Genomic DNA, 115,343 nt, shown 5'->3' with positions numbered 1-115,343 from the left:
TCCGGGCGCCATCGACGTCCATCGACGTGATCGTCGGCCGCATATCGCCGGCCAGCCGCAAATTGCCAAAGCCGGTAACGGCGAGCTGGTCCGGCACCCGGATCCCCGCCGCCTGCGCCTCGACGATCAGGCCCTGTGCGATCCAGTCCGATCCGCACACCACCACATCGGGCTGCTCGGCCAGGTCGCTCAAGCCGCGATAGGCGAGCCGTCCCTGACCAAAGTGGCTGGGAACATTGACCTCCAGCCGCGTCGGCTCCGGTCCGCCATCATGCACCCAGCGCGTCGCGAATCCGTCGGCCCGCCGCTCCGAGCGGGGCGAGCGTGGCACGACCAGATGCGGGCGCCGATAGCCGCGCTGACGCAGGAACCGCGCCATTTCCTCGCCCGCCGCACGGTGCGAAAAGCCGACCGCCACGTCGATCGGATCGTCGGGCAGGCCCCAGGTCTCGATCACCGTTGTTCCCGCCGAACGCAGCCGTTCGCGCAACTCGGCATCCGACACGATCCCGGTCAGGATGATCGCGTCGACCCGCCGCCCGAGCGCCATGTTGATCTCACGCGTCAGGCGGCGATTGTCTGCGCCGGTCAGCGCCAGCATCACGCTGTTCCCGTCGCTCGCCAGCTCGTCGATCATCGCTTCGACCGTGTCGTTGAAGATCGATTGGGCGATGTCGGGGACCATCGCCGCGATCAGCCGGCTGCGACTGCCTGCCAGCGCGGTGGCGGCAAGGTTCTGGACGTAGCCGGTTTTTTCGATCGCCTCGCGGATGCGCGCACCGGTCGCGGCGGCGACGACTTCGGGGCTGTTGAGATAGCGGGAGACGGTTGCGGCGGACACGCCCGCCATTGCCGCCACATCGTCCAGTCGGGGGTTTCGCGCTGCCATGGTGCCATTCCTACACCGGCGGACAGAAAAAGTGCAAAAGCTGTTGCAAGCGCTTTCACTGTGGAATAACAATAATGTTATGACGCATGACTTCGATCCGCTTAAGCCGGAGACGTTCGACAGCGCTAACGGAGAGTATGCCGAGCTTCGCGCCCGGTGCCCCGTTGCGCATAGCGACGCATGGGGTGGCTTTTGGGCCTTGATGAAACACAACGACGTCGCCGCCGCGGCGACCGATTGGCAGACCTTCATCACCTCGCAACAGAATGTCGTGCCGAAGGTCGCGTTTACCGGCCGGCGTCCGCCGCTGCACCTCGATCCACCTGAACACACCCCCTATCGCCGCGCGATCGCGCCCCTGCTGACCGAGCGCAAGGTCGCGCGGCTGGAGCCGGTCGTGCGGCGAATTTGTCGGGATTTGCTTGACGATATGGTGGCGAAGGGCGGGGGCGATGTCGTCGCCGACTATTCCGCGCACATGCCGATCGCGGTGTTCGCCCACTGGATGAACCTGACCCCCGATGCGGTCGCCGAACTCACGCGCGTTGGCCAGCGCTACAATATCGCCGTCCAGTCCGCCGACATGGACTCGACCAAGGAATCGAGCCTGCTCCTCTACGACATGGCGCGCGCCATCGTCGCGGACCGCAAGGCAAACCCGCTGCCGGTCGATGAGGATGTGACGAGCGCGCTGCTCGCCACCCGCGTCGATGGCGAGCCGCTGCCCGAAGAAATGATCGTTGGCACGATCCGTCAGGTGCTGGTCGTCGGCATCATCGCGCCCAGCGTGATGATCGGGTCGATCGCCGTGCATCTGGGTCGCGATCCGGCGTTGCAGGCCAAGCTGCGTGCCGACCCCGCGCTGGTTCCTGCGGCGGTCGAGGAGTTTCTGCGTCTCTACACCCCCTATCGGGGCTTTGCGCGCACCGCGCTCACCGATGTCACGATCCGCGGGCGCACCATCCCCGCGGGCGAGCCGATCGCGCTCGTCTATGCCTCGGCCAACCGCGATGAAGAGGTGTTCGAAGACGCCGACCAGTTCCGCATCGATCGCCCAAACATGAAGGATTCGCTGGCGTTCGGGCGCGGCACGCATTCATGCGTCGGCGCCGCGCTGGCAACGCTGGAGCTCAACGTCGCGGTCGAGGAACTGCTCGCTGCCGCACCCGGCTTCACGCTGACCGGAGATCCGAAGCCGACCCGCTTCCCCGAAATCGGCGCGCTCAGCGTGCCGGTCGCGTTTGAGGCGGTTGGCGTGGAAGCGGCGGCGTGACGCATGTCTTCCTCGCGGCGGGCGACCTCGCCCCTGATCGCGATCATTATGACGAAAGCTATGTCGCGACCCGCGACGTGCTGCACGCCGCCGACATCGCCTTCGCGCAGCTTGAGACGAGCTTCGCGGAAAAGGGCGTCCGCCTGCCCCAGGCGCGCCACGCCGTGCTCGCCCGCCCCGACGGCGCCGATGCGCTCGCGCGTGCCGGGTTCGACGTCATCTCGATGGCCGGCAACCACGTCCTCGACTGGGGCAATGACGCCTTCTTCGAGACCAAGGCCAATCTCGAGCGCGCCGGCCTGAAGGTCGTCGGGGCAGGGGCCAACATCGCCGAGGCGCGCAAGCCGGTGAAGATCACGCTCGGCGACGGCACCCGCGTCGCGATCCTCGCGTACTGCACGATCCTGCCGCACAGCTATTGGGCGGAGGAGCACCGTCCCGGCTGCGCGCCGATGCGCGCCCACACGCTCTACGAACAGATCGAACATGATCAGCCGGGCACGCCCGCGCGCATCCACACCTTTCCGCACCGCGAGGATCTTGCGGCGCTGGAGGCGGATATTCGCGCGGCCAAGGCGGATGCCGATCTCGTTTTCGTCTCGCTCCACTGGGGCATCCATTTCGTCCGCGCGAGCATCGCCGACTATCAGCGCGACGTCGCGCGCGCAGCGGTCGCCGCAGGGGCCGACGCGATCCTCGGCGGGCATCCGCACATCCTTAAGGGGTGTGAGCTCATCGACGGCGCGCCGGTGTTCTACTCGCTGTGCAACTTCGCCACCGACCTGCGCATGGACCCGGTCCATGCCGCGTCGAAGAGTTTCAACGAAATCCGCGTGCTCGCCGGGGAGTGGGAGCCGGATTTCGACAGCCTCTACAATTTCCCGACGGCATCACGCATGTCGCTGGTCGCGCGGTTCGAGATCGCGAACGGGCGCATCGTCCGCTCGGGCTTCCTGCCGCTGTATATCGACCGCGACGCGGTCCCGCGCTTCGTCGCGCCGGGCAGCGAGCGCCATGCCGAAATCGTCGATTACATGGCGGCCGTGACCGCCGAAGCAGGGCTCAACGCCCGCTATCATGTGGAGAGTGAGATGGTCGTTCTGGAAGCCGCCGCATGAGCGACGGCAAACCCGCAACCGCATCCGGCTTTCCGCTGGAAGGCTATGTCTTCCTCTATCTCATCGCCTATCTGCCCAACGTTATCATCACCAAGCTGGTGACGAGCACGGTGCATCCCGGCCTGGGCCGCCCGCTGACGGGCCTGGAGACGCTGCCCGCCTCGCTGATCATCAGCCTGGTGCTGACCTACATCTTCATCTGGTGGTCGGGCTGGCACAAGGACGCGCATGGCGTGATGTTCCTCGGCCGCCGCATCCCGGTGCCGACCAAATACACCATGTACTCCGGGCTCGGCACCGCATTGGTGCTGTTCACTGTGCCTTTGTCCTTCACCTTTGAAGGGGTCAGCATCCCGTTCATTCAGCTGCTGATGCGCGGCGACATCCTGCTGATCGCGCCGATCGTCGACCTGATCTTTGGCCGCCGCGTGCGCTGGTGGAGCTGGATGGCGCTGGTGATGGTGCTGGTCGCGATGGTGATCACGCTGAAGGACCGTGGCGGGCTGTATCTCCCGCCACTCGCGATCCTGACCGTGGTGCTCTACACGATCGGCTACTTCGTCCGCCTGATCGTGATGACAAAGGTGTCGAAGAGCGGCGATCCCGCCAGCGTCCGCCAGTATTTCGTCGAGGAAAAGGTGTTCGCGCTGCCGCTGTCAGTGGCGATCCTCGCGGCGATCTCCGCCTCGGGCATTGGCAGCCAGTCGGGCGCGCTGGGCTGGGGCTTTATCTCGGTCTGGACCGATCCGGTGATCCTGCCGCTGTTCGGGATCGGCTTCACGCTCACCATCGTCTCGGTCTTCGCGATCATCATCCTGCTCGACCCGCGCGAGAACGCATATTGCGTCCCGCTCGAGCGCGCGGCGAGCCTGGTTGCCGGGGTCGGCGGAGCGTTGATCCTCGCCTGGGTCTGGGGCCTGCCGCATCCGCGCCCGGCGGAGCTGATCGGCGCCGGAATCCTGATCGCCGCCATCGTGTTGCTTTCGCTTGCCCCGCGCTTTGCCGACCGGCCCGCCCGGGCGGCGCGTGCGGAAACTACCTGACAAACGCATTTCTTCGACCCGCAGAGACAGGCGGGCTGAACATAAGGAGGGGAATGAAATGACCAACACCATTTGTCGCCCGTCGACCCTGTTGGGTCGCAGTGCATTGGGCGCACTCGCGCTCGCGCTCGCCAGCCCGGCACTCGCGCAGGAGGAGGCTCCGGCCACCGCCGCGCAGGCCGCCGAGCAGGACATCGTCGTCACCGGCAGCCGCATCCGCGGCATCGACCCGGTCGGCTCCGCTGTCATCGCGATCGACGCCGACCAGATCATGGAAGAGCCGGTCACCTCGACCAACGACATCCTGCGCCGGGTACCGCAGGTCGTGTCGCTGGGCGCAAACCGCGCGGGCGGCAACGCCCAGAACGGCGCGGCGAACGCCACGCGCGGCGCCGGCATCAACCTGCGCGGCCTGTCCACCAACGCAACGCTGCTGCTCTACGACGGCAAGCGCCTTCCGCCGCAGGGGACGCAGGGTCAGTTCACCGATCCCTCTGCCATCCCCTCGATCGCACTGGGGCGGATCGAGGTCGTCGCCGACGGCACCTCCGCCGTCTATGGCTCGGACGCGGTCGCCGGCGTGGTCAACCTCATCCTGCGCAAGGATTTCTCCGGGATCGAGGTGCGCGGCCGCTACGGCATCACTGACGCGGACTATTATGAGGCGCAGGCTGCGGTGCTGCTCGGCCACAAATGGGATACCGGCTGGATCATGGCTGCCGGTGAGTACGCCAAGAACAACAATCTGTTCGGGTCGGAACTCGACTTCTACACCTCCGACAACCGCAGCCGCGGTGGCCGTGACCTGCGCGGCACCAACTGCGCGCCCGGCACGATCGTCGCGAGCGGCGTCAACTACGCCATCCCGACCGGCGGCGTGACCAGCGCCAATGTCGGCAGCCTCGTCGCCGGCACCCGCAACCTCTGCGAATTCCGCGACATCGCGCAGGTCATCCCCGATCAGGAACGCTGGAGCGGCGTCGCGGCGGTGAGCCAGGAGATCACCGACGGCATCCGCATCTTCGCCGACGGCTTCTATTCGCGGCGCAGCGGCACCTTGCTGTTCAACCCGACCGCCAACGCCACGGTGCCCAGCACCAATCCCTTCTTCGTCTCCCCGGTCCCCGGCGCGACGTCCGTGACGGTGCAGACGACCTTCCTCGGCGCGACCGGCGCGCTGCCCAACCCCTATTGGGCGAGCACCTGGAACGCATCAGCCGGGATCGAGGCTGACCTGTTCGGCGACTTCCAGGGCACCGTCTATTACGCCCAGGGCCGTTCGGAGGAGGTCGCCGACCGCCGCCGTTCGGGCATCAATGCCGGCGCGCTCGCCGCCGCGCTCGCCGACACCAACCCGGCGACCGCGCTCAACGTGTTCGGCGGGGCGAACAACCCGGCGACGCTGGCGCGGATCACCGACAACTACTTCGTGATTGAGGGCAAGACCAAGCTCGAGGTCATCAACGCGCAGATGGACGGATCGCTGTTCGCCATCCCCGGCGGCAATGTCCGCATCGCGATGGGCGCCGAGCATCGCGTCGAATATACCTATACCTCGCTGCTCACCGGACAGGCAGCAACGCAGGTCCGCACCGCCAGTGACGGCAGCCGCAATGTCGACGCGGTCTTCGCCGAACTGTTCGTCCCCATCGTCGGGGCTGACAATGCTGCGCCGGGCCTCGAGCGCCTCAACCTCAGCCTCGCGCTGCGGCATGAGAATTACAGCGACTTCGGCAGCACCACCAACCCCAAGATCGGGGTGACCTACTCGCCCTGGACCGGGCTGGTGCTCAAGGGCACCTATGGCACCTCGTTCCGCGCGCCGACCTTCAGCGAAGTGTCGACCATCGGCGGCGGCGCCGGCCTGTATTTCGACACGCTGCCCGGCCCCAGCGGCAACCAGATCGGCATCGGCATCGCCGGTGGTAATCCGGGCCTGAAGCCCGAACAGGCGACCACCTGGTCGTTCGGCGTCGATGTCGCGCCGGTCGCGCTTCCGGGCTTCACCGCGTCGGTGAACTATTTCCGGATCGACTATACCGACCAGATTCAGGCACTGCGCGGCACGCCCGGCCTGCTCACCAACCCGATCTACAGCCAGTTCGTGCAGTTCAACCCGACCCCGGCGCAGGTTTCCGCGCTGGTCAATTCGGGCCTGCCGATCAACGCTGCGATCAACCAGTCGCTGGTGACCTTCATCGCCGACGGCCGTCGCCAGAATCTGGGCACCTCGCTGTTCCGCGGGCTCGATTTCACTGCTGCCTATCGCTGGAACTGGGGCGGGGTTGACCTCGATGCCGGGTTCCAGGGCACCTATGTCCTCGACTATCTGTTCGAAGCGGTGCCGGGCGCGGGGCTGGTCGACGTGCTCGACACGATCGGCTTCACCCAGCAATTCCGCACGCAAGCGGACATCGGCGCCAAGGTTGGCGGGTTCAAGTCGCGTCTGACCTGGAACCACCTCAACGGCTACACAAACACCACCTCGACCGTGGTGCGCGATGTCAGCAACTACGACACGTTCGACCTGCTGATCGGGTACGACTTTACCGACCGGATCAACCTGTCGCTCGACGTGCGCAACCTGTTCGACGAGGATCCGCCCTTTGTCGACACCACCAACGGCTTCGACCCGCAGGCGTCGAACCCGATCCCGCGCATGTTCGCAATCACGGCGAACGTGAAGTTCTGATGCCGGCCCTGCTCGCCGCAGCCCTGGCCGGGTGCGCGTCCCTCACGGGCGCGCATCCGGGCGGGGTGACCGTCACCGCGGCGACGCCGATCACTCCCGCGCCAAGCTGGACGCCGCAAACGACCAGCTTCTACCGCGGCGGCCCGGTCAGCGTTCCGCTGTGCCGGGTCGAGGGGGTGATCGAGGGCAATATCGGCTTCGAACTCTGGCTCCCCGCGAGGTGGAACGGCCGCCTGCTCGGCGCGGGCGTCGGCGGCGATGCGGGGGTGTACAACTATACTGATATGAGCCGCCGGATCGGCGAAGGCTTCGCCACGGTCACGACCGACAGCGGGCACAAGGCGACCCAGGCGCGCTGGATGGCTGATCCCAAGGCGCGCGTCGATTACGAGCATCGCGCGGTCCACCTGACCGCCGTCGCGGCCAAGGTACTCGCCGCCAAATTCTACGGCCGCGCGGTCGACAAGAGCTATTTCACCGGCTGTTCGGGCGGCGGGCGTCAGGCGCTCAAGCAGATGCAGAATTATCCCGGCGACTATGACGGCGTGATCGCCGGCGCGCCGGGCCCCTACATGCCGCTGCAATCGGTGCGGATGCTGTGGTTCGCGCTGCAGCAGAAATGGACACCCGCAGGCGCGCTCAGCGATGCCGACTGGGCGCTGTACGAGAGCAAGGCGACCGCAGCGTGCGACGCGCAGGACGGGGTGGCTGACGGTATCATTTCCAACCCGCTCGCCTGCAAGTTCACGACCGCGACGTTGCTGTGCAAGCCCGGCCAGACCGAGGGCTGCCTGACCGCACCCAAGCTCAAGATGCTCGACCTGATCCGCGCGCCGATGCGCGACGAGGCGGGCAGGGCGATGGACGGCGGGCTGTTCGCTGGCGTGCGCACACGCCCCGGCCCGCCCTCGCCGCTGCTGCGCGCGATGTGGGCCGACGGCGTGTATGACGACGCCAATTGGAACGAAGACAGCTTCCAGCGCAGCCGCGACCTGCTCGCCGCCAACCGCAAAATGCCCGAACTGCGCGCCGACAGGGTCGCAATCGCGCCCTTCATCAAGGCCGGCGGTAAGGCGATACTTTATCAGGGCTGGGCCGACCCCTCGACCAACGCCGGCCCGACGATCGACTATTACACGGCACTCGCTCGCGCCAATGGCGGCACGGCAAAGCTTGCCGACAGCGTCCGCCTGTTCATGGCCCCCGGCGTCTATCACTGCGCGAGAGGCCCCGGCGCCGACCAGTTCGGGGCGTCGGGACAGCAGAGCTGGCCCGGCGATCCGTCGCGCGATGTGTTGTGGTCGCTGATCCACTGGGTCGAAAAAGGGCAGGCACCGACGCGGCTGACGGCAACCAAGGTGGAGGAGGGCAAGGAGGCGTTTACGCGGACGCTCTGTCCCTATCCTCAGGCGGCACGGTGGGACGGGAAGGGGCCGACCAACGCCGCGTCTTCCTATCGTTGCGTGGTCGATCCGGCGCTGGTGAAGTATATGGGTCGCAAGACGTTGGTGGGGTCGTAAGTTTACTTGCCTGCTGAGGCAGCAGTTGCGCCGCTTCACGACAGGCGGCATCATCCATTTGATGCTGGATTTTCAATGCTGGTTCTGTGGCCAAGGAATTGACCGCGCTGATAGTGGCGCTTTGCTGGTTAGTGTTGAGAGCCTGTGGCCGTGGGCGGATGGTATGCGTGGGCGGGACGACCCATTCCAGAACATCTATGTGCACTCGACTTGCGCCAAGGATCGGATGGCCGGCTCGACCATGCACCTAGAACCGTCCGTGTTCGGTGAGGAACCCTGAACGAGTAGTATGGAGTCGTGGGCCGACAATCCAAAGGCTCGTCACCCCGGCCTTGTGCCGGCGTCCACTCCACCTCAAGTCCAGTGCTCAAGTCTCTTGCCACGCGCCTGCCTTCCGGTGGACCCCAGCACAAGGCCGGGGTGACGGTTGGCTACTCAGGCACAATCCGCACATCTACCCGGCGCGGCTGCGGCCAGCTCAGCCCGTCGAACGCCTCCGCCACATATGGCCCCGGCAGTGCCTGCACGATCTTGATCCGCTCCGGCGCAATCCCGCGCAGGATCAGCGCACGCCGCACTACTTCCGCGCGGGTCCGGGCCAGTGCCTTGTCCTCGACGATCCGCCGCCCCGACACCGTCTCCGGCACCGTCTGCGCGACCCCGGCAATCTCGATCCGCGCCGGCTGCACATCCAGCGCATAGTTGATCGTCGCGTCGAGATAATAGTCGCTCAGCTGATAGGTGATGAAGCTGCTCGAAAAGCCGAACGGGATCGTGAATCGGCCCTCGGCGAACGGCTGGGCGGGCTTTTTGCGCGCCTCGTAGAGCGGGCGGACGTTGCGCGCGGGGAGGGCGAAGCGCCGCCCCTGATAGCCCTCGGCGCGGATCAGATGGCGGGTGCAGGGCTCGTCCAGCACCGACACCGTCGCGGGCTCGATCACCGTCCCGCCGCACGGATCGCCGCCATTCTTTGCGACGAACCCCTCGACCAGAATCGCATGGTTCCAGTCGGGCTTGGTCGGCGCGGCGGTGACGTCATAGCGGATGCCGGTCGCCGGATCGCTCGCCAGCCAGCACCCCGATTTTCGCCCATTGTCGGTGTCGCGATAGACCGGGCAGGCGATGAACCGCACCGCCTGTTGCGCATCCTGCGCCCCGGTCAGCAGCACCGCGCCAAGCAGCAACGCGACCTTCATAGCGCCCGCATCAAATTCTCGAGGTCGCGCTTCTCCTGCTCGGTATAGCCGATACTATAGCGCCGCTCATAATAGTCGATCACGGTGCGGATATCCTTCGCGCTGCCGTTGGAGAAGAAGGGCGCGCGCGCCGACATGCCGCGCAGCGACTGCAGCGTGATCCGCCCGACATCGGCGCACTTGCCCGTGGTCAGCGCAAAGCCCGGATCGCTGGTCAGGATCGTCCGCCCATAATGCGGGTGCGGCTTGCCGGTGCAGGTCACGCGGAACAGCGGCAGATGCGGCGCCGGGTCCGCGAACGGCTGGTTGGTCGTCCCCAGATCGACCTGACCCGGCGCGACATCCATGCCCATATAAGACATGTTGTGACAGAAGACGCAGCTGTTGCGCACCGGATTGCCAAAGCCGATCGGCGAGTTGATGCCCGCCGTGTCGGTGATGAGAAAGGTCTTGTCGCGAAACACCCGTGCGCCGCGCGCGACCGACTCGCGGAATGCGACGACTTCGGGCGACAGCTTCGCCTTCACTGCCGCGGGCATCTTTTCCCACGCCTCGAACTCGCTCCACACCGGAATGCCGCCATCGCTGCCGAGCCTTCCGGCCTGCGACACCTGCAGCGTCTTCGTGCCGCCCATCGATCCGTCGCCGTCGAGCGGGCCGCCGGCGACATCGATTTGCTGCGCAGCATAGATGCGCCGTTCGAAGTCGAGGATGCGGGCGATGTCGCCCTTGTCGAGGTTCTTGAGAAAGCCGAGATGCGCCCCCGCCGCGTCGCGCATCTGGGCCTCCAGCGTCGGTACGCGGCCATCGGCCATCAGGTTTCCGCTGACCGGCTTGCCCGTCTCCGGATCGACCGGCAGCGGCATCCCCGCCTTGGGATCATAGGCGAAGCCCATCGCCTCGATATATTTGAAGTTTGCCACCGGGCGCGGCCGCCGGAACACCGACACCATCCCCGCGCCCTTGAGGCCGTATCTGGCGTCGAGGTTGCAGGTCGACGGATCGCGGACGACTTCGATCGTGAAGTCCGGCTTCACATTCTTGGGCGGCCACGGCCGTGCAATGCGGATCAGGCCATGGTCGATCAGCAACGAGTGCGACGCGCGCTCGCCCTGCGGCAGGCTCGGGCAGTTCGACCCGTCCGATGCCGCGAACAGTGGGTCCTTCGCGCCGTTGCGCTGCCATTGCCGCGCCGCCGACGCCGCCGACAGGCTCATCGCATCGGCGGGCTGGTGACAGGTGACGCACGCCCGCCCGTTCGGCCCGATCGCGGTGAAGAAGGGGTGGTCCTTCGTCTCCATCGGCCCATTGTCGAGCAACAGCCGCAGCGTGCCATTGGCGTTGCGATAATCGAGGCTAGCGGGGAACACGCGCCCCTCATCCGGGTCCCACCACGGATCCTTCTCGCCGCCCTGCGCAAACGCAACCGCCGCAGCAAAGGCAATCGTAGCAGCGCCAAGAACGAGACCGCGGATCACGCCTTGCCCTCCCGCGCATTGCCGAGGCGACTGAGCGGCAGGATCAGCAGCGCGCCGAGCAGCATCAGTCCGGCCAGCACGAACACCGGCACCGTGATCTTGCCCGTGGTGGCAACGATCCAGCCAATGACGACCGGCATCACCGTGCTGCTGGCATTGCCGCACAGGTTGATCGTGGCAATGGCGCCGGGATTGCGCGCGCCGACGAACTTGGTCGGGATCGTCCAGAACACCGACTGCGCGCCGCCCAGCCCAAACCCGCCAACCACCAGCGCCGCGAGCGCCAGCGGCCCATTATGCGTGAACATCGCCGCCACCCCGAACGCCGCCGCCGCGCCCAGCATCGGCCAGGCGAGGTGGCGGTAGCGTTCGCCGCTGCGGTCCGAATGCCACGCATTCCACACCATCCCCGCGCCAATCGCGACCCAGGGCAGGGCGGCGAGGATGCCGACCTCCAGCGGGTCGTTGCGCCCCAACGTCTTGATCGCAATCGGCAGCCAAAAGATGATCGCGTTCGCGCCGGTGATCAGCACGAACCACACGCCCGCCGACACCCACAATATCGGGTCCTTCAGCGCATCGGACAGCTTTGCGCTCGGCGCACGCGCATCGTTCACCTCGTCCGCGATCGTATCCTCGATCTGCTGGCGCTCGGCATCGGACAGCCAGCGCGCTTCGGCGGGACGGTTCACGAACCAGAAGATCGCGACGATCCCCGCAATCACCGTCGCCAGCCCCTCGACCAGGAACATCACCCGCCACGAGGCGATGCTGCCGGTGTCCATCGCCATCAGCGCCCCGCACAATGGCCCGCCAAAGATCACCGAAATCGGGATCGCCAGCATCGTGCCCGCAATTGCCCGTGCGCGGTACTGCTGGGGCAACCACTGGCTGACATACCACACCACGCCCGGCGCAAAGCCGCTCTCGAACAGGCCGAGCAGGAAGCGCAGGACGTAGAAGTGCATCGGCGTCTGGATCGCCGCCATCGCGGTGGCGACCGTGCCCCACCCGATAACGCTCCCCGCAATCCACCAGCGCGGCCCGATCCGGCGCAACACCGCTGCACTGGGCAGCTGGAACAGCAGGTAACCGACGAAGAAGATCCCGACCCCAAATCCATAGGCCTTGGGGTCCAGCCCAAGGTCCGGGTTCATCTCGATCGCCGCGAAGCTGACGTTCACGCGGTCGAGCGAACTCAGGATGATGAGGAAGGTCAGCGGTGCGACAACGCGCGCCATCACCTTGCGGTATGTGGTCGGTTCCAAGCCTCTCTCCTCTGCAAAAAGGCTATGCGATAAAGCATTTTTGTGTCAACGAGATTGTCAACAATCGTAAGGGAAGAGGGTGATGGAGTCGCGCTGGACCGGCCAGGAATATGACCCGCACGCGCATGAGGATTTCGACACGCCGCATCAGGTGTTCGCCGATCTGCGCGCCAAATGCCCGGTCGCGCACAGCGACGCGTTCGGCGGCTTCTGGATCGCGACGCGGCATGCGGACATCAAGGCGATCCTCGATGATCCCGCCGAGTTCACCACCACCGTCCGTAACGTCGTCCCCGGCGCATCCGCCACCGGCCGCCGCCCACCGCTGCACCTCGACCCACCCGAGCACACGCCCTATCGCCGCGCGATCGACCGCGCACTCGGTGCCTCGCGCCTCGCCGCGATCGAGCCGGTGATCGAGCGCCATGTCGCAATGCTGCTCGATTCCTACATCGCGGCGGGCGGCGGCGATTTCGTCGAGGGGTTCGGCAGCCCGCTCCCGGCGCTGCTCTTCGCCGACTGGTTCCAGCTCAACCCCGACCAGACGGACCTGTTGTGGCGCACCGCAAAGGATTTCGTGAAGGCGTGGGAGGCGTTCGACGTCGCCGCGGTCTCGAAGGCCAGCGAGATCCTCTACGACCTCGCCCGCGACCTCATCGCCACCCGCCGCGCCGCGCCGCTCGATCCCGAGTTCGATCCGGTCAGCAGCCTGCTCGCCGCCACCGACGCCTATGACAATCCGCTGCCGCATGAGATGCTCGTCGGCTGCGTCCGCCAGATCCTCGTCGTCGGCCTCGTCGCGCCGCCGGTCTTCCTCGGCAGCGTCGCAGTCCACCTCGCGCGCCACCCCGACCTCGCCGAACAGCTGCGCGCGGCACCTGACCAGATCGACGCGGCAGTCGAGGAGTTCCTGCGCCTCTACACCCCCTATCGCGGCTTCGCGCGCACCACGCGCAACGGCGTCGAGCTGGGTGGCCGCCGCATCGAACCGGGTGAGCCGATCGCGCTCGCCTATGCCTCTGCCAACCGCGACGAGGCGGTGTTCGAGGCCCCGGACGAGTTCCGCCTCGACCGCGCCAACGTCCGCGACCACCTCGCCTTCGGTCGCGGCCCGCATCGCTGCGCCGGCATGGCGATGGCGCGGATGGAATTCCGCATCGCGCTACGCGAACTCCTCGCCCGTACCCGCAGCATCGCACTCGCAGGCGACGTGCGGATGAGCGGCATGCCCGAGGTCGGCCCTGTCTATGTGCCGCTAAACGTGGCGGGCGCGTAACCCGACAACAAAAACCCCTCCGCCTTTCGGGGGAGGGGCAAAAGGTTCGGGGGAGCCCCGCAAGGTTGGCCTCTCCATGCGGAGAGGCCGTCCAAGATCAGAAACTAAACCGCACCGTCGCGTAAATCTCGCGCGGCGCCGCCGGGATCGCGACATATTCGCCGGTAGGCGGCAGCGTGCCCTTGTAATAGGCGTGGTCGGTCTCGGTCAGGTTGGTACCCTCGACCGACAGCTCGATGCCGGGCAGGAAGCTCGGCTTGAACGCCACCCGCGCGCCCAGCAGTGTATAGGCATCCTGGAACGACGTCGCATCGGCAGGCGTCAGGAACTGCGACCCCTTATGGCTCAGATCGCCGCGCAGCGTCAGCTCGCCCGCACCGGTCTCAAAGCCATAGGAGATGCCGGCATTGATCGACCAGTCGGGGATCTGCGGCACGCGGTCGCCCAGCTTGAACCCGCTCGAAATCGCCGACGCCGCCAGCGTGTCGAACCGCGCATCGACATAGCCAACGCCCAGATTGAGATCGAGCCCGCGCGTCGGCCGCGCCGCGATCTCCAGCTCGAACCCCTTGATGTCCGAACCGCCCGCGTTGCGCGTCGTGCGGATATTGGCGTTGGTCACCGGATCGACCGATTGCACCGTCAGCTGGATGTCGCGATATTCGGAATAAAAGCCCGCAACGTTGAACGTCAGCCGGTTGTTGAACCAGCTCGTCTTCGCGCCCAGCTCATAGCTGGTGAGCTTCTCGGGATCGTAGCGCGGGGTCGGGGTCGATGCGACCGTCGACGCGCCAAAACCGCCCGATTTGAACCCCTTGGACCAGCTGGCATAGAGCAGCATGTCGGTGTTCGGCTTATACTCCAGCGCCACGCGCGGGGTGAAGCTTTCCCACTCCGCGACCGCGCTCGACAGCGGAACGACGGTGGTGCCGTTCTGTGGCCGCACGACCGAGGTCGCATATTCCTTGCGATCCTTGTTGTACCGCGCGCCCAGCGTCACACCGAACTGGTCGGTCAGCTTCAGCGTCTCCTGCGTGAACAGCGCGTAGCTGGTCGCCTTCATGTAAAAGGTGGTGAAGGTGTTGCCGACATCCGCCGCCGTGGTCGGCTGGCCCGCCGCGATCAGCGCCTCGTAGATGCCCTCGAACGAGCGGGTGAAGACGGTGGAATCGCCTTCCTCGCGGAACGCATAGGCGCCGATCAGGAAGTTGAGCTTGCCGTCCATCGCGGTGCCGCCCAGCTGCAGCTCCTGGCTCAGCTGGTCCTGGTTCATCGTCGTGCGCGACTGCTGGAGCGGGTAGGGGGTCTGGTCGCCATCCACCTCGATCGTCGCATCGATCGACCGCCATGCGCTGACCGACTTGAGGTAGATGTCGTCGCTCAGGTCGAAGGTGAAAACGGCGGAGAGCCCGCCGATATCGGCATCATCCTGCTGTGCCTGCAGCGAATAGACATTATACGGATCGGGCGCTTCCCAGCGCGCGTCATAGACAGACCCGGTCGGCAGGCCGAGGCGCGGGTTCCAGTAGGGCGCGGCAAACTGGTTGAACCGCGCGATCTTCGCGACCGTCGGCCCAGCCGGAACGAAGTCGATCAGATAGCCCGACGGCGGGTTCTGCCGCTGCCGCGTATAGTCGCCCGCAACCTTCAGCGTCACCGCCTCGCCCAGCTGCGCCTTGATCGCGCCGCGTACAATGAAGCGGTTCTCGCTGGCATAATTCTGCCCGTCGAGGATGCGCGTGCCATAGCCTTCGCTGGTGAGGTAGGAGGCAGAGAGTTTGAGCCCCAGCACATCCTCGATCAGCGGCGTGTTGATCAGCGCCGAAACGTCGGCGCGCTTGTAGCTGCCCGCGCGCGCCTTGACGATGCCGGTCGCCCCACCCGACAGGCGCGGATCGGTGGTGATGACGTTGATCGCGCCGCCAATCGTATTGCGACCATAGAGCGTGCCCTGCGGCCCCTTCAGCACCTCGACCCGCTCGATATCCTCAAGGCTCAGCAGGCCGCCCATCGATCGCGCGATATACACATCGTCGACATACAGGCCGATGCCCGGATCGGTCGGGAACTGGAAGTCGCCGGTGCCGACGCCACGGATATAGCCCGCAAACGCCGAACCGCCGCCCGCCGGACGGTTGGTCGGGTGCAGCTCGAGGTTCGGCGCGAAGTTGGAAATGTCGCCCAGATTGTCGATGCCGCGATCGGTCAGCGACTCCGCCGACAGCGCGGTCACGGACAGCGGCGCATCCTGCAACCGCTCTTCGCGACGCTGCGCAGTAATGACGATCTCGCCGACACCGACCTCTTCCTCCTGCGCGGCAGGAGCGGTTTGTGCAGTGGCGGGCGAAGCAGCCAGCAGAGCTGCGATCGACGCAGTGGTGGCGAGCGCGACGGTCGGACGAAAGCGCATGAAAGATCCTCCCCGGGACAGAATGTCGGGGGTCAGCGCCCCCTTGTGGCGCAATGGTTATGGATCAATACAAATATTGTCAACAATCTCGTCAGCAAAGCGGCGAGCGCCAGCCCACACCCATCCATTCTCAAGCCCGTCCCGATTGCGGGAGGGGTTGGGGAGGGTCTTCTTCTTCTTCTTTCCACTATCGTCAGCCCGGCCTTGAGCCGGGCCGGGGCTTCCTCTTCTCCTTCGTCACCAACGGACGAAAAAGCCCGGTCCCGGGTCAAGCCCGGGACGACGAAACGGTTGGCAATTCTACGAGCGGCTGCGCACCTATTGCGGCAGCACATCCTCCATCTCGATCACCGCCGCCAGCGCATCCTCGACATGCTTGCGCATCAGCCGCTCGGCCTCAGATGCATCGCCGCGGACGATCGCGTCGGTGATCTGGCGGTGGTCGCAATTGGCGTCGTCGATCCGGTGCGGCTTGAAAAAGGCGGAGAAGAGCAGGCGATAGAGCGGCAGCCGCAGCCGCTCGACAAAGCCGCGAACATAGTCGTTATCCGCGCCGTCGAGGATCAGCGCGTGCCACGCATCGTTTGCGCGGACGAAGGCCGGATGGTCGCCGGTATTCTCGACCGCGTTCAGCCGTTCCTGCAACTCGACCAGCTGCGCCTTGCGTGCGGGATCGTCGGCCAAAGCGAAGTCATGCGCCGCCAGTCCCTCGAGCACCATCCGCGCGCGATAGATCTGGCGGATTTCGTCGCGGCCAAAGCGGCGCACCGACGCGCCGCGAAACTCCTCGATGACGATCAGACCTTCGCTCTCGAGCCGCTGCAGCGCCTCGCGCACGCGGCTGCGGGTCGCGCCGGTCTCGCGGATGATGTCCGCTTCGACCAGCCTTTGCCCCTGCACCGCGCGCCCTGTGCGGATGCGTTCGCGCAGCCAGGCGGCGACTTCGGCGGCGGAAAGGATGCGGTCGGGTTCGTCGGCCATGCCGCGAGCCTCGCCGGGGCGCGGGGCGGCTGTCAACCGGCTGTGCCCTCCACCGGCGGCTTCCACCCGCGCATCGCCAGCAGCGCGCCCGCCGCGACGATCGAACCAAGCCCCATCAGGATCGCCACCGTCGGCAGGCCGTAGCCCGCTGCAAACAGGAACCCGGCAAGGGCAGGGGCCAGCGCCGATCCACCGCGCCCGACGCCGATGACAAATCCGGTCGCGGTCGCACGCACGCCGGTCGGGAAGGACTGGGCGATCAGCGCATACAGGCCGACCACGCCGGCATTGGTGGCAAAGCCAGCCGCTGCGGCAACCATCGACAGCCCGGCCAGATCGCTCTGTCCTTGCCCGAACAGGATGACGAGCGCGGTCGACAGCAGCATCGCGACCACAGTGAGCGCAAGCAGCCTGATCTTGCCGGTCAGCAGCCCCAGGATCAGCGATCCGGTCGCGCCGCCGATGCTTGCCCACACCAGCACGCCGGCAGCCTCAGGCGGCGGGAAGCCCATGTCGACGACGATCTTCGGGATCCACTTCAGGATGAAGTAAAACGTCATGATGTGCGCCAGATAGGCAAGCGTCAGCAGGATCGTCGGCCGGATCAATCCGGGCGAGAACAGATTGACCAGCGGCGCCTTGCGCGACGTCACGACATCGGGCTCGGGCAGCGCGTCGATCGGCGGATGGCCCATCCGCGCAAGGTTGGCGTTGATCCGCGCCAGCGCGTTCGGCGGGCGCCGGTGCATCAGGAACGCGACCGACTCCGGCGCGCTCCACAGGACGAGCGGCACGAACAGCAGCGAACACACTGCGCCAAACACGAACACCGCGCGCCAGTCATACATCGACAGCAGCACTGCCGAGATCGACCCGCCGATGATCGTGCCGACCGGATAGCCCGCCGCCATCAGCACCACCGCGAGCGATCGGTGCTTGGCATTGGCCGCTTCCGCCACTGCCGCATTGGTCGCTGCGAGCATGCCGCCGATGCCAAGGCCGGTGAGGACGCGCCAGAACATCAGCGAATAGACGCCGCCCGCGCTCGCCGCGCCGAGCATGCCGACGGTCATGATGCCAAGGCACGACAGGATCGTCGCGCGCCGCCCGATCCGGTCGGCAATGCCGCCCAGGAACAGCGACCCGATCGCCATGCCAACCAGCTCCATCGACAGGACGATGCCAAGCTGCGCGCGGTCGATGCCCCAGTCGGCGGCGATGCCGGGGGATGCGAAGCTGATCGACAGCACGTCGAACCCGTCGAGCGCGTTGAGCCCGACCATCGTCGCGACCACGCCCCATTGGAACCGGGACATCGGTGCGCGGTCGATCACTGCACGCGGATCGGTAGCCATTTCCCCTCCATCGGCCGGTGTGCGGCCATTGTTATATCGGCAAACAAGTCAGCGATAGATGCGTGCGAGCATTTCCTCAAGCGTCGCGAGTTCGGCCGCGCTGAATCGTCCCTTCACCCACGCCTCATGCTCGACGATTGCGACCTTGGCCTCGGCCAGCAGCGCCTCGCCCGCCTCGGTCAGGCGGAACGCGATCCGCCGGCCATCGGTGCGTGACGGGCTGCGCGACACCAGCCCGCGCTTCTCCAGTCCATGGACCAGCGCCATCGTCGTCGCGCGATCCATGTCGAGCGCGATCGCCAGGTCGGCCTGCGCCAGATCGGGGTGATCCCCGGTCAGCCACAGCACCGACACCTGTTTCTGCGTCAGCCCCAGATCGGCAAAATGCTCGACGAAATGCCGCTGCACCGCGCCATGCGCCCGACGCAGGCGCAGGCCCAGGTTGCGGTCAAGATCGCCGCGCCCGATCGTCACGCGGTCTCCGCCTCCATCAGTTTGCGGATGATCGTCCGCGCGCGCACGCTGCCCTGATCGATCGAATAGCCGCGCAGCTTCATGTCGGGGTTCGCGACGATGCTGCGCTGCTGCGCCTCCAGCACTTCGACATCCTCGTCGAACACCTGGCCCTGCTGCGCCTTGAACCGTGCGGTGAAGCCGGCATCGTCGATGTCAAAGTTGCGCGCCATGCCCCAGAAATAGTGAGTCGTCGTTTCGGTCTCCGGGGTCATGGCATCGACGACGAAGCCGCGCACCCCCGAATCGTGGCTCTCGATCGTATCGCCCGCATCGGCCGGCGACACGCCGACATCGATCAGCACCGAAGAGGGCGGCAGGAAGTGGCACACCTGCCAGCGATCGACCGGCCCGGCCGAGCGCAGCGCATCGCGCCAGAACGGCGGCGGCTCGATCCCCGGCATCCAGCGGCGGACGAACACTTCCTCGCCCTTCACCACCGTCTCGATCGGCGCCTCGGTAATCTCATGCTGCCCGATCGACCCCTGATGCACCCAGGTCTCGTGGGACAGGTCCATGAGGTTGTCGATCACCAGCCGATAGTCACAGCTGATATGGTTGTAGCCGCCATCGAACGTCCATCCGGGCGTACTGCACGGCCAGAAGTTGGGGATCGTCGCCGGATCGGCCTTCGCCGCCTCGCCGATCCACACCCACACGAAGCGGTGCTTCTCCACCACCGGATACAGCGTCGCGCACACCGCCTTGGGCACCGCTTCGGACTTGATCGGCATTTCGCTGGCACAGCCATCGGGTTCGATCAGCAGTCCGTGGTAACGGCAGCGGATCGAATCGCCCTCCTTGAACCCCATCGACAGCGGCAAGAGCCGGTGCGGACACGCATCGCGCATCGCCACCACGCTGCGGTCCAGCTTGCGGTACAGCATCACCGGTTCGCCACAGATGGTGCGCGCGATCGGCGTGCGGTCCACCTCCGAATCCCATGCGGCGACATACCAGCGGTTGGTGATCCAGGTCATTGCCTCGGTCCTCTCTCTGCACTATCGATCGTTGCAGCATTTTGTATGTAACACTTACAAATATCGCAAGGAGAATCAGGATGCCCACACCCCCGTTCCGCGCCGATCATGTCGGCAGCTTCCTCCGCCCGAAGGCGCTGATCGACGCCCGCGCCGCGTTCAAGGATGGCAGCATCGACGCCGCCGCCCTGCGTGCCGTTGAAGACGAAGCGATTCGCGGCGTCGTGAAGTTCCAGGAGGATCTGGGCCTCGAAGGCATCACCGATGGCGAGTTCCGCCGCACCTATTTCCACACCGATTTCCTGCTCCAGCTCGACGGCGTGGAAGAAGCCGGCGGCACCGCAGTGCATTTCCACCAGCATGGCGGCAAGGAACTGTCCTACGCCCCGCCGGTGATGAAGATCACGGGCAAGATCGAACATGCCCGCGACATCCAGCGCGCCGACTACGAATTTCTCGCCAGCTGCACGTCGCGCACGCCCAAGGTGACGATCCCGTCGCCAACGATGCTGCACTTCCGCGGCGGCCGCGATGCGATCGACGCCTCCGCCTATCCCGACCTCGAGGACTTCTACACCGACCTCGCCGCCGCCTACCGCGCCGAGATCGCCAGCCTCGCCGACGCCGGCTGCCGCTACCTCCAGCTCGACGACACCAACCTCGCCTATCTGTGCGACGACACGCAGCGCGAGAACGCCCGCAAGCGCGGCATGGACCCGGACGAACTGCCGCGCCTCTATGCCCGCATCATCAACGACTCGATCCGCGACAAGCCCGACGACATGGTCGTCTGCGTCCACCTCTGCCGCGGCAACTTCCGCTCGAGCTGGGCAGCCGAAGGCGGTTACGAACCCGTCGCCGAAGTGCTGTTCAACGAACTGAAGATCGACGGTTACTTCCTCGAATATGACGATCCCCGCTCGGGCGATTTCGCCCCGCTGCGCTTCGTCCCCAAGGGCAAGACCGTCGTGCTCGGCCTCGTCACCACCAAGCTCGGCGAGCTCGAGTCGAAGGACGACATCAAGCGCCGCATCGAAGAGGCCGCCCAGTTCGCCCCGCTCGACCAGCTCGCACTGTCGCCACAATGCGGCTTCTCCTCGACCGTCCACGGCAACGACATCGAGGTCGAGCAGCAGGCGGCAAAGATGCGCCTGGTGATCGACGTGGCGAAGGACGTCTGGGGCTGACAGCGTTCGATCCTCCCCCGCAAGGGGGAGGTGGCGCCGTAGGCGACGGAGGGGGAGGACGGCTGTGTCCTCTCCCTTCGTGCCGGTACCTTTCCGCCCCCTCCGTCAGCGCTACGCGCTGCCACCTCCCCCTGGCGGGGGAGGATTAGCGCGCCTCCCGCCCACTCCCCCACGCCCTTAATCCCAGCGCCAAGAGCACCAGCACCCCGATCAGCGCTAGTTCGACGGCGGGGTCCGGCGCCAGCCGCACCGCGAGTGTGGAGATCAACGCCGCGCCACCCATCTGCATCGTCCCGAACAGCCCGGTCGCCGCGCTCGCCCGCTCGCGCTGCTGCTCGATCGCCTCAGCCAGCAGGGCAGGGCCGGTTAACCCCGCGCCAAACGCAATCAGGCTCATCGCCACGAACAGCCCCGCCAGATGCGCGCCCGTCGCCGCGACGATCAGGATCACGACCGCACCGCTGCCCAGCGCGACCGATCCCGCGGGCTTCAACCCGCGCGGCCAGCGGCGCAGCACCAGCGGCACACATAACGTCCCGCCAATGATCGCGCACGCCACCGCCGAGTAGAACAGTCCCGCCTGCGCCGGCGTCGCCCCCGCAGCGTCCAGCACGAATGGTGACGCCGCCAGAAAGGTGAAGAACCCCCCGCTGATCAGCGCATTGGACAGCGCCAGCGGCAGATACCCGCGCTGGCGCAGCACCTGCCAATAGGTCGTCGCGATCCGCCGCGCGTGAACCGGCGCACGGTCGCCCGCGCGCGTCTCGGGCAGCATCCGCAGCGCCAGCGCTCCACCGATCAGCGTCAAACCGGCGAGGATCCAGAACAGCGCCCGCCACCCGCCAATACTCGTCACCGCGCCGCCCAATGCCGGGGCGAGGGCAGGGGAGATCAAGGTCACGCTGGTCAGGATCGCGAGCGGCGCGGCGGCCTTGCCCACCGGCGCGGTGTCGGTCGCCATCGCGCGCCCTGCGACCAGCGAGGATGACGCCCCGATCGCCTGCACCGCGCGACCGACCAGCATCGTCGCCAGATCACCCGCCAGCGCGCAGCACAGCGTCCCAATCAAAAACACGACTAGCCCGCCGATCAGCACCGGCCTGCGCCCATGATGGTCGGCAACCGGCGCCCAGCCCAGCTGCCCCAGCGCCAGTCCGATCAGATACAGCGAGATGACCAGCTGCCCGCCCGCCGGCGTCGCGCCGATCCCCTCGGCCAATTGCGGCAAGGCAGGGACAATGATCTGGATCGCCAGCGATCCCAGCGCGATGATCCCGCCCAGCAGGATCAGCCGCCCCTTCGCCGCCTCGGCGCCCCCCGCCGCGATGGTCAGGCTTCCTCGGGCCAGTAAAGCCGCATCGGATTGGCGACGAGCAGCTTGTGCTGCAACTCTGCGGTCGGCGCGATCGCCGGGATCACATCAACCAGTGCGCCGTCATCGGGCAGCACGCTTTCCATGTTCGGATGCGGCCAGTCGGTGCCCCACAGCACCCGATCGGGATAGGCCTCGACCAGCGGGCGCACTGCGCGCACGAAATCGGCATAGGGTGGCCCGGCGGGATCGAGCCGGTCGGGGCAGGTGACCTTGGTCCAGATGTCGTCGCGGCTATCGAGCAGCGCGCGAAACGCGGTCATGTCCGCGCCATCGGGCCCCTGAGAAACATCGGGCCGGCCCATATGGTCGATCACGATCGGCACGGGAATCGCGGCGAGGAACGGCTTCATCTCCTCGAGGATGTCCGCCTCGAAATAGACTACGACATGCCAGTTCAGCCGCGCAATCCGCTGCGCCACATCAAGAAACTTGTCCTTGGGGGCATCATCGACCAGCCGCTTCAAAAAGTTGAACCGCACCCCGCGAATGCCGCCCACATGCAGCGCATCCAGCTCTTCGTCCGAAATCTCCGGATCGACCACCGCGACCCCGCGACACGTCCCGTTCGACACCGCAATGCCGTTCAGCGTCGCGGCATTGTCGGTCCCGTGACAGCTCGCCTGCACGATCACGTTGCGGGCAAAGCCCAGCCGCTCACGCAGCGCGAACAGCGTGTCCGGCCCTGCATCCTGCGGCAGATACTTGGCCTTGGCACTGAACGGGAATTGCGCCTGCGGCCCGAACACATGGCAATGCGCGTCGACCGCGCCCGGCGGCGGGGTAAAGCGCGGCTTAGAGGGCGTCAGCGTCCAGCTGCGAATTCGCCCGTCGGAATCGGTGGTCACCAACATTCTCCCCTAATTCCGTCATCCTGAACTTGTTTCAGGATCCACCGCTCCACAGGCGACTGAGCCGCTGGCGGCGGGGTGGATGCTGAAACAAGTTCAGCATGACGGGTCGTGATATGGCACCGCCGCTCCATCACCCGAACACAGTCCCATCCATCAACTTCCGCGCGGTCCGCAGCATCCCGGCCTCGATCGGCGCGCCCGCTTCATCCAGCGTGACTACGCACTCGGTGACCCCGGTCGGATGTTCGACCCCCAGCGTCAGTGTCTGCCCTTCCGGCACCACCGCCAATGCAGCCGCAGGCGATCCCTCGATCAGACACGCCGTCGCCACGCTGACCGCGCCCAGCACCCCGATCGAGGCATGAACCCGGTGCGGGATCAGCGACCGCACCGCAATCGCGCCGCCATCGCGGGGCGCGGCGACCAGCATCATCTTGGGCACCGACTTATCGGTCACGTCGCCCAAATTCATCAGCGGCCCGGCCTTCAACCGGATCGCCTCGACCTTGGCCTTCATCGCCGCATCGGCGTCGAGCGTGTCGCGATCCTCGTAACCGGTGATGCCGACATCGGCCGCAGCAATCACCACGCACGGCATGCCATTGTCGATCATCGTCACGGCCACGCCGTCGATCTCGTCGACACCATTGCCGCTGGGGAGCAACGCGCCGCACGACGATCCGGCGGTGTCGCGAAAGGCGAGCGGGATGGGGGCCGCAGTCCCCGGCACGCCGCTGATGCTGGCGTCGCCGGTGTAGGTTACCTGGCCACCCGGCGTCTGCACCGTCGCCACCGCAACCTGTCCGGTATTCTCCATGAAGATCGCGACCCGTGTGTCACCATCCTGCGCCGCGATCAGCCCGCGCTCGATCGCGAACGGCCCGATCCCGGCCAGGATGTTCCCGCAATTCTGCGCATCGGTGACGATTGCCTGATCGACGAACACCTGCAGAAACAGATAATCGACATCCACCCCGTCGCGGTCGGACTTGCGCACCACCGCGACCTTGCTCGTCAGCGGATCGGCCCCACCCATCCCGTCAATCTGCCGCGGATCGGGCGACCCCATCACCCGCAGCAGGAAGGCATCGCGCGCGGCGGTATCGATGGGCAGGTCATCGGCGAGGAAATAGCCCCCCTTCGACGTCCCCCCCCGCATCCACATGCAGCGGACGCCATCACTCATACTTCAACCCCATCTCCTTGAGCCGGGGCCGCATGTCATAAATATCCAGCCCCAGTTCCCCAGCCGCCAGCCGCACTCGCTTAGCCTCCTCGGCAGCTTCACGCTTGCGCGCAGCCTCCAGCACCGCCGCCGCATCGCCACGCTTGACCACGCACACGCCGTCATCATCGGCGACGATCACGTCGCCCGGTTCGATCGCGGCACCCGCGCACACGATCGGCACATTGACCGACCCCAGCGTGTTCTTGACCGTCCCCTGCGCAAACACCGCCTTCGACCAGACCGGAAAGCCCATCTGCGTCAGGTCGCGCACGTCGCGCACGCCCGCATCGATCACTAGCCCCCGGCACCCGCGCGCCATCGCGCTGGTCGCCAGCAGATCGCCGAAATAGCCATCGACGCACGGCGACGTCGGCGCGAGGACGAGGATGTCGCCCTCCTTCAGCTGCTCGATCGCGACATGCACCAGCCAGTTGTCACCCGGCGGCGATGAAATGGTGACCGCGTTCCCGGCAATCCGCGCGCCGGAATAGATCGGGCGCATATAATGCGCGAGCAGCCCGATCCGCCCCTGCGCTTCATGCACCGTCGCGACGCCGGCCTGCGCAAGGCCATCGACAATGTCCATCGGGGTGCGCTCGATATTCTGGACGACGCGTGCACTCATTGTCTTCTCCGGTGCGGAATGTCGAACCCGCCTTTGGGCCGATGCAGCCTTGTTGCGCGACATGTTCTACATTTTGAACAAACGCGCAGTTCGGGCCGCGACGTGTTCGCTTTCCATGGCGGGCTATCTCCAACACACCATAATATGAATTCCGTTTATGTAATAAGATTTTCGGATATATCGGCGCGGTGATGCGGCCGTTCGATCTCAACCTCCGCCATTTGCGCGCGCTTGGGCAGGTGATTGCGCAGGGTAGCCTAAACCGTGCGGCGGAAGCGGCGGGGTTGTCGCAGCCAGCGCTGACGCAGGGGCTGGCAAAGCTCGAGAAGCAGCTCGGCGTCACGCTGTTCGACCGCCATTCCGATGGGGTGACGCCCAGCCCTGCCGGGACCGCGCTGGCCGAGCGGGTGGGCCGCGCGTTCGACCAGCTCGCCGCTGCGACCCGCCGGTCGGCGCGGGGCGGGACGCGCGGGTTTGCGCGGCCTGAGCTGCTGATGACCGCGACTCAGCTCGACGCATTTCTGCACTTCGCCGAAGCGCAGGGCTTTGCCGGCGCGGCGGCGGCGAGCGGCATGTCGCAGCCTGCGGTGCACCGTTCGGTGCGCGAGCTCGAACAGGTGTGCGCCACGCCGCTGGCCGAGCGGCGGGGGCGGGGGATGGCGTTGACTCCGGCGGGCCGCACGCTGGCGCGCGGCGTCCGCCTTGCTGCCGGTGAGATCGCTGCCGGGATCGCCGAAGCGCGCGGTGACGAAGGGGAGGGCGGGCGCATCGCGATCGGCGCGATGCCGCTCAGCCGTGCGCTGCTACTGCCACACAGCCTCGCCCAGTTCCTGCGTGAAGAGCCGCGGACGGTGGTCGATGTGGTGGAGGGATCGTGGCGCGAGCTGGTCGATCCGCTGCTCGACGGCATTATCGACATCATGGTCGGCGCGCTACGCGACGATTGTCCGCCGGGGGTCGAGCAGGTGCCGTTGTTCACTGATCGCCTCGCGATCTTCGGGCGGCGCGGACATCCGCTGGCGCAGGGGCCGGTCGATCTCGACACGCTCGCCGCGCAATCCTGGGTCGTCGGCCCTATCGGCACGCCGCTGCGCACGCATTGGGAGGCGCTGTTCGCGGGCCGCGTGCTCCCGCCGGTGCCGATCGAGTGCGGGTCGGTGATGGTGATCCGCGGCCTGCTGGTGCAGAGCGACCTGCTCACCCTGCTGTCCCCCGATCAGGTCGCGCTGGAGGTGGGGGCGGGGATGCTCGAAAGCATCGGCCCGCAACTTCCCGGCGCGGTCCGCACGATCGGCATCAGCACCCGTGCGGGCTGGCGCCCCACCCGCGCCCAGTCGCGCATGATCGATCTGCTCCACCGCGCATCACAAGAGACAAGAATTCAGGAAAACGGATAGCGCCGATCGCAATCCGATTAGAACATGTCGCGCAACAACGCTTCATGGGCCGCATGATCGAGCAGACATCTCTCCTGGGATTTGGCGAAGCCGGACAGGCCTTCGCCCAACCCGGCGTCGCCGCGTTCGACATCGCGACTGACAGCCCCGATACGCGCTCTGCCAAGATCACCGAATTCGAATCCGCCGGAACCCGCTGGTCCGCAACCCCCGCCGGCGCGCTGGCGCAGGCCGATCTGGTGCTGTGCCTCGTCACGGCGGACCAAGCGCTCGCGGCCGCACAGCGCTGTGCGCCGCTGCTGAAACCCGGCACTTTGTGGCTCGACATGAACAGCGTTGCGCCCGGCACCAAGCGGGAGGCGGCACAGGTCATCGAGGCGTCGGGTGGGCGCTATGTCGATGTTGCGGTGATGGCGCCGGTGCTGCCTGCGCGGCTGGGCGTGCCGCTGCTGGTCGCGGGGCCGCATGCCGAAGCCGCCGCCGACGCGCTGCGTACCTATGGCTTTACCAAAGTCGCAGTGTCGGGAGCCAATGTCGGCGATGCTTCGGCGATCAAGATGATCCGGTCGGTGATGGTCAAGGGGCTGGAGGCGCTGACCGCCGAATGCGTGCTAGCCGCAGAGCGCGCCGGGGTGCGCGAGGCGGTGCTCGCCTCGCTCGACGCGAGCTGGAAGGAACAGTCCTGGACCACGCGCGCCGACTATAATCTCGACCGGATGCTCGTCCATGGCACCCGCCGCGCCGCCGAGATGGAAGAGGTCGCGAAGACGCTCACCGATCTGGGCGTTGATCCGGCGCTGACGCGCGGCACGATCCAGCGTCAGCGGGAGATGGGTGCGCTCGGCATGACGCCACCCGACGGTCTGACGGCGAAACTCGCCGCGATCGAAACAAGGGAAGAGGACCAAGCCGCGTGATTATCGACTGCCACGGCCATTACACGGTCCTGCCCAAGGCGCATGACGCCTGGCGCGAGGATCAGAAGGCGGCATTCAAAACCGGGACGCCGTGCCCGCCCTATCCGCAGATCAGCGACGCCGAGATCCGCGAGACGATCGAGGCGAACCAACTGCGCCTGATCAAGGAGCGCGGTGCGGACCTGACGATCTTTTCCCCCCGCGCATCGGCGATGGCGCCGCATGTCGGGGACGAGGGCGTTGCGATCGAATGGGCGCGGCGCTGCAACGACCTGATCGCGCGCGTCGTCGGGCTGTTCCCGGAGACGTTCGTCGGCGTGTGCATGCTGCCCCAGTCGCCCAAGGCGGACATGCGCGCGAGCATCGCTGAGCTGGAGCGCTGCGTGACCGAACTCGGCTTTATCGGGTGCAACCTCAACCCCGATCCGGGCGGCGGGCACTTCACGCATCCGCCGCTGACCGACCGCTATTGGTATCCGTTCTACGAGAAGATGGTCGAGCTGGACGTGCCGGCGATGATCCACGTCTCGGGCAGCTGTAACCCGGCGATGCACGCGACCGGCGGCTACTACATCGCCGCCGATACCATCGCGTTCATGCAGTTGCTGGAGGGCGATCTGTTCGCGGATTTCCCGACCCTGCGCTTCATCATCCCGCATGGCGGCGGCGCGGTGCCTTACCATTGGGGGCGCTATCGTGGCCTTGCCGACATGCTCAAGAAGCCGGTGCTCGACACGCATCTGATGAACAACATCTTCTTCGACACCTGTGTTTATCACCAGCCGGGCATCGACCTGCTCGCCGACGTGATCGACAACAAGAACATCCTGTTCGGGTCGGAGATGGTCGGCGCGGTGCGCGGGATCGACCCGACCACCGGCCAGTATTTCGACGACACCAAGCGCTATGTCGACGCACTGGAGATTTCGGACGCCGAGCGCGCCGCGATCTTTGCGGGCAATGCCCGACGCGTCTTCCCGCGCCTTGATGCAATTCTGAAGGAGCGCGGCCTGTGACCGACCACACCGACATCCACGCCTATCTCGCCGAGTTCGAGGATATTCCCGGCACGCGCGTGTTCACCGCCAAGCGCGCGCGCGCCGGGTACCACATGAACCAGTTCGCGATGAGCCTGATGACCGCGGAGAACCGTGCGCGGTTCAAGGCGGACGAGCGCGCCTATCTCGACGAATGGCCGATCAGCGAAGAGGCGAAACAGGCGCTGCTCGATCGCGATTACAACAAGTGCCTCGATCTGGGCGGTAACGTCTATTTCCTGGCCAAGCTGTTCTCGACCGACGGCATCCCCTTTGCCGAGGCGGTCAGCACGATGACCGACATGAGCTTTCCCGAATATCGCGAGATGATGATGCGCGGCGGGCGTTCGCCCATCGGCGTCCGCTCGATCAAAGAAGGACGATAAGAATGGCCCGCATTACCGCAGGTGTTGCATCGAGCCATGTCCCGCTGCTCGGCGTTGCCGTCGATCAGGGCAAGGATCGCGACGATTATTTCGGCCCGATCTTCGCCGGCTACGACTGGACCCGCGAATGGGAGAAGGCCGAGAAGCCCGACGTCGTTATCCTGGTCTATAACGACCATGCGTCGGCGTTCGACATGAAGATCATCCCGACCTTCGCGATTGGCTGTGGCGAGCGCTACACCTCGGCCGACGAGGGCTGGGGGCCGCGCCCGGTGCCGGATGTCGAGGGGCATCCCGACCTGGCCTGGCATATCGCGCAGAGCCTGGTCCTCGACGAATTCGACATGACGATCATCAACGAGATGCAGGTCGATCACGGCCTGACCGTTCCGCTGTCGATGATGTTCGGCACGCCCGACGCCTGGCCGTGCAAGGTGATCCCGCTGGCGGTCAATGTCGTCACCTATCCGCCGCCCTCGGGTAATCGCTGCTGGGCGCTGGGCGAGGCGATTGCGCGCGCGGTGGCAAGTTTCCCCGAGGACCTGAACGTTCAGGTGTGGGGCACCGGCGGCATGAGCCACCAGTTGCAAGGGCCGCGCGCGGGCCTGATCAATCGTGAGTGGGACAACATGTTCCTCGACGGGCTGATCGGCGAGAGCGACCATCTGCGCCGCATCCCGCACATCGAATATCTGCGCGAAACCGGGTCCGAGGGGATCGAGATGGTCATGTGGCTGATCATGCGCGGCGCGATGGGCAAGCGCACCGCCGCGCTGCATCGGCATTACCACATCCCGTGTTCGAATACCGCGATCGGCCATCTCGTCCTGCGTCCTGACAATGGCGAGGGGCTGGATATGGCGGGCAGTGGGTTTGCCGAGGCGGCGGAGTAGGTTGGGCATGTCGTCACCCCCGCGAAAGCGGGGGCCCATCTCCTGTGTCCAAGGCAAATCTCGCCGGTGCGCTTGAGGATGGTCCGGGAGATGGGCCCCCGCTTTCGCGGGGGTGACGGTTGACGTTGAGGCTCCCGATCTGGGAGCAACTTGGAGCTTTGAACATGAAAATCGCACTCGCAGGCGCCGGGGCTTTCGGCGAAAAGCATCTCGACGGGCTTCAGAAGATCGACGGGGTCGAGGTGATCTCGGTCGTCGGCCGCCGGCTCGAACCGACCCAGGCGGTCGCGGCCAAATACGGCATCGCGCATGCCACCACCGAACTTGCCGAGGCGCTGGAGCAGCCCGGGCTCGACGCGGTGATCCTGTGCACGCCGACCCAGATGCATGCCGCGCAGGCGATCCAGTGCATGGATGCGGGCAAGCATGTGCAGGTCGAAATCCCGCTGTGCGACAGCCTCGCGGATGGCGAGGCGGTGCTGGCCAAGGCGCAGGAGACCGGGCTGACCGCAATGGTTGGCCATACCCGCCGCTTCAACCCTAGCCACCAGTACATCCACCGCAAGATCGCAGCGGGCGAGCTGAACGTCCAGCAGATGGATGTGCAGACCTATTTCTTCCGCCGCCAGAACATGAACGCGAAGGGTGAGGCGCGCAGCTGGACCGATCATCTGCTGTGGCACCATGCCGCGCATACGGTCGACCTGTTCGCCTATCAGGCCGGGCCGATCGTCGCCGCCAATGCGATTCAGGGTCCGATCCATCCCGAGCTTGGCATCGCGATGGACATGTCGATCCAGCTGAAGGCGGAAAGCGGCGCGATCTGCACGCTCAGCCTGTCGTTCAACAATGACGGGCCGCTCGGCACCTTCTTTCGCTACATCTGCGACAACGGCACCTGGATCGCGCGCTACGACGATCTGGTGACCGGGCGCGAAGAGCCGGTCGACCTGTCGGGTGTCGCGGTGTCGAACAACGGTATCGAGCTGCAGGACCGCGAATTCGTCGCGGCGATCCGCGAAGAGCGCGAGCCTAATTCCAGCGTTGCGCAGGTGCTGCCCTGCTACCGCGTGCTGCACCAGTTGGAGCAGCAGCTCAACGCCGCGCGCTGAACGTCAACTGGCCGCGTGCGAGCGGCCGTGGGGGAATGACATGAAGACCCAGGTTGCGATCATTGGGGCAGGGCCGTCCGGCCTGCTGCTCGGCCATCTGCTGCGCCAGGCGGGGGTGGATTGCGTCGTCGTCGAGCGCGCGTCGCCCGACTATGTGCTCGGCCGGATTCGGGCGGGGGTGCTGGAGACGGTCACCACCGATCTGATGACGCGGCTCGACCTAGATGCGCGGATGAAGCGGGAGGGGCTGGTCGAGTCCGGCTTTGCGTTGGCGACGGACGACCGGCTGATCCGCATCGACATCACCGCGCTGACCGGCAAGCATGTCACCGTCTATGGCCAGACCGAGCTGACCCGCGACCTGATGGATGCGGCGCCCGAGCGCGGCCTGGAGGTGATCTATGACGCGGGCGATGTCGCGCTGCACGAGATCGAGGGCGATGCGCCGTTCGTCACTTATGTGAAGGATGGCGAGACGCGGCGGATCGACTGCGCGTACATCGCGGGCTGCGACGGCTTTCACGGCCCGTCGCGCAAGGCGATCCCGGCGAGTGCGGTGCGCGAGTTCGAACGGGTCTATCCGTTCGGCTGGCTTGGTATCCTTGCCGATGTACCGCCGTGCCATGACGAGCTGATCTATGCCAATGGGCAGGCGGGCTTTGCGCTGGCCTCGATGCGGTCGAAGACGCGCAGCCGCTATTATATTCAGGTGCCGCTGACCGATAAGGTCGAGGACTGGACCGAGGATCGCTTGTGGGACGAACTCGCTGCGCGGTTCGATCCGATCAGCGAGCATAAGGTGACGCGTGGGCCGGCGCTGGAAATGTCGATCGCGCCGCTGCGGTCCTATGTGTTCGAGACGATGCGGCATGGGCGGCTGTTCCTCGCCGGGGACAGCGCGCATATCGTGCCGCCGACGGGGGCGAAGGGGTTGAATTTGGCGGCGTCGGATGTCGCCTATCTCCGCGACGCGCTGGTCGGCGCGGTGAAACAGGGGGATGCGGCGGGGCTGGACGGCTATCAGGCGCGCGCGCTGGCGCGGATCTGGAAGGCGGAGCGGTTCAGCTGGTATTTGACCAAGCTAATGCACCGCTTCCCTGAGGATGGCGCGTTCGAGCACCGCATGCAGGAGGCCGAGCTGGAGTATGTCGCCAGCTCGACCGCGATGCAGACTGCGATTGCCGAGAATTATGTGGGGCTGCCGCTTTAGGCCCCCGCAAGCTGCGGCCGGTTGGCGAGCAAGTGATCGACCACGGACGGATCGGCGAGCGTTGATGTGTCACCGAGGTTGCTGACGTCATTCTCGCCGATCTTGCGCAGGATGCGGCGCATGATCTTGCCCGATCGGGTCTTGGGTAGGGCCGGGGCGAACTGGATGACGTCGGGGGTGGCGATCGGGCCGATTTCCTGGCGCACCCACTTGATCAGCTCGGCGCGCAGCGCGGCGTCGGGCTCGACCTCGGCATTGGTGGTGACGAAGGCGTAGATCCCCTGGCCCTTGATGTCGTGCGGCATGCCGACGACAGCGGCTTCGGCGACTTTGTGGTGGGCGACGAGTGCGCTCTCGATCTCGGCGGTGCCCATGCGGTGGCCGGAGACGTTGATGACGTCGTCGATGCGGCCGGTGATCCAGTAATAGCCGTCTTCATCGCGGCGGCAGCCGTCGCCGGTGAAATAGCGGCCCGGGAAGGTGCTGAAATAGGTCTGGAAGAAGCGATCATGATCGCCCCAGACGGTGCGCATCTGGCCGGGCCAGCTGTCGGTGATGACGAGGCACCCGTCGCCCGCGCCCTCGATCAGCTTGCCGTCATTGTCGAGCAGGGCGGGCTGGACGCCGAAGAACGGCTTGGTCGCCGAACCCGGCTTGAGCGCGGTTGCGCCGGGCAGGGGGGTGATCATCGCGCCGCCGGTTTCGGTCTGCCACCAGGTGTCGACGATCGGGCAGCGCCCTTCGCCGACGACGCGGTGATACCATTCCCACGCCTCGGGATTGATCGGCTCACCGACGCTGCCGAGCAGGCGCAGGCTGCTGCGGCTGGTGCGCGTGACCCAATCATCGCCTTCGCGCATCAGCGCGCGCAGCGCGGTGGGGGCGGCGTAGAAGATTTCGACCTTGAACTTGTCGACCACCTGCCAGAAGCGGCTGTGATCGGGGAAGTTGGGGACGCCCTCGAACATCACCGTGGTCGCGCCGTTCATCAGCGGGCCGTACACGACATAGCTGTGGCCGGTGACCCAGCCGATATCGGCGGCGCACCAGTAGATCTGGCCGGGGCGGTAATCGAAGACATATTCATGCGTCATCGCGGTCCACACGGCATAGCCGCCGGTGGTGTGCAGCACGCCCTTGGGCTTGCCGGTCGAGCCGGAGGTGTAGAGGATGAACAGGGGGTCCTCCGCGCCCATTGCTTCGGGCGCGCAGTCGGCGCTCTGGCTGGCGGCATTCGCCCAGTCGATGTCGCGGCCCGCGACCATCGGTACGTCGGCGCCGGTGCGGCGGAGCATGATGACGCGCTCGACCCCGGGACAGCGGGCGAGGGCGGCATCGACATTGGCCTTGAGCGGGATGCGCTTGCCGCCGCGCAGTCCTTCATCCGCGGTCAGGACGATGCGGCTGTCGCAATCCTGGATGCGTCCGGCGAGTGCGTCGGGGGAGAAGCCGGCGAATACGATCGAATGGATCGCGCCGATGCGCGCACAGGCGAGCATTGCCACTGCGGCCTCTGGCACCATCGGCAGGTAGAGCGTCACCCGCTCGCCGCGCTTTACGCCCTGTGCTTTCAGCAGATTGGCGAAGCGGCAGACATCGGCGTGGAGTTCGCGATAGGTGATGACGCGATGCGCTTCGTGCGGGCTGTCGGGTTCCCACAGGATCGCGGTTGCGTCGCCGCGCTCGGCAAGATGGCGGTCGAGCGCATTGGCGCTGATGTTGAGTGTGCCGTCGGCGAACCAGGCGATACCGAAATCAGCCTCATTGAAGCTGGTTTCCTTGACCCGCGTGAACGGCGTGATCCAGTCGATCCGCTGCGCCGCTTCGCGCCAGAAGCCCTCGGGATCCTCGACCGAGCGGCGGTACATCGCGTCATAGCCGTCCGCATCGACCAGTGCGTTCGCCGCCCATTGCTCGGGTACCGGGAAGATCGTCTGGGCCATCTCACTCTCCTGTTCGCGCGGGGCACCTAGCCACGCGTTAGCGCATCCGACGCCTCAGGTCAGTGCGACTCTCGTCGTAGAACTGCGACCTTTGTCGGGATAGCTGCGCGCCCAAGTCGGGGGCATGACAGGCTGTCCGCGGCAGCACGCGCGGGGGAAAAGATCTAGGGGAGTGCGGCCGATGGCCACCGAAGCGGGCGATGTGCCCAAGCATCACAAGGCAACGCAAAGCGAAAAGCTGGTCATCACCGCTTCGTCGCTGGGCACGGTGTTCGAATGGTATGATTTCTACCTCTACGGGCTGTTGGCAACGATCATCTCGGCACAGTTCTTCTCGGGCGTGAACGAGACGACGGGCTTCATCTTCGCGCTCGCAGCGTTCGCGGCGGGCTTTGCGGTGCGGCCGTTCGGAGCACTGGTGTTCGGGCGGATCGGCGATCTGGTCGGGCGCAAGAACACGTTCCTCGTCACCATGGGCCTGATGGGCTTTGCGACATTCGTCGTCGGCCTGCTGCCGTCCTATGCGACGATCGGCGTTGCGGCCCCGGTGCTGCTGATCCTGATGCGGTTGATCCAGGGCCTTGCGCTGGGCGGCGAATATGGCGGTGCGGCGACCTATGTTGCCGAGCATGCGCCGAACAACAAGCGCGGCCTGTACACCAGCTTCATTCAGACGACCGCGACGCTCGGCCTGTTCGCGGCGTTGCTCGTCGTGATCGGCACCCGGACGCTGGTCGGCGAAGAGGCGTTCCGCGACTGGGGCTGGCGCGTGCCGTTCCTCGTTTCGATCATCCTGCTCGGCGTGTCGCTGTGGATCCGGATGCAGCTTGAAGAGAGCCCGGTGTTCGCCAAGATGAAGGCTGAGGGCAAGACGTCCAAGGCGCCGCTGACCGAGGCGTTCGCCAAATGGGGCAACCTCAAACTGGTGCTCATCGCGCTGCTCGGCGCGGTCGCGGGGCAGGCGGTGGTCTGGTACACCGGCCAGTTCTACGCGATGTTCTTCCTTGAAAAGATGCTGATGGTCGATGGTGCGACCACCAACATCCTGATCGCCATCGCGCTTGCCATCGGCACGCCGTTCTTCATCTTCTTCGGCTGGCTGTCGGACAAGATCGGGCGCAAGCCGATCATCATGGCCGGCTGCGCGCTCGCGGTGCTGACCTATTTTCCGGCATTTCAGGCGCTGTCGTCGGCGGCGAACCCGGCGCTCGCCCGCGCCGCCGCGACCGCGCCGGTCACGGTGGTGACCCACGACGCGGATTGCTCGCTGCAGTTCGATCCGGTCGGCGGCAACAAGTTCGACAGCAAGAGCTGTGACATCGCCAAGGCGTTCCTTGCCAAGAATGCGATCAGCTACAGCTCGGTCGAGGCACCGGTCGGGGCCATCGCGCAGGTCAAGGTGGGTGAGGCGACCTTCACCGCGCCCGATCCGGCACAGGTCACCGGCGCCGACCGCAAGGCCGCGATCACGGCGTTTCAGGGCGAACTGAAGGCGGCGCTGACGACGGCCGGTTATCCGTCCAAGGCCGATCCCGCGCAGATCAACAAGCCGTTGGTGGTGGCGATCCTCACCTGGCTCGTGCTGCTGGTGACGATGGTCTATGGCCCGATCGCGGCGATGCTGGTCGAGCTGTTCCCGACCAAGATCCGCTACACGTCGATGTCGCTGCCCTATCATATCGGCAATGGCTGGTTCGGCGGTTTCCTGCCGACCACGGCGTTCGCGATGGTCGCGGCGACCGGGGACATCTATTACGGCCTGTGGTATCCGATCGTCGTTGCGGGGCTGACGCTGGTGGTCGGGCTGCTGTTCCTGCCCGAGACGTTCCGGAAGAATATCGACGATTGATTCAGCGTCCTTTGTGAAGGGGGCGGCGATCCGCCCCCTTCATCTCAATCTGCGTCAGTTTCGGTGGCCGGCCGCGCGGGACCGGCGGGAGCGGGGCCAGAGAGCGCACGGTCGAGCGCGTCCTTGTCCAGCGCATTGTCCCAGCGCGCGACGACAACCGTCGCGACCGCGTTGCCGATGAAATTGGTGAGGCTGCGACACTCGCTCATGAAGCGGTCGATGCCGAGGATCAGCGCCATGCCCGCGACCGGAACCGACGGCACGATCGACAGCGTCGCGGCGAGCGTGATGAACCCCGCGCCGGTAACCCCCGCCGCGCCCTTGGACGAGATCATCGCGATCAGCAGCAGCGCGATCTGGTCGCCGAGGGTGAGGTCGACATTGCACGCCTGCGCGATGAACAGCGCCGCCAGCGTCATGTAGATATTGGTGCCGTCGAGGTTGAACGAATAGCCGGTCGGCACGACCAGCCCGACCACGGACTTTTCGCAACCCGCGCGCTCCATCTTGTCCATCAGGCTGGGCAGCGCGCTCTCGGACGAGGACGTGCCGAGTACCAGCAGCAATTCGGCCTTGAGGTAGCGGATCAGCTTGAAGATCGAGAAGCCCGCGAGCCGCGCGACGATGCCGAGGATGACGACCACGAAGATCAGCGAGGTGAGGTAGAAGGTCGCGACCAGCCCCGCCAGATTGGCGAGCGATTCGATCCCGTATTTGCCGATGGTGAAGGCCATCGCGCCGAACGCGCCGACCGGGGCCGCGCGCATCAGGATGCCGACCAGCTTGAACACCACCAGCCCGATCCGCTCGAGCATGTCGCGCACCGGTGCGGCGGGCTCACCGACCATCGACAGAGCGATGCCGAACAGGATCGCGACGAGCAGGACCGGCAGCAGCTGGTCGCCGGTCAGCGCCGACACCAATGTCGTCGGGATGATCGCCATCAGGAATTCGACGATGCCGCTGTCCTGCGCCTTGGTGACATAACCTTCGACCGCGCCGGTATTGAGCGTGGCGGGATCGACATTCATTCCTGCGCCCGGCTGAACAGTATTGGCGACGATCAGGCCGACGATCAGGGCGAGGGTCGAGAAGAACAGGAAATAGGCAAACGCCTTGCCCGCGACGCGGCCGACCGAGCGCAGTTCGGTCATCCCGGCAATGCCGGTGACGAGCGTCAGGAAGATCACCGGGGCGATGATCATCTTCACCAGCTTGATGAACGCGTCACCCAGCGGCTTGAGCGCTTCGCCCACGCCCGGCCAGAGATATCCGATGGCGACGCCCGCAGCGATCGCGATCAGCACCTGGACGTAGAGCTGGGTGTACCAGCGTCCGGGCCGTGCGGGCTCCGCCGCGTAATCGAGTGCAACCGCCATCAACCATTCCCTCTTGCGCGCCTTGATTGGCGCGACTGGCTATAAGTGCTGCGCGTATGATTGCGACAGGGGGATGATGAAGTTGCGCGCGCGCTGATGTGAACTCAATCGGTTGCGAGCGGCTGCACGAGGCGCGGGAGACGACCCGACGCGATCTCGACCGCGCGAGCGACCGGCTGGGGTCCCGCGCAAAGCGTGCGAGGATAAAGCGCGCAGGGCTCGCGACGCGACGCTTCAGATACCGGCGCTAGTTCGCGCTCTGTTTCTGAAGCAACTGCTGCACGTGCTGAGTCACCTGAGGCACCAGTGCGCCGGCCAGTTGTTCGAACGCCGTCAGATCCGTGACCGGCGCGATCTTCTGATCGACCGTGTTGTAAACGTTATGCTTGTCCTGATCGGGAATGTTGACGGCGATCAACGCTGACCTGAGGTCGATCAGAAACTCCTGTTTCCGCTTCCGGCATTCCCACGCCCGCACTTCGCCTTCGAGTTGCTGCTTGGCCTTGTCGAGCGAAGGCACATCGTGCGCGGTGGCGAACAGGTCTTTGGCCCGGTCCAGAACGTCGTACAGGATCTCCTCGTACACAGGGGATTTGTCCAGCGTGTCCTCGGTATTCTGGAGATACTGTTCCTTGATCGCGACCAGGTTGACGTGCGAGCCGAGGCCACCCTGGGCGAACTTGAAGTTCTGGTCGCCGCGCCATCCGTCCACCGTGCTGCGCATCCGGCTGCCCAGCGTCTCGGCACTTTCGCCCCGGCCCTTGCTGCCAAAGCTGCCCAGCAAGGCCGCCGTCTGGTCCAGACGAGCGTTGGAGATCGGCGCGTTGCGCTGAACCGCGGGGGCCCGCTCGGCGGATTGACGACCGTTCAAGGCGGCGGATTGCTGGGTCAACGCGGTATCCCGCAAAGCCTGTGGGCGAGAAGATCACAGCGATACCTATTTCGATCAAATCGCGATCCGCATGCGATCGATTGGTACGGGCGGGGGGACTTGAACCCCCACGGGCCTTGCGGCCCAACGGATTTTAAGTCCGGTGCGTCTACCATTCCGCCACGCCCGCAAGCGCGGTCGGCTCTATCCGCCGCGTGCCGGTGTGCCAAGCAATTAGGTGCGCGGCGCCGTCCTTAAACGTTGAGGCGCTGGCGCATTTCCTTGCCGGGTTTGAAATAGGGGACGCGCTTGGCGTCGACATCGACGGACTCGCCAGTGCGCGGGTTGCGGCCGGTGCGGGCCTCACGCGCGCGGGTGGAGAAGGCGCCGAAGCCGCGCAACTCGACGCGGCCATCCTCGACCAGGCGCGATGTAATCTCGTCAAAGAAGATATCGACGATCCGCTCAATCTCCCGCGCGGACAGGTCGGGATTGTCCGTTGCCAGCATCTGTACGAGTTCAGACCGGATCATGTGCGTCCCCATGCTCGAGCAGCGGCGTATCGCCAGGCGGCCCCATTAACCGGGGTTTTACGCGGGGTTAGCGGGTCGCGGCAACGGAATCTTGCTCAACGCGGCCAATTTTTGAAATAAACGGCCGAAGCCGTTGAAATGATTGGAAACGGGCGGGCGCTGAACGCGCCCGCCCGCTGTCCAATTACTTCTTCTCTTCGCGCGCCTTGAGCGCTTCGCCGAGAATGTCGCCCAGCGACGCGCCCGAATCGGACGAGCCATACTGCGCAACCGCCTGCTTCTCTTCGGCGATCTGCATCGCCTTGACCGAGAAGGTCGGCTTCTTCGAACGGTCGAGGCCAGTGACCATCGCGTCGAACTTCTGGCCAACCTGGAACCGCTCCGGACGCTGCTCGTCGCGATCGCGGCCAAGGTCGGTGCGCTTGATGAAGCCGGTCACGCCATCGTCGCCCACCTGGACTTCGAGGCCCGCGTCGCGGACTTCCAGAACGGTGACCGTGACGATCTCGTTCTTGTTGACGCGCGAACCCGCACCGCCGGCAGTCGCGCCGACAGCGGCGACGCCGCCACGCTCAAGCTGCTTCATGCCGAGGCTGATGCGCTCCTTGTCGGCTTCGATCGCCAGGACGACGGCCTTGACCATCTCGCCCTTGCGGTGAAGCGCCAGCGCGTCCTCGCCCGAGATGCCCCAAGCGATGTCGGACATGTGGACCATGCCGTCGACGTCGTTGTCCAGGCCGATGAACAGGCCGAATTCGGTGGCGTTCTTGACTTCGCCCTCGACTTCGGTGCCGACTGGATGAGCAGCCGCGAAGGCTTCCCATGGGTTCTGCTGAGCCTGCTTGAGGCCGAGCGAGATGCGGCGCTTTTCCTGATCGACCTCGAGCACCATCACATCGACTTCCTGCGAGGTCGACACGATCTTGCCCGGATGGACGTTCTTCTTGGTCCAGCTCATCTCCGACACGTGGACGAGACCCTCGATGCCGGCTTCCAGCTCGACGAAGGCGCCATATTCGGTGATGTTGGTGACGCGGCCGGTCAGCTTCGCGCCGACCGGATACTTCGAACCGGCACCATCCCACGGATCGCTCTCAAGCTGCTTCATGCCGAGCGAGATGCGCTGGGTGTCGCGGTTGATGCGGATGATCTGAACCTTGACGGTGTCGCCGATGTTCAGGACTTCCGACGGGTGGTTGACGCGCTTGTAGCTGAGGTCGGTGACGTGCAGCAGGCCGTCGATGCCACCGAGGTCAACGAACGCACCGTAGTCGGTGATGTTCTTGACGACGCCGTCGATCACCTGACCTTCGGCCAGGCTCAGGATCAGGCCCGAACGCTGCTCTGCACGGTTCTCTTCGAGGACGGCGCGGCGCGAGACCACGATGTTGCCGCGCTTGCGGTCCATCTTCAGGATCTGGAACGGCTGCGGCAGGTCCATCAGCGGCTGCACGTCGCGAACCGGACGGATATCGACCTGCGAACCGGGCAGGAACGCCACGGCGCCCGACAGGTCGACGGTGAAGCCGCCCTTGACGCGGCCGAAGATGACGCCCTCGACGCGGTTGCCCTGCGAGAATTCGAGCTCCAGCGTGTCCCATGCGGCTTCGCGGCGGGCGCGGTCGCGGCTGAGCATTGCTTCGCCGTTCGCATTCTCGACACGGTCGACATAGACCTGGACTTCGTCGCCAACCTTCAGGTCAGCCTTCTGGCCCGGCGCTGCGAATTCGCGCAGCGGCACGCGGCCTTCGCTCTTGAGGCCAACGTCGATGACGGCGAGGTCATTTTCGATGCCGGTGACGGTGCCGATGACGACGCGGCCTTCAAAGCTTTCTGCGCCGCCGAGCGTAAGATCGAGAAGCGCGGCGAAATCGTCGCGCGTGGGGTTTGCCGTTGAGGCCATAAAGGAGTCAGTCCTAACTATCGTTTTTCCGGCCGGCTGGTTGGATCCAGCGGTCTTTTAGGCCGAAACGCCGCGGCGGCCGAATGCCGGTCGCGGCATCCCGCAGACGGCCGCAGGGAAGGGGGCAGACGCTCTTTCTGGAAAAGCGAAAACAGCGCCTGAGCATCAATGCTCTGCGCTTCCCTCCACAAGCACCGCTCGCAGGACGGGCGCGCCATAGACGGGGATGCCCCCAAAGGCAAGAAAATCCATCGATCCAGCGCCCGCGCCGCCGCTTACTCTTTGTTTACCGGGCACAGCCATCATGCCGACCCAATACATCCTGTGGGGGAGAGGGCGTATGGTAACGGTAACAGTGCCGGCTACGGGCGTGCAGGGGCGCGTCGTGGCGTCGATACCGGGGCAATATGAGATCGTTCGCGACGATCGCCTGGGGGTGATCCGGATCAGCTGTACGGGCCTGCGCCTCGGCGAAGAGGTCGATCGCTACCTCGCCATCCTTGAACCCATCATCGCCGATATGCGGGCCTGCCATGGCCGTGTCCGCGTCCTCGCCGATTTGCGCAACGCGCCAATCCGCACGCAGGAGGCGGCGGACCGGATGCGTGCGGGCAATCTGCGCCTTTACCGCACCGGCGACCGGATCGCGCTGATCGTCGAATCCAGCCTGCTCAAGATGCAGCTGCGTCGGACCTTGGTCGAGTATCAGAACATCTTCGTGTCGCCCAACGCAGCCGAGACCTGGGTGACGGCGGAGGTTTGAGTCAATTCAATCCTCCCCCGCCAGGGGGGGGGCGGCGCAGCTGACGGAGGGGCCGGAAGGGGTGCACGATGAAGGGGAGGACGAAGCCGTCCTCCCCCTCCGTCGCCTTCGGCGCCACCTCCCCCTGGCGGGGGAGGATTGTTAAAGGTGTCAGGCGCTCCATGCCTGGAATGGCAGGCCGAGATCGTCGGCCACCGCCTTGAACGCGATCTTGCCCTGATAGACGTTGAGGCCGTTGGCCAGATGCGGGTCGGCGGCCATTGCCTTCTCCGCGCCGAGATTGGCGAGCTTCATCACGAACGGCAGCGTGGCGTTGTTGAGCGCGAAGGTGCTGGTGCGCGCGACCGCGCCGGGCATGTTGGCGACGCAGTAGTGGATCACGCCGTCGACCTCATAGACCGGGTTCTCATGCGTGGTGGCATGGCTGGTCTCGAAACAGCCGCCCTGATCGATCGCGATGTCGACCAGCACGCTGCCGCGCTTCATCGTCTTGAGCATTTCGCGCGTCACCAGCTTCGGTGCCGCTGCGCCGGGAACCAGCACCGCGCCGATCACCAGATGTGCATTGGCCACCGCCGCGGCGATCGCCGCCTTGCTGGCATAGGCGGTCTTGATCGTGCTGCCGAAATGCATGTCCAGTTCGGCGAGGCGGGTGTTGTTGATGTCATAGATGGTGACGTCGGCGCGCAGCCCCGTCGCCATCTGCGCCGCGTTGATGCCGGAGACGCCGCCGCCGAGGATCGCGACCCGCGCCGGTGCGACGCCGGGAACGCCGCCGAGCAGGACGCCGCGGCCGCCCTGTTCCTTTTCCAGATAGTGCGCGCCGACCTGCACCGACATGCGGCCTGCGACTTCGCTCATCGGCTTAAGCAGCGGCAGGCTGCGGTCGTTCGCCGTCACCGTTTCATAGGCGATGCAGGTCGCGCCCGACTTCATCAGCCCCTCAGCCTGCGGTTTGTCGGCGGCGAGGTGGAGGTAGGTGAACAGCGCGTGGCGCGGCTCGAGCAGGGCGATCTCGCTCGGCTGCGGCTCCTTGACCTTCACGATCATGTCGCTCTGTGCGAACACTTCCGCCGGGGTCGCAACGATCCGCGCGCCGGCGGCGATATAGTCGGCGTCGCTGAAGTCGATACCCATGCCGGCATTGGTCTGCACGACGATCTCATGCCCGGCAGCCGCCAGCTCGGCGACCAGCGGCGGGGTCAGGCCCACGCGATATTCGTGGTTCTTGATTTCCTTGGGGACACCGACGCGCATGCTCACTCTCCGGACTCGTTTGATTTGACCGGATCGTAGCGCAGGATACGACCGCAAATCCCTGCAAAGTGATGCGCTGTTCAAGTCGCTGATGCACGTTTATGCCGTGATTGGCGCATTGGCGGGGATTTCGTGCAAGATGGATCGAATCGACGGAGCAATCCTGAAACTGCTCGCGCAGAACGCGCGTGCGCCGGTGAATCAGATTGCGGGAGAGGTTGGGCTGTCGCCGTCAGCGTGTACCCGGCGCATTCAGGCGCTGGAGGCGTCGGGGCATATCCAGGGCTATGCCGCACGGCTGGGGCTACGGCGGCTGGGGTATAGCGTGACCGCCTTTGTCGACATTACGCTCGGGACCGAAGTGGACGAGGACCTCGCCCGGTTCGAGGCCGCGGTCGGCCAGATCGAGGGCATCGTCGAATGTGCGCTCGTCTCTGGCGGCTATGATTATCGGCTGAAGGTACTTTGCCGCGACCTCGACGATTATGAGCGCCTGCACCGCGAAAAAATGGGACGCCTTCCCGGCGTGGTGAAGATCAGCTCCAGCTTTGTTCTTCGCTCCGTGCCGACGCGGAGCGAGGCGGATGCTTTGTTCGTTGGTGAAGGATAGCGGAACAGGGCGCGCCGAGGATCTCGGTATCTTATTTAATTCTCTTGAGTTAGAGGTCGACTGGAGCCGTCACCGACCTGCTGTGAGTGCTCTTGCTCCCAGTTCCATGGGAGCACCAAATGCCTGATTTCATTCTGATCGCCGTCATCGTGGCTGGCGTAGTCGGCTTTCTATTCAGCCGCAGATACACGCAAGCGGCCGTCTATCGTCGGCGCAGGCGCAAGGAGCGCGCCGAATATGACGCTGTGATGGAAAGCCGGCGCGCGGCTGACGAGGCCGGCCGTCCGTCATGATGGCGGGCCAGTGATCTGGGGCAACCGAGTTGATCGAGACGCCATGATGGAGCGCCAACCCGCCACCCGGTTGCCGCGTCATGCTGCACGTGCTAACCGCCCGCGCTGTTTCAACGGACAGGCAACGGTCGCATGACCTCTCGCTCCCTCGCCACGGCACGCAAGTTTCTCCTGTGAGCGAGCCCAACGGAAGCCCCGCACCGGCGGCCGACTCGACCCCCATCGACCAGCATCAGACGCATGGCCGCGAGGCCGCGCTGTGGAAGCTTGCGGTCGGTGCGATCGGCATCGTGTTCGGCGACATCGGCACCAGCCCGCTCTATGCGTTCAAGGAAACCTTTGCGGGGCATCACCCCCTTGCGCTGGACCAGGAACATATCATGGGCGTCATCAGCCTGATGTTCTGGTCGATGATGGCGGTGGTCAGCCTGAAATATGTCAGCGTCATCATGCGCGCCGACAACAAGGGGGAGGGCGGGAGCCTTGCGCTGCTCGCGCTGATCAACCGGTCGAGCGGGCAGAAGAAATGGACCGCCGGGATTGTCCTGCTTGGCGTGTTCGCGACCGCGCTATTCTATGGCGACTCGATGATCACCCCGGCGGTGTCGGTGCTGTCGGCGGTTGAGGGGATCGCGGTCGCCGCGCCCAGCTTCTCGGGCTGGATCCTGCCGATCGCAGTGGCGATCCTGGTTGCGCTGTTTTCGATCCAGCGGACGGGCACGGCGCGGGTCGGGGCGATGTTCGGCCCAATCATGCTCGGCTATTTCGCGGTCATCGCGACGCTCGGCACGCTCAGCGTGATCAAGACGCCCGAAGTGCTGTGGGCGCTGCTGCCCAGCTATGCGGTGCATTTCTTCGTCATCGACGGCTTTGCCGCGTTCCTCGCGCTTGGATCGGTGGTTCTCGCCGTGACCGGCGCGGAGGCGCTGTATGCCGATATGGGCCATTTCGGGCGGCGTCCGATCCGCGTGTCATGGCTGTGGTTTGTGCTGCCGGCGCTGATGCTCAACTATATGGGGCAGGGCGCGCTGCTGATGCGCGACGCCAGCGCGTTGCAGAGCCCGTTCTACATGCTCGCGCCGGAATATCTGCGCCTGCCGCTGGTCGGCATCGCGACGATGGCCGCGATCATCGCGTCGCAGGCGGTGATTACCGGCGCCTTCTCGGTGACGCAGCAGGGTATCCAGCTCGGCTTCATCCCGCGCCTGCGCATCAGCCATACCAGCGCGGACACCGCGGGGCAGATCTACATCCCGCTGATCAACTGGGCGCTGATGATCGCGATCATCCTGCTCGTGCTGACCTTCCAGACCTCGTCCAACCTTACTGCGGCTTATGGCATCGCGGTGACCGGGGCGATGCTGATCGATAACTTCCTGATCGCGGTCGTGCTGTTCGGCTTGTGGAAGTGGAAGAAGCGCTATGCGGTGCCGCTGCTCGCGCTCTTCTTCGTCGTCGATCTCGCCTATTTCACGGCGAACATGACCAAGGTGCCCGATGGCGGCTGGTTCCCGCTGCTGGTTGGCGTGGTGATCTTCACGCTGCTCACCACATGGGCGAAGGGCCGTCGCCTGATGGTCGAGCGGATGCGTGAGGCGGCGATGCCGATCAAGGTGTTCATCCAGTCCGCCGCCAGCTCGGCGACGCGGGTCAAGGGTACTGCGGTGTTCATGACCTCGACGCCCGAGGGCGTGCCCCACGCGCTGCTCCACAACCTCAAGCACAACAAGGTGCTGCACGAGCGGGTGGTGCTGCTGACGGTGAAGATCGCCGACCAGCCTTATGTCGATGACAAGGACCGCGTCACGCTGGACGATCTGGGGCAGGGATTCCACCGCATGAAGATCCTGTACGGGTTCATGCAGGAGGCGGATGTGCCAGCCGCGCTGCAAGCGTGCAGCACCTGTGGCGGCGCGTTTAATATGATGGACACCAGCTTCTTCCTGTCGCGCCAGACGTTGCTGCCGTCGGAATCGCCGGGGATGCGGATCTGGCGCGAGAAGCTGTTCGCGTGGATGCTGCGCAACGCCGAAAGCGCGATGGAGTTCTTCCGCCTGCCCACCAACCGCGTGGTCGAGCTGGGGAGCCAGGTCGAGATTTGAGTGAGGGTGGCCTGAAGGCGACTCCCGCCCCGATCATCGTCTCCGCGCTGTTCGGGCGGCAGGATCAGGCCGGATTCGATGCGTTGCGGCGGGAGCATTTCCCGCCCGAGCGTAACGTCCTGCCGGCGCATCTGACGCTGTTCCATCACTTGCCGCCATCGGCGCTGGACGAGCTCAAGCACCGCCTCAACGCCGCCACCCGCGGCGTGCGCGCGCCGGCTGCGCGGGCGGTGGGGTTCATGTCGCTGGGACGGGGCGTCGCGGTGAAGATCGAATCGCCCGGACTGACCGCGATCCGCCGCGATCTGAGCGAAGCCTTTGCCGGCCTGCTGACCCCGCAGGACGCGGGCGGCTGGCGGCCGCATGTGACGATCCAGAACAAGGTCGCGCCGTCGATGGCCAGGCTATTGCTGGGCGCGCTGAGCAAGGATTTTCGCGCGCGAGACGTCGAGATCGCGGGCCTTGCCGCCTACTATTACCGTGGCGGCCCGTGGGAGCCAATTTCCCGGCACATGTTCGCTTGACCGCGTCGAAATCGCTGCCTATGTGCGCCCCTCGCCCGCGCTGGACCGGCGGCGGGCCGCCTTGGTAGGGCGGAGTAGCTCAGTTGGTTAGAGCACGGGAATCATAATCCTGGGGTCGGGGGTTCAAGTCCCTCCTCCGCTACCATTCAAGTCATCGATCTTCATTGCCCGTTCGCTTTCGCACGAAGGGCGTGAGTCGCGAACGATGGGTCGCGCTCGGGGCCGGACTAATCCGTCCGACCTACGGAATACGCCGGGATCGCGACCTGCCTCAAGCCGCCGCTAGCGCATCAGACCAGCGGCGCGCAGCGCGTTCTCGATGGTCGCCCCAATGCTACCCGCCGCAAAGGCCTCGGTGCGATCCGGGGCCGATTGGTGGCTACGCGCCGCCACCGGTTGTGCGCTCTCTACGCGGTGCGCGTCCGACACGGGCGGTGCGTCCGCCGATCGCGTTGCCGCAGTCAGATCCAGCAGGCCCCAGAAGTCGGCAATGTGGCGGGTGGACGATGTACCCGCTTCCAGCATGTACGGCCCGGGAACACCGCATGCGTCCGGCCCGGCAGTGCTGAGCGGTGTTCCATGCCCTAGCCCGACAATTTCAAAAGCCTCGATGACTTCGCGGCCATCGGCGTTGTGCCAGACCCGCCGCGTGTGGCCCGACACGATGCGCCCTGGCGCTTCGACCGCGCCGTGCAGCGTGCGCCACTGCGCAACGATCAACGCGGCATTGGCTGCGCTGACCGTCTTGTCGTTGTCCCCGTGCCAGACCGAAATGCGCGGCCAGGGGCCATCGTGCGTGGATGCGGACGTCACCAGGTCGGTGAGCCTGTCGGGGGCTGGGCCGCCGTGTGCGCGCATGCGATCGAACGCTTCTGGAACGCTGTTCGCGGTACCATAAGGGAGGCCGGCGATGATCGCGCCGCCTGCGAACCGTTCGGGATAGGTGGAGCCGAAGCCGGTCAAATCCCTCAGTCGATCGACGCTGGCCGGCGCGTGTGCGTCCAAACGTCCGCGCAAGGCAGCCAGGCGGGTCAGCGTATCATTGAGGCGTCGCATAATGGCGTTCTCCAAGCCACGGCGAACGGCGGTGACCTGGGATGAACGAACACCTCGGCTGCAAGTTGCTGCGCTGCACCATCTCTTCGGGCGCAGGGTTTCGGCCAGCCCGGCATCCAGGAGCCGGGCCGAGGAACTTGGCGGCGCGTCGGTCGCTATAGCAAGTGTGCACAAGGACGTTGGGGGGGGCGATGGCAAAGCGACCATGGTGGCAGAGCGCCGTCATTTACCAGATCTATTCGCGCTCGTTTCAGGACAGCGACGGAGATGGCATCGGCGATCTCGCGGGGATCGAACGACGGCTCGACTATCTTGTCGCGCTTGGCATCGACGCGATCTGGCTCTCGCCGATCTTCCCCTCGCCGATGAAGGACTTCGGCTACGACGTCGCGGATTATTGCGCGATCGAGCCGATGTTCGGAGACCTGGCTGCTTTCGACCGCCTGCTGGCGGCGGTTCATGTCCGGGGGCTGCGCCTTATCCTCGACTTCGTGCCGAACCATAGTTCCGATCAGCATCCATGGTTCGTCGAAAGCCGCGCATCGCGCGATAACCCGAAGCGCGACTGGTATATCTGGCGCGATGCGAAGCCCGATGGGTCGCCACCGAACAACTGGATCAGCGACTTCGGCGGATCGGCATGGGAGTGGGACGCAGCGACCGGCCAATATTATCTGCACGCTTTCCTCAAGGAGCAGCCGGACCTCAACTGGCGTAACCCCGCACTCAAACGGGCGATGTTCGATGTGATGCGCTTTTGGCTGGACCGCGGCGTCGACGGGTTCCGCATCGACGTGCTGTGGCACATCATCAAAGCCGCAGACCTGCCCGACAATCCCCCAAACCCCGACTGGACGCCCGACCGTACCGAGCGCGACCGCGTGCTTCAGCTCCATTCGACCGATCAGCCCGAGGCGCACGCCATCTCGGCGGAGATGCGCGAGATCGCCGATGGCTATGGCGACCGGCTGCTGATCGGCGAGATCTTCCTGCCCAATGCGCGGCATGCGCGCTGGTACGGCACGGCTGAGCGGCCGCAGGTGCAGTTGCCCTTCAACTTCCAACTGATCGAGAATGACTGGAATGCCGGTCAGCTGCGCGCGCTTATCGCGGACTATGAATCGTCGCTGCCCCCGCATGGCTGGCCCAATTGGGTGATCGGAAGCCATGACGCACCGCGCATTGCGGGGCGCATCGGCGAGGCGCAGGCGCGCGTCGCGGCGATGCTGTTGCTTACCCTACGCGGCACGCCGACGCTGTATCAGGGCGACGAGCTTGGCATCGGCCGGGTCGACATTCCCCCGGACCGGATCCGCGATCCGCAGCATGTGCGCCAGCCGCAGCTCGATATCGGGCGGGATCGATCGCGTACGCCGTTCCCATGGGATGACAGCCCCTATGCGGGTTTCAGCACCAGCGAACCCTGGCTGCCGCTCAACTCCGACTGGCCGACGCGCAACGTTTCGACGCAGCGCGACCAGCCCGGGTCGATGCTCTCCCTCTATCGCAACCTGCTCGCGCTGCGCAGGGCCCATGCCGCGCTCGCGACCGGCGACATCGCGCTGCATGAAACGACGGGCGACCTGCTGGCTTATGACCGGATAGACGGGCGCCGACGCCTGCTGGTCGCGCTCAACCTCGGCGACGGGCCCGTCGCTATTCCCCGCTCCGGTAACCGCGACCCGGGGCGATGCCTGCTGTCGACGCTCGGATCGCATGAGATGGACGGCACGCTCCAACCCCACGAAGGCGCGATCTTCCAAATGCAGGACGACGGTTGATGCGCATCGCAATGCTGGCCCCGATCGCCTGGCGCACGCCACCGCGCCACTATGGTCCGTGGGAGCTGGTCACCAGTCTGTTGACCGAAGCACTGGTGGCGCGCGGGGTCGACGTGACCCTGTTCGCGACGCGCGACAGCATCACCACCGCCAAGCTCGATGGAGTCGTTCCGGCGGCGTATAACGAGGACCCGTCGATCGACGCCAAAGTGTGGGAGCTCCGGCACCTGGCGCATCTGTTTGAGCGCGCCGACGCGTTCGATATCATCCACAACCAGGCGGATTTCCCGGCGCACGCCTTTGCGAACCTGACGCCGACACCGATCGTGACCACAATCCACGGTTTTTCGTCCGATCGCATTCTGCCGATGTACGCCCCCTATCAGGACCATGTGCACTATGTCGCGATTAGTGATGCAGACCGGCACCCGGACCTGCGCTATGCTGCTACGATTCATCACGGCATCCCGATGGACGCGTTCCCGCTGAACCTGGTGGGTGGCGACGACCTGCTCTTTTTCGGCCGGATTCACCCCGACAAGGGCGCGGCCGAGGCGATTGCCGCAGCGCGCGTGAGCGGCATCCCGCTGCACATGTACGGCATCATCCAGGACGAGGGCTATCATCGCGATCGGGTGATGCCGCAGGTCGACGGGGCCGCGATTCACTATCACGGCGCGGTCGGCGGCGAGCAGCGTGTGGCGGCGCTAGGCAATGCGCGCGCGCTGCTTCACCTGATCAACTTTGACGAACCCTTCGGGCTTTCGGTGATCGAGGCGATGGCGTGCGGCACGCCTGTCATAGCGGTGCGTCGCGGATCGATGCCTGAACTGATCGAGGACGGCGTAACCGGATTCCTCGTTGATACGGTGGACGAGGCGGTTGCAGCGATCGCCCGCATAGGCGAACTCGACCGCGCCACGGTGCGCGAACGCGTACAGACGCGCTTCTCCGTCGAGCAGATGGCCGATGCGTATATCAGGCTGTACCGGCGCATATTGGGATCGTCGTGAGAACGGTTGACCGCCTAGATGCTCAAAAGCGCCTCCACAGGTCCGCACGATACACGCACGCGTAGCGCGTTGATCTGGTTCACCCTTCAGATCACCCCGGCCTTCAGCTGCTTGACCGCATGATCGGCCGCGCGCGCCGTCAGCGCCATGAAGGTCAGCGACGGGTTCACGCACGACACCGACGCCATCTGCGCGCCATCGGTGACGAACAGGTTGGCCGCGTCATGCGCCTGGCTCCATTTGTTGAGCACCGCGTGGCGCGGGTCATGGCCCATGCGCGCGCCGCCCATTTCGTGGATCGCATCGCCGGGTACATGCTCGCCGCGCCAGCTGTGCACGTTGCGCAGGCCGGCGGCCTTGAGCATCTTCTCACCTTCGATCCGCGCGTCATCCATCATGCGGATTTCATTGTCGCGGAAGCGGACATCGAAGCGCATCAGCGGGACGCCGAACCGGTCGAGCTTGTCGGCATGCAGGCTGACGCGGTTATCCTCATAGGGCAGGCATTCGCCGAACGCGCCCATGGCGAATTTCCACGGGCCATAGTCGCGCATCCCCTGCTTCATCGACGCGCCGAAGCCCTTGGGCGGGGCGGGCTCGCGCCGCGCGCTGCCCTGAAAGCCATAGCCGCGCCGGAAGCCGATGCCCTCTTCGACGCCGACATTGCGGAAGCGCGGGATGTAAACGCCGCCGGGCCGCCGACCATATTCGATAAACTCGCTGAACCCCGGAATGTCACCCGCAGCACCGACGCGGAAAATATGGTCCATGACATAGCGGCCGAGCGTGCCGCTGCTGTCGAAATGGCTCTTGCCGCTGCCCGGCGCGCGCGAGTTCATCAGGATCTGGGTCGATGCCATCGCCGAGGCGCACAGGAACACCATTCGCGCCGGGATCACCTCGACCTGTTTGGTCTTCGCATCGACCACGCGCACGCTGGTCACCCGCCGGCGCGGCGCATCATATTCGAGGCTGGTGACCACCGAATCCGGGCGCAGCGTCAACCGCCCGGTGGCGCGCGCGGCGGGCAGCGTCACCGCCTGGGTCGAGAAATAGGCGCCGAACGAGCAGCCGCGGCCGCACTGGTTACGATACTGGCATTTACTGCGCCCCTGATCGGGCTTGTCCTCGGTCATGTTGGACAGGCGCGACGGGATCAACTTGCGTCCCGGCGAACTCGCTTCGAGCTTTTCCTTCAGCCATTTCTCCGCGACGTTCATCTGCATCGGCGGCTGGAACAGGCTGTCGGGGAGCTGGGGCAGGTTTTCGCGCGACCCCGATACGCCGACAACGGCCTCCACATAATCATACCAGGGCGCGAGATCGTCGTAGCGGATCGGCCAGTCGATCCCGACATTCTCCTTCTTGTTCGCCTCGAAATCCTCCGGGCTCCAGCGGAAGCTCCACCGCCCCCAGATCAGCGATTTGCCGCCAACCGCGCCGGGGCGGATCCAGTAGAATTTGTCGCCCTCGCCATAGGCATAGGGGTTCAGCCGGTCGTTATTGTAAAATTTCTGGCTGGATGGCGCGATATAGCCGTTCTTCGCGATGAAATAATCGCTGTCGATCAGATGCTTGGGCATCATGTCGCGCGCGGGGATCTCGAACGGCGCCTTGCCGTCATAGTCGTAATTCTCGCCATGCTCGACCATCACGCCGCGGTCGAGCATGAGGACGCGCAGGCCCTTTTCGGTCAATTCCTTCGCCGCCCATCCGCCGCTCACCCCAGAGCCGATGACGATCGCGTCGAACATGTCGGCCATGCCGATCCCCCCTAAATCCGGTTACGCGCCGATCCGGCGCAAATGGTCGAAACTGGCCTTGATGTCGGGCAGATAGGGCGCGGGCGCCTGATCATTCTCGACATAGAGATGCTGGACGCCGGCCTGGCTGTTGAGTGCGAAGATGTCGGCGAAATCGACCGTGCCGGCACCGACGCTGACCATCCGGCCGTCAGCGGTGCGATCCTTGACGTGATAGGCATAGATGCGACCGGGCAGGCGCCTGATGAGTGCCTTGGGATCTTCGCCTGCAGCGACGGCCCAGAACAGGTCGAGCTCGATCTTGACCAACGCGGGATTGCCGTCCGCGACCAGCATATCGAACAGGCTGCGGCCGTCTGGCGCCTTCACGGTGAACTCGAAATCGTGGTTGTGATAGGCAAAGCCGAGCCCGGCCTGTTTGAGTTGTCCCGCCCAGCGGTTGAAATCGCCGATCGCGCGCTGAAACACCTGCGGGTCGCGCATCGCCGGGGTCAGCCAGGGCAGGACGATCGTGTCGGCCCCCAGCGTGTTCGCCATTCTGACCACCGCACCCAGATCGGCCGCCAGCGCCTCATAGCCGACATGGATCGACGGGCATTTCAGGCTGAGCCGGTCCATCGCCTTGCGCAGCGCGGTATGGTCCATCTTGTCATAGCCGCCGCCGCCATATTCGACCTCGCGATAGCCGATCGCCGCGACCTTCTCGAGCGTGCCGATCGGGTCGGGGGCGAACAGTTCGCGCACCGTGTAGAGCTGAAGCCCGATCGGTCGCGCCGGGCTGACCCGCGCCATCAACGGGGCGGCCGCGACGGCGGTCGCGAGCGCGGCGCCGCCCGCCAGCCATTGGCGTCGATCGATCATCATGAGGAAAACACCTTCGTGCCGGGGGAATAACGGTGCGCGCCGTCATATCTTCCCGGGACCGGGAGATAGTCGCGCTCCTGCGTGATGCCGATTTCGGACGTGAAATAGCCGGTGATGACCAGTTGCCGGAACTTGTCGAAGAAGCTCAGGCCGCCGGGAATCTTGTCCTCCATCGCCAGCGTGAGCAGCGCGTCCTGCTGTTCAGGCGTGGTCTTGACCGCTGGCAGTTGGAAGTCCGCCTGACTGCGCGCCTCGATCGCGTCGAGCCCGGCGAGGATCGGCTTGCGCTCTTCGGGCATCGCCCAATCGGCGAGCATCTTCTCGATGAACTCCGGCACGCCGGCGGCAATCGCGCCGGGCGTGTCGGTGGTCGGCATGATGCGTTCGCTGAGCGCGCTCATCAGCGCGCGCTGGTCCGCGCTGAACACCGGCGCGCTCGGCGGGCCATCGCTGATCGGCGTCACCTGCGCCGCCGCAGCACGTGCGATCGGCGCGAACAGGGTAGTCCCGAACATCGCCGCCATCCCGGCCAGCGCATCGCGTCGATCCAGTCTCATTTTACCTCACCCTGATGGTCGTGGCTCGCGGCCGCTTCGGGGAGCGGGCGCACCCAGATGTTGCGGAACGACACCGGCGAATTGTGATCCTGAAGCTGGATCGGCGCGGCATCGCCATGCGCCTGATACTTCGCCACCTGCCGCCATACGGTGGTGCCGAGCCAGGGCTGACGGTTCTGCACCAGCACGCCGTTGAGAAACGCAGTGATATAGGCCGGGCGCAGCAGCTTGCCGTCGGCGGCAAAGCGCGGGCGTTCAAAGACGATGTCGTAGCTCTGCCATTCGCCGGGGGGGCGCGACGGGTTCACCAGCGGCGGCTTCGCCCCGTAAATCGCGCCGACCGTGCCATCGGCATAGGTCGGGTTGTTATAGCCATCGAGGATCTGGATCTCGTAGCGCTGCATGAACCAGATGCCGCTATTGCCGCGGTCCTGCGAGCTTTTCTCGGGCGGGTTGGGCGAGCGGAATTCAAGGTGAAGCTGGACGTCGCCGAAGCTCTGCTTGCTGACCAGCGCATTCTCGCCCCCGCCGCCCGCGCGCGGGCGCGACGTGACCGCACCATCGGCCAGCGTCCACGGCGTGTGCTGCGGCTGCCAAGCGTTGAGGTCGCTGCCGCTGAACAAGACGACCGCATCCGACGGCGCGCCGCCCGGCTGCGCGGCAGGCGTCACGATAGTGGGATGCGGACGATCCGCATCATGCACCTTCCAGCTGGTGCTGGGAATCACGGGAGTATCGCGGAAGCCGGGCTTCTCTTGCGCCGGGGCCGAACCGCTCGCCGCTGCCAGTGCCAGCGCCGCAATGGGCAGAGTGAGTTTCACGCGCTTCCCCTTCATGCCGCGTCGATCGCGCGATAGGCGGCGAGCAGGCGCTCCTCGCCCGCGCGACCCTCGATCGAATTGCCGTGTTCCATGCCGATCACGCCGGCGAACTGCTTTGCGCGCAGCCACCGTACGACATTGCGATAGTTGATCTCGCCGGTGCCCGGCTCCTTGCGGCCCGGATTGTCGCCGAACTGGAGATAGGCGATCTCACTCCAGCAACTGTCCATCGTGCGGATCAGATGCCCGGCCTGGATCTGCTCGTGATACAGGTCGGCGAGCAGCTTCACCGCCGGGCTGTCTACGCCCCGCGCGACGGCATAGGCCTGCGGCACCGTCTGCAAAAACACGCCCGGATGATCGACGATCGTGTTGAGCGGCTCCATCACCATCACCAGCCCGTGCGGCGCGACGATGTCGGCGGCGCGCCGCATCGTGTCGATCACCCGGCCGGTCTGGATGTCGAGCGGCACCCTGGGGTCGAGAAAGCCCGGGACCACTGTCATCCACTTTGCGTTGAGGCGCTTGGCGACGGCGATCGACGCGCGGATATCGGCGAGAAACGCGGTGCGGTCGCCATCGTCATTGGCGCCGAGCACCGGTCGCGACTGCGCCCATTTGGGCATCGAGGCGACGAACACACCCATCGTCATGCCGCGCTGCTGCAGCGCCCGGGCCATCGCGACCTGTTCTTCGACCGGCCGACCCGCGGCCTCATTATCCTCCCACGCGGTAAAGCCCTGATCGGCGGCATAGGCGATCTGCTCCAGCCGGCTGCCCCGGCTCTTGAATGAGCCTTCATGCGGCGCGAAGCCGAGCGAAAAGCGCGGCGCGTTCGATCTGGCCACGACGGGCGCCATCGCCACCGCTCCCGCAGCAGCAGCGCCGGTCGCCAGAACGGAGCGCCGCGTGATCTTCACGCCGCCTCACCCGCCAGCGCCGCGCGCGACTTGCCCCGCTCGCGCATCCAGATGAATCCGAACACCACCAGCAGGATCACCGGCATGATCGCCAGTTTCTGGAACGACACCGACGCCGCCGCATCCTCCACCGCCAGCTTGGCCGCACCGGTCAGCGCGGCGAACGCCTCCGGCCCGCCGGCGAACTCGATCTTCGCCTGATCGAACATCGCCCCGAGCCGCGGCAGCACGAAGAAACTGGCGAGCGCGCCCGCCGATCCGACCAGCCCCATCGCCCACGCCCCGCCGCGCGGATAGCGTTCGGCGACCGAGGCGAGCATCGTCGGCCACATCACGCACACGCCCAGCCCCCACACCGTCGCGGCGAGGATCGCGGTGACCGGCGACTGCGCCTGCGACAGCATGAACAGTCCGATCCCTGCGAGCAGGCTCGACACCCATAGCAGGCCGGGGTTCGAGATCGTGTTCGCCAGCCGCCCTGCGAAGTGGCGGAACACGAACATCAGCGCATTGACGTACACCAGCAGCAGGATGCCGCGCATGCCGACGCGGTTGGACAGGGCCACATCGATCCACTGTCCGGGCGCCAGTTCGGACGCGGCGGTCAGGAACATCGCGCCGAACCAGATGAAGAAGCTCGGGCGGCGAAACACCTCGCCGATCATCTGGCCAAAGCTCACGCCGGTTTCGCTGCGCAGCGGTGGCGGGAACTGGGTGGTCGCCGCAACCACGATCGTCGCGGCCGCCGGGATCATCACCAGCGCCATGATCCCCTGCCACGGCAGGGTTGCCGAGAGGAAGAAGCCAGCGAGGCCGCCGATGATGATGCCGCCCGGAAACCAGGCGTGGAGCACGTTGAGCCGGTGGGTGGCGTCATCGGGATACAGCTGCGTCGTCAGCGGGTTGATCGCCGCTTCGGTCAGGCCCCAGCCGATCCCGCTCAGCAGCATCCCGACCCAGACGATCGTGTACACGCTCATGCCGGTCGCGAGATGGCCTGCACTGACGATCAGCAGCGGGCCAGCGAAGAAGCAAAGACCCGCCGCGACCAGACACCGCTTCATGCCGATCTGGTCGAGAAACGCGCTGGCCACGAATAGCGTGATCGCGAAGCTGAGGAACGCGGCGCCCAGCGCGGCGGCGAGCAATTCGCCCGCCTGCAACGGCGCGATCGGATCGATCCACTCGCTCTTGAGCCCGCTCGCGATCGCCCCGCGAATGGCCAGCCCCGCGGCTGCGGTGAACAGCGCGAGGATGCCCAGCCAGAACAGCCGCCCCTTGTTGAATGTCTCGGCCATCGCCGCTCCCCCCTTTTTGTAGTTATGTCAGCCCGAGCATCGCGCGGTTGAGGCCCGGATCGCTGCCCCCGGCGAAATCGTCGAATGCCTTGTCGGCCTTGCGGATCATGTGCGCAGCGATGAACGGTGCGCCTTCGCGCGCGCCGTCCTCCGGATGTTTGAGGCAGCATTCCCATTCGAGCACTGCCCAGCCGGCATATCCGTACTGGGTGAGCTTCGAGAAGATTCCGCCAAAATCGACCTGCCCGTCGCCCAGCGAACGGAAGCGGCCGGGGCGATCCACCCAGTCCTGGAACCCACCATAAACGCCCGAGCGCCCGTTCGGATTGAGCTCGGCGTCCTTGACGTGGAACATCCGGATCCGCTCGTGATAGATGTCGATGAAGCTCAGATAATCGAGCGCCTGCAGCACATAATGGCTGGGATCGTAGAGAATGTTCGCGCGCGGATGGTTGTCCACGCCGGCCAGGAATCGCTCGAAGGTCACACCGTCGTGCAAGTCTTCGCCGGGATGGATTTCGTAGGCGACATCGACGCCCTGTTCGTCGAATGCATCGAGGATCGGCCGCCACCGCTTCGCCAGCTCGCCAAAGGCTTCCTCGACCAGCCCAGCCGGCCGCTGCGGCCACGGATAGAGATAGGGCCAGGCGAGCGCACCGGAAAAGGTCGCGTGCGCGTTCAGGCCCAGCCGCCGGCTTGCCTTGGCGGCGAGGTGAAGCTGCTCGACCGCCCACGCCTGACGCGCGGACGGCCTACCCTTCAGCGCATCGGGCGCAAACGCATCGAACGCCACGTCATAGGCCGGGTGCACCGCAACCAGCTGGCCCTGGAGATGCGTCGAAAGCTCGGTGATCTCGACCCCCGCCTCGCGACACGTGCCCGCCAGTTCGTCGCAATAATCCTGGCTCTCGGCGGCCAGCGCCAGATCGATGCAGCGGCTGTCCCAGGTCGGTATCTGCACCCCGACATAGCCGGCCTCCGCCATCCACCGCGCGGCGGAGGGCAGCGTGTCGAACGGCGCAGCATCGCCCATGAACTGTGCGAGGAAAACCGCCGGACCCTTCATGACACCCCTCCGCAGACTGGATCTATTTCGTTTCGGCCTTGAGATACGCGATCAGCGCGGCGCGGCGCGCCGGATCCCCCACCTTCATCACCATGCGCGTGCCGGGCACTCTCGTGGTGGGCGCGGCGAGATACTGGTCGAGCGTCTTCGCGTCCCACACGATGCCGGACGCCTTGAGCGCGGGGCTATAGTTGAACCCCGGCGCCGATCCGGCCTTCCGACCGAACAGCTTGTTGAGATTGGGCCCCATCACGCTTTTCCCGCCTGGGGTAAGCGTATGGCAGGCGCGACACGCGGCGAAGGCTTGGGCGCCCTGATTCTGCATGGGGCTTGCCCCGACGCCGGGCGCTGGCGCCGTTAGCGCTACCACGCCGAGAAGTGCTGCCGCGAAGGGCAGTGCGATGAGAGCTTTCACTAACCCCTCCGATTGTGCCAACCTTCAGGCTGACATCGTTGACAGCATCTAAGCGGATGCCGGCGCGCAGCGCAAGCCTGCCTGTCGGGACCCAGCGGATTTACAGATTAGGAGAGGGGCAATGGAGATGCGCGCGCACCAACGGATACGCTACGGCATGGTCGGCGGCGGCGAAGGCGCGTTCATCGGCGGGGTGCATCGCATGGCGGCGGCGCTCGACGGCGACTATGCGGTGGTGTGCGGCGCGTTGAGCAGCGATGCCGAGCGCGGGCAGCGCAGCGGCGCGGCGTTGGGCCTCGATCCGGCACGCACCTATCCCACGCTTGAAGCCATGCTCGCGGGTGAAAACGCGCTGCCGGAGGGCGAGCGGATGGAGGTGGTGTCGATCGTCACGCCCAACCATCTCCACGCCCCGGCAGCGATCGCCGCGCTCGACGCCGGTTTCCACGTGATCTCCGACAAGCCGATGGCGCTGGACCTCGCCGAATCGCGCGCGATCGCGGCGGCGGTGGAGCGCAGCGGCAGGCTCTATGGCCTGACCTTCACCTATAGCGGCTATCCGCTGGTCGAGGAGGCACGGGTGCGGGTGGCGCGGGGCGATTTCGGCGCGATCCGGCTGGTGCAGGTCGAATATTCGCAAGGCTGGCTGAGCGCGCCGCTGGACCGCGACGGCAACAAGCAGGCGGAGTGGCGCACCGATCCGGCGCGCGCAGGCCTTGGCGGTTGCCTGGGCGACATCGGCACCCACGCCTTCCATTTGGCCGAGCACGTCTCGGGTCTCGCCGTCGAGCAACTCAGCGCCGATCTGACCACGCATGTCCCCGGTCGCCGCCTCGACGATGACGTCGCGGCGCTGCTGCGGCTGGAAGGCGGCGCGCGCGGCGTGTTGAAGGCGAGCCAGATCGCGGCGGGCGACGAAAACGGGCTACGCCTGCGCATCCATGGCGAAAAGGGCGGGCTGGACTGGTCGCAGATGGAGCCCAACACGCTCACCCTGCGCTGGCTCGACCGCCCGGCCGAAATCGTCCGCGCGGGCGGAGCCGGCCTTGCCCCGTCGACCATCGCAATGCTGCGGACGCCGGCGGGGCATCCGGAGGGCTATGTCGAGGCGTTCGCCAACCTTTATCGCAGTTTCGGGCGGGCGGTCCGTGGCGATGCCACCGCGGCTGCGATGCGCGGAGCTGCGAACTGGTTCCCGGGCGTCAGCGATGGCCTTCGCACCATGGCCTTTGTCGAGGCCATGATCGAAAACAGCGCTGGCCCAGAGAAATGGACGCGTCTTGTGCGGACGTGAACGACGCAGCGTCGATGCGAACATCCGGATGATGCCTGGCGAATGAGGGGAAAGTAATCGTGGGACCGAAAACGACTATCGTGACCCTTGCCCTGCTCTGCGGTGCGTACGTCCAGACCCCAGCGCCCGCAAGCGCACCTGACGCGCCGTCGCTGGATCGGGCCCGTGCGTTGAGCGCCGGCCGCGCCGCCACGCCGCAGCAATTGCGACTTGTCGATGTGCCAACCCCGACCGGCCCGGCGCGGAGCCTGTTCAACGGCCGCGATCTCAGCGACTGGGACAGCTGGCTTGGCTACCCCGATCCGGCGGTCACCTATCGCGACGATCCCGGCCTGTCGCCGATTGGCACCAGCCGCGACAGGAGCGGCGATTTCGCAGTGCGCATGATCGACGGCGCGCCGGCAATCTGGATCAAGGGCGAAACCTGGGGCAGCCTGGTCCATCGCGAAGACCTGCGCGACTATCATCTGCGCCTGGAGTTCAAATGGGGCGAAAAGACCTACGCACCCCGTGAATCACTGCCGCAGAACAACGGGCTGCTCTACCATACGCATGGAGAACCGGGCACGGTGTTCGGCACCTGGTCGCCCTCGATGGAGTTCGAGATCATGCGCGGCTCGACGGGCATGCTGGTCGCCGTCGGCAAGGATGTGCGTGGTCGCACTACGGTCGCCCATGATGCAAGCCTGATCGCGCCGCACCTGCGCTTCCAGGTCGGAGGGCAAGAGGTCGACATCGTCAACGGCACCCCGACCTGGAACGTCGAGACGGCGCGGGATGTGGAACTGCCAATCGGACAGTGGAACACGCTTGACCTGTACGTGGTTGGCGACCGCGCAGTGCATGTCGTGAACGGGGTGCCGGTGGCGCAGGTACGGGATATGGCGACCATAGCGCCGGACAATTCGCGCCGACCGCTGACGCATGGCCGGATCCAGCTTCAGTCGGAAGGCGCCGAGACGTGGTTCCGGAACATCACCGTCGAACCGATCGCCAGCATTCCCCGGATCGTCGCCGACTAGCAGAACCGAAAGCCGGGCTTTTTGAGCGACGGTGGGCTCCATATTTTCCCTCCGCCCGGCGACCTCCCGGGCTGCTCGCTGCCTACAAGGGGATGAAACGAGAGGGGAAAGCGCCTTGAATATGCCGTTTCAGTTTCCCGAGACTGGCGACTTCGGAACCTCGACCGAACTGCAGATGGTCTTGACCTTCGATGCGTCGGGGGTGCTTTGCGACGCGCAGGATGCTGGCGTTGGCCTGATGGCGGGGGAGCATCGCGACAGCTTCGATCAACTGTTCGGGGCCGCCGGCGCGGCGGCGTGGGAGGCGGTCGCAAGCGGCGCGCGCGACGCAGCCTTTGTCACTTCCACCTTGACCAGCGCGGACGGCGCACCGCTGCGTATCGCCGGATTACTGTCCGCCCTTCCCGAACCGGCGATCGGGTTCAGCGTCACCGGATCGATCCTGCCCGAGCACCCCGCCGAATCCCTGCTCCAGCATCGCTTCGCGGCGCTAAATCACGCACTGGCGATCAGCCAGTATTCGCCAGACGGGCAGCTTCGTGACGGCAATGATCGTTTCTTCGCGCTGGTCGCCCGGTCGCGCGACGCGCTGGTCGGCAAGCCGTTCGATGCATTCTGGAACGCCGATGACCGCGACCCGGCATTCTGGCCGTCGATCGTGCAGGGACAGCATCGCGAGGTGTTGCGTCGCCATTGCCGCGACGACGGAAGTTCGGTCTGGCTGCGTGAGGTGTTCGTACCCACGCTTGGCGACGATGGCGCGCCGATCTCGGTGCTCAGCTATGCGCTCGACGTCACTGCGAACGAGCGCGAGAAACTCAACGATCGCGGCAAGGTCCATGCGATCGATCGCGCATTCGCGCTGATCGAGTTCGACCTGATGGGCAAGGTCATCTCCGCCAACGATAACTTCCTGGCCCTGATGGGCTACACGCGCGACGAGGTGGTCGGGCAGAATCACAGCATGTTCTGTGACAAGGAGTTCGCCACCAGCCCCGCCTATCGCCAGTTCTGGAAGAAGCTGGGCCGCGGCGAGTTTGATCAGGGCGAATATCGTCGGCTGCGCAAAGGCGGCGCGGATGTGTGGATCCAGGCCAGCTACAACCCGATCCTCGGGCTGGATGGCGAGCCGGAACGCATCATCAAGGTCGCGATGGATGTGACCAGCCAGCGGCTCGATACGCTGGAATTCTCGGGCCGGTCGGCCGCGATCGACCGCGCGTCGGCGGTCATCGAATTCGATATGTCGGGCAAAGTGCTCGATGCCAACGACAATTTCCTGCGCGTCATGGGATACACGCGCGAGGACATCGTCGGCCAGTCGCACAAAATGTTCTGTGAGCCGGCCTATGTCGCCTCGCCGGAATATTCGGAACTGTGGAGCAAATTGCGGGCGGGTGACTATGTCACCGACACGTTCAAGCGGCTGGGCCGCGGTGAGCGCGAGGTATGGATCCGGGCGACCTACAACCCGATCCTCGACCTCGATGGCAGGCCGCGCAAGGTGGTCAAGTTCGCCGAGGACATCACCGAGCAGAAGCGCCGCGACGCCGAGTTCGAAGGGCGCGCCCGCGCGATCGATCGCGCCCAGGGCGTGATCGAGTTCGCGATGGACGGCACGATCCTCAATGCCAACGATAATTTCCTGAAGCTCACCGGCTATACGCTGGACGAGATCAAGGATCGCCACCACCGCATCTTCTGTGATCCGGAAACCTCACAGTCGGACGCCTATGGCACGTTCTGGGCGAAGCTTGGGCGCGGCGAATATGACGCGGGCCAGTACAAACGCCTCACCAAGGACGGTACCGATATCTGGATTCAGGCGACCTATAACCCGATTTTTGGGCTCGACGGCAAGCCCATCAAGGTCGTGAAGTTCGCGCTCGACGTCACCCAGCAGAAGCTCGCGGCAATGGAGTTTCAGGCCAAGGTCGATGCGATGGATCGGTCGCAGGCTGTGGTGGAGTTCGATCTGGACGGCAACATCCTGCGCGCGAACGAAAACTTCCTGCGCGTCACCGGATACTCCGGGCGCGAGATCATCGGCCAGCATCATTCGACGCTCTGTTCGGCCGATCATATCCGCAGTGTCGATTATCGCGATTTCTGGCTCAGCCTCAATCGCGGGGAGGTTCAGGCCGGGCGGTTCCACCGGGTCGGCAAATATGATCGCGATATCTGGATCCTCGCGACCTACAATCCGGTGTTCGACACGCGCGGACGCCCGGTCCGCGTGATCAAATACGCATCCGACATCACCGAGCAGGTCGAGCTGGAGCAGCGGATCGCGGGGTGTTCGTCGGCGATGAGCGCCGAAGTCGAGACGCTTGCATCATCGATCCGATCGATCGCCGATGCGACCCAGACCGCGACCCGCCTCGCCGAACGGACGCGCGGTGGTGCTCAGGTCGGCAGCGGATCGCTGAGCAATGCGCTCGAGGCGATCCAGCTGATCCAGAAGTCGGCGTCCGGCATTTCGGAGATCGTCGCAACGATCGGTGAACTGGCCGGCCAGACCAATCTGCTGGCGTTCAATGCCGAGATTGAGGCGGCGCGTGCCGGTGAAAACGGGATCGGCTTCTCGATCGTCGCTGGGGAGGTGCGCAAGCTCGCCGAGCGGAGTGCGATCGCGGCGCGCGACATCAGTCGCCTGATCGACGAAAGCCAGCAGCGCATCGCCGCCGGGTCGGAATCGTCGCGCAACGCGAATGACGCCTTCACCCAGATCGTCGAATCGGTGATCCAGACCGGGGAGTCGATCGACGGGATCGCAAGCCTGACGACCTCGCAAAGCGCCGCGTCGCAGCGGGTGGTCGACCTGATCCGCGAATTGTCCAACGCGACCAGCCGCGCGGCCTGACGGTGGCGGCGCGATGGGGCCGGCCCGTGACCGGGCGCCAGAGCGGCAGCGGTCGCGCGCGGTCACGCCCCGCAGCGGTGGCCGCAGGGGCCTATGGCATCGTCGAAATCGGCGGTCTGCTGCATGCCATTCCGCTCGATTTCGTGCGCGAGGTCACGCCGCGACCGCTGGCGCTGCTGCCCTTCCCATCGCCGCGGGCGGATGTGATCGGCGCGATGCAGTTGCGCGGCGCGATCGTCCCGGTGCTCGACGCCGCACAGACGCTTGGCTTGGCGGAAGCGCGAGCGGCCGGGCAGGTGCTTATTGTCCGGATGGGCAGTGGAATTGCCGGGATCACGGTCGAGCGGGTCCATGGCGTGTGGCCGATCGAGGCTTCGCAGATCACGCCGTTCGGCAGGTCGAGTACGGACGACGGCGAACCGGAGGTCATCGTCGCCGGCTTCACGTATGGCGATCGGCAGGGCGTGATCCTCGACCCTGCCGCACTGGCGCAGCGCCAATCGATCCCCGTGGCCGCCGATCGCGGTGAAGCACGGGCGGCGGTGACGCGCGGCCACCCCGCGATCCTGTTCCGCGCGGGCGGAATGAAGCTGGGGATCGACGCCCGCGCCGTGGTCGCGACGGTGCCCGACAGCGCGGTCGAGCCGGGCCCGCTCGCTGCGTCGCTGTGGTACGGGTTCGTGCGGCATGTCGGAACGCGGGTGCCACTGCTCGACACGCTCGGCCTGTTGGGCGTTGGCGCCTATCCGCGCGATGCCCGCGCGGGATCGATCATACTCAGGCTCGACACCGGCGCAGCGGTCGCGCTGCGCATCGACGCGGTGGAGGACATGGTCCGGCTCGACGATGCGGCGATCGGCGCGATGGGGGCGATGACGGGGATGAACCGCAAGCTCTTTCGGGGGCTGTACAAGGGCGATGGCGAGAGTCTGATCCTCGACGCGGCGGCGCTGCAGGCAGACCCCGGACTCATCGAGGTCGGCAAGCTTGAAACGACGCACGACACCACCGGGGCGATCGGCGAGGGCGGAGCGCGCAAACCCTATCTGAAGTTCGTGCTGTCGGATCGGGTGTTTGCGGCGCCGCTCGAACAGGTCGAGGAGATCATCCGCACCCCCGACCGGCTCGTGCGTACGGCGGATGCGGGCGACGGCAATCTTGGCCTGATCGCGCACCGTGGCGGGGCGGTTCCGCTGCTCGACATCCGCGACCGACTCGGCCTGACCGGAGCGGGCGAGGGCAGGTTCGTGATCCTGACCATGCAGCACGGGGCCATGGCGGCGATCCTGGTCGATCGGCTCGATTCGGTCGAGCGGCTGCCGGTGCAGTCGCTGAGCGCCAAGCCGCCGGGCGAAGAACTCGACCTGCTAAGGAACACCATCGTTACCGGCGGGGCCGCGTGTCCGGTACTTGATCTGCGCGCGATGGCGGCGCACGGCGCGGCGCGTGCGGGCGCCGGCCCGATCGCCGCCTGACCGGGGCTATCCCCCGGCGTCCCGGATCGTCTCCATCGCAACAAAGGTCGATGTGCTCGCGACATGGGGAAGGCTGGAGATGCGCTCGCCCAGCACTTCGCGGTAGCGGCGGATGTCGGCGGTGCGGACCTTGAGCAGATAGTCGAAGCTGCTGGCGATCATGTGGCATTCCTCGACCTCCGGGATTTTGAGGACGGCCTGTCGGAACGCTTCCAGCGCATCCTCGCGCGTGTCGGACAGCTTGACCTCGGTGAAGGCGATATGGTCGAGGCCGAGGCGCGCGGGGTCGACGATGGCGCGGAAGCCGCGGATGACGCCGCTGGCGAGCAGGCGTTTGACGCGTACCTGACACGGGGTCTTCGACAGGCCGACGCGGGCGGCGAGGTCGGTGATCGAGATGCGGCCATCGACGCGGAGGATTTCGACGATCTTGCGGTCGAACGGGTCGAGATCGCTATGTTCGAGGGTGTGGGCGCGCATTTCGTCTGCCAATCCGTCAAAATGAAGGCGAAATGCCAAGCATAGCGCGTCTCAAAAGTCCATCTGCCTTGCCGCTCTTTGATAGGATAGTGGGATGACCCAGCCCTTCGCAGACTTCGCTCCGCCCGTCCGCCCTGCCACCCCGCTGCGCGCGGCGATCACCGCCGCCTATCGCCGGCCGGAGCCTGAATGCCTCGCCCCGCTGATCGAAGCAGCGACGCTGCCGGGCGACGTGCGGGAAGCGGCGAAGGCGACCGTGACTGGCCTGATCGCCGCGCTGCGCGCCAAGCATAAGGGCACCGGGGTCGAGGGGCTGGTGCAGGAATATGCGTTGTCGAGTCAGGAGGGCGTGGCGCTGATGTGCCTGGCCGAAGCACTGCTGCGCATCCCTGATGCGGCGACCCGCGACGCGCTGATCCGCGACAAGATTTCGGACGGCGATTGGAAGAGCCATATCGGCGACGGGCGGTCACTGTTCGTCAATGCCGCAACCTGGGGGCTGGTGGTTACCGGCAAGCTGACCGGCAGCGTCAATGATGCCGGACTCGCCGCCGCGCTGACGCGCCTGATCGCGCGCGCGGGTGAGCCGGTGATCCGGCGCGGCGTCGATATGGCGATGCGGATGATGGGCGAGCAGTTCGTGACCGGCGAGACGATCGCCGAGGCGCTGAAGCGCGCGCGGCCGCTGGAGGCGCGCGGCTTCCAGTACAGCTATGACATGCTGGGCGAAGCGGCGACGACGATGGCCGATGCCGATCGCTATTTTCGCGATTACGAAACTGCGGTGAACGCGATCGGTGCGGCGTCGGCGGGACGCGGTGTCGTCGGCGGGCCGGGGATCTCGATCAAGCTGTCGGCGCTGCACCCGCGCTATGCCCGTGCGCAGGCCGGGCGGGTGATGGCGGAGTTGCTGCCGCGGGTGAAGGCGCTGGCGGTGCTGGCCAGGTCGCATGACATCGGGTTCAATATCGATGCCGAGGAGGCCGACCGGCTCGAACTGTCGCTCGACCTGCTCGAAAGCCTGGCGCTCGATCCCGATCTGGCCGGCTGGGACGGGTTGGGGTTCGTGGTGCAGGCCTATGGCAAGCGCTGCCCGTTCGTGATCGACTGGATCATCGATCTCGCGCAGCGCGCGGGGCGGCGGATCATGGTGCGGCTGGTCAAGGGCGCGTACTGGGACGCGGAGATCAAGCGGGCTCAGGTCGATGGGCTGGCCGACTTCCCGGTCTATACGCGCAAGGTGCATACGGATGTCGCGTACATCGCCTGCGCGAAGAAGCTGCTCGCGGCGAAGGCGCATGTCTTCCCGCAATTCGCGACGCATAATGCGCAGTCGCTGGCGACGATCTACCAGCTTGCCGGGCCGGACTTCGCGATCGGGGATTATGAGTTCCAGTGCCTGCACGGCATGGGCGAGCCGCTGTATGACGAGGTGGTCGGAAGCGACAAGCTGGACCGCCCGTGCCGCATCTATGCGCCGGTTGGGACGCACGAGACGTTGCTCGCTTATCTCGTTCGGCGCCTGCTCGAGAACGGCGCGAATTCGAGCTTCGTCAACCGCATCGCCAATCCGGAAGTGTCGATCGCCGAGCTGGTGACCGATCCGGTCGAAATGGTGACCGCGATGGATGCGCCGGGAAGCAAGCACCCGATCATCGCGCTGCCCCGCGAACTGTATGGCGCGCGCGTCAATTCGGCGGGCATCGACCTGTCGGACGAGACCGCGCTGGCCGCGCTTGGCGCTGCGCTGCGGGAGAGCGCGGAGATTGGCTGGTTGGCACAGCCTGCCAGCGGTGAGGGCAAGTCACGCCCCGTCGCCAACCCCGCCGATGCGCTCGACATCGTCGGGACGGTGGTCGAGATGAGCGAAGCGGCTGCGGCGCAGGCGGTGGAAACCGCTCAGGCTGTCGCAGCGGATTGGGCTGCCGTACCGGTGGCCGAGCGCGCCGCCTGCCTCGACCGTGCGGCCGACCTGATGGACTCGCGGATGCAGCTGTTGATGGGGCTGATCATGCGTGAGGCGGGCAAGTCCGCGCCCAACGCAATTGCCGAGGTGCGCGAGGCCTTGGATTTCCTGCGCTATTATGCGCAGCAGGCGCGCGCGACGCTGGGTGCCGCGCACATGCCGCTGGGGCCGGTGACGTGCATCAGCCCGTGGAATTTCCCGCTCGCGATCTTCATCGGGCAGGTTGCGGCGGCGCTGGTGACGGGCAACCCGGTCCTCGCGAAACCTGCCGAGGAAACCCCGCTGATTGCCGCGCAGGGCATCGCACTGCTCCACGCGGCGGGGATTCCGGCCGATGTCGTTCAGCTGGTTCCCGGCGATGGCCAGATCGGCGCGGCGCTGGTCGGCGCAGCGGGAACGCAGGGGGTGATGTTCACCGGGTCGACCGAGGTCGCGCGGATCATCCAGCGGCAGCTTGCCACGCGCCTTGCCAGCGACGACACTCCCATCCCGTTCATTGCCGAAACCGGCGGGCAGAATGCGATGATCGTCGACAGCTCGGCGCTGGCCGAACAGGTGGTCGCGGATGTCATCGCCTCGGCGTTCGACAGCGCGGGGCAGCGGTGTTCAGCGCTGCGCGTGCTGTGCCTGCAGGAGGATGTGGCGGACCGCATCCTGACGATGCTGCGCGGGGCATTGCACGAGCTGTCGATTGGCCGCACCGACCGACTCTCGACCGATATCGGTCCGGTGATCAGTGCCGAGGCGCAGATCAACATCAACAGCCATATCGAGAAGATGCGCCGGCTGGGCCGCCGGGTCGAGCAGATCGAACTCGCGGGTGAGACGGGGCAGGGGACGTTCGTCCCCCCGACGATCATCGAGATCGACGCGATCGCCGACGTACAGCGCGAGGTGTTCGGCCCGGTGCTGCACGTCATGCGCTACCAGCGCCGCGATCTCGACCGGGTGATCGATGCGATCAACGCCACCGGCTATGGCCTGACCTTTGGCCTGCACACGCGGCTGGATGAGACGGTCGAGCATGTCACCCAGCGGGTCGAGGCGGGTAATCTCTACATCAACCGCAACATCATCGGTGCGGTGGTCGGGGTGCAGCCGTTCGGCGGGCGCGGGCTTTCGGGCACCGGGCCGAAGGCAGGCGGGCCGCTGTATCTGGGCCGGCTGGTCAAGGCGGCGACGGTGCCGGCGGACCTGGCGTCTTCCGCGTCCGATCCGGCGTTGCGCGACTTTGCGCTATGGCTGGGCGAGGACGGAGCAGCGGCGCGCGATGCGGGTGAGGCGTCGCTGCTTGGCGCGCAGGTCGAGTTGCCGGGGCCGGTGGGGGAGACCAACCTGTACACCATCCACCCGCGCGGGCGGGTGCTGCTGCTGGCGCAGACGCGTGAGGGTCTGATCGCTCAGCTGTGCGCGGTACTGGCGACGGGCAACCGCGCGGTGATCGGCAATGCGGCGTTGCGCGCGGAGCTGAGCGGAGCGCCGGAGCGTGTCCTGCAGCGGATCGACTGGGTGGCGGACTGGCGCGCGGCTGGGCCCTATAGCGGTGCGCTGATCGAAGGCGACGCTTCGACGCGGCTGGCGGCGCTGGGCGAGATCGCCGGACTGCCCGGGCCGATTCTGCTGGCACAGGCGGGGACGCCGCGGCTCGACTGGCTGGTGGAGGAGGTTTCGACCTCGATCAACACCACCGCGGCTGGCGGCAATGCCAGCCTGATGGCCATGGCTTAACGCGCAAGGATCGGCTGCCAGACAGGATCGTCCAGGATCTCCTGCGCGAAGAACTGCGCGCCCGCCTGGGTCAGGTGTATGCGGTCGGCGGACAGGATACGCCCCTGCGCGTCGAATATCGGAAGGCCGCCATGCCGCCGCTGCATGATCCCGAGCAGGTCGACATAATGGTCCGGCGGGACCAGCGCGGCATAGCCGGCGTTTGCCGCGACGGTTTCGGGCAGCAGCGCGGCGCGGACGCTGGGCCGCTGCGATGCGGGCACGCGCAGCGAGGCATTGAGGTTGTAGCCGAAATGCTTGGGGCCGATCAGCAGCCAGGCCTTGCCCGCGAGGACCGCGTCGCGATCGGCGGCGGAAGTCTTGCAGCGGACTGGCGCGGAGGTCGATGCGACGAACAGGACCACCTCCGCATCCGCGATCAACTGGAGGGCGGCGCCGGTCGTCCGGTGCAGCGTGCAGAGATGGGCGTCGGTGCGATAGGCGATTTCATATTCGTCGAAGCGGTTGCTCTCGACCAGCATGTTGACCATGTCGCGCGCCATGCTGTTGCCGACGACGAGCAGATTGGGTCGCGCCGGATCGTCGAACCGGTCCTTCTGAAAGCGGAAGGCCGAGTTATTGTATGCGGCGTAGTCGCCCGCATCGAGGCCCATGCCATGCGCGCGATGCGGTAGTCCTGACGTGATCGACAAAGCGAGGCCGGCGGCACCGGTCAGCGCGGTCGCGGTGATGCCGAGCGTGAGGAAGGGGCGCAGCGGCCATCTTCCCGAATTGCGAAACGGCTGTTCGATCCAGCGCCAGCTTGCGTAGCCGATGATCAGTGTGGCGAGGGTCAGGGCCGCCATCAGCGCGGGGCTCGGCGGGGTCACGCTCGCCGCCCGCGCGAATGCGAACAGCGGCTGATGCCACAGATAGATGCTGTAGCTGGCAAGCCCGACCAGCACGAGCGGTCCCCAGCCGAGCGCGCGCTGTGCCAGCCCGCCAGCGGAGCCGTGGCGAAGGATCAGTGCGGTCCCGACGCAGGGCAGCAGCGCGCGCCAGCCGGGATAGGGCGCGGTTTCGTCGATCAACAGCATCGCGCCGACGATCATCGCTAACCCGGTTAGCGCGAGCATGCGTGCCACCCGCTCGGGCTGGGGCGTGCGGGGCGTGCACCATGCCGTCAGTGCGCCTAGGAGCAATTCCCATGCACGCGTGTGGATGAGGTAGAAGGACGCATCCGGATAGCGCGCGGACAATGTGACGCTGAGCAGGAAGCTAATCACGATCCCGCCCGCCAGCATCGGTGCGAACAGCGCTGGCCGCCGCCGCAGGACCAGCAGCGCGAGCAGTGGGTAGGCGATGTAGAATTGCTCCTCTACCCCGAGGCTCCAGGTGTGGAGCAGCGGTTTGAAGGTCGCGGCGAGATCCCAATAGCCGCTGGTCAGCGTCAGCAGCACATTGTTGGCGAAGAACAAGGTCGCGACCGCGCTCTGGCCGAGATTTTCGTAATCGTCGGGGAGCAGCAGCCAATAGCCGGCGATCAGCGACAGCGCGACGACCGGGACCAGCGCGGGCAGGATGCGGCGTGCGCGGCGCTCATAGAAATGCGCGAGCGTGAAGCTGCCGTCCGCCACGCCATCGGTGATGATCCGGGAGATCAGGAAGCCGCTGATCACGAAGAAGACATCGACCCCGACGAACCCGCCGGGCAGCGCGGCGAGCCCGGCATGGTGCAGCACCACGCCCAGCACAGCCACGGCGCGCAGCCCGTCAATGTCGTTTCTGCGCTCCATCGGGATCCCGGCTGCGTGGCTGTTCGAAGGTCGCTCAATGGCCCGGCGCTGTGGCAGCGCGCAAGTCCGGCTTCGCGGCCCCTCAACTGCTTTGTGTTGGCCATCGCCGCTGCCGCTGCTAGCCGCACTGCAAAATACGGGAGCGGAAGATGCACTTCGATATCGTGATCGTGGGCGCGGGGCATGGCGGGGCACAGGCGGCGATCGCGCTGCGCCAGGCCAAGTTCGAGGGGACGATCGCGATGATCGGCGACGAACCCGAGCTGCCCTATGAACGCCCGCCGCTGTCGAAGGAGTATTTCTCCGGCGAGAAGGTGTTCGAGCGCATCCTGATCCGCCCCGCCGCCTTCTGGGCCGAACGTAACGTCGAGATGCTGCTGAACCGGCGCGTGGTTGGGGTCGATCCGGTCGCGCACAGCCTGACTACTGCCGATGGCGCGACGATCGGCTATGGTCAGCTGATCTGGGCGACCGGGGGCAGCCCCCGCCGCATCGGGTGCGCGGGCAATGATCTGATCGGCGTGCATACCGTCCGCACCCGCGCCGATGCCGACCGGATGCTCGCCGAGCTGGACGGCGTCGAACAGGCGGTGGTGATCGGCGGCGGCTATATCGGGCTGGAGGCGGCGGCGGTGCTCTCCAAGTTCGGCAAGAAGGTCGTGCTGCTCGAAGCGCTCGACCGGGTGCTGGCGCGGGTCGCGGGGGAACCGCTGTCGCGCTTCTACGAGGCAGAGCATCGCGCGCATGGTGTCGCTGTGCGGCTGGGTGCGGCGGTCGAATGTATCGAGGGCGAGGGCCGGGTCAGCGGGGTCCGCATGAAGGACGGCGCGGTGATCCCGGCGCAGATGGTGATCGTCGGCATCGGCATCGTCCCCGCAGTCGAACCGCTGATGGCGGCGGGGGCAGAGGGCGGCAATGGCGTTGCGGTGGACCATCAGTGCCGCACTTCGCTGCCCGACATCTTCGCGATTGGCGACTGCGCGCTGCATGCCAACCGTTTCGCCGACGACATGCCGATCCGGCTCGAATCGGTGCAGAACGCCAATGATCAGGCGACACTGGTGGCCAAGACGATCATGGGGCAGGAATTGGCCTATGATGCGGTGCCATGGTTCTGGTCGAACCAATATGATTTGAAGCTCCAGACCGTCGGGCTGTCGACCGGGCACGACGCCGCGATCCTGCGTGGCGATCCGGCCAATCGCAGCTTTTCGGTCGTGTATCTGAAAGAGGGCCGGGTGATCGCGCTCGATTGCGTCAACGCGACCAAGGACTTTGTGCAGGGCCGCAAGCTCGTGGTGGAGCGGCTCTCGCCCGACCCGGCGGCGCTCGCCGATACCGGCGTACTGCTCAAGGAGCTCGCCTGAAACGCGGCGTGGCGCGCGCTGACCGATAATGAGGGTGCGGGGTCGTTTTAGTGCCGTGAAATAGCCAGATGGCACAAGGTCCATCTCGGCTGCGCGTCTTGCACCCGGTAGTGCATCCGCGCCGCTCCCTGCAGAAAAGACGCTATTTTCATGACTTCACGTACTGCGATCGTCATCGGCTCGGGTATCGGCGGGATTGCCTGCGCGATCCGGCTGCAAAGCCTTGGATTTGACACACAGATCGTCGAGCAACTCGATGATGTCGGCGGGCGTGCCTATGTTCGCCGCGCGGAAGGCTTCACCTTTGACATGGGGCCGACGGTGCTGACGGTGCCGCACTTCATCGAAGAGCTATTTTCGCTCGAGCGGAACAGGGCGATGCTGAACGCGCCCGACTTCCCCGAAGATGTGCTGGACGAGCGTCAGCGAGTCACATCCGGTATCAGTGGTGGCCCCAACACCAGCCGATATCTGGATATCGTGCCCGTCTTGCCATTCTACCGCATCTATTTCGACGACGGCAGCTTCTTTGACTATGACGCCGATCCGGTGAACGTCCGCGCACAGATTGCGCGCCTCGCGCCCGAGGATCTCGAAGGCTATGAGCGCTTTCACGAGGCCGCGCGGGCGATTTTCAAACGTGGCTTTCTCGAGTTAGGCTACACCTATTTCGGCAGCCTCGGGTCGATGCTGGGCGTCGTGCCCGATCTGTTGAAGCTCGGCGCGGTGCAGCCGCTGTTTTCGCTCGTGAGCAAATATTTCAAAAGCGACAAGATGCGGCAGGTGTTCAGCTTCGAACCGCTGCTGATCGGCGGCAATCCGCTCAAGGTTCCGGCGATCTATGCGATGATCCACTTCGTGGAAAAGACTTGGGGGGTGCATTTCGCGATGGGCGGGACCGGGGCCTTGGTGAACGCACTGGTCCGCAAGTTCGAGGAACTGGGCGGGACGGTCCGGCTTGGTGCCGAAGTCGCCCGGATCGATATTGAAAAACAGGGACGCAAGCGCGTTGCGACCGGCGTGACGCTGGCGTCTGGCGAACGGCTGGCGGCTGATCTGGTGATCTCCAATGCGGATTATGCCACGACCTATCTGAAGTTGATCGACAAAGCATATCGGCGAATCAATCGCGATGCGGTGGTCAGGTTCCGCAAGCAAAGCATGTCGCTGATGGTGATCTATTTCGGTTACGCCATTCGCGATGGCGACCCCGATTTGCGCCACCATAATATCATTCTCGGGCCCCGCTATGAGGAACTGTTGACCGACATTTTCGAGCGCAAGATCCTCGCTGAAGATTTCTCGCAGTATCTGCATATTCCAACGCTTACCGATCCTAGCCTCGCACCGGCCGGCCACCACGCCGCCTACACGCTGATCCCCGTGCCCAACACGCTGGGCGACATCGACTGGGATTCGGTCGGCGAGGGTTTTGCCGACAAGGTCATGCACTTTCTGGAAGCGCGCGGTTACATTCCGAACCTGGCAGAACGGCTGGTCTATCGCAGCTATGTAACGCCCAACTATTTTGAGCAGGTTCTCGGCGCCTATGCCGGCAACGGGTTCGGTGTCGAACCGCGCCTGACGCAAACTGCCTTCTTTAGGCCGCACAATCGCAGCGAGGACATCACGAACCTGTATCTTGTGGGCCAGGGGACCCAGCCCGGCGGCGGAACCCCGTCGGTCATGATGTCGGCGAAAATGACCGCCCGCGAAATTGCGCGCGATTTCGCGGTTGATCCGCGCATCGTTGAAGGCACGCCCGTGCCGGTGTGATGTACGTGCCTGTCATGCGAACGCTGCGGAGACCGGCCAGTCCGGGAGTGCCGGTCCAGTCGAAGACGTGAACCGTCCGCCGTGGCGCGAGCGTGGCGATCTGTGGGCCGCTTCACGGCGCGCGTCTGGCCGTGATGGAGGCCCGAGCCGGAATCGAACCGGCGTGCAAGGATTTGCAGTCCTCTGCGTAACCACTCCGCCATCGGGCCTCGACAGGGAGGGCGCGATTTGCGCGGGGGACGCGGCCATGTCAACCGCTGTTGCGAATTTTGCGGCGGACCTTGCTTGGCGCGGAGCGCGGCACGCGATACAAGCGCGCGAGCAAACAAGTGTATTGCATGACTATAACAGTTGTGCGAACAGGCTGGAGCGATGATGACGACGACCACCGAACCCCTGGGCCATCAGGCCGCCCGCGCTGCGATGGTGGCGAGCCAGCTGCGCACGAGCGGCGTGAGCGATTCCCGTGTCGTCGCCGCGATGGCAGAGGTTGCGCGCGAGGATTTCCTGCCCGAATCGCAGCGGACATTCGCCTATCGTGACCGCTCGCTGCCGCTCGGCAATGGCCGGATGCAGAATCCGCCACTCGCCACCGGCCTGCTGCTGACCGAAGCGCGGATCGCGGCGGGGGAGAAGATTCTCGTGATCGGCGCGGCTGGCGGGTACGCGGCTGCGATCGCGGCGCAGCTTGGTGTCAGCGTGACGATGGTCGAGCAGGATGCGGACCTCGCCGCGCTCGCCCGCACTGCGCTTGGCGATCGCGTGACACTGGTCGAGGGTCCGCTCAGCGCAGGTGCTCCCGAGGGTTCGCCGTATGACCTGATGCTGATCGATGGCGCGGTCGAGGAAATCCCGGACGTGCTCGCGGCCCAGCTGCGCGATGGCGGCCGCGTCGTGACCGGCCTGATCGACCGCGGCGTCACCCGCATTGCGTCGGGCGTCCGCACCGGCTCAGGCGTCGGCCTCGCCAGCATCGTCGATAGTGAAATTGCCCCCTTGCCCGGCTTCGCAAAGCCGCGCGGCTTCCAGTTCTGAGGAAAGCGAACGTGATGCGACTGAGCCTGATCCTTGCCGGCGTGAGTGCTGCTGGCCTGACGCTTCCCGCGCTGGCGCAAACCACGCCACCGGCGGCGCAGGCGCCTGCCGCGCAGCCGAACGAGACGCTGCGCGAGGCGATGGTCAAGGCGTATCGCACCAACCCGGACCTGACCGCCGAGCGCGCCAATTTGCGCGCGACCGATGAGAATGTGCCGATCGCGCGCTCGCGCGGTCTGCCCGGCGTGTCGTCCACGGGCGCGTATAACGAAAGCCTGTCGAACACCGATTCGAACGTGACATCGGTCCCGCGTCAAGGATCGCTCGGCCTTGACCTGAGCGTCCCGGTCTTCTCGGGCGGCTCGGTCCGCAATTCGGTGCGCGCTGCCGAAACCCGCGTCGAAGCGGGCCGCGCCGGGCTGCGCAGCGTCGAATCTGCGCTCTTCACCGATGTTGTCGCCGTCTACATGGACGTGATCCGCGACGAGGCGACGGTGCGGCTCAACCAGCAGAATGTCCGCGCGCTCGACGTCAATCTTCAGGCGACGCGCGACCGGTTCGAGGTCGGTGACCTGACCCGCACCGACGTCGCCCAGTCCGAAGCGCGGCTCGCGCTCGCCCAGAGCCAGTTGCAGGGTGCCGAAGCCCGGCTGATTTCGAGCCGCGAAAACTATATCCGCATCGTCGGCAGCGCGCCGGGCGCGCTTGCTCAGCCGCCGGCGCTGCCGGGCCTGCCCGCCAATCCGGATCAGGCGGTCGAGGTCGCGCTGGCCGACAATCCCGCGCTCGAAGGCGCGCGCAAGGCGCGTGAAGCGAGCGGCTTTGACGTTCGCGTCGCGCGCGCTGCTCGCCTGCCGACGGTGAGCGTCGGCGTGGGGGGCGATTATTACAACCGCTTCGGATCGGTCCCCGGGCCCGGCCGCAATGCCGGTCTTCAGAATGACGGATTTGCGACCTCGGCGGGCGTCAGCCTGAGCGTGCCGCTGTTCCAGGGCGGTCGCCCTGCGGCACAGGTCCGCCAGGCGCAGGCGCGCGAATCGGCATCGATCGAGCAGGTCACCGCGACCGAGCGCGGCGTGATCGCGCAGGCGCGTTCGGCCTATGCGGTCTATCAGTCGGCGCTGCGCGTGATCGAGAGCAGCCGCGTCGCGGTGCAGGCCAACCAGCTGAGCCTCGAGGGCGTCCGGGCCGAGAACAGCGTCGGCACGCGCACCATCCTCGACATCCTCAACGCCGAGCAGGAACTGCTCAACAGCCAGGTTCAGCTCGTGACGGCCGAGCGCGACGCCTATGTCGCGGGCTTTGCGGTGCTGGCGGCGATGGGGCGTGCGGAGGCGTCGGATCTGGGGCTTGACGGTGGTCCGCTCTATGATCCGGTCGCGAATTACGATCGCGTGCGGGGCAGCCTGTCCGACTGGCGCGACAATCCGGCCCCCGAAGCCGAAGCGACGCGAACGGTCAACACGCCGGCGCAGACCCCCAATGTCGTCGGCCCGGTCGATCCGCAGCCACGCTGAACTGTTGACAGAACCACTGTAAATCTCACAGGTGGCGGCGTCTGCGATTCCTGGTTAAGGAACGACTATGGGGGACGTGAGCAACGAGCCGTCGATGGAGGATATTCTCTCCTCTATCAAACGCATCATCGCCGAAGAGGGCGATGCTGCGGCCGCAAATCGTCCGCGTCGTCCGGCGCGTGCGGCTGCGCCCGCTGCGGCTTCCTCCGATGACGACGAGATTCTTGAGCTGAACGAACCTGCGCCCAGCGAGGCGATCCGGCCCGAGCCGCGTCGCGCGCCGCAGCCGATCCAGCGTGAAACCCCGCGGGTCGACCTGCGCGACGTAGCTCCAGAAGCCGTGCCGCAGCCGGCCCCTGCCGATTCGATCCTGTCGCAAACTACTGCCGAGGCAACCCGTGGCCCGCTCGAGGCGCTTTCGCGCATGGTGGTGAAGCCTGAGGCTGCTCCGGCCGCGCTGCCGGTCGGCGAAACCTCGCTGGAAGGCATGGTGCGCGAGATGATCCGCCCGATGCTGCGCGACTGGCTCGACGCCAATCTGCCGCGCATGGTCGAGGAAATGGTTCAGCGCGAGATTTCGCGGATCGCTGCCGGGCGGGACTGACTTGCCTAACGTGTGTCGCCCGTTAGAGGGCGGGGCATGAGCGAACTTCCAAAGACCTTCGACCCCGCCGAGATCGAGCAGCGCTGGTACGCGCATTGGGAAAGCAACGGGCTGTTCCGGCCTGAGCGTCCGGGCGCGCAGCCCTGGACCATCGTCAACCCGCCGCCGAACGTGACGGGTTCGCTGCACATCGGCCATGCGCTCGATAATACGCTGCAGGACATTCTGGTCCGCCATGCGCGGCTAAAGGGCATGGACGCGCGCTGGGTGGTTGGCATGGACCATGCCGGCATCGCGACGCAGATGGTGGTCGAGCGGCAGCTCAACGCGCGCCAGCAGAAGCGCACCGACTTCACCCGCGAGGAGTTCATCGCGAAGGTGTGGGAGTGGAAGGCGGAGAGCGGCGGCGCGATCACCGGCCAGCTGCGTCGTCTTGGCTGTTCGATGGACTGGTCCGACGAACGCTTCACGATGGACGAGGGCTTTTCGAAGGCCGTGCTCAAGGTGTTTGTGGAGCTGCACAAGCAGGGGCTGCTCTACCGTGACAAGCGGCTGGTGAACTGGGACCCGGGCCTTGGCACTGCGATCAGCGACCTTGAGGTCGAGACCCGCGAGGTGAACGGCAAGTTCTGGCACCTGCGCTATCCGCTGGCCGATGGCAGCGGCTTCATCCATGTCGCGACGACGCGGCCGGAGACGATGCTGGCCGATATGGCGGTCGCGGTGCATCCGACCGACGAGCGCTACGCCGCTTTGGTCGGCAAGCAGGTACGGCTGCCGATCACCGGTCGCCTGATCCCGATCGTCGCCGACGAACATGCCGATCCCGAGCTGGGTTCGGGCGCGGTCAAGATCACGCCGGGGCATGATTTCAACGACTTCGAGGTCGGCCGCCGCGCCGGGATCGAGGCGCGCGACATGCTCAACATGCTCGATGCCAAGGCGATGATTTGCCAGACCTCGGACGGGCTGATCCCGGCGGAGCTGATCGGTCTCGACCGCTTCGACGCGCGTGAGAAGGTGGTGGCGCGGCTGAAGGAGGAGGGCTTCCTCGTCCCGTGGACCGACAAGGACGGCACCGAACACGACGCCGAGCCGCGCAAGATCCAGACGCCGTTCGGCGACCGCTCGGGCGTGGTGATCGAACCGTGGCTGACCGACCAATGGTATGTCGACGCCGCCACTCTGGCGAAGCCCGCGATCGAGGCGGTGCGATCGGGTGCGACCAAGGTCGTGCCGAAGAGCTGGGAAAAGACCTATTTCAACTGGATGGAGAATATCCAGCCGTGGTGCGTGAGCCGCCAGCTGTGGTGGGGGCATCGGATTCCGGCATGGTTTGCTGAAGATGGCAGCATCTATGTGGCTGAAAACGAAGCCGAAGCGCAGGCGCAGGCAGGTGAGGGCGTTGCGCTCAAGCAGGATGAGGACGTCCTCGACACCTGGTTCTCCTCCGCGCTCTGGCCGTTCGCCACGCTGGGCTGGCCCGACGACAGCGACCCTACGCTCGGCGGGCGCTATCCCAACGACGTGCTGATTTCGGGCTTCGACATCCTGTTCTTCTGGGATGCGCGGATGATGATGCAGGGTTTGCACTTCATGAAAGAAGTGCCGTTCAAGACCTTGTATCTGCACGGACTTGTTCGCGCCGCCGATGGCGCGAAGATGTCCAAGTCCAAGGGCAATGTCGTCGATCCACTCGGCCTGATCGACCAGTACGGTGCCGACGCGTTGCGCTTCTTCATGGCGGCAATGGAGAGCCAGGGCCGCGACGTGAAGATGGATGAAAAGCGGGTCGAGGGGTATCGCAATTTCGCGACCAAGCTGTGGAACGCGGCGCGATTTGCGCAGTCGAACGGGATTCGCGCAAGCGAACATGTCGACGCTCCTCGCGCCACGCTTGCCGTGAACAAGTGGATTGTCGCGGAGACAATTTCCACGGTGCAGGCGATGGACATCGCCTTTGCCGACCATCGTTTCGACGGTGCGGCCAACACGATCTATCAGTTTACCTGGAGCCGCTTCTGCGACTGGTATCTGGAGCTGATCAAGCCGGTGCTGCAGACCGAAGGCGCGGAAGGTGCTGAGGAAACGCGTCAGGTCGCGGGTTGGGTGCTCGACCAGATCCTCGTCATGCTCCACCCGTTCATGCCGTTCATCACCGAAGAGCTGTGGTCGAAAATGGGCGACCGGCCCGATTATCCGATCATCACCGCGAAGTGGCCGATGGCGGATGCCCGCGCGCTTGATCCAGAGGCGGCGCAGGAGATTGACTGGCTGATCCGGCTGGTGAGCGAGTTGCGCGCGGCGCGGACCGAACTGAACGTGCCGCCGGGCGCGCGGCTGGCGCTGCACGTCCGCGACGCGCATGCCGACACGCTGGAGCGGCTCGGGCGTCAGAATGCGGCGCTGAGCCGTCTGGCCCGCGTCGACCGTGCCGAGGGGGAAGCCCCGGCGGGCGGTGCGCTGCAGATCGTGGTCGATGAGGCGACCTATGTCCTTCCGCTCGAAGGCGTGATCGACCTCGACGCCGAACGCGCGCGCCTGACCAAGGCGATCGCGGCGGCGGAGAAGGAGCGCGACAGCCTGAACAACCGCCTGTCCAATCCCGCCTTTGCCGAAAAGGCGAAGCCGGAAGCGGTGGAGAAGGCGCGGACGGACCATGCCGAGAAGTCGGCCGAAGCGGCGCGGTTGGGGGCTGCGCTGGGGCGGCTGGGCTAGCTGGCGCCGTGATGGCGGGGCACGGCCCGGCGTAACGGTTCCCCAGGTTTAGAATCGATTTGGCGGGGTGCAGGGCGAACTTGCACCCCGATCAACTTGCGCGCGATCTAAAATCCTAGACAAATTTCTGATGTGTGAGATACTCGGCATGTAGAGATTTGGCGGGGGGCAAATCATGCGGCAATCACATGCTTTCGGGACTTCGTTTGCTTCTATTGCTCTGACTTTGTCGGGGATGGCCGGGACGGCGCAAGCGCAGATCGCTTCGCCTATTGCCGCGGCGGAGGCGGAGGCGCAGCGCAATTACGAGATTGCGGTCGCTAAGGCCGAGGCGCAGCGCAAGTACGAGATTGCGGTGGCCGAGGCGGAGGCGGAGCGCCGAAAGGCGATTGCGTTGGCGCGCGGCGGGGGTGCACCCGGTCCGGTGGCGGCGGGTGTGCCACCCGTTGATCGCGCAATCGCTGCGCCGGTCGCCAGTCCCGTTCATGCCACTGCACCGGTTCAGCCGATGCCAGCGCAGGCCGGACCTGTCCCTGCCCCGCAAGCCGCCTCGGGCGAATGCGATGCGGCGCAACGGACCGCGGCGGGGATCGTCCGCCGTCCAAACATTTATGCCCAGAAATGCCTGAAGCTGCAGAAGTTGCGCGACTATGCGATAGCAGCCGACGGCAAATATTCGGCAGCCGGCCTCAATGCGAATTTGTCGATCGGTTCGGCGAATGACGTCGCTGAGGTCGTCGGCAGCTATTCGCTGAACAAGCGCGTGCCGTGGGGCGATGGGCCGGAGTCCTATAGTTTCACGCGCTGGCAGTTTCGTGGAGGGCTGTTGGTCCCGGTGGACAAGAGCGGCGGCACCACCGCAGCCTTTGCCGACCTGACCGAGGTCGAGGCGTTCAAGCGCGTCGGTGGACTGTTGGGCGTTGAGTGGCGCTGGGGTGGCGAGACAAAAGTCGCCGATCTGAATACCAAAGTCGCCGCGATGCTGACCAAGGCGAGGCAGGACTGCGAAGCGGCGGCAAAGGCGCGGGATGCGAGCAGCGACGGGCTGACGGAAAGCCCGGACGGCGACCTGCCGAACTGTCGCGACGCCAATCTGAACAGCTGGATGGCGAAGGATACGCCGCGCGCCAACGGCTATTGGGCGATGGTTTCCGACCATCTCTGGGGCAAGAAGCCCACGACCGAACGGTTCCTGGGCGTCGAGGGACGGATCGTTCCGTACCAGCTCAAATATCTGCCGCTTAAAGACCCCGGGTTGACCGGGGACACGCTGCTGACCGGATCGCCGTTCGACAACAATGGCGATCTCATCCAGGCCAACTTTCGCGAGTTAGACCGCGCGCGCTATTCGGTGAAGCTGTACGCGGGGGGTGTCGAAGGCGATTTGGGCTTCGGGGGATCGCTGACCTATCGCCGCATCGTCGACCAGCCGAAGGGCACCAAGGACGCAGTGCTGTGTCCACCCTCGACCGCGAACGGCGCGCTTTGCGCGGCACAGCAGATTGCGCGCCCGTATGAGAGCGAGGGATGGGTGGTCGGTGGGCGCATTGCCGGGAAGATTCAGCCCGTCCTGTTCCTTCCCGAGATGGGGATGGAAATGAAGGTCAGCTATGCCACGGATCTGAACCAGATCGGCTTCGATGCGCCATTGTATCTGCTGGCCGACAAGGAAGGCAAGGCGAGCGGGGGACTGCGTCTCGGCTGTACCGGTGATGGCACCACCCAGGCGGGCTATACGATCAAAGGTGAGTGCAAGGCATCGGTGTTTATTGGCACCAGCTTCACCCTGCGTGGGGCGCCCTGAACCCTGCGGGCGGGCGGATCATGCCTGGAATTGCACCGAAGCGGCGCGGTTGAGCGCGGTGCGCGGGGCGGATTGATTGCCTTGCGACCGCGCGGGACTTGGCCCAAAAGCTGGGCATGTCCCACTATCCCGCGCTTCGCCTTCGTCGCACCCGTAGTTCGGCATGGAGCCGGCGGCTTCATGCCGAGACGCTGCTGACGCCGGCTGACCTGATCTGGCCGCTGTTCGTGACCGAGGGGGACGGCGTTGAAGAGCCGATCGCCAGCCTGCCCGGCGTGTCGCGCTGGTCGGTCGATGGGATCGTCGCCAAGGCGCGCGAGGCGGCGGCGGCGGGGATTCCATGTCTGGCGCTGTTCCCCAATACGCCGCCGGCGCTGCGCAGTGAGGATGGCGGGGAAGCGCTTAATCCCGATAATCTGATGTGCCGCGCGATCCGGGCGATCAAGGATGCGGTGCCGGACATCGGCGTGCTGACCGATGTCGCGCTCGACCCCTATACCGCGCATGGCCATGACGGGCTGGTCGATGCGGCAGGATATGTGCTCAATGACGAGACCGCCGAGGTGCTGGTCGGGCAGGCGCTCAATCAGGCGCGCGCCGGGGCGGATGTGATCGCGCCGAGCGACATGATGGACGGGCGGGTCGGCCTGATCCGCGAGGCGCTGGAGGATGAGGGCTTCGTCAACGTCCAGATCATGGCCTATGCCGCCAAATATGCCTCGGCATTCTATGGCCCGTTCCGCGACGCGGTCGGATCGCGCGGGCTGCTCAAGGGCGACAAGAAGACCTATCAGATGGACCCGGCCAATGCCGAAGAAGCGCTGCGCGAAGTGGCGCTGGACCTCGACGAGGGCGCGGACAGCGTGATGGTGAAGCCGGGGCTGCCCTATCTCGACATCGTGCGTCGCGTGAAGGAGCGGTTCGAGGTGCCGGTGTTCGCCTATCAGGTAAGCGGTGAATATGCGATGATCGAGGCAGCGGCTGCTGCAGGCGCCGGAGATCGCAATGCGCTGGTGCTGGAGACGTTGATGGCGTTCAAGCGCGCCGGATGCAGCGGGGTGCTGTCCTACCACGCGCTTCATGCCGCGCGGTTGATGGGCGGATGATCGAGACCGAACGGCTGGTCCTGCGCCCGCCGGTCGCGGCGGACCATCCGGCGCTCTACGCGATGTGGGCCGACCCGATGGTGATGGCCGATCTGGGGCCGGTCAAGGACGATGCGGCGAGCGCAGCGACGCTGGTGCGGCATGACGGCTATCGCGCCGATGGGCTGGGGTTCCTCAGCGTCGTTCGCAAGGAGGATGGCGCGGTGCTGGGCTTTTGCGGGCTCAAGCGCGGCGATCCGCCCAACCCGATCGCCGGGCAGGTCGAGGCGGGGTGGATGCTCGGGCGAGACTATTGGCGGCGCGGTTATGCGCTGGAGGCGATGCGCGCGGTGCTCGACTGGACCTGGGCCAATCTCGACGCGCCGCACATCGTCGCGATTACCGCGGCGCGTAACGCCGCGAGCCGGGCGATGATGGAGCGGCTGGGCATGGCCTATGTCGCGGGGGGCGATTTCGATCATCACGCCTTTGCGGCGGATGACCCCTTGCGCCACATCGTGACCTACCGCATCACTCGCCCCGTCAGTACCGCGTAAGAGAGAAGGGGAGGCGATGAGCGCCGAAGCAGTCGCCGAACCACAGCCGGGCGCGCCCGGATGGCTGAAGGGCGCGAGCGGCCCGCTGTTCGTTATCACCATCCTGCTCGGCAGCTTCCTGCTGTTCCTGGTCCAGCCGATGATCGCACGGATGGCGCTGCCGCGCCTCGGCGGTGCGCCTGCCGTTTGGAACAGTGCGATGCTGATCTATCAGGCGCTGTTGCTGGGCGGCTACGCCTATGCGCACTGGCTGGGCCGGGTGCCGGTGCGGCAGCAGGCGATGATCCATCTGGGCGTGCTCGCCGTCGCGGCGCTGTGGCTGCCGATCGGGCTGATGGCGATGCAGATGCCGGCGGACGCCGAGCCGGCGGTATGGGTGCCGTGGCTGCTCGCGGCGTCGATCGGGCCGTTGTTCTTTGCGATTTCGGCGCAGGCACCGTTGTTGCAGCGCTGGTTTGCCTCGGCGTCGGGCGGGCGTGACCCTTATGCGCTCTATGCCGCGTCCAATGTCGGCAGTTTCGGCGGGTTGATCGCCTATCCGCTGCTGGTCGAGCCGGGGATGGCGCTGCACGCGCAAAGCTGGCTGTGGACCGGCGGCTATGCCCTGGTGTTCATCGCGGTCGCGGCGTGCGCGCTGCTGCTGCCGCGCAAGGCGGCGGACGAGCCGCACGTTCATGCGACCAGCGCGGCGCCGTCGAGGCGACGCGTGGCGCACTGGATCGCGCTCGCGTTCGTCCCCTCCGGCCTGATGCTCGCTACGTCGAGCTTTCTGACCACCGATATCGTCGCGGTGCCGATGCTGTGGGTGCTGCCGCTCGGCCTGTATCTGCTGAGCTTTACCATCGCGTTCGCGGCGCGGCGGGGGGTGGCGGTGACGCTGACCCGCTTTGCGCCGATCACGATCCTGTTGTTCGGCGGGCTGATGATCGCGGGGCATAATGCCAATCCCGAGCTGAACGCGCTGATGGCGCTCGCCCTGCTGTTCATGGTCGCGGTGGCGCTGCACACGCATATGTACGATCTGCGTCCTGAGCCGGATCGGCTGACCGGATTCTACCTCGCCATGTCGGTGGGCGGGGCGCTGGGCGGTGTGTTCGCGGCGCTGGTTGCGCCGTTGGTGTTCGACTGGACCTATGAATATCCGATCCTGATCCTCGCCGCCGGGTTGCTGGTGCCGCAGGAGTGGCTGCTGCCGTTCTTCCGGCGGTTATGGGGTGAGCCCGGGCAGGGGCGGCGGGTGCGTACCCTCGTGATCGCGCTGGTCGTGGCGCTGATCGTGTGGTTCGGGGTGTCGCAGGGGTCGGACATCCTTGGCCAGAAGCAGGCGGGAATCATCTACCTGACGCTCGCCGCGATCGGGCTGTTCACCGTGGGGATGCGGGTGCCGTTCATGATCGTGCTGGCGGGATCGCTGTTCCTGTTCGGCGGGTTCCGGTCGATCGCGATGAGCTGGCAGGGCGATTTGCGCACGCGCAGCTATTTCGGGGTCTATACGATCACCGATCTCGCCGATCAGAAGCGGCTGGCGCATGGAACGACGCTGCATGGAGTGCAGCTGGAGGGGACGCCCGAGCGGCTGAAGCTGCCGACCACCTATTATGTCCCAGGATCCGGCGTGGGGCAGGCGATGCAGGCCTTGCCGCCGCTGTACGGCCCCAATGCGCGGGTCGGCGTGGTGGGCCTCGGCACCGGTACGCTCGCTTGTTATGCGAAGCCCGGCCAATCGTGGCGCTTCTACGAGATCGACCCGGCGGTGGTGAGCCTCGCGCGCGGAGCGTTCCGCTTCCTTGAGCAGTGTTTGCCCGATGCAAAGGTGGTGCTGGGCGATGCGCGGGTGCGGCTGGTCGAGGAGCCGGCGCAGAGCCTCGACCTGTTGGTGCTCGACGCCTTTTCGTCCGATGCGGTGCCGATGCATCTGATGACGCTGGAGGCGTTTGCGGCTTATGACCGCGTGCTGGCGAAGGACGGGTTGCTGCTGGTCCACATCTCCAACCGCTTCCTGTCACTGGAGCCAGTGGTCGAGCGGGCGGCGGCGCTAGGTGGCTGGTCGGCGGCGCAGCTGACCTATTACCCGCCGCTGATCGAGGAGCTGAACGAGGCGGCGACGTCGGACTGGATCGCGCTATCGCGGTCGCCCGAGAAGCTGAAGCAGTTGACCGCGCGGGCGCAGGGGTGGCGGCCGGTGGAAGGGCGGCCGGGCTTTACGCCATGGACCGACGATTATGCGACGATCCTGCCGGTGCTGCGCAGCCTGAACAAAGATCTGCCCTAGCCGGCGAGCGCATCCTCGAGCGCGCGGACCTTTTCGGCCTGCTCGGCAGCGGTGCGGGACAGGCTGACTAGCGCCGAATCGAGCGCGGGATAGGGGGCGGTGCCGGCGCGAAGCCGCTCGGCGGCGGTCTCTTCCAGGCTGGTGACGATTTCGACCAGCTCGCCGCGTGCGCGGTTGAGGTCGGCGAGCGCGACCTGTGCCGCGATCCAGCTGTCGCTGCCGGGCGCTACGCCGCGCGCCACGGCGACCTTCGATTCGGTTTCCATCGCGAGCGAGCGGAAACGAGTCGCGATCTTTTCGGCGGCGGCGACCTGTTGCGTGATGCGCGAATCGAGCGTCGCATCGGGCGTGGCGACCGGATCGGGGCGCACCACCTCTCCCTCATCGCGCGATTCGATCGGCCGCGGGAGCAGCGAAGGGTAGCCGTCGCCGGTGGTGCTGCATGCACACAGCGCCAGCGGGAGCGCGAGGAGAATAGGGTGTCGCATCGCGGCGGGTGTATGCCGCGAAGAAACTCTGCGCAACGGGCTTGCGTTTCCCGAAAACCGCTTCTATCAGCGCCCCTCCACTGCGCACCCGTAGCTCAGCTGGATAGAGCATCAGACTACGAATCTGAGGGTCGGACGTTCGAATCGTTCCGGGTGCGCCATTCAAAGCCCCGCCAGGCAATAGCCCGGCGGGGCTTTGTTGCATCTGGGCCCCTGCTGACACGCTCTACCAGGCCGTCTGGATCGTTTCGGGTGGTTTCGTTGCCGCAACAAGCCGCTAACTTTCTGGCTTTGTGCGCGATTTTCATGTTATTCGGCGGCCATGGGGAAGCTGACGTTTATTTCATGCCTGATTCGCGGCCATCGCTGGACACATAGTCGTACGCGCGAGGGATACCGCACCTGCAAGCGGTGCCGGCGTCGCGAGCCTGATCCTGCTTATGGTCCGCTGCCTCCGGCTGATCACGACTGAGTCAAAAGCTGTAGGGCACCGGCGCGCGGATATCGGGGTCGATGCGAATCTCGCTCGCCGCCGGGGGAAACGCCCGCTGGTCGCAATCGCTGCGCGGGCAGATGCGGCAGCTGGAGCCGATCGGCGTTGCAAGGCCGCCCGGGCGCAGGCCGTCGGCATAGACGAACTCACCGGCGTGCGATTCTTCGCAGCCTAGCGCGACGGCGTAGCGGCGCGGAGGGCGATCGTAGCTGGCGGAGGGCTTTACCAGCCCCTTGGCCATGATCACGTAGCGCGCGCCGTCTGGCGTCTCGGCCAGTTGGGTCAGGATGCGGTCGGGGATCGCCACGGCCTCATGCACCACCCACAGCGGGCAGGCGCCGCCGAAGCGGGCGAACTCCAGCCGCGTGGCGGAATGGCGCTTGGTGATGTTCCCGGCCATGTCGACGCGGCAGAAGAAGAAGGGGATGCCCTGCGCACCGGGGCGCTGAAGCGTCGAGAGGCGGTGGCAGGCCTGTTCGAAGCTGGTGCCGAAGCGCTGGCGCAGCCGGTCGATATCGTGGCGCAGCGCGCGTGCCGATTCGCGGAATTGCGCATAGGGCATCAGCAGCGCCCCGGCGGCGTAGTTGGCGAGGCCGAGTCCGAGCAGTTCGCGCGCTTCGGGTGAGGCGAGGCCGCTGGCATCGGCAACCGCGCGCATCTCATTCGCGAATTCGAGTGCGGCGAGGCGTTGGGCGAGCAGGAAGGCACGGCTCTCGGGCGGAAGCACGCCGCTGATGATCAGCCGCCGATGTTCGGGGTCGAAGCGTGAGAGGCGCAGATCATCGTCGCGTGCCTCCTCGATCGTGATGCCATGCCAGCCGCGCAGCCGGTCCTCGATCGCCCGGGGGTGGTCGAAGCTGTCGGCCAGCGCTTCGGCCGCACGGTCGAGCGGGTCGATGTAATTCCCCTCGGCCTGATACCAGTCGCGCACCGCCTCCCACGGCAAGGCGCCGCCGCGACCGGCGCCGCTTTCGACCTTGTCATCGAGCACGTGCAGCTGCGCCTGACTGCGGCGCCAGGCATCGTGGAGTGCGACCATGCGGCGGGTGAGGGCGGGGTGTTTTTCGACCCCGCGCTGGACTGCGGCCTCGTCCAGCGTTGCGACGGGGATGCTGGTGTCGGTGGCCGCCTCGATCGCGCGGACCAGTTCGGCGGTGCTGTCGTCGCTGCCGACCTCACCCCATAAATCGGGAAATTCGCGGCTGAGCGCGATCAGCACTGGCGGGGTGAGCGGGCGCTCCTCATTCTCGATCTGCGAGAGATAGCTGACCGAAACGCCGAGCCGGGTGGCCAGCGCGGCCTGGGGCAAAGCGAGCCGCTTGCGCAGATCGCGGACGCGGTTTCCGGCGAAGAGGCGGCGGCGCTGTTCCATGGCTTCACAATATCCGCAGATATGGACAATGCAACTTTGCAACATTGCATTTGCGTGTGCGCCCGTGTCCTGTGCAGGGGTGGCCAAGGGAGTACGCCATGTCTTCGACGATCGAGGAACTCGAACGCCGCCGCGCCGCAGCCCGGCTGGGCGGGGGCCAGAAGCGGATCGACGCGCAGCACGCCAAGGGCAAGCTGACCGCGCGCGAGCGGCTTGAGGTTCTGCTCGACGAGGGATCGTTCGAAGAGCTTGATATGTATGTCGAGCATAACTGCGTCGATTTCGGGATGCCGGATCAGATCGTGCCGGGCGACGGCGTGGTCACCGGATCGGGCACGATCAACGGGCGGCTCGTGTTCGTGTTCAGCCAGGATTTCACCGTGTTCGGCGGATCGCTGTCGGAGCGGCACGCGCAGAAGATCTGCAAGATCATGGACATGGCGATGAAGGTCGGCGCGCCCGTGATCGGCCTGAACGACAGCGGCGGCGCGCGCATTCAGGAGGGCGTTGCGTCCCTCGCCGGCTATGCCGAGGTGTTCCAGCGCAACGTGCTGGCGTCAGGTGTGGTGCCGCAGATTTCGCTGATCATGGGGCCGTGCGCTGGTGGCGCGGTCTATTCTCCCGCGATGACCGACTTCATCTTCATGGTGAAGGATTCATCGTACATGTTCGTCACCGGCCCGGATGTAGTGAAGACCGTTACCAACGAGATCGTCACGCAGGAGGAACTGGGCGGAGCTGTGACGCATACCACGAAGTCGGGCGTTGCCGATGTGGCATTCGAGAATGACATCGAGGCGCTGCTGGCGGCGCGCGACTTCGTGGACTTCCTTCCCGCGAGCAATCGCGAGAGTGTGCCCGAGCGGCCGAGCAGCGACCCATGGGATCGCCTCGAGCACAGCCTCGACACGCTGATCCCGCCGAGCGCCAATCAGCCCTATGACATGCACGAGCTGATCCGGAAGACGGTCGACGAGGGCGATTTCTTCGAGGTGCAGCCGACGCATGCCGGCAACATCCTGATCGGCTTTGGCCGGATCGAGGGGCGCACCGTCGGCATCGTTGCGAACCAGCCGATGGTGCTGGCGGGCGTGCTCGACATCAATTCGAGCAAGAAAGCGGCGCGGTTCGTGCGCTTCTGCGATGCGTTCGAGATTCCGATCGTGACCTTTGTCGACGTGCCGGGCTTCCTGCCGGGCGTCGGGCAGGAGCATAGCGGCATCATCAAGCATGGCGCGAAGCTGTTGTTTGCCTATGCCGAGGCGACGGTGCCGAAGATCACGGTGATCACGCGCAAGGCCTATGGTGGTGCGTATGACGTGATGGCGTCGAAGCATCTGCGCGGGGATTTGAACTATGCCTGGCCGACCGCCGAGATCGCGGTGATGGGCGCGAAGGGCGCGGTCGAGATCATCTTTCGCGGGCGCACTCCGGAGGAGATCGCCGAGAAGACTGCGGAGTATGAAGCGCGCTTCGCCAACCCGTTCGTCGCGGCGAGCAAGGGGTTTGTGGACGAGGTGATCATGCCGCATTCCACCCGGCGGCGGATCGCGCTGGGGCTACGGAAACTGAGGAACAAGAGCCTCGAAAATCCGTGGAAGAAGCATGACAATATTCCGCTGTGAGGAATGGATCGGCTAGTCCTTTTCGGCTTTTTCACCGCGCTGATGCTTTACGCGACGTCGCGGCACGTCGCTCAGCTACGGCGCGGAGAATTGCGCGGCGATCCATGGCCGTTTCAGATCGTGACCAACCGGAAGCGTACACCCCGCCGGTTCGCGGTGTTGAAGGTCGTAGTCAACGTAGGCTTGATCGCGATGTGGGCCGGATGGCTCGTGCTCCTTCTGGCGGTGATAAGGGGACTGACATGAAATTTGATCGCCTGAATCGCCCCTGCATTGCGCTCGCCGGCGCAATTGCGCTGTTGGCGGGCTGTCAGCAGGCACCTGAGAGCGGCAACACGACCGCCCCGAAACCGTCTGCCACCCCGACACCGACCGGCGTGCGCGCCTTGCCTGAGGCGGAGCAGCTCAAGCTCGCGTTCCGCACCGCCTATGGCAAGGATGGTGCGGCGCAGGTGCAGGAGGACGATGCCGGTGTCATCAACGTGAAGCCGGGCCAGTTGTTGTGGATCGGCGACACGGCGGTGCTGCTGAGCCCCGGCGCGAACGAGTCCGACTGCCACGCCTGTTCGGGGGCGCTGGCGATCGCTTATCTGAAGCCGGAGGGAGACGGGTTTGCGGTGACGGGCAAATGGCCGACGCTGGTGCGCGGCTCTGGCTGGGGTGCGGTGCCCGAATGGCGGGTGGTCGATACGTTTACCGAGAATCCGGCGGTGTATGTCGAAAGCGGGGACACGGCGCAGGGCTATTCGTGCGGCGGGGCGTCGATCACCGAGTTGACGCCCGATGGGCCGGTCCAGTCCGAACGGGTGTGGCTGTCGAGCTCCAACGAGGGCGCGGTCGATGAGACGACCGGCAAGACCTTTGGCGGCGAACCGCTGATCCGGCTTGAGGGCAAGATCACCGATATCGTGAAGGGCAAGTCGTTCGCGGTGCAGGCGAGCGGCACGGCGACGTTCGTCGAACGCTATGAATATCGCGATGGCAAGTTCGTGCCGGTGCAGAAGGAGTCGCGGCTGTCATGTTGATCTTTGGAATGACACCATGAAACTCGGCCGCCTCAACCATATCGGCGTTGCGACGCCGTCGATCGCGGACTCGATCGCCTTCTATCGCGATGTGATGGGGGCGGAGACGATTCATGAACCCTTCGACCTGCCGGCGCAGGGGGTGAAGGTGTGCTTCGTCGATACGCCGAACACCCAGATCGAGTTGATCGAGCCGCTGGGCGCGGACTCGCCGATCCACGGGTTTCTGGCGAAGAACCCGGCGGGCGGGCAGCATCATGTGTGTTACGAGGTGCCGGATATTCACGCGGCCAAGGCGTGGTTCGAGGGCAAGGGCGCGCGCGTGCTGGGCGAGCCGCGGATCGGGGCGCATGGGACGTTGATCTTTTTCGTCCATCCGCGCGACATGGGCGGGGTGCTGACCGAGATCATGGAGAGCCCGCGTGATAGTCACTAACCGTCACCCCGGACTTGTTCCGGGGTCCACCGGGCGGCAAGCGTGGGTGTCCATGGTGAGCGATGCGCTCGCGGATGAGTGGACCCCGGCACAAGGCCGGGGTGACGATGAGGGGTTGAGGGATGTCTGACGACACGGTTTTGTACGATCTGACTGATGGCGTCGCGACGATCCGGCTCAACCGGCCCGAGCGGTTGAATGCGGTGACGTTCGACATGCTCGACCTGATCCGCGCATCGCTGTTGCGCGCGGTGAATGAGGGCGCGCGGGCGGTGCTGCTGACCGGGGAGGGGCGGGCATTCTGTTCGGGCGCGGATCTGGCCGGGCGGATGGATCGCGGGCCGGTCGATCCGGCCGAGAGCCTGGAGTTTCACTACAACCCGCTGGCCGAGACGCTGTCGAAGCTGCCGATCCCGATCGTCACCGCGATCAACGGGCCGGCGGCGGGTGCTGGTGTGGGCATCGCGCTGGGCGGCGACATGGTGGTGATGGCGAAGAGCGCCTATCTGCTGCTCGCGTTCAGCAATATCGGGCTGGTGCCCGATTGCGGCGCGACCTGGCTGGTTGCCAAGTCGGCGGGGCGGGCGAAGGCGCTGGAGATGGCGCTGCTGGGCGAGAAGATGTTCGCCGAGGATGCGAAGGACGCCGGGCTTGTCGCGCGGGTGGTCGAGGACGATGCGCTGATGGCGGAGGCGGGGAAGCTCGCCGCGACGCTCGCCGCCAAGCCGACCATCGCGCTCGGCCTGATCCGTGCGCAGATCAAGGCGGCGCTCAACAACACGCTGTCGGAAACGCTGAGCGTCGAGGCGGCGCATCAGCGGATTGCGGGTAAGACCGAGGACTTCCGTGAAGGCGTGATGGCGTTTCTCGGCAAACGCGCGCCGGAGTTCAAGGGTAAGTAAATGAGTGAGAAGCCGACCCCCGACGCCTGGAAGGCGCTGGCCGACAAGGAAGTGAAGGGCCGCGACCTGACGTGGCGCACGCCGGAGGGGATTGACGTCAAGCCGCTGTACACCGCGGAGGATGTCACCGCCGACCCGGGGATGCCCGGCTTTGCGCCGTTCACGCGCGGGGTGCGGGCGTCGATGTATGCCGGGCGGCCGTGGACGATCCGGCAATATGCGGGGTTTTCGACCGCGGAGGAATCCAACGCATTCTATCGCCGCAATCTGGCGGCGGGGCAGAAGGGGCTGTCGGTGGCGTTCGATCTGGCGACGCATCGCGGCTATGACAGCGACCATCCGCGCGTGACGGGCGATGTTGGCAAGGCGGGCGTCGCGATCGACAGTGTCGAGGACATGAAGATCCTGTTCGACGGGATTCCGCTCGACCAGATGTCGGTCAGCATGACGATGAACGGCGCGGTGATCCCGATCCTCGCCTTCTTCATCGTCGCGGGCGAGGAGCAGGGGGTCGACCAGAGCCTGCTCGACGGGACCATTCAGAACGACATTCTGAAGGAGTTTATGGTCCGCAACACCTACATCTACCCGCCCGAGCCGAGCATGCGAATTATCTCGGACATTTTTGCATATACGTCGGCCAAGATGCCGAAATTCAACAGTATTTCGATCTCCGGCTATCATATGCAGGAGGCCGGGGCGACGCAGGTTCAGGAGCTGGCCTTCACCATCGCCGACGGCATGGACTATGTGAAATACGGCGTCGCCAGCGGCCTCGACATCGACAAATTTGCCGGGCGGCTGAGCTTCTTCTTCGCAATCGGTATGAACTTCTTCATGGAAGTCGCTAAATTGCGGGCGGCGCGGGTGCTGTGGCATCGCGCGATGACGCAGCTGGGCGCGAAGGACGAGCGCAGCAAGATGCTGCGGACGCATTGCCAGACTTCAGGCGTGTCGCTGACCGAGCAGGACCCGTACAACAACGTCATCCGCACGACGATCGAGGCGATGGCGGCGATGCTGGGCGGGACGCAGAGTCTGCACACCAATGCGCTGGACGAGGCGATCGCGCTGCCGACCGATTTCTCCGCGCGCATTGCCCGCAATACCCAGCTGGTGATCCAGGAAGAGACGGGGATGACCAATGTCGTCGATCCGCTCGGCGGCAGCTATTATGTCGAGGCGCTGACGCAGGAGCTGGTCGACAAGGCGTGGGCGATCATCGAGCGGGTCGAGGGTGAGGGCGGGATGGCCAAGGCGGTCGCCGCCGGCTGGCCCAAGGCGATGATCGAGGAAGCCGCCGCCGCCACCGCCGCGCGGATCGACCGCGGGGAGCAGGTGATCGTCGGGGTCAACAAATACCGCAAGGCCGAGGAAGACCCGATCGAGACGCTCGACATCGATAACCACGCGGTGCGCGAGGCGCAGGTGGCGCGGATCGCGCGGGTGAAGGCGGAGCGCGATGAAGTAGCGTGTCAGGCGGCGCTGGATGCGCTGCGCGAGGGTGCGCGCGGCGACGGCAATCTGCTGGAGCTGGCGGTCGTGGCGGCACGGCATCGCGCGACGCTGGGCGAGATCAGCCTGGCGATGGAGGATGTGTTCGGGCGGCACGGGACGGTGCCGACGCCGGTGAAGGGCGTGTATGGCGGCGCCTATGATGCGGACCAAAGCTGGGAGCGGTTGAAGGACGGCGTCGCCGCGACCGAGCGGCGGCTGGGCCGCGCGCCGCGCATGCTGGTCGCGAAGATGGGGCAGGACGGGCATGACCGCGGGGCGAACCTCGTGTCGTCGGCGTTCGGCGATCTGGGGTTCAAGGTCGTCCCCGGCCCGCTGTTCCAGACGCCGCAGGAGGCCGCCGAGCTGGCGCTGGCCGAGGACGTCGATGTGGTCGGCGTGTCGAGCCTTGCAGCCGGGCACAAGACGCTGATTCCGCAGCTGATCGGGCATCTGCGCGATGCCGGGCGTGCCGACATCAAGGTGATTGCGGGCGGGGTGATCCCGGCGCAGGATTATCAGGTCCTGCGCGACGCGGGGGTTCAGGCGATCTTCGGCCCGGGGACCAATCTGGTGAACGCTGCCGAAGAGGTGCTGACCCTGCTCGGCCATAACATGCCGCCGCGTGAGGAGGCCGCCGAATGAGCGACGACGCCGTCAAGCCGGACCCGGAGCCCGGGTTCGACAAGGAGATGCTGCTTTACGATTATTCGAAGCATCTGCTGTCGCTGGCGTTGTTGGGGCTTGGCGGCATTCTGTCGATTGCGCAGTCGCCGCAGGGGCAGAAGATACCCGGCCCCGTTATCGCGGGACTGACGGTGTTTCTGGCGGTTTCAGGCCTGTGCGCGCTCAGCTGTACCGCGTCGATTTTACGTTCCCGCCAGCGTCATGTGCCGGTACCGCGCTCCGCGTGGCTGACCAATCAGGGGGCGATGATGTTCCTGGGCCTCGGGGTCGGCGGCTTTCTTTACTCTTGGATCAAGGTTTTGATGTGAGCACCCGTACCGACTGGACCCGCGACGAGATCGCCGCGCTGTTCGACCTGCCGTTTATGGAGCTGGTCTATCAGGCCGCCACCGTCCACCGCGCGCATTTCGCGGCAGATGAGGTGCAGCTGTCGACGCTGCTCAGCATCAAGACCGGCGGGTGCCCGGAGGATTGCGGGTATTGCAATCAGTCGACCCATGCCGAGACAGGCCTGAAGGCGACCAAGCTGATGGACGTGCGTGCGGTGCTGCAGGCGGCGGCGCAGGCCAAGGATAATGGCTCGTCGCGCTTCTGCATGGGCGCGGCGTGGCGCAACCCCAAGGACCGCGACATGCCCGCCATCGTCGAGATGGTGAAGGGCGTGCGCCAGATGGGCATGGAAACGTGCATGACGCTGGGCATGCTGACCGAGGGGCAGGCGGCGCAGCTCGCCGAAGCGGGGCTGGATTATTACAACCACAATATCGACACCTCGCCCGAGCGCTATGGCGAGGTGATCACGACGCGGACGTTCGAGGACCGGCTGGAGACGCTCGACCACGTGCGTGAGGCGGGGATCAACGTGTGTTGCGGCGGGATCGTCGGGATGGGCGAGACGCGCGGCGACCGCGTCGGCTTCATCCATGCACTGGCGACGCTGCCCAAGCATCCCGAGAGTGTGCCCGTGAACGCGCTGGTGCCGGTCAAGGGCACGGTGCTGGGCGACATGCTCCACGACACGCCGCTGGCGAAGATCGACCAGATCGAGTTCGTCCGCACGGTTGCGGTGGCGCGGATCACGATGCCGGAGTCGATGGTGCGGCTGTCCGCAGGGCGCGAGAGCATGAGCGATGAGACGCAGGCGCTCTGCTTCATGGCGGGGGCGAATTCGATCTTCACCGGCGACAAGCTGCTGACCACCGGCAATGCGGGTGACGACAAGGACGCGGCGCTGTTTGCGCGGCTGGGGATGCGGGCGATGCAAGCTGAGGTGAAGGCGGAGCTGGAGGCGGCGGAGTGAGTCTACTCGCTCTCCGGGTCGTGGGATGTCTTGTGGGCCTGCTGCTCATCTTTGGATGGCTGCCCTTTGGCATCGAACTGCTCGTCAGCAGCGATGGTGACTGCAAAGGTTTCCCTTGGTGCGAAGGGGATGGAGCAATCTGGCCGATCTGGGCTGCCTATCTCAGCTTGGCGGGGTGGCTCAGCGTACCGATCGCCATCCATTTGATTTACCAAACGGCCAGAACTTGGCTGCTCCGGCGAGAACTTGACTGAAATCCCCCTCCCGCTTGCGGGAGGGGTTAGGGGAGGGCCTGTCCCTCATAACGAATTGCACCGCGCGCGGACAGGCCCTCCCCCGGCCCCTCCCGCAGGCGGGAGGGGAGTGAAGGGTGTTCAAGACGATCCCGATGGCCAATCGTCGAGAAATTACGGGAGGCGTGTTCCGCGCCGCCGAGCGCATGTTGCTGGCGACCGTGTTGAGCCGCTTGCTGCTCGCTGTTCTGATGCTGCTGCTGCCGTTGCCGGTGCTGGCGCAGGGCATGCCGACCCCCATCGTCATCGGCCAGTCGTACAAGCTGCCCTCCGCCGTCATGGGCGGTGTACGGACGATCAACGTCTGGTTGCCGCCGGGCTATGCGCAGGGAAGCCAGCTCTACCCTGTGCTCTATGTGCTTGACGGCGGGATCGAGCAGGATTTCCACCATATCTCAGGCCTTGCCCAACTCGGCACGATTGTCGGTACGACGCGCGACATGATCGTGGTGGGGATCGAAAGCGTCGATCGGCGAAACGAGCTGGCCTTCCCGATCGCGACCGATGCCAAGCTGAAGGCCGATTATCCGACGGCGGGCCAGTCCGAACGCTTTCGCCGTTTCATCGCCGCCGAGCTGAAGCCATGGGTCGAGAAGAGCTATCGCACTAGCGGCGAGGATGCGCTGATCGGGGAATCGCTCGCCGGACTGTTCGTGGTTGAGACGATGCTGCGCGCGCCCGATCTGTTCGACGACTGGATCGCGATCAGCCCCAGCCTGTGGTGGGACAATGAGGCGCTGGTGAAGGCCGCGCCCGCGCTGTTGCCGAAGGCGCATGGGCGGTTGTGGCTGACCGTTGCGAATGAGCAGGGGATGGGCGTCGCGCCCTTTGCCGCGCTGCTCAAGGACAAGGCGCCAGCTGCGCTCGCCTGGACCTATGCGCCGCGTCCCGACGAGACCCACGCGACAATCTATCATGGGGCTGCGCTTGCGGCGCTGCGTCAGCTTTTTCCGCAATCGAGCCAATAGGGGCTGCAATGTTCAAGAAAATCCTGGTCGCCAATCGTGGTGAGATCGCGTGTCGCGTGTTCCGCACCGCCAAGCGGATGGGGATCGCGACGGTTGCGGTCTATTCCGACGCGGATGCGCGCGCGCCGCATGTGTTGATGGCGGATGAGGCGGTGCGGCTGGGGCCGGCGCCGGCGGCGGAGAGCTATCTCAAGGCTGACCTGATCCTGGCGGCGGCCAAGGCTACTGGCGCGGACGCGATTCATCCGGGCTATGGCTTCCTGTCCGAGCGCGAGAGTTTTGCCAAGGCGTGTGCGGAGGCGGGGATCGCCTTTGTCGGGCCGCCGGCTAATGCGATCGCGGCGATGGGCGACAAGATCGAGTCCAAGAAGCTCGCCAAGGCGGCGGGGGTCAATGTCGTCCCCGGCTATCTGGGCGAGATCGCCGATACCGATGAGGCGGTGAAGATCGCGTCGGACATCGGCTATCCCGTGATGATGAAGGCATCGGCCGGCGGCGGCGGCAAGGGAATGCGGCTGGCGTGGAGCGAGCAGGACGTTCGCGAAGGCTTTGAGGCGACCAAGCGCGAGGGGCTGGCGTCGTTCGGCGACGATCGCGTGTTCATCGAGAAGTTCATCGAACAGCCGCGCCATATCGAGATACAGCTGATCGGCGACCAGCATGGCAACATCGTCTATCTGGGCGAGCGCGAATGTTCGATTCAGCGGCGGCACCAGAAGGTGGTCGAGGAAGCGCCGTCGCCCTTCGTCACGCCCGAGATGCGCCGCAAGATGGGCGAGCAGGCGGTCGCGCTGGCGCGGGCGGTGGGGTATTACAGCGCCGGGACGGTCGAGCTGATCGTTTCGGGTGCGGACAAGACCGGGGAGGGGTTCTACTTCCTCGAGATGAACACCCGTCTGCAGGTCGAGCATCCGGTGACCGAGGCGATTACGGGGCTCGATTTGGTCGAGCAGATGATCCGGGTCGCGGCGGGCGAGCGGCTGGCGTTCACGCAGGATGAGGTCAAGCTGACCGGCTGGGCGATCGAGAACCGGGTTTATGCCGAGGATCCGTATCGCGGGTTCCTGCCCAGCACCGGGCGGCTGGTGCGGTATGCCCCGCCGGCGGCGCAGGAGACGCCCTATGGCGCTGTCGGTGGCGACGGGTATGTCCGCGTCGACGATGGCGTTGCCGAGGGCGGCGAGGTCAGCATGTTCTATGATCCGATGATCGCCAAGCTGATCACCTGGGGCAACACCCGCGACGAGGCGGCGGACTTGCAGGTCGCGGCGCTCGATGCGTTCGAGATCGACGGGCTTGGCCATAATGTCGATTTCCTCTCCGCGCTGATGCAGCATCCGCGGTTTCGCTCAGGCGCGCTGACCACCGGGTTTATCGCGGAGGAATATCCCGATGGGTTTGACGGTGCTCCTGCTGATGTGGACCTGACCCGACAGCTCGCTGCGGTGGCGGCGGCGGTGCATTGGCGGCAGGCGGAGCGCGCAGCGCAGATTTCGGGGCAGTTGGGAGCAAATCCGGCAACGTCGTGCGACTGGGTCGTACGGATCGGCGGTGTCGACCATGCAGTGACGGTGGGCGATGGCGCGGTGGTCGATGGCGTCGCGATTGCCGGTGACGTCGAATGGTCGCCGGGGGATCGGCTGGCGGTGGCGCGTTCGGGCGATGCTGCGCTCGCGGTGCGGGTTGCACGGACGCGGGCCGGCTGGACGCTGACGACGCGCGGGGCGACACACAAGGTGACGGTCCTTCCCCCACGCGTCTCCGAACTTGCCCGCCATATGATCGAGAAGATCCCGCCAGATATGAGCCGTTTCCTGCTCGCGCCGATGCCGGGGCTGCTGACGCGGATCGAGGTGGGCGAGGGTGAGAAGGTCGAGGCCGGGCAGCCGCTGGCGGTGGTCGAGGCGATGAAGATGGAGAATATCCTGCGCGCCGAGAAAGCGGGCGTGGTCAAGGCGATCAACTTCGCCGCGGGCGAGAGCCTGGCGGTGGATGCCGCGATCTTGGAGTTTGAGTGAGGGGTGCGGGTCGAGGCCGGCCGGGGGATCAGGAAGAAGAAGAAGAAGAAGAAGAAGAAGAAGACCCTCCCCAACCCCTCCCGCGAAGGCGGGAGGGGCTAAGAGAAGGCCTTACGCCATCGGCGGGGATGCGGGCAGGACAACGGTGATGCGCAGGCCGCCGATCGGGGAGTTGCTGGCTTCGATCCGGCCGTGATGCCCCTCGACGATCGCACGGGCGGTGGCGAGGCTGAGGCCCGATCCGCCGGGCGTGTCCTTGGCATTGGCGCGGTAGAAGGGTTCGAACAGCTGCTGGGCGAGTTCGACATCGATGCCCGGTGCATTGTCGTCGACGATCAGGCGCCAGGCGTCTTTCTGGCTTTCGAGGCCCAGCACGATGCGTCCGCCGCGCGGGACGTAGCGCATGCTGTTTTCGATCAGCGCGCCGAACAGCTGCTCGATCCGCTCGGCGTCCCATTTCACCAGGATGGTGTAGGGCGGCAGGCTGCTGGTTTCGAGCCGCACGCCTGATGCTTCGGCGCGCTTGCCATGGCTCCAGATCGTGTTGTGGATCAGCGCGCGCGGATCGACATCGGCGAAGCGCAGCGGCAGGCGGCCGAGATCGGCGAGCGCGACGGCGTGGAGATCTTCCGCCATGCGGGCGAGGCGGTTCTGGTCGGCCTCGATCGCCGCCTTGAACTCCGGTTCCGCGGTCAGCGCTTCCTGAAGCTCCGACAGATGGCCGCCGAGTGAGGCGATCGGTTCGCGCAGTTCTTCGGCGATCATCACCAGCCAGGTGCGGCGCGCGGTCTCGATCCGTTCGAACCGGTTGGCGATGCGGCGGAGGTTGCGCATCGTGCCGACGATCTCACGCGGGCCGGTCTCGTCGAAATGGATGTCGCCATCGCCATCGGCGACTTCATGGCTCAGCCGCAGCAGCTCGCGCTGGGGTCGCGACCAGCGGCCGGCGAGCCAATAGGCGGCACCGAGCAGGACTGCGAGAATGCCGGCGAGGATCGCGCCGATGCCGATATAGTGATCGCGCATCAGCGTGCGGTCGCGGTCGGTCAGCTGGGGAGGGCGGATGATGCGGGCGCGGGCGATGGTGCGGCCATCGACCACGACCGGGCGTTCGACCAGCGCTGGCCCGGCCGTGGCGCCGCCGAGCAGGCGGTCGCCCGCGCCGACGATCGCGACGCGGTTGCCAAGGATGATCGGGTCGCGGCGGTCGAGATCGGCGATGATCCGGTCGAACGGCTTGCCTGCCGCCGCCGCTTCACCGGCGAGCGCGGCAAAGGTCTCCAGATGCTCGGCGTCGCGATTGCGTAGCAGCCGCTCACTGCTGGAATAGACGTTCCACAACAGAAAGCCGCCGCCGACCGCGACGATCAGCAATGCCTGAGCCGCGAGTGCCGTGAACATGCCCCGAAACAACCGCACCTTCGTCTCCCCACACAGTCCGCCCCCCGGCAGACGAGTCCCCGAAACTTCCTATTCGATCCCCGCATCGAGCGAATCGATGATCCGCGCGCCCGCCATGAACACCGCGATCGGGCAGAGTGCGAACAGCAGCCAGCCGCCGATGCCGGGATATTGCTCCAGATAGTGAATGCCGCGATCGACCGCCCCGACCCCAAGGCCGTAGATCACGGCAAACGCCTCGAATCTCGTCTTGATGGTGAAGAGGCGTTTGACGCGTGACAGCATAGCAAGTGTTAAGCAAGAGACAGGCCAAGTGCGGAAATGGCCGGTTTCGCGTTAACGGCTATGGTTACCTGTCAATTAACCCGACAGGGCGGCGGGGTCGATGCCGAGCAGGTCGAGCAGCGCGGTCCGTGCGGTGGCGATGCGGGCGATGAGCGCGGGGTCGCTGATCTCATCCTGCGCGATCCGTTCTGGCCAGTGCGCGTCGATCACTGCGGCGATGCGATCGAGTTTGGTGGGGTCGACCAGGAACCGAGGATCGACAGTCGCGGGGTCGGCGACGACGCGCAGGCGCAGACAGGCGGGGCCGCCGCCATTGGCCATCGACTCGCGTACATCGACCACCTCCAGATGGCGGATCGGGCCGTTGCCAGCGACATGGCGCTGGAGCCAGCTCCAGACGCTTGGGGTATCGCGGGCTTCGGTGGGGAGGATGAGGCCGGTCTCGCCGCCCGGCAGCGTCACCAGCTGGGCATTGAACAGATAGGAGCTGATCGCGTCCGCGAGGCTGACCTCCGTTGCGGGTACTTCCACAATCTCGACGCGGGGCATCAGGCGGCGAAGGTCGGCGTAGAAGGCGGCCTTGTCGGCGAACGCCAGTTCGTGCGCGAACAGGACATTGGCGTTGGCGACTGCAACGACGTCATTGTGGAAGGCGCCGGCGGCGATGGCTTCGACCGACTGCTGGACGAACAGGGTGCGTTCGGGGTCGAGGCAGTGGCGGCGGGCGACCGCCGCGCTGGCTTCGCGATGCTGGCGCGCGGGGAAGGGGCCGCCGCTGACGCCATAGACGAAGACTTCGACGCCGGGCGCGTCATGGTCGGGGGCTAGCCGCATGTGATTGGCCGCGCCTTCGTCGCCGAACGGGGCGGGGACTGGGCCGTGGACGCGGAAGGCATCGTGCGCGAAGGCGAGGCGGAGCTGGGCGAGCGTCTCGGGCCATTCATGGCTGCGATGCGGCATCGTCACGAGGTTGGCGACGCTGAGGTGACAGCGGCCATCGGCGGTGTCAGCGGCGGGGGAGACGGTGGCGGCGTTGGCGGCCCACATGGCCGACGCCGAGAGCGCCTGTGCCTGAACGTGCGGCGCGGCTTCGGCATAGGTCGTCGCCAGCGTGTCCAGCCAGCGATGGTCGGGGCGGGCATGGGGCAGCAGAATCCCCTGGGTCAGCCCGAGCGACAGGTTGGCGCGCATCTTCGCGATCCCCTGAAGCGCGGCGGCGCGGGGTTGCGATACTGCGCCCTGATTACGGGTGGCGGCGAGGTTGCCGTGGCTGAGGCCGGCGTAATTGTGGCTGGGGCCGATGATCCCGTCGAAGTTGATCTCAACGCGGGGCATGGCACACGTCCTGTCCCGCCGCGACGTCGAGCAAAGCGGCGGCGGCGGGATCGAGCGTTACGCCGCCGCCGCCGCGCGTAATCCGGCCATGACAGGCGCGGAACTCGGCGAGCGTGCCGCGCGCGATGATGCTCGCGTCCCCGCCCGGGGCGATGTCCGCCACTGGCTGAGTCCGGCAGTCGCGGATCGTCATGACATGGTCGGTCCGTGCGGTCATGGTCGGGCCGCCGTCGAAGATGTCGATGTAATTCTCGAACGCGAAGCCTTCATGCTCGAGCATCCGCATCGCCGCGCGGCCGGAGGGGTGGGGGACGCCGATCACGCTGCGGGCGTGTTCGGTGAGCATCGCGGTATAGACCGGGTGGCGGGGCATCAGGTCGGCGATGAACTGGTTGCCGTGGATCGCGTTGAACTCGTCTGCCTGCTGGAAGCTCATCCCGAAGAAGCGTCCGGCGACACCGTCCCAGAAGGGCGATCCGCCGGCTTCGTCGATCACGCCGCGCAACTCGGCGAGGATGCGGTCGGCGAAGCGCGCGCGGTGCATCGCGATGAACAGATAGCGGCTGCGCGCGAGCAGCATGCCCAATCCCCCGGCGCGCTCACCCGGGTGTAGGAACAGCCCGCCGACCTCGCTCGCTCCCTCCAGATCGTTGACCAGATTGAGGATTTCGGCGCGGAAAGTGCGGTTGAGCGCCTCGCTATGCTTGGTCACCGTGCCCATGCGATAGGAATAGAAGGGCCAGCGCTGGCCGACCTGGGTGAAGATCTGGCAGGTGCCGCGCACTTCCTGCGTCGCGGTGTTTTCGAGGACGAGGACGAACAGCTCGTCCTTCTTCGCGTCGTCGGTGCGCGCGAAGGCTTCGGCGCTGCGCTCCAGCTTGGTCTTGAGCGCGGGCTTTTCGGGGGGCAGGTTGGTGAAGCCGCCGCCGGTCAGCTTGGCCATCTCATAGAGGTGCTGAAGGTCGTCGGCGCGGGCGGGGCGGATGATGAAGGTCATACGCGGCCCTTTTCGATGATGCGCAGGATGGTGAGTGCCGATAGGGCGGCACGTTCGGGCAGGCTGTCGGGGATCAGAAATTCCTCCTGCGAATGAATGGCGCCGCCGCGCGCGCCCATCGTGTCAACGACGGGGACGCCGCATGCGGCGATGTTGTTGCCGTCGCACACGCCGCCGGTCGCCTTCCACGCGACCGGGATATCGAGATCGGCGCCGGCCTGCTTGACCAGACCGAACAGCCGCTCGGCACCCGGGTCGAGCGGTTTGGGCGGGCGGTTGAACCCGCCATGGACGTGGACCGACACGTCGTGTTCGGCGGCAATGGCGTCGGCGAGGGCGTGGACGGCTGCCCCGGCGCGCTGGATGGCGTCGGGTGAGGCGGGGCGGAAATTGACGCGCAGGATGGCAAGGTCGGGCACGACATTGTTCGGCCCGCCGCCCTCGATCCGCGCCGGGTTCACCGACAGGTCGTCGGTCATCAGCTGTGACAGACGCAGCGCGAGATCGGCGGCGGCGACCAGCGCGTTGCGGCCGTCGCGCGGGTTGCGTCCAGCGTGCGCGCTCTTGCCCCGAACGACGATCGAGAAGTTGCCGGTCCCGCCGCGTGCGCCCGCCAGCGTGCCGTCGGGGAGCGCGGGTTCGTAGGTGAGCGCGGCGACCTTGCCCTGCGCGGCCTGTGCGATCAGCGCGGCGGAGGCGAAGGAGCCGGTTTCCTCGTCGGAGTTGATCACCACTTCATAGCCGACGCGCGCCGCCGCCGGGGTCGCTTCGACCGCGCGCAGGGCGGCGAGCATTAGGGACAGGCCGCCCTTCATGTCCGCCGCGCCGGGGGCGTTGAGGATGCCGTCGGGCAGCCAGGTCGCGCTCTGGAAGGGGTGATCGGCTGGAAACACCGTGTCCATATGGCCGGTGAACAGCATCTGCACCGGCGCTTGCGGTCGTACGCGCAGGTGCAAATGGCGGCCATGTGCCAGCGACTGGACGGTGCCGCTGGTATCGACCATCTCGACCGGCGCGGGTTCGACCAGTGTGAGGTCGCCGGGCAGCGCGGCAAAGGCGTCGGCGAGCAGGCCTGCCATCGTGGCCAGCCCGGTCAGATTGCGCGTGCCGCTATTGACCGCGACCCACTGTTCGACCTGCGCCAGCATCGGCGCGGCGCGGGCCGCTTCGACGGCGGCGGCTTCGGTTGTATTCAGCCCCATGCACCGGGTGTATCGGCTGACACGCGGCGGGTGAACCCCCGGCGTTGGAAAAGTATCAGGCGTTACTACATGCCGCAATTTCACCGAGAGGTGGGGGCGATTGTCCCGGAGCCTGCGGTCGGCTTGGCAGGCTGACCTGCTTCGGGCCCGCGCCTGAGCTGTCCGGACAGTGCGAACAGCCGCCGCAGACCAGCGACAATGTTTCCGATGCCCAAATTGCCGCGCGCCATCCATCGCGCGACGGTCCATTCGGCAAGCGGGTGACCGCGTGCTGCAGCATGTTCGACCAGCGGCTGGACTGCGCGTCGAGTGGCGTTTGTCGGGTCTCTGCGTGCACGCAAATAGCCAAGCCAGAAAAAGGCTGGAGCGAAGCCCGCGTCAATTCCGTCCTGAAGCAGCTCATCGGCAGGGTCAGAGTGTCCAAGTGCATCGAGGTGCCGGGCATAGACGATCGTAGCCCGCCACGCGCCGGCAGCGATCGCGCGACGAAGCCACTCCGCAGCCAGATTGGGGTCGGCTGCTACGACCGTTCCGGTCTGATGATGCCACGCGACAAGCTCAAGCGCCTCTGGCGAGCCCTGATCCGCCGCTATGCGGTACAGCGCCAGCGCTGCCGCGGGATCAGCGCCCTGCAAAGCTCTGGCGCGGTGGATCAGTTCCGCGTTCTCGTCGGTTTCATCCGGCCAAAAGCCGTGCTCGTCGGTGAAGCGCGCCTCCCAGTCGGCGCTGGCTGACCAGACGGCCGCGTAGAGCTGGTCAGACTCAGCGCGTGCGACGCTCTGAAGCAAGCGACACAGGACACAGCGCGCCATCGGCCTGGCCTCCTCCTGCGGTTAGAAATCCACCAGCAGCGACGCGCGGGTCGTTGTGTCGGTCGACTTGCGGCCATTGGGCGGCGCGCTTTCATAGTTCACCGCATAGGACATCTGGGTCGAGAACGGGCCGAACAGCTTGACGCGCAGCGCCGTTTTGCCGGTAATCGTGCTGTTCTGCTGCTCGACGAACGCCGACGCGTCCTGGCTGAAGGTCACGCCCTTGCTCAGCTTCCAGTCGAGGTCGAGTTTGCCACGCGCGGCGATCTGGCGCTCGGTCGGCGCGGTCACGAAGTCGGTGTAACGGAATGCCGGGCCGATTTCGAGGTCGAGCGTCAGCGCGGGCGATTTCACCGCGGAATAGCCGGCCCCGGCCGAGATGGCGTAGCGTTCGTCGAAGCCGAGGAAGCGGTCGCTTTCGAACTGCGCCGCGCCATAGACATAGGCGCGGTCGTCGATCTTCCAGTTCGGTTCATAGGCGGCGAGATAGCGTTCGCGCACCGTCTGGCCGAGGCTTTCCTGATAATCGGCCTGCACGCGGAACTTGTGCCGCCAGCGCAGCGCCTCACGCTTGAGGTCGAGGATGCCGGTCAGACCGAGGGTTTCAGTATTGCCGGTGGTGAAATAGCCGCCCAATTCGGCGCGGCCCTTGACCAGATCGAGGAACTTGGCCTCGCGCAGGCGGCGTTCGGCTGCCTCACGGCGCTCGCGCTTCCATGCGCTGGCGGTGGATTCGAACTGCGCGGCGCGTTCCTTGTCGGCGGCCTTGGCATATTTGACGATCGCGTTGACCGCGCCCTCGTCGCCTGCCTTCATCGCGGCGTCGAGCATCGCTTTGACCTCCGACGAGCGTTCGACCGACTGGTTGGGCGGCGGAGGCGTTTCCGGTGCAGTCGAAGCCGTCACATCGGCGTTGGCGAGCAGCAGCGGGGCGGCGAGCAGAAGGAGCAGGGAGCTACGCATGTAACCGGTTACTACCCGATTTTCGCCCAAAGATCGAGTGCGGTGCAGCATTATGCTTCTCCCGGCTCTGCGATGCCCAGCGGCTCGGCAAAGATGCGCAGGATGTCGATGTAAAGCGTCCGCTTGAACGGCACGATCACCTCAGGCAGCTCGCGCGGGTCGATCCATCGCCACGCGCGGAATTCGGGTTCGGCGGTGGCGATGTCGATCACGTCGTCACCGGCGTTGAGGCGGAACAGGAACCAGCGCTGACGCTGGCCACGCCATTTGCCCTTCCACACCTTGCCGACCAGATCATCGGGCAGGTCATATTCCAGCTCGATCTCGGGCGCGGCGAGCAGTTCGACATGCTCGCGGACGACGCCGGTTTCCTCCCACAATTCGCGATAGGCGGCGTCGAGCGGGTCTTCGCCCGGGTCGATCCCGCCCTGTGGCATCTGCCATGCCTCCAGCGTCGAATCGAGCCGCTGGCCGACGAACACCAGGCCGTCGGCGTTGAGCAGCATCACGCCCGCGCAGGGGCGGTAGGGGAGATGGGCGAAGCTGGTCATTCCGCCGAAGCCTGCGCCATCACGCGGTTTGCCTCGGCCTCGGTCAGCAATGTGCGGAACGCGACGAGCATGCCAGCAACGTCACCCTGAGCGGACGGGATCGCGCGACGCAGCGTGATGAAACCGTGGATATTGCCCACCGCCTCGCGGAAGATGACCGGGACGCCGGCGGCGGCCAGCGCGCCGACATAGGCGCGGCCCTGATCGCGGATCGGGTCGAGGCTGGCGGTGATGACCAGCGCGGGGGGAAGCCCCTCCAGCGTCGCATGGCGCATCGGCGACGCGCGCGGGTGATCGAAGTCCGGGCCGTAGCATTCGTTGAACCAGTCCATGCCCTTGGCCGTGAGCAGATAGCCCTCCGCGAAATGATCGGCGGAGGCATAGTCGCCACCGAAATCGGCGGCGGGGTAGATCAGCAGCTGGCCGATCACCGGCACTGCGGCAGGAGCGTCGCGCAGGTCGATCGCGGCCACGGCAGCGATCTGGCCGCCCGCGCTGTCGCCGGCGAGTGCGATCGCGGTGACCGCGCGGCCGAGTTCGGCCGGGTTGGACGCGACCCAGCGTGCCGCTGCCTCGCAATCGTCGGATGCTGCGGGCCAGGGGCTTTCGGGGGCCAGACGATAGTCGACCGAGACCACGGGCAGGTCGAGCATGCGGCTCATTTCCGCGGTGAAGCTCGCATGGCTGTCGATATTGCCGATGACGAAGCCGCCGCCGTGGAAGAACAGCACGACCGGCCCCGGCTCGCGGCTTTCGCGCACGTCGAACAGGCGGGCGGGGATCGGACCGGCGGGGCCGGGGATGGTCAGATCCTTGACCGTCGCCAGCTCACCCTGCGGCAGGTCGACCATATCCTTCATCGCCAGATATTGCGCGCGATAGGCGGCGGGCTGCGGCGGCCACGGCATTTCCGGCATCGCGGCGAGCATGTCGAGAAAGGCGCGGGTGTCGGGACGGACGAAATGGTCGGCCAAGATCGGGTCTCCTCTTATGTGCCGGGTCATAGGCGAGGCAACGCATGGGCGTCCACCCGCGCAACCCGTGCTTTGCCGCAACTAAAGAAGAATTTCGCTGTCCTGTGCGCAACAGTGATGCTAACGGCGCGGCATGTTTCGAAAACGGCCCATTATCACCACCCGGACCGCGACCCGCCGCTGAAGGCCGGTCGCGCGGGTCCGGGTATCTGCCGCGAAACATTTCCATCGGCGCGCCGCTCACGGCCCGCTGACTTCCCACCGAAGAATGACTATGTGCCTGCCCGTGTTCCGGGCGGCTCGACCGCATGAAAGGGTCTATTGATGGGTTACCGTGTCGTAGTCGCAGGCGCCACCGGCAATGTCGGGCGCGAGATGCTCGCCATTCTGGCGGAGCGCGAATTTCCGATCGACGAGCTGGCCGTGCTCGCCAGCGCGCGCTCGACCGGCGACATGGTCGATTTCGGCGAGACCGGGAAACAGTATAAGATCCAGAATATCGAGCATTTCGATCCGACCGGCTGGGACATGGCGCTGTTCGCGATCGGGAGCGAGGCGACGAAGATCCACGCCCCGCGCTTCGCCAAGGCCGGCTGCACGGTGATCGACAACAGCTCGCTGTACCGCATGGACCCAGACGTGCCGCTGATCGTGCCGGAAGTGAACCCGGAGGCGATCGACGGCTACAAGGCCAAGAACATCATCGCCAATCCGAACTGCTCGACCGCGCAGATGGTGGTTGCGCTCAAGCCGCTGCACGATGCCGCGACGGTCAAGCGCGTCGTCGTCGCGACCTATCAGTCGGTGTCTGGCGCGGGCAAAGAGGGGATGGACGAGCTGTTCGAGCAGTCGCGCAACATCTTCGTCGGCGACAGCGCGGAAGCGAAGAAGTTCACCAAGCAGATCGCGTTCAACGTGATCCCGCATATCGACAGCTTCCTCGACGACGGTTCGACCAAGGAAGAGTGGAAGATGGTGGTCGAGACCAAGAAGATCCTCGACCCCAAGGTCAAGGTGATCGCGACCTGCGTGCGCGTACCAGTGTTCGTCGGTCATTCCGAGGCGGTGCATGTCGAGCTGGAGCGCGAGCTGTCGGCAGAGGACGCGCAGAGCATCCTGCGTGAGGCGCCGGGGATCATGCTGATCGATAAGCGCGAGGATGGCGGCTACATCACTCCGGTCGAGTGCGTCGGCGATTATGCGACCTTCGTCAGCCGGGTGCGTGAGGATTCGACGGTCGAGAACGGCCTCGCTTTCTGGTGCGTCAGCGACAATCTGCGCAAGGGCGCGGCGCTGAACGCGGTGCAGATCGCCGAGTTGCTCGGTCGCCGCCATCTGAAGAAGGGCTGAGCGCCCGCAAATGGGCCTCCCCGCCGCGCAACGCTGGTGGCTGCTCGCATGCCTTGCGGGCGTCCCGCTGAGCGCGGTGGGGGCGGCCTATCCGCCCAATACCTGGTTACAGGTCGGGCCGGTCGTGGCCGGCGTGCCGCTGGCGTGGTGGGCGTTGCGGCGCTGGCCGATGCGCAACGCGAGCGTCGGCTGGGCCTGCGGCTTCGTGCTGCTCCATCTATTCGCGGCACGCTGGACCTATAGCAGTGTGCCCTATGACGCTTGGGGGCAGGCGGCATTCGGCGTCAGCATCGATGCCGCGTTCGGGTTTCAGCGCAACATGTTCGACCGGCTGGTGCATTTCGTATCCGGCCTGTGCGTTGCGCTGCCGCTGGTCGAGGTCGGGATGCGCCATGCCGGGCTGACGCGGCGGATGGCGGTGATGTTCATGCTGCTCGCGGTGCTGGCGATCGGTGCGTTCTACGAGATTTTCGAATGGATGCTGACGCTGGGTCTCAGCCCGGAGGCGGCGGACCAGTATAATGGGCAGCAGGGCGACATGTTCGATGCGCTCAAGGATATGGCACTGGCGCTGTTGGGTGCGCTGGTGGCGCTTGCTGCCGGGTTCACGGGGCCGCGCACCAACGCGGCTCCGTCGCCGCCCGCCTGAGTGGCGCTAGCCGAACGTCAGAACTCGTCCCAGTCGTCGATCGCCGCTGCGGCAGCGGCACCGGATCCGTTCGTCGCGATTGGCAGCGTCGGGCGGACCAGCGGCGCGGCCTTGGGCTTCGCTGCGACCTTTGCGCGCACCGGCTTGGGGCGTGCGGGCGGCTGCTGAGCGGGCTGCGCAATCGCGGCGGGTGCCGGCGCGGGGGCCCGTGGCGCGACGGGCTTGGGACGCGCGGACAGGGCGGGCGCCTGCTGCCCGGCGTCGAACTGCGACGCCTGATCCGCCAGCGCGTTGACCTGAGCGAGCAGGCCGCGCGCCGCAGCGGAGGTTTCCTCGACCATCGCTGCGTTCTGTTGAGTCGACTGGTCCATCGTGCCGACGGCGGCGGCGATCTGGATCATCGCAGCGGACTGGGAGCTGTTGTCGGTCGCCATCGTTGCGACCAGTCCGTTGACGGTGCCGACCGTGTCGACGATCCGTGCCAGCGCGCCGTCGACGCTGCGCACCGCATCAACCGCAACGGCGACTTCGTCCTGGGTCAGCGTCAGCTGCTCGCGGGCGCGCTTCGCCTCTTCCTCGGCGCGCATCGCGAGGGCGGAAACGAGGTCTGCGACGACGGCAAAACCACGGCCGGCTTCGCCAGCGCGGCCGGCTTCGACGGCGGCGTTCATCGCGAGGACGCGGGTCTGGAAGGCGATCTTGTCGAGGCCCTCGATGACATCGTCGATCCCGCGCGCGCTTTCGCTGACGCGGCCCATGGTCGCGACGGCGCGTTCCGCAGTGGTGCGGCCTTCCTCGACGACGCTGCCGGCCTCTTCGGCGCGCGACACTACGTCTTGCGCGGCGCGGGCCATCAACTCGAGCCGGCCGTTGATTTGAGCAATCGCGGCGGTGGTTTCTTCGATGCTGGCGGCGTTGCTTTCGGAGCGGCGCGCGAGGTCGTCGGCGGCGAAGGAGATTTCGCCGGTGCCGGCCTTGATCGCCACGGTCGATTCGATCACCGCGCCGACCAGCCCCTGCAGCGCGACGACGGCCGAGTTGAAGTCGGTGCGCAGCGCGGCATATTGCGGGTCGAATTCGGCGTCGATGCCATGGGTCAGCTTGCCCTGCGCCACGCGCTTCAGCCCGTCGCCGAGCGCGCGGACGACCTTGTCGAGCGCTTCCTTGTTGCGCGCGATTTCAGCCTCGGCGGCGGCGCGGGCGGCGGATGCTTCCTGAAGGACGGCGAGGGCGCGCGCCATCTCGCCAAGTTCGTCCTGGCGGTGTGCGCCGACGATCTCGGTGTTGGTATCGCCCTCGGCGAGACGGCGCATCGAGGCGATCATCGCGGTGATCGGCGCAAACAGGCGTCGGCAGATATAGAATTGCAGCGCGCAGCCGATCAGCAGCGCGGCGAGGCCGATTTCCTCGAGCATCATGACCAGCCCGGACGCGCTCCCCGCGACATCCTCGACCGGGATGCCGACATACAGGATGCCGATCGTCTTGCCCGATGCGTCGCGGATCGGGTCATAGGCGGTGAAATATTCCTTGCCGAGAATCTCGGCCTGACCGCGATAGGGCTTGCCGTCGCGCAGCACCGCATCGAACACCGGGCCGGGGGCGAGTTTGGTGCCGACCGCGCGGCTGCCATCGTCCTTGACCACATTGGTCGCGATGCGGGTGTCGCCAAGGAAAATCGTCGCGGTGCCGCCGACCAGTTTCTTCACCTTGTCGACCGGATCGTTGAACCCGTTGAGCGGGCGCCCGTCGAGCAGCATGCGGTCGCCATCGACCGAGAAGGTCTTGCCGTAGCGGCTCAGCACGTCCTGTGCGACGCCCATGTTCGTCTCTTGCCGCTCGGTCGCCCGCGCCTGCATGTCCTGATTGAGCGCCCATTGCGTCGTGACCACCAGCGCGGCGGCGAGCGCAAGCATCGCGAGGCAGGATAGAAGGGTGATCTTTGTCGCGAGCTTGAGACGGCTGAGCATAGCGGGACCTCGGCAGAAATCGATCTGGTTCGGTCAACTATAGAACGCTCGCCGGGCATCCGGTCGTCAGTGGCCTGCTGCCGCCGGATCGTTTGCGATCCGGGCCTTTGGACGCTTGAGGAACAGCACCAGCGGGATCGACGCTGCGGTGACGATCATCATCGCGTGGAAGTCGTTGAGATAGGCGATCATCGCCGCCTGTCGCGTCACTTCGGCATTCGCCATCGCCAGCAGTGTATCGGTCTGGCCGCCGAGATTGGCGAGCAGGCCGGGGTCGAGTGTCTGGAGCCGCTCGGCAGTGATGTGCGGGGCGAGGTCGGCATGGCTGACCTGGGTCCCGCGCGCGAGGATCGTCGTCACCAGCGAGATGCCGATCGACGCACCGATATTGCGCGAGAGGTTGGTCAGGCTCGCCGCTTCGGTTCGCTGGTGCGCGGGCAGGGTGGCAAAGGCCATGCCGTTGAGCGGCATGAAGATCATCCCCATGCCAAGGCCCTGCACGAAGCCCGAAACGATGAAGGGGGGCGACCCCATCTGCAGCGTCCAGCTGGTCATGTCCCACAGCGACCAGGCGGCAAGCGCGAAGCCGGTGCCGACCAGCAGTCGCGGATCGACTCCGCGCGCGACCAGCCGCGCCGACAGCCCCATCGTGATCAGTACGCCGACGCCGCGCGGCATCAGCAACAGGCCGGTATCGACCACCGGATAGCCATAGAGCGTCTGGAGCATCGGTGGGAGCAGCGCCATCGTCGCCATCATCACCACGCCGACCACGAGCATGAAGGCGAGCGCGGTGACGAGGTTGCGGTTCTTCCACAGGCTGCGTTCGAACATCGGGTTCTTGCCGGTCGCCATATGGACGATGAACATCCACAGCGCGGTCCCCGCGATCAGCGTCTCGATCCAGATTTCAGGGGATGAGAACCAGTCGGCATGCTGTCCCCGATCGAGCATCAGCTGAAGCGCGCCGATCCCCACCGCAAGCAGCGAGAAGCCGAATACGTCGAACGCGCGCTTGCGCACCGGGCGGCTGGGCAACAGCCACCACAGGATGACGAGGCAGATCAGCCCAAGCGGCAGATTGACGTAAAACACCCAGCGCCAGTTGAAATTCTCGGTCAGCCAGCCGCCGAGCACGGGGCCGAGGATCGGGCCGATCATGATGCCCATCCCCCACACCGCCATCGCTTTTGGCTGATCCTGTGGGCGGTTGATGTCGAGCATCACGGTCTGGCTGAGCGGGTTCATGAACGCCGCCGCAATCCCCTGAAGCACGCGGAACAGGACCATCTGCTCAAGGCTCTGCGCCGCGCCGCACAGCGCAGAGGCGATGATGAAGCCAATGGTGGAGATCAGGAACAGGTTGCGCGAGCCGATCCGGTCTGAAACCCAGCCGGTGATCGGGATCGCGATGGCCGAGGCGACGATGTAGCTGGTCAACACCCAGGTGATCGTGTCCGCCGTTGCGCCGAGCGAAGTCTGCATATGCGGCAGCGCGACATTGGCGATGGTGGTGTCGAGGATCTGCATGATCGTCGCCAGCATCACGCCGAACGTCAGCAGCCCCTTGTTGCGCACGGGCAGCGCGGCTTCGCCTGCCGGGGGTGCGGCAGGGGTGGCGGCGGGGGAGGCGGCGCTGGCCATCGGGCGCAGCTTACTTGCTCGTGTCCACGGTCACTTCGGCGGAGAGGCCGGCGATCAGCTGGCGCTGGCTCTTTTCGTCGATCGCGATGCGGACGGGGACGCGCTGGGTGACCTTGACCCAGTTGCCGTTGGCGTTCTGGGCGGGAAGCACCGAGGTTTCGGAGCCTGTCTGCGATCCGATCGATGCGACATGCCCTTTCAGCTTCAGGCCCGGATAGGCGTCGAAGCGGACCTCGGCGGGCTGGCCGACGCGCATGTCGGCAAGGTCGGTTTCCTTGAAATTCGCCTCGATCCACGATCCGCTCGATCGGACGAGCGTCACGGCGGGCAGGCCCGACATCATCATTTGCCCCACCTGAAGCCGGTCGGCCTGGCTGACCACGCCATCGACCGGTGCGCGGCGGGCGGTGCGTTCGAGGTCGAGCAGCGCCTTGGCGCGTTGGGCGCGCGCTGCGGCAATGGCCGGATTGACGCCGGGCACCGCGCTGCCGCTGGACAGCTTGGCGCGCGCTTCGTCGGCATCGGCAACCGCGCTCTGATAGCTTGCGCGCGCCTGTTCGACCGAATGCTGGGCCTGTTCGAACCGCGCGCGGGTGGTGAAGCCGCGGTCCATCAGCGCCTTTTGCCGATTATAATCCTCCTGCGCAGAGGCGATGCGGTCGCGCGCGGCCTGGATATCGGCGCCGGTACCGACATAGCTGGCCTGCATCGTCGTCACCTGAACCTGCGCATTGGCGATCGCGGCGTCCGCCTGCGCCAGCGCGATGCGATAGGGTTCGGGATCGATGCGGAACAACAGGTCGCCGGCCTTGACGGTCTGGTTCTCCTTCACCGCCACCTCAACAATCCGCCCCGCGACGTCGCTGGCGACCGACACCTTGTCCTGCTGGACATAGGCATTGTCGGTCGAGACGGTCCCGCCCGACATCGCCCAGCCGATCGCGGCGGCGATGATCACCAGCAGCGGCACGCCGAACATCAGCAGCGGGCGGAGCAGCTTGCGGCGCGGCTTTTCCGCGAGCGCGGGCGTGGCCGCGGTTTCGATGCGGGGATCGGCTTCAGCCATTGGCGGCCTCGTTGGACTGGTCGGGGTTGAGATTGGCGCGGAGCTGTTCGAGCAGCGCGTGGAGCTGGGTCTGATCATCGGCGCTGATCCCCACGGCGGCATCGACGAACAGCGCGTCGGCGATGGTCTTGAGCTGGAGCAGGATCGGCTGGGCGGCGTCGGTCAGATGGATGCGCCAGACGCGGCGGTCGCCCGGATCGCGACGGCGCTCGACCCAGCCAGCCTCCTCCAGCCGGTCGATCATGCGGCCGAGCGTGATCGGTTCGACCTCGAGCAGTTCGGCGAGCATGCCCTGATTGCTGCCCTCATGCCGTTTGAGCACGCTGAGCGTGCGCCATTGCTGGCGGGTTACGCCGATGAGCCGCGCGCGTTCGTCGAAGCGCTTGCGGAGCAGGCGGGACACATCGCTGATCAGAAATCCGAGTGAGTCGGTCATAAGCGGCGATATAATAAGCATGCTTATAGAAAGCCAGCGATATAGGTTGCGATCTGCGACTTATGCGATTGCACGCAACGCAACCGGCGCGGCTTTCGCGCGTGGCCAATTCGGTGCATCAGGGTTGGCATGACCGAGACTTTTGAGACGTTCGATGGCCAGCGGCTGGCCTGGCGCGAGATGGGCGAGGGGCGAGCGGTGGTGCTGATCCACGGCTTCTTCTCCGACGCGGAGACCAACTGGATCAAATATGGCACCGCCGAAAAGCTGGTCGCGGCGGGCTTTCGGGTCATCATGCCGGACCTGCGCGCGCATGGGGAGAGTGCGAAGCCGCACGATCCGTCCGCTTATCCGCCCGACGCACTGGCGCAGGATGCGGAGGCGCTGATCGCGCATCTGGGGTTAACCGACTATGATCTGGGCGGCTATTCGCTTGGCGCGCGGACGACCGTGCGGGTGCTGGCGCGCGGGACTGCTCCCGCGCCCCGCCGTGTGATCCTGTCCGGGCTGGGCGATGAGGGCGTGACCGATACCGGGCGTCGCGTCGGCCATTTCCGCAGCGTGCTGACCGGTTTTGGCAGCTTCGTGCGCGGGGACCGGGAGTTCATGGCGCAGGCGTTCCTGAAGACCACCGGAGGCGACCCGAAGGCGCTGCTCGGTATCCTCGACACCTTTGTCGATACGCCGCCCGAAGCCGTGGCAATGCTCGACGTGCCGGTGCTGGTTGTCGCCGGGGCAGAGGATGACGAAGTCGGGTCGTTCACCGGCCTCACCGCAATGCTGCCCGATGCGCGTTTCGTTGAAATCCCGGGCAATCACATGAGCGCGGTGACGCGGCCTGAGCTTGGCGACGCGATCGTAACATTTCTGACTGCTTGACCCCATCGGAGGGCAGGCGCACTCTTCCCCCATCCACATTCAACCAATCGAGGGATTGATGATCCGCACCGGAATTTCGACGATCGCGCTTGCCGTGTTGCTGGCGGCCCCGGCCGCTGCGCAGAGCCAGAAGGCGGCGACCCCGACGGCGGCTGAAGCCGACGCATTCGTGACGCGTGCGACCAAGGAGTTCGAGGAGTTCTCGATCGACGATGCACGCATTCAGTGGCTCTATGCGACCTATATCAACGACGACACGTCGGCGCTGGTCGCCAAGAGCGGTGCCAAGGGTACCGAATTGGCGGTGAAGTACGCGCTGGAAGCGGCGAAATATGACAAGGCGAAGGGCCTGTCGCCTGACACCAAGCGCCAGCTCGACATCCTGCGCAGCGCGATCACCTCGCCCGCGCCGACCCGGGACGGTGCGGCGTCGGCGCTCGCCAAGCTGCAGACCGACATGCAGACCGTCTATGGCACCGGCAAGGGCACGCTGAACGGCAAGCCGCTCAACGGCAGCGACATCGAGGCGGCGATGGGCACCAGCCGCAACCCCGATGAATTGAAGGAAATGTGGACCAGCTGGCACGATGGTGTCGGCG

96 protein-coding genes and 4 tRNA genes (2 of these 100 cut by a window edge) are annotated in these 115,343 nt (G+C 65.9%); 53 read left to right on the top strand and 47 right to left on the bottom strand.

Annotated elements, in window-relative coordinates:
- On the bottom strand, positions 1-889 hold the 5' portion of the coding sequence (locus K9B35_RS03120) for a LacI family DNA-binding transcriptional regulator (RefSeq protein ID WP_224920335.1). Its footprint begins 104 nt before the window's first position; the window shows 889 of its 993 coding nt (coding positions 1-889); it begins with the start codon at positions 887-889; its stop codon lies off the left edge, out of view.
- Between the two features lie 202 nt (positions 890-1,091).
- Between K9B35_RS03120 and K9B35_RS03115 the strand changes: the two genes are divergently transcribed.
- Genes K9B35_RS03115 through K9B35_RS03095 form a run of 5 tightly spaced genes read left to right on the top strand, consistent with a single transcriptional unit; the run spans position 1,092 to position 8,535 of the window.
- Positions 1,092-2,162 (top strand): cytochrome P450, encoded by a 1,071-nt coding sequence (locus K9B35_RS03115; RefSeq protein ID WP_224920334.1) that lies wholly within the window; start codon positions 1,092-1,094, stop codon positions 2,160-2,162.
- Positions 2,159-3,280 (top strand): CapA family protein, encoded by a 1,122-nt coding sequence (locus K9B35_RS03110; RefSeq protein ID WP_224920333.1) that lies wholly within the window; start codon positions 2,159-2,161, stop codon positions 3,278-3,280. The genes K9B35_RS03115 and K9B35_RS03110 overlap by 4 nt, the downstream gene beginning before the upstream one ends.
- Positions 3,277-4,323: a hypothetical protein gene (locus K9B35_RS03105; protein WP_224920332.1), complete on the top strand. Its 1,047-nt coding sequence runs from the start codon at positions 3,277-3,279 to the stop codon at positions 4,321-4,323. Before K9B35_RS03110 ends, K9B35_RS03105 begins: the two co-directional genes overlap by 4 nt.
- 58 nt (positions 4,324-4,381) lie before the next feature.
- Positions 4,382-7,015 (top strand): TonB-dependent receptor plug domain-containing protein, encoded by a 2,634-nt coding sequence (locus K9B35_RS03100; RefSeq protein WP_224920331.1) that lies wholly within the window; start codon positions 4,382-4,384, stop codon positions 7,013-7,015.
- Entirely contained in the window at positions 7,015-8,535 is a 1,521-nt protein-coding gene (locus tag K9B35_RS03095) for a tannase/feruloyl esterase family alpha/beta hydrolase (RefSeq protein WP_224920330.1), read from the top strand. Before K9B35_RS03100 ends, K9B35_RS03095 begins: the two co-directional genes overlap by 1 nt.
- Positions 8,536-8,966: 431 nt before the next feature.
- Here the strand turns inward: K9B35_RS03095 and K9B35_RS03090 are convergent, their stop codons facing one another.
- Genes K9B35_RS03090 through K9B35_RS03080 form a run of 3 tightly spaced genes read right to left on the bottom strand, consistent with a single transcriptional unit; the run spans position 8,967 to position 12,477 of the window.
- Entirely contained in the window at positions 8,967-9,731 is a 765-nt protein-coding gene (locus K9B35_RS03090) for a hypothetical protein (protein WP_224920329.1), read from the bottom strand.
- A complete protein-coding gene (locus tag K9B35_RS03085) occupies positions 9,728-11,209 on the bottom strand; it encodes a hypothetical protein (protein WP_224920328.1) in 1,482 nt (493 codons plus the stop codon). Before K9B35_RS03085 ends, K9B35_RS03090 begins: the two co-directional genes overlap by 4 nt.
- On the bottom strand, positions 11,206-12,477 hold the full coding sequence (locus tag K9B35_RS03080) for an MFS transporter (RefSeq protein ID WP_224920327.1): 1,272 nt from the start codon (positions 12,475-12,477) through the stop codon (positions 11,206-11,208). Before K9B35_RS03080 ends, K9B35_RS03085 begins: the two co-directional genes overlap by 4 nt.
- An 82-nt stretch (positions 12,478-12,559) precedes the next feature.
- On the opposite strand from K9B35_RS03080, the gene K9B35_RS03075 reads away from it, so the two are divergent.
- Complete coding sequence (locus K9B35_RS03075; protein ID WP_224920326.1) at positions 12,560-13,753, top strand: cytochrome P450; 1,194 nt, start codon at positions 12,560-12,562, stop codon at positions 13,751-13,753.
- A 97-nt stretch (positions 13,754-13,850) separates the two neighbouring features.
- Here K9B35_RS03075 and K9B35_RS03070 read toward each other — a convergent pair whose 3' ends face one another.
- The 5 genes from K9B35_RS03070 to K9B35_RS03050 all read right to left on the bottom strand — a co-directional run bounded on the left by K9B35_RS03070 (position 13,851) and on the right by K9B35_RS03050 (position 19,992).
- Positions 13,851-16,163, bottom strand: coding sequence for a TonB-dependent receptor (locus tag K9B35_RS03070; RefSeq protein ID WP_224920325.1), 2,313 nt, complete (start codon positions 16,161-16,163; stop codon positions 13,851-13,853).
- Between the two features lie 318 nt (positions 16,164-16,481).
- Positions 16,482-17,144, bottom strand: coding sequence for a GntR family transcriptional regulator (locus K9B35_RS03065; protein ID WP_224920324.1), 663 nt, complete (start codon positions 17,142-17,144; stop codon positions 16,482-16,484).
- A gap of 32 nt (positions 17,145-17,176) precedes the next feature.
- Positions 17,177-18,499 (bottom strand): MFS transporter, encoded by a 1,323-nt coding sequence (locus tag K9B35_RS03060; RefSeq protein WP_224920323.1) that lies wholly within the window; start codon positions 18,497-18,499, stop codon positions 17,177-17,179.
- A 48-nt stretch (positions 18,500-18,547) separates the two neighbouring features.
- Complete coding sequence (locus tag K9B35_RS03055; protein ID WP_224920322.1) at positions 18,548-18,973, bottom strand: MarR family winged helix-turn-helix transcriptional regulator; 426 nt, start codon at positions 18,971-18,973, stop codon at positions 18,548-18,550.
- Positions 18,970-19,992, bottom strand: coding sequence for an aromatic ring-hydroxylating dioxygenase subunit alpha (locus K9B35_RS03050; protein ID WP_224920321.1), 1,023 nt, complete (start codon positions 19,990-19,992; stop codon positions 18,970-18,972). Before K9B35_RS03050 ends, K9B35_RS03055 begins: the two co-directional genes overlap by 4 nt.
- A gap of 80 nt (positions 19,993-20,072) precedes the next feature.
- Between K9B35_RS03050 and K9B35_RS03045 the strand changes: the two genes are divergently transcribed.
- Entirely contained in the window at positions 20,073-21,179 is a 1,107-nt protein-coding gene (locus K9B35_RS03045) for a 5-methyltetrahydropteroyltriglutamate--homocysteine S-methyltransferase (RefSeq protein ID WP_224920320.1), read from the top strand.
- Positions 21,180-21,324: 145 nt separating this feature from the next.
- Here the strand turns inward: K9B35_RS03045 and K9B35_RS03040 are convergent, their stop codons facing one another.
- The 4 genes from K9B35_RS03040 to ligK all read right to left on the bottom strand — a co-directional run bounded on the left by K9B35_RS03040 (position 21,325) and on the right by ligK (position 25,258).
- Positions 21,325-22,461: an MFS transporter gene (locus tag K9B35_RS03040; RefSeq protein ID WP_224920502.1), complete on the bottom strand. Its 1,137-nt coding sequence runs from the start codon at positions 22,459-22,461 to the stop codon at positions 21,325-21,327.
- A 47-nt stretch (positions 22,462-22,508) separates the two neighbouring features.
- Complete coding sequence (locus tag K9B35_RS03035; protein WP_224920319.1) at positions 22,509-23,399, bottom strand: amidohydrolase family protein; 891 nt, start codon at positions 23,397-23,399, stop codon at positions 22,509-22,511.
- 136 nt (positions 23,400-23,535) lie between these two features.
- Positions 23,536-24,591: a 4-oxalomesaconate tautomerase gene (locus tag K9B35_RS03030; protein WP_224920318.1), complete on the bottom strand. Its 1,056-nt coding sequence runs from the start codon at positions 24,589-24,591 to the stop codon at positions 23,536-23,538.
- On the bottom strand, positions 24,584-25,258 hold the full coding sequence (gene ligK, locus K9B35_RS03025; RefSeq protein WP_224920317.1) for a 4-carboxy-4-hydroxy-2-oxoadipate aldolase/oxaloacetate decarboxylase: 675 nt from the start codon (positions 25,256-25,258) through the stop codon (positions 24,584-24,586). The genes K9B35_RS03030 and ligK overlap by 8 nt, the downstream gene beginning before the upstream one ends.
- Positions 25,259-25,449: 191 nt before the next feature.
- Here ligK and K9B35_RS03020 point away from each other — a divergent pair, with 191 nt between their 5' ends.
- The 7 genes from K9B35_RS03020 (at position 25,450) to pobA (ending at position 32,210) form a co-directional block, all read left to right on the top strand.
- A complete protein-coding gene (locus K9B35_RS03020) occupies positions 25,450-26,655 on the top strand; it encodes a LysR family transcriptional regulator (RefSeq protein WP_224920316.1) in 1,206 nt (401 codons plus the stop codon).
- A gap of 53 nt (positions 26,656-26,708) precedes the next feature.
- A complete protein-coding gene (locus tag K9B35_RS03015; RefSeq protein ID WP_224920315.1) occupies positions 26,709-27,572 on the top strand; it encodes an NAD(P)-dependent oxidoreductase in 864 nt (287 codons plus the stop codon).
- Entirely contained in the window at positions 27,569-28,588 is a 1,020-nt protein-coding gene (locus K9B35_RS03010; RefSeq protein ID WP_224920314.1) for an amidohydrolase family protein, read from the top strand. Before K9B35_RS03015 ends, K9B35_RS03010 begins: the two co-directional genes overlap by 4 nt.
- The gene (gene ligA, locus K9B35_RS03005) at positions 28,585-28,995 is read left to right on the top strand and encodes a protocatechuate 4,5-dioxygenase subunit alpha (protein WP_224920313.1); all 411 of its coding nucleotides are present in this window, start codon (positions 28,585-28,587) and stop codon (positions 28,993-28,995) included. Before K9B35_RS03010 ends, ligA begins: the two co-directional genes overlap by 4 nt.
- 2 nt (positions 28,996-28,997) lie before the next feature.
- Positions 28,998-29,888 carry a class III extradiol dioxygenase subunit beta gene (locus K9B35_RS03000; protein WP_224920312.1) on the top strand — a complete coding sequence of 297 codons (891 nt, stop codon included), beginning with the start codon at positions 28,998-29,000 and terminating at the stop codon, positions 29,886-29,888.
- A gap of 164 nt (positions 29,889-30,052) precedes the next feature.
- On the top strand, positions 30,053-31,000 hold the full coding sequence (locus tag K9B35_RS02995; protein ID WP_224920311.1) for a Gfo/Idh/MocA family oxidoreductase: 948 nt from the start codon (positions 30,053-30,055) through the stop codon (positions 30,998-31,000).
- Between the two features lie 40 nt (positions 31,001-31,040).
- Positions 31,041-32,210, top strand: coding sequence for a 4-hydroxybenzoate 3-monooxygenase (pobA, locus tag K9B35_RS02990; protein ID WP_224920310.1), 1,170 nt, complete (start codon positions 31,041-31,043; stop codon positions 32,208-32,210).
- On the opposite strand, the gene acs is transcribed toward pobA, so the two are convergent.
- Positions 32,207-34,153, bottom strand: a complete 1,947-nt coding sequence (gene acs / locus K9B35_RS02985; RefSeq protein WP_224920309.1) for an acetate--CoA ligase — start codon at positions 34,151-34,153, stop codon at positions 32,207-32,209. The genes pobA and acs overlap by 4 nt on opposite strands.
- A 181-nt stretch (positions 34,154-34,334) precedes the next feature.
- On the opposite strand from acs, the gene K9B35_RS02980 reads away from it, so the two are divergent.
- Positions 34,335-36,002 (top strand): MFS transporter, encoded by a 1,668-nt coding sequence (locus tag K9B35_RS02980; protein WP_224920308.1) that lies wholly within the window; start codon positions 34,335-34,337, stop codon positions 36,000-36,002.
- A 44-nt stretch (positions 36,003-36,046) separates the two neighbouring features.
- Here K9B35_RS02980 and K9B35_RS02975 read toward each other — a convergent pair whose 3' ends face one another.
- The 5 genes from K9B35_RS02975 to rpsA all read right to left on the bottom strand — a co-directional run bounded on the left by K9B35_RS02975 (position 36,047) and on the right by rpsA (position 40,688).
- The gene (locus K9B35_RS02975) at positions 36,047-37,381 is read right to left on the bottom strand and encodes a dicarboxylate/amino acid:cation symporter (protein WP_224920307.1); all 1,335 of its coding nucleotides are present in this window, start codon (positions 37,379-37,381) and stop codon (positions 36,047-36,049) included.
- 247 nt (positions 37,382-37,628) lie between these two features.
- Positions 37,629-38,273: a hypothetical protein gene (locus K9B35_RS02970; RefSeq protein WP_224920306.1), complete on the bottom strand. Its 645-nt coding sequence runs from the start codon at positions 38,271-38,273 to the stop codon at positions 37,629-37,631.
- Positions 38,274-38,354: 81 nt separating this feature from the next.
- Positions 38,355-38,442: transfer RNA gene (locus K9B35_RS02965), tRNA-Leu, on the bottom strand.
- Between the two features lie 64 nt (positions 38,443-38,506).
- Positions 38,507-38,785: an integration host factor subunit beta gene (locus K9B35_RS02960; protein ID WP_224920305.1), complete on the bottom strand. Its 279-nt coding sequence runs from the start codon at positions 38,783-38,785 to the stop codon at positions 38,507-38,509.
- 184 nt (positions 38,786-38,969) lie between these two features.
- Positions 38,970-40,688, bottom strand: a complete 1,719-nt coding sequence (rpsA, locus tag K9B35_RS02955; RefSeq protein WP_224920304.1) for a 30S ribosomal protein S1 — start codon at positions 40,686-40,688, stop codon at positions 38,970-38,972.
- Between the two features lie 340 nt (positions 40,689-41,028).
- Between rpsA and K9B35_RS02950 the strand changes: the two genes are divergently transcribed.
- Positions 41,029-41,451 (top strand): STAS/SEC14 domain-containing protein, encoded by a 423-nt coding sequence (locus K9B35_RS02950; protein WP_224920303.1) that lies wholly within the window; start codon positions 41,029-41,031, stop codon positions 41,449-41,451.
- A gap of 150 nt (positions 41,452-41,601) precedes the next feature.
- Here K9B35_RS02950 and ald read toward each other — a convergent pair whose 3' ends face one another.
- Positions 41,602-42,708 carry an alanine dehydrogenase gene (gene ald / locus K9B35_RS02945; protein WP_224920302.1) on the bottom strand — a complete coding sequence of 369 codons (1,107 nt, stop codon included), beginning with the start codon at positions 42,706-42,708 and terminating at the stop codon, positions 41,602-41,604.
- A 139-nt stretch (positions 42,709-42,847) separates the two neighbouring features.
- Between ald and K9B35_RS02940 the strand changes: the two genes are divergently transcribed.
- The 5 genes from K9B35_RS02940 (at position 42,848) to K9B35_RS02920 (ending at position 46,382) form a co-directional block, all read left to right on the top strand.
- Complete coding sequence (locus tag K9B35_RS02940) at positions 42,848-43,318, top strand: Lrp/AsnC family transcriptional regulator (protein ID WP_224920301.1); 471 nt, start codon at positions 42,848-42,850, stop codon at positions 43,316-43,318.
- A 119-nt stretch (positions 43,319-43,437) separates the two neighbouring features.
- Positions 43,438-43,611, top strand: a complete 174-nt coding sequence (locus K9B35_RS02935; RefSeq protein ID WP_224920300.1) for a hypothetical protein — start codon at positions 43,438-43,440, stop codon at positions 43,609-43,611.
- Positions 43,612-43,832: 221 nt separating this feature from the next.
- Complete coding sequence (locus K9B35_RS02930) at positions 43,833-45,713, top strand: potassium transporter Kup (protein WP_224920501.1); 1,881 nt, start codon at positions 43,833-43,835, stop codon at positions 45,711-45,713.
- Entirely contained in the window at positions 45,710-46,237 is a 528-nt protein-coding gene (locus K9B35_RS02925; RefSeq protein ID WP_224920299.1) for a 2'-5' RNA ligase family protein, read from the top strand. Before K9B35_RS02930 ends, K9B35_RS02925 begins: the two co-directional genes overlap by 4 nt.
- Positions 46,238-46,305: 68 nt before the next feature.
- Positions 46,306-46,382, top strand: a tRNA-Met gene (locus K9B35_RS02920).
- 137 nt (positions 46,383-46,519) lie between these two features.
- On the opposite strand, the gene K9B35_RS02915 is transcribed toward K9B35_RS02920, so the two are convergent.
- On the bottom strand, positions 46,520-47,308 hold the full coding sequence (locus K9B35_RS02915) for an alpha/beta hydrolase family esterase (RefSeq protein WP_224920298.1): 789 nt from the start codon (positions 47,306-47,308) through the stop codon (positions 46,520-46,522).
- A gap of 176 nt (positions 47,309-47,484) precedes the next feature.
- Here K9B35_RS02915 and K9B35_RS02910 point away from each other — a divergent pair, with 176 nt between their 5' ends.
- Positions 47,485-49,074, top strand: coding sequence for an alpha-amylase family glycosyl hydrolase (locus K9B35_RS02910; RefSeq protein WP_224920297.1), 1,590 nt, complete (start codon positions 47,485-47,487; stop codon positions 49,072-49,074).
- Positions 49,074-50,087: a glycosyltransferase family 4 protein gene (locus K9B35_RS02905; RefSeq protein WP_224920296.1), complete on the top strand. Its 1,014-nt coding sequence runs from the start codon at positions 49,074-49,076 to the stop codon at positions 50,085-50,087. Before K9B35_RS02910 ends, K9B35_RS02905 begins: the two co-directional genes overlap by 1 nt.
- Before the next feature lie 86 nt (positions 50,088-50,173).
- On the opposite strand, the gene K9B35_RS02900 is transcribed toward K9B35_RS02905, so the two are convergent.
- Genes K9B35_RS02900 through K9B35_RS02865 form a run of 8 tightly spaced genes read right to left on the bottom strand, consistent with a single transcriptional unit; the run spans position 50,174 to position 57,701 of the window.
- Positions 50,174-51,850 (bottom strand): GMC oxidoreductase, encoded by a 1,677-nt coding sequence (locus tag K9B35_RS02900; RefSeq protein ID WP_224920295.1) that lies wholly within the window; start codon positions 51,848-51,850, stop codon positions 50,174-50,176.
- Positions 51,851-51,871: 21 nt separating this feature from the next.
- Positions 51,872-52,711 carry a sugar phosphate isomerase/epimerase family protein gene (locus K9B35_RS02895; protein ID WP_224920294.1) on the bottom strand — a complete coding sequence of 280 codons (840 nt, stop codon included), beginning with the start codon at positions 52,709-52,711 and terminating at the stop codon, positions 51,872-51,874.
- Positions 52,711-53,271 (bottom strand): gluconate 2-dehydrogenase subunit 3 family protein, encoded by a 561-nt coding sequence (locus K9B35_RS02890; protein WP_224920293.1) that lies wholly within the window; start codon positions 53,269-53,271, stop codon positions 52,711-52,713. Before K9B35_RS02890 ends, K9B35_RS02895 begins: the two co-directional genes overlap by 1 nt.
- A complete protein-coding gene (locus K9B35_RS02885) occupies positions 53,268-54,092 on the bottom strand; it encodes a DUF1080 domain-containing protein (protein ID WP_224920292.1) in 825 nt (274 codons plus the stop codon). The genes K9B35_RS02890 and K9B35_RS02885 overlap by 4 nt, the downstream gene beginning before the upstream one ends.
- A gap of 11 nt (positions 54,093-54,103) precedes the next feature.
- The gene (locus tag K9B35_RS02880; protein ID WP_224920291.1) at positions 54,104-55,012 is read right to left on the bottom strand and encodes a hydroxypyruvate isomerase family protein; all 909 of its coding nucleotides are present in this window, start codon (positions 55,010-55,012) and stop codon (positions 54,104-54,106) included.
- Complete coding sequence (locus K9B35_RS02875; RefSeq protein WP_224920290.1) at positions 55,009-56,310, bottom strand: MFS transporter; 1,302 nt, start codon at positions 56,308-56,310, stop codon at positions 55,009-55,011. Before K9B35_RS02875 ends, K9B35_RS02880 begins: the two co-directional genes overlap by 4 nt.
- A gap of 22 nt (positions 56,311-56,332) precedes the next feature.
- Positions 56,333-57,376 (bottom strand): sugar phosphate isomerase/epimerase family protein, encoded by a 1,044-nt coding sequence (locus tag K9B35_RS02870; RefSeq protein WP_224920289.1) that lies wholly within the window; start codon positions 57,374-57,376, stop codon positions 56,333-56,335.
- A 22-nt stretch (positions 57,377-57,398) separates the two neighbouring features.
- Positions 57,399-57,701 (bottom strand): c-type cytochrome, encoded by a 303-nt coding sequence (locus K9B35_RS02865; protein ID WP_224920288.1) that lies wholly within the window; start codon positions 57,699-57,701, stop codon positions 57,399-57,401.
- Positions 57,702-57,918: 217 nt separating this feature from the next.
- On the opposite strand from K9B35_RS02865, the gene K9B35_RS02860 reads away from it, so the two are divergent.
- The 4 genes from K9B35_RS02860 (at position 57,919) to K9B35_RS02845 (ending at position 64,445) form a co-directional block, all read left to right on the top strand.
- Entirely contained in the window at positions 57,919-59,085 is a 1,167-nt protein-coding gene (locus K9B35_RS02860) for a Gfo/Idh/MocA family protein (RefSeq protein ID WP_224920287.1), read from the top strand.
- A gap of 170 nt (positions 59,086-59,255) precedes the next feature.
- The gene (locus K9B35_RS02855) at positions 59,256-60,107 is read left to right on the top strand and encodes a DUF1080 domain-containing protein (RefSeq protein WP_224920286.1); all 852 of its coding nucleotides are present in this window, start codon (positions 59,256-59,258) and stop codon (positions 60,105-60,107) included.
- A gap of 121 nt (positions 60,108-60,228) precedes the next feature.
- Positions 60,229-62,970, top strand: coding sequence for a PAS domain-containing methyl-accepting chemotaxis protein (locus tag K9B35_RS02850; protein ID WP_224920285.1), 2,742 nt, complete (start codon positions 60,229-60,231; stop codon positions 62,968-62,970).
- Positions 62,971-62,996: 26 nt separating this feature from the next.
- A complete protein-coding gene (locus tag K9B35_RS02845) occupies positions 62,997-64,445 on the top strand; it encodes a chemotaxis protein CheW (protein ID WP_224920284.1) in 1,449 nt (482 codons plus the stop codon).
- A gap of 6 nt (positions 64,446-64,451) precedes the next feature.
- Here the strand turns inward: K9B35_RS02845 and K9B35_RS02840 are convergent, their stop codons facing one another.
- Entirely contained in the window at positions 64,452-64,925 is a 474-nt protein-coding gene (locus K9B35_RS02840; RefSeq protein WP_224920283.1) for an Lrp/AsnC family transcriptional regulator, read from the bottom strand.
- Positions 64,926-65,019: 94 nt separating this feature from the next.
- Between K9B35_RS02840 and putA the strand changes: the two genes are divergently transcribed.
- A complete protein-coding gene (gene putA / locus K9B35_RS02835; protein WP_224920282.1) occupies positions 65,020-68,619 on the top strand; it encodes a trifunctional transcriptional regulator/proline dehydrogenase/L-glutamate gamma-semialdehyde dehydrogenase in 3,600 nt (1,199 codons plus the stop codon).
- On the opposite strand, the gene K9B35_RS02830 is transcribed toward putA, so the two are convergent.
- Positions 68,616-70,394: an acyltransferase family protein gene (locus K9B35_RS02830; protein ID WP_224920281.1), complete on the bottom strand. Its 1,779-nt coding sequence runs from the start codon at positions 70,392-70,394 to the stop codon at positions 68,616-68,618. The two genes, putA and K9B35_RS02830, sit on opposite strands and share 4 nt — an antisense overlap.
- A gap of 149 nt (positions 70,395-70,543) precedes the next feature.
- Here K9B35_RS02830 and K9B35_RS02825 point away from each other — a divergent pair, with 149 nt between their 5' ends.
- Both K9B35_RS02825 and crtI read left to right on the top strand, forming a co-directional pair.
- Positions 70,544-71,761 carry an NAD(P)/FAD-dependent oxidoreductase gene (locus K9B35_RS02825; RefSeq protein ID WP_224920280.1) on the top strand — a complete coding sequence of 406 codons (1,218 nt, stop codon included), beginning with the start codon at positions 70,544-70,546 and terminating at the stop codon, positions 71,759-71,761.
- Positions 71,762-71,911: 150 nt separating this feature from the next.
- Positions 71,912-73,537, top strand: coding sequence for a phytoene desaturase family protein (gene crtI / locus K9B35_RS02820; protein WP_224920279.1), 1,626 nt, complete (start codon positions 71,912-71,914; stop codon positions 73,535-73,537).
- 135 nt (positions 73,538-73,672) lie between these two features.
- On the opposite strand, the gene K9B35_RS02815 is transcribed toward crtI, so the two are convergent.
- Positions 73,673-73,746 (bottom strand) — tRNA-Cys (locus tag K9B35_RS02815).
- Between the two features lie 163 nt (positions 73,747-73,909).
- Here K9B35_RS02815 and K9B35_RS02810 point away from each other — a divergent pair.
- From K9B35_RS02810 to K9B35_RS02775, 8 genes are all read left to right on the top strand, one after another.
- Positions 73,910-74,572 carry a protein-L-isoaspartate O-methyltransferase family protein gene (locus tag K9B35_RS02810; protein WP_224920278.1) on the top strand — a complete coding sequence of 221 codons (663 nt, stop codon included), beginning with the start codon at positions 73,910-73,912 and terminating at the stop codon, positions 74,570-74,572.
- Between the two features lie 14 nt (positions 74,573-74,586).
- Positions 74,587-76,089: a TolC family outer membrane protein gene (locus K9B35_RS02805; protein ID WP_224920500.1), complete on the top strand. Its 1,503-nt coding sequence runs from the start codon at positions 74,587-74,589 to the stop codon at positions 76,087-76,089.
- A 67-nt stretch (positions 76,090-76,156) separates the two neighbouring features.
- Positions 76,157-76,693, top strand: a complete 537-nt coding sequence (locus K9B35_RS02800) for a DUF2497 domain-containing protein (protein ID WP_224920277.1) — start codon at positions 76,157-76,159, stop codon at positions 76,691-76,693.
- 36 nt (positions 76,694-76,729) lie between these two features.
- Positions 76,730-79,411 carry a valine--tRNA ligase gene (locus K9B35_RS02795; RefSeq protein ID WP_224920276.1) on the top strand — a complete coding sequence of 894 codons (2,682 nt, stop codon included), beginning with the start codon at positions 76,730-76,732 and terminating at the stop codon, positions 79,409-79,411.
- Positions 79,412-79,646: 235 nt separating this feature from the next.
- Complete coding sequence (locus K9B35_RS02790; protein ID WP_224920275.1) at positions 79,647-81,215, top strand: hypothetical protein; 1,569 nt, start codon at positions 79,647-79,649, stop codon at positions 81,213-81,215.
- Positions 81,216-81,331: 116 nt separating this feature from the next.
- Positions 81,332-82,321: a porphobilinogen synthase gene (gene hemB / locus K9B35_RS02785; protein WP_224920274.1), complete on the top strand. Its 990-nt coding sequence runs from the start codon at positions 81,332-81,334 to the stop codon at positions 82,319-82,321.
- On the top strand, positions 82,318-82,857 hold the full coding sequence (locus K9B35_RS02780) for a GNAT family N-acetyltransferase (protein WP_224920273.1): 540 nt from the start codon (positions 82,318-82,320) through the stop codon (positions 82,855-82,857). Before hemB ends, K9B35_RS02780 begins: the two co-directional genes overlap by 4 nt.
- A gap of 16 nt (positions 82,858-82,873) precedes the next feature.
- Positions 82,874-85,129 carry a fused MFS/spermidine synthase gene (locus K9B35_RS02775; RefSeq protein WP_224920272.1) on the top strand — a complete coding sequence of 752 codons (2,256 nt, stop codon included), beginning with the start codon at positions 82,874-82,876 and terminating at the stop codon, positions 85,127-85,129.
- Here the strand turns inward: K9B35_RS02775 and K9B35_RS02770 are convergent.
- A complete protein-coding gene (locus tag K9B35_RS02770) occupies positions 85,126-85,617 on the bottom strand; it encodes a hypothetical protein (protein WP_224920271.1) in 492 nt (163 codons plus the stop codon). The two genes, K9B35_RS02775 and K9B35_RS02770, sit on opposite strands and share 4 nt — an antisense overlap.
- An 84-nt stretch (positions 85,618-85,701) precedes the next feature.
- Between K9B35_RS02770 and K9B35_RS02765 the strand changes: the two genes are divergently transcribed.
- Positions 85,702-85,778: transfer RNA gene (locus tag K9B35_RS02765), tRNA-Arg, on the top strand.
- A 312-nt stretch (positions 85,779-86,090) separates the two neighbouring features.
- Here the strand turns inward: K9B35_RS02765 and K9B35_RS02760 are convergent.
- Positions 86,091-87,482 carry a helix-turn-helix domain-containing protein gene (locus K9B35_RS02760; RefSeq protein WP_224920270.1) on the bottom strand — a complete coding sequence of 464 codons (1,392 nt, stop codon included), beginning with the start codon at positions 87,480-87,482 and terminating at the stop codon, positions 86,091-86,093.
- Between the two features lie 98 nt (positions 87,483-87,580).
- On the opposite strand from K9B35_RS02760, the gene K9B35_RS02755 reads away from it, so the two are divergent.
- The 10 genes from K9B35_RS02755 to K9B35_RS02710 all read left to right on the top strand — a co-directional run bounded on the left by K9B35_RS02755 (position 87,581) and on the right by K9B35_RS02710 (position 98,230).
- Positions 87,581-89,107, top strand: a complete 1,527-nt coding sequence (locus K9B35_RS02755) for an acyl-CoA carboxylase subunit beta (protein WP_224920269.1) — start codon at positions 87,581-87,583, stop codon at positions 89,105-89,107.
- Positions 89,108-89,349: 242 nt separating this feature from the next.
- Positions 89,350-90,132 (top strand): hypothetical protein, encoded by a 783-nt coding sequence (locus K9B35_RS02750; protein ID WP_224920268.1) that lies wholly within the window; start codon positions 89,350-89,352, stop codon positions 90,130-90,132.
- Positions 90,133-90,148: 16 nt separating this feature from the next.
- Complete coding sequence (gene mce / locus K9B35_RS02745; protein ID WP_224920267.1) at positions 90,149-90,568, top strand: methylmalonyl-CoA epimerase; 420 nt, start codon at positions 90,149-90,151, stop codon at positions 90,566-90,568.
- A gap of 122 nt (positions 90,569-90,690) precedes the next feature.
- Entirely contained in the window at positions 90,691-91,470 is a 780-nt protein-coding gene (locus K9B35_RS02740) for an enoyl-CoA hydratase-related protein (protein ID WP_224920266.1), read from the top strand.
- Positions 91,471-93,609: a methylmalonyl-CoA mutase gene (gene scpA, locus K9B35_RS02735; protein WP_224920265.1), complete on the top strand. Its 2,139-nt coding sequence runs from the start codon at positions 91,471-91,473 to the stop codon at positions 93,607-93,609.
- Positions 93,606-93,959, top strand: a complete 354-nt coding sequence (locus K9B35_RS02730; protein ID WP_224920264.1) for a hypothetical protein — start codon at positions 93,606-93,608, stop codon at positions 93,957-93,959. Before scpA ends, K9B35_RS02730 begins: the two co-directional genes overlap by 4 nt.
- Positions 93,956-94,951, top strand: coding sequence for a biotin synthase BioB (gene bioB, locus K9B35_RS02725; protein ID WP_224920263.1), 996 nt, complete (start codon positions 93,956-93,958; stop codon positions 94,949-94,951). Before K9B35_RS02730 ends, bioB begins: the two co-directional genes overlap by 4 nt.
- Positions 94,952-94,983: 32 nt before the next feature.
- Positions 94,984-95,205, top strand: a complete 222-nt coding sequence (locus tag K9B35_RS02720; RefSeq protein ID WP_224920262.1) for a hypothetical protein — start codon at positions 94,984-94,986, stop codon at positions 95,203-95,205.
- Between the two features lie 116 nt (positions 95,206-95,321).
- Positions 95,322-96,212 carry an alpha/beta hydrolase gene (locus K9B35_RS02715; protein ID WP_224920261.1) on the top strand — a complete coding sequence of 297 codons (891 nt, stop codon included), beginning with the start codon at positions 95,322-95,324 and terminating at the stop codon, positions 96,210-96,212.
- Between the two features lie 8 nt (positions 96,213-96,220).
- Positions 96,221-98,230 carry an acetyl/propionyl/methylcrotonyl-CoA carboxylase subunit alpha gene (locus K9B35_RS02710; RefSeq protein ID WP_224920260.1) on the top strand — a complete coding sequence of 670 codons (2,010 nt, stop codon included), beginning with the start codon at positions 96,221-96,223 and terminating at the stop codon, positions 98,228-98,230.
- A 111-nt stretch (positions 98,231-98,341) separates the two neighbouring features.
- Here K9B35_RS02710 and K9B35_RS02705 read toward each other — a convergent pair whose 3' ends face one another.
- The 9 genes from K9B35_RS02705 to K9B35_RS02665 form a co-directional block, all read right to left on the bottom strand.
- Positions 98,342-99,649: an ATP-binding protein gene (locus K9B35_RS02705; RefSeq protein ID WP_224920259.1), complete on the bottom strand. Its 1,308-nt coding sequence runs from the start codon at positions 99,647-99,649 to the stop codon at positions 98,342-98,344.
- A 51-nt stretch (positions 99,650-99,700) separates the two neighbouring features.
- The gene (locus K9B35_RS02700; protein ID WP_224920258.1) at positions 99,701-99,916 is read right to left on the bottom strand and encodes a hypothetical protein; all 216 of its coding nucleotides are present in this window, start codon (positions 99,914-99,916) and stop codon (positions 99,701-99,703) included.
- A 75-nt stretch (positions 99,917-99,991) separates the two neighbouring features.
- Positions 99,992-101,251, bottom strand: a complete 1,260-nt coding sequence (locus K9B35_RS02695) for an N-succinylarginine dihydrolase (protein WP_224920257.1) — start codon at positions 101,249-101,251, stop codon at positions 99,992-99,994.
- Complete coding sequence (locus tag K9B35_RS02690; protein WP_224920256.1) at positions 101,238-102,248, bottom strand: arginine N-succinyltransferase; 1,011 nt, start codon at positions 102,246-102,248, stop codon at positions 101,238-101,240. Before K9B35_RS02690 ends, K9B35_RS02695 begins: the two co-directional genes overlap by 14 nt.
- The gene (locus K9B35_RS02685) at positions 102,245-103,450 is read right to left on the bottom strand and encodes a hydrolase (protein WP_224920255.1); all 1,206 of its coding nucleotides are present in this window, start codon (positions 103,448-103,450) and stop codon (positions 102,245-102,247) included. Before K9B35_RS02685 ends, K9B35_RS02690 begins: the two co-directional genes overlap by 4 nt.
- Before the next feature lie 80 nt (positions 103,451-103,530).
- Complete coding sequence (locus tag K9B35_RS02680; protein ID WP_224920254.1) at positions 103,531-104,262, bottom strand: hypothetical protein; 732 nt, start codon at positions 104,260-104,262, stop codon at positions 103,531-103,533.
- Between the two features lie 21 nt (positions 104,263-104,283).
- Positions 104,284-105,225 carry a YdiY family protein gene (locus K9B35_RS02675; protein WP_224920253.1) on the bottom strand — a complete coding sequence of 314 codons (942 nt, stop codon included), beginning with the start codon at positions 105,223-105,225 and terminating at the stop codon, positions 104,284-104,286.
- A gap of 50 nt (positions 105,226-105,275) precedes the next feature.
- On the bottom strand, positions 105,276-105,776 hold the full coding sequence (locus K9B35_RS02670; RefSeq protein WP_224920252.1) for an RNA pyrophosphohydrolase: 501 nt from the start codon (positions 105,774-105,776) through the stop codon (positions 105,276-105,278).
- Complete coding sequence (locus tag K9B35_RS02665) at positions 105,773-106,750, bottom strand: alpha/beta hydrolase (protein ID WP_412103430.1); 978 nt, start codon at positions 106,748-106,750, stop codon at positions 105,773-105,775. Before K9B35_RS02665 ends, K9B35_RS02670 begins: the two co-directional genes overlap by 4 nt.
- Before the next feature lie 324 nt (positions 106,751-107,074).
- On the opposite strand from K9B35_RS02665, the gene K9B35_RS02660 reads away from it, so the two are divergent.
- On the top strand, positions 107,075-108,100 hold the full coding sequence (locus K9B35_RS02660) for an aspartate-semialdehyde dehydrogenase (RefSeq protein WP_224920251.1): 1,026 nt from the start codon (positions 107,075-107,077) through the stop codon (positions 108,098-108,100).
- A gap of 10 nt (positions 108,101-108,110) precedes the next feature.
- Positions 108,111-108,749, top strand: coding sequence for a DUF2238 domain-containing protein (locus K9B35_RS02655; RefSeq protein ID WP_224920250.1), 639 nt, complete (start codon positions 108,111-108,113; stop codon positions 108,747-108,749).
- A 17-nt stretch (positions 108,750-108,766) separates the two neighbouring features.
- Here the strand turns inward: K9B35_RS02655 and K9B35_RS02650 are convergent, their stop codons facing one another.
- From K9B35_RS02650 to K9B35_RS02635, 4 genes are all read right to left on the bottom strand, one after another.
- Positions 108,767-110,719 (bottom strand): methyl-accepting chemotaxis protein, encoded by a 1,953-nt coding sequence (locus tag K9B35_RS02650; RefSeq protein ID WP_224920249.1) that lies wholly within the window; start codon positions 110,717-110,719, stop codon positions 108,767-108,769.
- Positions 110,720-110,785: 66 nt separating this feature from the next.
- Complete coding sequence (locus tag K9B35_RS02645; protein WP_224920248.1) at positions 110,786-112,363, bottom strand: DHA2 family efflux MFS transporter permease subunit; 1,578 nt, start codon at positions 112,361-112,363, stop codon at positions 110,786-110,788.
- 10 nt (positions 112,364-112,373) lie between these two features.
- Positions 112,374-113,429, bottom strand: coding sequence for an HlyD family secretion protein (locus tag K9B35_RS02640; RefSeq protein ID WP_224920247.1), 1,056 nt, complete (start codon positions 113,427-113,429; stop codon positions 112,374-112,376).
- Positions 113,422-113,865, bottom strand: coding sequence for a MarR family winged helix-turn-helix transcriptional regulator (locus tag K9B35_RS02635; protein WP_224920246.1), 444 nt, complete (start codon positions 113,863-113,865; stop codon positions 113,422-113,424). Before K9B35_RS02635 ends, K9B35_RS02640 begins: the two co-directional genes overlap by 8 nt.
- A 129-nt stretch (positions 113,866-113,994) precedes the next feature.
- Between K9B35_RS02635 and K9B35_RS02630 the strand changes: the two genes are divergently transcribed.
- Both K9B35_RS02630 and K9B35_RS02625 read left to right on the top strand, forming a co-directional pair.
- Positions 113,995-114,744 (top strand): alpha/beta fold hydrolase, encoded by a 750-nt coding sequence (locus K9B35_RS02630; RefSeq protein ID WP_224920245.1) that lies wholly within the window; start codon positions 113,995-113,997, stop codon positions 114,742-114,744.
- Between the two features lie 58 nt (positions 114,745-114,802).
- Positions 114,803-115,343, top strand: partial view of a M2 family metallopeptidase gene (locus K9B35_RS02625; protein ID WP_224920244.1) — the 5' end (the start) only. It continues 1,280 nt past the right edge of the window; only the first 541 of its 1,821 coding nucleotides appear in the window; the start codon lies at positions 114,803-114,805; its stop codon lies off the right edge, out of view.

This window comes from Sphingomonas sp. R647 (genome assembly GCF_020177055.1).
Lineage (GTDB): Bacteria > Pseudomonadota > Alphaproteobacteria > Sphingomonadales > Sphingomonadaceae > Sphingomonas.
This window is presented reverse-complemented; position numbering and strand designations above follow the sequence as displayed.

Bases quoted from the DNA above. Each gene is read 5' to 3' on its own strand.
- K9B35_RS02635 (WP_224920246.1), bottom strand. From the start codon at position 113,865: ATGACCGACTCACTCGGATTTCTGATCAGCGATGTGTCCCGCCTGCTC.
- pobA (WP_224920310.1), top strand. From the start codon at position 31,041: ATGAAGACCCAGGTTGCGATCATTGGGGCAGGGCCGTCCGGCCTGCTG.
- K9B35_RS02995 (WP_224920311.1), top strand. From the start codon at position 30,053: ATGAAAATCGCACTCGCAGGCGCCGGGGCTTTCGGCGAAAAGCATCTC.
- K9B35_RS03115 (WP_224920334.1), top strand. From the start codon at position 1,092: ATGAAACACAACGACGTCGCCGCCGCGGCGACCGATTGGCAGACCTTC.
- K9B35_RS02630 (WP_224920245.1), top strand. From the start codon at position 113,995: ATGACCGAGACTTTTGAGACGTTCGATGGCCAGCGGCTGGCCTGGCGC.
- K9B35_RS02800 (WP_224920277.1), top strand. From the start codon at position 76,157: ATGGGGGACGTGAGCAACGAGCCGTCGATGGAGGATATTCTCTCCTCT.
- K9B35_RS02780 (WP_224920273.1), top strand. From the start codon at position 82,318: ATGATCGAGACCGAACGGCTGGTCCTGCGCCCGCCGGTCGCGGCGGAC.
- K9B35_RS02980 (WP_224920308.1), top strand. From the start codon at position 34,335: ATGGCCACCGAAGCGGGCGATGTGCCCAAGCATCACAAGGCAACGCAA.
- K9B35_RS02940 (WP_224920301.1), top strand. From the start codon at position 42,848: ATGGATCGAATCGACGGAGCAATCCTGAAACTGCTCGCGCAGAACGCG.
- K9B35_RS02830 (WP_224920281.1), bottom strand. From the start codon at position 70,394: ATGGAGCGCAGAAACGACATTGACGGGCTGCGCGCCGTGGCTGTGCTG.
- K9B35_RS02755 (WP_224920269.1), top strand. From the start codon at position 87,581: ATGTCTTCGACGATCGAGGAACTCGAACGCCGCCGCGCCGCAGCCCGG.
- K9B35_RS02960 (WP_224920305.1), bottom strand. From the start codon at position 38,785: ATGATCCGGTCTGAACTCGTACAGATGCTGGCAACGGACAATCCCGAC.
- K9B35_RS03015 (WP_224920315.1), top strand. From the start codon at position 26,709: ATGATCGAGCAGACATCTCTCCTGGGATTTGGCGAAGCCGGACAGGCC.
- K9B35_RS02680 (WP_224920254.1), bottom strand. From the start codon at position 104,262: ATGGCGCGCTGTGTCCTGTGTCGCTTGCTTCAGAGCGTCGCACGCGCT.
- K9B35_RS03045 (WP_224920320.1), top strand. From the start codon at position 20,073: ATGCCCACACCCCCGTTCCGCGCCGATCATGTCGGCAGCTTCCTCCGC.
- K9B35_RS02795 (WP_224920276.1), top strand. From the start codon at position 76,730: ATGAGCGAACTTCCAAAGACCTTCGACCCCGCCGAGATCGAGCAGCGC.
- K9B35_RS02950 (WP_224920303.1), top strand. From the start codon at position 41,029: ATGGTAACGGTAACAGTGCCGGCTACGGGCGTGCAGGGGCGCGTCGTG.
- K9B35_RS03105 (WP_224920332.1), top strand. From the start codon at position 3,277: ATGAGCGACGGCAAACCCGCAACCGCATCCGGCTTTCCGCTGGAAGGC.
- K9B35_RS02825 (WP_224920280.1), top strand. From the start codon at position 70,544: ATGCACTTCGATATCGTGATCGTGGGCGCGGGGCATGGCGGGGCACAG.
- mce (WP_224920267.1), top strand. From the start codon at position 90,149: ATGAAACTCGGCCGCCTCAACCATATCGGCGTTGCGACGCCGTCGATC.
- K9B35_RS02700 (WP_224920258.1), bottom strand. From the start codon at position 99,916: ATGCTGTCACGCGTCAAACGCCTCTTCACCATCAAGACGAGATTCGAG.
- K9B35_RS03065 (WP_224920324.1), bottom strand. From the start codon at position 17,144: ATGGCCGACGAACCCGACCGCATCCTTTCCGCCGCCGAAGTCGCCGCC.
- K9B35_RS03090 (WP_224920329.1), bottom strand. From the start codon at position 9,731: ATGAAGGTCGCGTTGCTGCTTGGCGCGGTGCTGCTGACCGGGGCGCAG.
- K9B35_RS02650 (WP_224920249.1), bottom strand. From the start codon at position 110,719: ATGCTCAGCCGTCTCAAGCTCGCGACAAAGATCACCCTTCTATCCTGC.
- K9B35_RS02805 (WP_224920500.1), top strand. From the start codon at position 74,587: ATGCGACTGAGCCTGATCCTTGCCGGCGTGAGTGCTGCTGGCCTGACG.
- K9B35_RS03070 (WP_224920325.1), bottom strand. From the start codon at position 16,163: ATGCGCTTTCGTCCGACCGTCGCGCTCGCCACCACTGCGTCGATCGCA.
- K9B35_RS02730 (WP_224920264.1), top strand. From the start codon at position 93,606: ATGAGCGACGACGCCGTCAAGCCGGACCCGGAGCCCGGGTTCGACAAG.
- K9B35_RS03100 (WP_224920331.1), top strand. From the start codon at position 4,382: ATGACCAACACCATTTGTCGCCCGTCGACCCTGTTGGGTCGCAGTGCA.
- K9B35_RS03030 (WP_224920318.1), bottom strand. From the start codon at position 24,591: ATGAGTGATGGCGTCCGCTGCATGTGGATGCGGGGGGGGACGTCGAAG.
- K9B35_RS02760 (WP_224920270.1), bottom strand. From the start codon at position 87,482: ATGGAACAGCGCCGCCGCCTCTTCGCCGGAAACCGCGTCCGCGATCTG.
- ligK (WP_224920317.1), bottom strand. From the start codon at position 25,258: ATGAGTGCACGCGTCGTCCAGAATATCGAGCGCACCCCGATGGACATT.
- K9B35_RS03000 (WP_224920312.1), top strand. From the start codon at position 28,998: ATGGCCCGCATTACCGCAGGTGTTGCATCGAGCCATGTCCCGCTGCTC.
- K9B35_RS02975 (WP_224920307.1), bottom strand. From the start codon at position 37,381: ATGGCGGTTGCACTCGATTACGCGGCGGAGCCCGCACGGCCCGGACGC.
- K9B35_RS02870 (WP_224920289.1), bottom strand. From the start codon at position 57,376: ATGAAGGGTCCGGCGGTTTTCCTCGCACAGTTCATGGGCGATGCTGCG.
- K9B35_RS03050 (WP_224920321.1), bottom strand. From the start codon at position 19,992: ATGACCTGGATCACCAACCGCTGGTATGTCGCCGCATGGGATTCGGAG.
- K9B35_RS02710 (WP_224920260.1), top strand. From the start codon at position 96,221: ATGTTCAAGAAAATCCTGGTCGCCAATCGTGGTGAGATCGCGTGTCGC.
- K9B35_RS02655 (WP_224920250.1), top strand. From the start codon at position 108,111: ATGGGCCTCCCCGCCGCGCAACGCTGGTGGCTGCTCGCATGCCTTGCG.
- K9B35_RS02890 (WP_224920293.1), bottom strand. From the start codon at position 53,271: ATGAGACTGGATCGACGCGATGCGCTGGCCGGGATGGCGGCGATGTTC.
- K9B35_RS02935 (WP_224920300.1), top strand. From the start codon at position 43,438: ATGCCTGATTTCATTCTGATCGCCGTCATCGTGGCTGGCGTAGTCGGC.
- K9B35_RS02770 (WP_224920271.1), bottom strand. From the start codon at position 85,617: ATGCGACACCCTATTCTCCTCGCGCTCCCGCTGGCGCTGTGTGCATGC.
- K9B35_RS02645 (WP_224920248.1), bottom strand. From the start codon at position 112,363: ATGGCCAGCGCCGCCTCCCCCGCCGCCACCCCTGCCGCACCCCCGGCA.
- K9B35_RS03020 (WP_224920316.1), top strand. From the start codon at position 25,450: ATGCGGCCGTTCGATCTCAACCTCCGCCATTTGCGCGCGCTTGGGCAG.
- K9B35_RS02900 (WP_224920295.1), bottom strand. From the start codon at position 51,850: ATGGCCGACATGTTCGACGCGATCGTCATCGGCTCTGGGGTGAGCGGC.
- K9B35_RS03095 (WP_224920330.1), top strand. From the start codon at position 7,015: ATGCCGGCCCTGCTCGCCGCAGCCCTGGCCGGGTGCGCGTCCCTCACG.
- K9B35_RS02810 (WP_224920278.1), top strand. From the start codon at position 73,910: ATGATGACGACGACCACCGAACCCCTGGGCCATCAGGCCGCCCGCGCT.
- K9B35_RS02865 (WP_224920288.1), bottom strand. From the start codon at position 57,701: ATGCAGAATCAGGGCGCCCAAGCCTTCGCCGCGTGTCGCGCCTGCCAT.
- K9B35_RS03075 (WP_224920326.1), top strand. From the start codon at position 12,560: ATGGAGTCGCGCTGGACCGGCCAGGAATATGACCCGCACGCGCATGAG.
- K9B35_RS02905 (WP_224920296.1), top strand. From the start codon at position 49,074: ATGCGCATCGCAATGCTGGCCCCGATCGCCTGGCGCACGCCACCGCGC.
- K9B35_RS02685 (WP_224920255.1), bottom strand. From the start codon at position 103,450: ATGGGGCTGAATACAACCGAAGCCGCCGCCGTCGAAGCGGCCCGCGCC.
- K9B35_RS02850 (WP_224920285.1), top strand. From the start codon at position 60,229: ATGCCGTTTCAGTTTCCCGAGACTGGCGACTTCGGAACCTCGACCGAA.
- K9B35_RS02875 (WP_224920290.1), bottom strand. From the start codon at position 56,310: ATGGCCGAGACATTCAACAAGGGGCGGCTGTTCTGGCTGGGCATCCTC.
- K9B35_RS02740 (WP_224920266.1), top strand. From the start codon at position 90,691: ATGTCTGACGACACGGTTTTGTACGATCTGACTGATGGCGTCGCGACG.
- ald (WP_224920302.1), bottom strand. From the start codon at position 42,708: ATGCGCGTCGGTGTCCCCAAGGAAATCAAGAACCACGAATATCGCGTG.
- K9B35_RS02660 (WP_224920251.1), top strand. From the start codon at position 107,075: ATGGGTTACCGTGTCGTAGTCGCAGGCGCCACCGGCAATGTCGGGCGC.
- crtI (WP_224920279.1), top strand. From the start codon at position 71,912: ATGACTTCACGTACTGCGATCGTCATCGGCTCGGGTATCGGCGGGATT.
- putA (WP_224920282.1), top strand. From the start codon at position 65,020: ATGACCCAGCCCTTCGCAGACTTCGCTCCGCCCGTCCGCCCTGCCACC.
- K9B35_RS02840 (WP_224920283.1), bottom strand. From the start codon at position 64,925: ATGCGCGCCCACACCCTCGAACATAGCGATCTCGACCCGTTCGACCGC.
- scpA (WP_224920265.1), top strand. From the start codon at position 91,471: ATGAGTGAGAAGCCGACCCCCGACGCCTGGAAGGCGCTGGCCGACAAG.
- hemB (WP_224920274.1), top strand. From the start codon at position 81,332: ATGTCCCACTATCCCGCGCTTCGCCTTCGTCGCACCCGTAGTTCGGCA.
- K9B35_RS02790 (WP_224920275.1), top strand. From the start codon at position 79,647: ATGGCCGGGACGGCGCAAGCGCAGATCGCTTCGCCTATTGCCGCGGCG.
- K9B35_RS02640 (WP_224920247.1), bottom strand. From the start codon at position 113,429: ATGGCTGAAGCCGATCCCCGCATCGAAACCGCGGCCACGCCCGCGCTC.
- K9B35_RS02895 (WP_224920294.1), bottom strand. From the start codon at position 52,711: ATGATCGATCGACGCCAATGGCTGGCGGGCGGCGCCGCGCTCGCGACC.
- rpsA (WP_224920304.1), bottom strand. From the start codon at position 40,688: ATGGCCTCAACGGCAAACCCCACGCGCGACGATTTCGCCGCGCTTCTC.
- K9B35_RS02690 (WP_224920256.1), bottom strand. From the start codon at position 102,248: ATGACCTTCATCATCCGCCCCGCCCGCGCCGACGACCTTCAGCACCTC.
- K9B35_RS02670 (WP_224920252.1), bottom strand. From the start codon at position 105,776: ATGACCAGCTTCGCCCATCTCCCCTACCGCCCCTGCGCGGGCGTGATG.
- K9B35_RS02675 (WP_224920253.1), bottom strand. From the start codon at position 105,225: ATGCGTAGCTCCCTGCTCCTTCTGCTCGCCGCCCCGCTGCTGCTCGCC.
- K9B35_RS02695 (WP_224920257.1), bottom strand. From the start codon at position 101,251: ATGCCCCGCGTTGAGATCAACTTCGACGGGATCATCGGCCCCAGCCAC.
- acs (WP_224920309.1), bottom strand. From the start codon at position 34,153: ATGGCCCAGACGATCTTCCCGGTACCCGAGCAATGGGCGGCGAACGCA.
- K9B35_RS02860 (WP_224920287.1), top strand. From the start codon at position 57,919: ATGCGCGCGCACCAACGGATACGCTACGGCATGGTCGGCGGCGGCGAA.
- K9B35_RS02775 (WP_224920272.1), top strand. From the start codon at position 82,874: ATGAGCGCCGAAGCAGTCGCCGAACCACAGCCGGGCGCGCCCGGATGG.
- K9B35_RS02910 (WP_224920297.1), top strand. From the start codon at position 47,485: ATGGCAAAGCGACCATGGTGGCAGAGCGCCGTCATTTACCAGATCTAT.
- K9B35_RS03060 (WP_224920323.1), bottom strand. From the start codon at position 18,499: ATGGCTACCGATCCGCGTGCAGTGATCGACCGCGCACCGATGTCCCGG.
- K9B35_RS02750 (WP_224920268.1), top strand. From the start codon at position 89,350: ATGAAATTTGATCGCCTGAATCGCCCCTGCATTGCGCTCGCCGGCGCA.